Source organism: Pseudomonas sp. M5A4_2d (genome assembly GCF_053345295.1).
In genome coordinates this window covers 1-115343 of the sequence record NZ_JBKEZW010000005.1, presented here as the reverse complement: position 1 = coordinate 115343, position 115343 = coordinate 1, and the positions used below count along the sequence as shown (strand labels likewise).

92 protein-coding genes and 1 pseudogene are annotated in these 115343 nt (G+C 59.4%); 53 read left to right on the top strand and 40 right to left on the bottom strand.

What is annotated here, in order from left to right; genetic code table 11:
* The first annotated feature begins 245 nt into the window (after positions 1-245).
* From ACLBW8_RS15240 to ACLBW8_RS15230, 3 genes are all read left to right on the top strand, one after another.
* Positions 246-1046: an isocitrate lyase/PEP mutase family protein gene (locus tag ACLBW8_RS15240; RefSeq protein WP_447805725.1), complete on the top strand. Its 801-nt coding sequence runs from the start codon at positions 246-248 to the stop codon at positions 1044-1046.
* A 111-nt stretch (positions 1047-1157) separates the two neighbouring features.
* The gene (locus ACLBW8_RS15235) at positions 1158-2414 is read left to right on the top strand and encodes a 3-phosphoshikimate 1-carboxyvinyltransferase (RefSeq protein ID WP_447805724.1); all 1257 of its coding nucleotides are present in this window, start codon (positions 1158-1160) and stop codon (positions 2412-2414) included.
* 31 nt (positions 2415-2445) lie between these two features.
* Positions 2446-2835 carry a hypothetical protein gene (locus ACLBW8_RS15230; protein WP_447805723.1) on the top strand — a complete coding sequence of 130 codons (390 nt, stop codon included), beginning with the start codon at positions 2446-2448 and terminating at the stop codon, positions 2833-2835.
* Here ACLBW8_RS15230 and ACLBW8_RS15225 read toward each other — a convergent pair whose 3' ends face one another.
* Positions 2836-3435 (bottom strand): NAD(P)H-dependent oxidoreductase, encoded by a 600-nt coding sequence (locus ACLBW8_RS15225; protein WP_447805722.1) that lies wholly within the window; start codon positions 3433-3435, stop codon positions 2836-2838.
* Between the two features lie 83 nt (positions 3436-3518).
* On the opposite strand from ACLBW8_RS15225, the gene ACLBW8_RS15220 reads away from it, so the two are divergent.
* Entirely contained in the window at positions 3519-4121 is a 603-nt protein-coding gene (locus tag ACLBW8_RS15220; RefSeq protein WP_447805721.1) for a TetR/AcrR family transcriptional regulator, read from the top strand.
* A 134-nt stretch (positions 4122-4255) separates the two neighbouring features.
* Here the strand turns inward: ACLBW8_RS15220 and ACLBW8_RS15215 are convergent, their stop codons facing one another.
* The gene (locus ACLBW8_RS15215) at positions 4256-4927 is read right to left on the bottom strand and encodes a GNAT family N-acetyltransferase (protein WP_447805720.1); all 672 of its coding nucleotides are present in this window, start codon (positions 4925-4927) and stop codon (positions 4256-4258) included.
* Between the two features lie 56 nt (positions 4928-4983).
* Positions 4984-5868: a LysR family transcriptional regulator gene (locus ACLBW8_RS15210; protein ID WP_064452199.1), complete on the bottom strand. Its 885-nt coding sequence runs from the start codon at positions 5866-5868 to the stop codon at positions 4984-4986.
* A 113-nt stretch (positions 5869-5981) separates the two neighbouring features.
* On the opposite strand from ACLBW8_RS15210, the gene ACLBW8_RS15205 reads away from it, so the two are divergent.
* From ACLBW8_RS15205 to ACLBW8_RS15195, 3 genes are all read left to right on the top strand, one after another.
* The gene (locus ACLBW8_RS15205) at positions 5982-7196 is read left to right on the top strand and encodes an MFS transporter (protein WP_447805719.1); all 1215 of its coding nucleotides are present in this window, start codon (positions 5982-5984) and stop codon (positions 7194-7196) included.
* An 81-nt stretch (positions 7197-7277) separates the two neighbouring features.
* A complete protein-coding gene (locus tag ACLBW8_RS15200) occupies positions 7278-8129 on the top strand; it encodes a CAP domain-containing protein (protein ID WP_447805718.1) in 852 nt (283 codons plus the stop codon).
* Positions 8130-8302: 173 nt separating this feature from the next.
* Positions 8303-10489: a response regulator gene (locus tag ACLBW8_RS15195; protein WP_447805717.1), complete on the top strand. Its 2187-nt coding sequence runs from the start codon at positions 8303-8305 to the stop codon at positions 10487-10489.
* Positions 10490-10492: 3 nt separating this feature from the next.
* Here the strand turns inward: ACLBW8_RS15195 and ACLBW8_RS15190 are convergent, their stop codons facing one another.
* From ACLBW8_RS15190 to ACLBW8_RS15175, 4 genes are all read right to left on the bottom strand, one after another.
* Positions 10493-11659: a GGDEF domain-containing protein gene (locus ACLBW8_RS15190; RefSeq protein WP_064452195.1), complete on the bottom strand. Its 1167-nt coding sequence runs from the start codon at positions 11657-11659 to the stop codon at positions 10493-10495.
* A gap of 50 nt (positions 11660-11709) precedes the next feature.
* On the bottom strand, positions 11710-13947 hold the full coding sequence (glgB, locus tag ACLBW8_RS15185) for a 1,4-alpha-glucan branching protein GlgB (protein ID WP_447805716.1): 2238 nt from the start codon (positions 13945-13947) through the stop codon (positions 11710-11712).
* Positions 13944-17291: a maltose alpha-D-glucosyltransferase gene (treS, locus tag ACLBW8_RS15180; RefSeq protein WP_447805715.1), complete on the bottom strand. Its 3348-nt coding sequence runs from the start codon at positions 17289-17291 to the stop codon at positions 13944-13946. The genes glgB and treS overlap by 4 nt, the downstream gene beginning before the upstream one ends.
* Positions 17292-17451: 160 nt before the next feature.
* Positions 17452-19440 carry an alpha-1,4-glucan--maltose-1-phosphate maltosyltransferase gene (locus ACLBW8_RS15175; protein WP_064452192.1) on the bottom strand — a complete coding sequence of 663 codons (1989 nt, stop codon included), beginning with the start codon at positions 19438-19440 and terminating at the stop codon, positions 17452-17454.
* A 204-nt stretch (positions 19441-19644) separates the two neighbouring features.
* Here ACLBW8_RS15175 and ACLBW8_RS15170 point away from each other — a divergent pair, with 204 nt between their 5' ends.
* Complete coding sequence (locus tag ACLBW8_RS15170; RefSeq protein ID WP_167353696.1) at positions 19645-19803, top strand: hypothetical protein; 159 nt, start codon at positions 19645-19647, stop codon at positions 19801-19803.
* A 22-nt stretch (positions 19804-19825) separates the two neighbouring features.
* Positions 19826-21439: a M10 family metallopeptidase C-terminal domain-containing protein gene (locus ACLBW8_RS15165; RefSeq protein ID WP_447805714.1), complete on the top strand. Its 1614-nt coding sequence runs from the start codon at positions 19826-19828 to the stop codon at positions 21437-21439.
* Between the two features lie 7 nt (positions 21440-21446).
* Here the strand turns inward: ACLBW8_RS15165 and ACLBW8_RS15160 are convergent, their stop codons facing one another.
* Complete coding sequence (locus ACLBW8_RS15160; RefSeq protein WP_262667783.1) at positions 21447-21944, bottom strand: MgtC/SapB family protein; 498 nt, start codon at positions 21942-21944, stop codon at positions 21447-21449.
* Positions 21945-22079: 135 nt separating this feature from the next.
* On the opposite strand from ACLBW8_RS15160, the gene ACLBW8_RS15155 reads away from it, so the two are divergent.
* The 3 genes from ACLBW8_RS15155 to mapR all read left to right on the top strand — a co-directional run bounded on the left by ACLBW8_RS15155 (position 22080) and on the right by mapR (position 25403).
* A complete protein-coding gene (locus ACLBW8_RS15155) occupies positions 22080-22319 on the top strand; it encodes a DUF3203 family protein (protein WP_447805713.1) in 240 nt (79 codons plus the stop codon).
* Between the two features lie 184 nt (positions 22320-22503).
* Positions 22504-23913 carry a cytochrome c oxidase accessory protein CcoG gene (gene ccoG, locus ACLBW8_RS15150; RefSeq protein ID WP_447805712.1) on the top strand — a complete coding sequence of 470 codons (1410 nt, stop codon included), beginning with the start codon at positions 22504-22506 and terminating at the stop codon, positions 23911-23913.
* A gap of 80 nt (positions 23914-23993) precedes the next feature.
* Positions 23994-25403: a GntR family transcriptional regulator MpaR gene (mapR, locus tag ACLBW8_RS15145; protein WP_447805711.1), complete on the top strand. Its 1410-nt coding sequence runs from the start codon at positions 23994-23996 to the stop codon at positions 25401-25403.
* Here mapR and ACLBW8_RS15140 read toward each other — a convergent pair.
* The 7 genes from ACLBW8_RS15140 to tpx form a co-directional block, all read right to left on the bottom strand.
* Entirely contained in the window at positions 25400-26146 is a 747-nt protein-coding gene (locus ACLBW8_RS15140; RefSeq protein WP_447805710.1) for an SDR family oxidoreductase, read from the bottom strand. The two genes, mapR and ACLBW8_RS15140, sit on opposite strands and share 4 nt — an antisense overlap.
* A gap of 54 nt (positions 26147-26200) precedes the next feature.
* Positions 26201-28297, bottom strand: a complete 2097-nt coding sequence (locus ACLBW8_RS15135; RefSeq protein WP_447805709.1) for a putative bifunctional diguanylate cyclase/phosphodiesterase — start codon at positions 28295-28297, stop codon at positions 26201-26203.
* Positions 28298-28505: 208 nt separating this feature from the next.
* Entirely contained in the window at positions 28506-29981 is a 1476-nt protein-coding gene (locus tag ACLBW8_RS15130) for an efflux transporter outer membrane subunit (RefSeq protein ID WP_447805708.1), read from the bottom strand.
* Positions 29978-33085 carry an efflux RND transporter permease subunit gene (locus tag ACLBW8_RS15125; RefSeq protein WP_064452181.1) on the bottom strand — a complete coding sequence of 1036 codons (3108 nt, stop codon included), beginning with the start codon at positions 33083-33085 and terminating at the stop codon, positions 29978-29980. The genes ACLBW8_RS15130 and ACLBW8_RS15125 overlap by 4 nt, the downstream gene beginning before the upstream one ends.
* A complete protein-coding gene (locus ACLBW8_RS15120) occupies positions 33082-36183 on the bottom strand; it encodes an MdtB/MuxB family multidrug efflux RND transporter permease subunit (protein ID WP_447805707.1) in 3102 nt (1033 codons plus the stop codon). Before ACLBW8_RS15120 ends, ACLBW8_RS15125 begins: the two co-directional genes overlap by 4 nt.
* Complete coding sequence (locus ACLBW8_RS15115; RefSeq protein ID WP_064452179.1) at positions 36180-37484, bottom strand: MdtA/MuxA family multidrug efflux RND transporter periplasmic adaptor subunit; 1305 nt, start codon at positions 37482-37484, stop codon at positions 36180-36182. Before ACLBW8_RS15115 ends, ACLBW8_RS15120 begins: the two co-directional genes overlap by 4 nt.
* A gap of 231 nt (positions 37485-37715) precedes the next feature.
* On the bottom strand, positions 37716-38216 hold the full coding sequence (gene tpx / locus ACLBW8_RS15110; protein ID WP_064452178.1) for a thiol peroxidase: 501 nt from the start codon (positions 38214-38216) through the stop codon (positions 37716-37718).
* A gap of 169 nt (positions 38217-38385) precedes the next feature.
* Here tpx and ACLBW8_RS15105 point away from each other — a divergent pair, with 169 nt between their 5' ends.
* The 12 genes from ACLBW8_RS15105 to ACLBW8_RS15050 all read left to right on the top strand — a co-directional run bounded on the left by ACLBW8_RS15105 (position 38386) and on the right by ACLBW8_RS15050 (position 55254).
* Positions 38386-39675: a glycosyltransferase gene (locus ACLBW8_RS15105; protein WP_447805706.1), complete on the top strand. Its 1290-nt coding sequence runs from the start codon at positions 38386-38388 to the stop codon at positions 39673-39675.
* Between the two features lie 72 nt (positions 39676-39747).
* Complete coding sequence (locus tag ACLBW8_RS15100) at positions 39748-40653, top strand: helix-turn-helix domain-containing protein (protein WP_447805705.1); 906 nt, start codon at positions 39748-39750, stop codon at positions 40651-40653.
* A gap of 335 nt (positions 40654-40988) precedes the next feature.
* On the top strand, positions 40989-45539 hold the full coding sequence (locus ACLBW8_RS15095; protein ID WP_447805704.1) for a hypothetical protein: 4551 nt from the start codon (positions 40989-40991) through the stop codon (positions 45537-45539).
* A 258-nt stretch (positions 45540-45797) separates the two neighbouring features.
* Positions 45798-47081: an ABC transporter substrate-binding protein gene (locus ACLBW8_RS15090; RefSeq protein ID WP_407017322.1), complete on the top strand. Its 1284-nt coding sequence runs from the start codon at positions 45798-45800 to the stop codon at positions 47079-47081.
* Positions 47082-47272: 191 nt separating this feature from the next.
* A complete protein-coding gene (locus tag ACLBW8_RS15085; protein ID WP_064452173.1) occupies positions 47273-48199 on the top strand; it encodes a carbohydrate ABC transporter permease in 927 nt (308 codons plus the stop codon).
* A gap of 10 nt (positions 48200-48209) precedes the next feature.
* The gene (locus tag ACLBW8_RS15080; protein ID WP_447805703.1) at positions 48210-49040 is read left to right on the top strand and encodes a carbohydrate ABC transporter permease; all 831 of its coding nucleotides are present in this window, start codon (positions 48210-48212) and stop codon (positions 49038-49040) included.
* Between the two features lie 46 nt (positions 49041-49086).
* Positions 49087-50190, top strand: coding sequence for an ABC transporter ATP-binding protein (locus ACLBW8_RS15075; protein ID WP_064452172.1), 1104 nt, complete (start codon positions 49087-49089; stop codon positions 50188-50190).
* A 16-nt stretch (positions 50191-50206) separates the two neighbouring features.
* Positions 50207-51688, top strand: a complete 1482-nt coding sequence (locus ACLBW8_RS15070) for a mannitol dehydrogenase family protein (RefSeq protein WP_447805702.1) — start codon at positions 50207-50209, stop codon at positions 51686-51688.
* Positions 51689-51835: 147 nt separating this feature from the next.
* Positions 51836-53317, top strand: a complete 1482-nt coding sequence (gene xylB / locus ACLBW8_RS15065) for a xylulokinase (RefSeq protein ID WP_447805701.1) — start codon at positions 51836-51838, stop codon at positions 53315-53317.
* Between the two features lie 12 nt (positions 53318-53329).
* Positions 53330-54268: a carbohydrate kinase family protein gene (locus tag ACLBW8_RS15060; protein WP_447805700.1), complete on the top strand. Its 939-nt coding sequence runs from the start codon at positions 53330-53332 to the stop codon at positions 54266-54268.
* Positions 54269-54425: 157 nt separating this feature from the next.
* Entirely contained in the window at positions 54426-54695 is a 270-nt protein-coding gene (locus ACLBW8_RS15055) for a DUF2790 domain-containing protein (RefSeq protein WP_262667769.1), read from the top strand.
* Positions 54696-54996: 301 nt separating this feature from the next.
* Positions 54997-55254 carry a DUF2790 domain-containing protein gene (locus ACLBW8_RS15050; protein WP_447805699.1) on the top strand — a complete coding sequence of 86 codons (258 nt, stop codon included), beginning with the start codon at positions 54997-54999 and terminating at the stop codon, positions 55252-55254.
* 80 nt (positions 55255-55334) lie between these two features.
* Here the strand turns inward: ACLBW8_RS15050 and ACLBW8_RS15045 are convergent, their stop codons facing one another.
* Both ACLBW8_RS15045 and ilvA read right to left on the bottom strand, forming a co-directional pair.
* Positions 55335-55604 (bottom strand): DUF1652 domain-containing protein, encoded by a 270-nt coding sequence (locus ACLBW8_RS15045; RefSeq protein ID WP_064452166.1) that lies wholly within the window; start codon positions 55602-55604, stop codon positions 55335-55337.
* Between the two features lie 222 nt (positions 55605-55826).
* Entirely contained in the window at positions 55827-56849 is a 1023-nt protein-coding gene (gene ilvA / locus ACLBW8_RS15040; RefSeq protein WP_447805698.1) for a threonine ammonia-lyase, biosynthetic, read from the bottom strand.
* Positions 56850-57122: 273 nt separating this feature from the next.
* Between ilvA and ACLBW8_RS15035 the strand changes: the two genes are divergently transcribed.
* Together ACLBW8_RS15035 and map are read left to right on the top strand one after the other, a co-directional pair.
* Positions 57123-57323 (top strand): ParD-like family protein, encoded by a 201-nt coding sequence (locus tag ACLBW8_RS15035; protein ID WP_017135045.1) that lies wholly within the window; start codon positions 57123-57125, stop codon positions 57321-57323.
* Positions 57323-58078 (top strand): type I methionyl aminopeptidase, encoded by a 756-nt coding sequence (gene map, locus ACLBW8_RS15030; protein WP_447805697.1) that lies wholly within the window; start codon positions 57323-57325, stop codon positions 58076-58078. The genes ACLBW8_RS15035 and map overlap by 1 nt, the downstream gene beginning before the upstream one ends.
* Before the next feature lie 1121 nt (positions 58079-59199).
* Here map and ACLBW8_RS15025 read toward each other — a convergent pair.
* A complete protein-coding gene (locus ACLBW8_RS15025; protein WP_064452161.1) occupies positions 59200-60138 on the bottom strand; it encodes a magnesium transporter CorA family protein in 939 nt (312 codons plus the stop codon).
* Positions 60139-60144: 6 nt separating this feature from the next.
* On the bottom strand, positions 60145-61731 hold the full coding sequence (locus tag ACLBW8_RS15020; protein WP_064452160.1) for a RimK family protein: 1587 nt from the start codon (positions 61729-61731) through the stop codon (positions 60145-60147).
* Between the two features lie 94 nt (positions 61732-61825).
* On the opposite strand from ACLBW8_RS15020, the gene ACLBW8_RS15015 reads away from it, so the two are divergent.
* The gene (locus tag ACLBW8_RS15015; RefSeq protein ID WP_447805696.1) at positions 61826-62926 is read left to right on the top strand and encodes a peptidase C39 family protein; all 1101 of its coding nucleotides are present in this window, start codon (positions 61826-61828) and stop codon (positions 62924-62926) included.
* Here ACLBW8_RS15015 and sfnG read toward each other — a convergent pair.
* A complete protein-coding gene (gene sfnG, locus ACLBW8_RS15010; RefSeq protein WP_432750312.1) occupies positions 62910-63995 on the bottom strand; it encodes a dimethylsulfone monooxygenase SfnG in 1086 nt (361 codons plus the stop codon). The genes ACLBW8_RS15015 and sfnG overlap by 17 nt on opposite strands.
* 268 nt (positions 63996-64263) lie before the next feature.
* Here sfnG and ACLBW8_RS15005 point away from each other — a divergent pair, with 268 nt between their 5' ends.
* Positions 64264-65502 carry an acyl-CoA dehydrogenase family protein gene (locus ACLBW8_RS15005; RefSeq protein ID WP_447805695.1) on the top strand — a complete coding sequence of 413 codons (1239 nt, stop codon included), beginning with the start codon at positions 64264-64266 and terminating at the stop codon, positions 65500-65502.
* 52 nt (positions 65503-65554) lie between these two features.
* Here ACLBW8_RS15005 and ACLBW8_RS15000 read toward each other — a convergent pair whose 3' ends face one another.
* Both ACLBW8_RS15000 and ACLBW8_RS14995 read right to left on the bottom strand, forming a co-directional pair.
* Entirely contained in the window at positions 65555-66340 is a 786-nt protein-coding gene (locus ACLBW8_RS15000) for a sulfite exporter TauE/SafE family protein (RefSeq protein ID WP_064452156.1), read from the bottom strand.
* An 82-nt stretch (positions 66341-66422) separates the two neighbouring features.
* Positions 66423-67202, bottom strand: coding sequence for a class I SAM-dependent methyltransferase (locus ACLBW8_RS14995; RefSeq protein WP_447805694.1), 780 nt, complete (start codon positions 67200-67202; stop codon positions 66423-66425).
* Positions 67203-67339: 137 nt separating this feature from the next.
* Between ACLBW8_RS14995 and ACLBW8_RS14990 the strand changes: the two genes are divergently transcribed.
* Genes ACLBW8_RS14990 through ACLBW8_RS14980 form a run of 3 tightly spaced genes read left to right on the top strand, consistent with a single transcriptional unit; the run spans position 67340 to position 69147 of the window.
* Complete coding sequence (locus ACLBW8_RS14990; RefSeq protein WP_447805693.1) at positions 67340-67861, top strand: DUF3455 domain-containing protein; 522 nt, start codon at positions 67340-67342, stop codon at positions 67859-67861.
* Between the two features lie 57 nt (positions 67862-67918).
* On the top strand, positions 67919-68476 hold the full coding sequence (locus ACLBW8_RS14985) for a sigma-70 family RNA polymerase sigma factor (RefSeq protein ID WP_447805729.1): 558 nt from the start codon (positions 67919-67921) through the stop codon (positions 68474-68476).
* Positions 68473-69147, top strand: coding sequence for an anti-sigma factor (locus ACLBW8_RS14980; RefSeq protein WP_447805692.1), 675 nt, complete (start codon positions 68473-68475; stop codon positions 69145-69147). Before ACLBW8_RS14985 ends, ACLBW8_RS14980 begins: the two co-directional genes overlap by 4 nt.
* Here ACLBW8_RS14980 and ACLBW8_RS14975 read toward each other — a convergent pair whose 3' ends face one another.
* Together ACLBW8_RS14975 and ACLBW8_RS14970 are read right to left on the bottom strand one after the other, a co-directional pair.
* Positions 69148-70449, bottom strand: a complete 1302-nt coding sequence (locus tag ACLBW8_RS14975; RefSeq protein WP_262667754.1) for an ATP-binding protein — start codon at positions 70447-70449, stop codon at positions 69148-69150.
* A 3-nt stretch (positions 70450-70452) separates the two neighbouring features.
* Positions 70453-71154, bottom strand: a complete 702-nt coding sequence (locus ACLBW8_RS14970; protein ID WP_053256356.1) for a response regulator transcription factor — start codon at positions 71152-71154, stop codon at positions 70453-70455.
* A 171-nt stretch (positions 71155-71325) separates the two neighbouring features.
* Here ACLBW8_RS14970 and ACLBW8_RS14965 point away from each other — a divergent pair, with 171 nt between their 5' ends.
* From ACLBW8_RS14965 to ACLBW8_RS14950, 4 genes are all read left to right on the top strand, one after another.
* On the top strand, positions 71326-72480 hold the full coding sequence (locus tag ACLBW8_RS14965) for an efflux RND transporter periplasmic adaptor subunit (protein WP_064454925.1): 1155 nt from the start codon (positions 71326-71328) through the stop codon (positions 72478-72480).
* A 6-nt stretch (positions 72481-72486) separates the two neighbouring features.
* Positions 72487-75576, top strand: coding sequence for a multidrug efflux RND transporter permease subunit (locus ACLBW8_RS14960; protein WP_447805691.1), 3090 nt, complete (start codon positions 72487-72489; stop codon positions 75574-75576).
* A gap of 52 nt (positions 75577-75628) precedes the next feature.
* Complete coding sequence (locus ACLBW8_RS14955) at positions 75629-76270, top strand: DUF1345 domain-containing protein (RefSeq protein WP_447805690.1); 642 nt, start codon at positions 75629-75631, stop codon at positions 76268-76270.
* A 326-nt stretch (positions 76271-76596) separates the two neighbouring features.
* Entirely contained in the window at positions 76597-77025 is a 429-nt protein-coding gene (locus ACLBW8_RS14950) for a hypothetical protein (RefSeq protein WP_447805689.1), read from the top strand.
* A gap of 64 nt (positions 77026-77089) precedes the next feature.
* Here ACLBW8_RS14950 and ACLBW8_RS14945 read toward each other — a convergent pair whose 3' ends face one another.
* The 3 genes from ACLBW8_RS14945 to ACLBW8_RS14935 form a co-directional block, all read right to left on the bottom strand.
* Positions 77090-79354: an autotransporter outer membrane beta-barrel domain-containing protein gene (locus ACLBW8_RS14945; protein ID WP_447805688.1), complete on the bottom strand. Its 2265-nt coding sequence runs from the start codon at positions 79352-79354 to the stop codon at positions 77090-77092.
* Between the two features lie 242 nt (positions 79355-79596).
* A complete protein-coding gene (locus ACLBW8_RS14940; protein ID WP_447805687.1) occupies positions 79597-81630 on the bottom strand; it encodes a hypothetical protein in 2034 nt (677 codons plus the stop codon).
* Positions 81631-81820: 190 nt separating this feature from the next.
* Positions 81821-83779: a hypothetical protein gene (locus ACLBW8_RS14935; RefSeq protein WP_447805686.1), complete on the bottom strand. Its 1959-nt coding sequence runs from the start codon at positions 83777-83779 to the stop codon at positions 81821-81823.
* 235 nt (positions 83780-84014) lie between these two features.
* Here ACLBW8_RS14935 and ACLBW8_RS14930 point away from each other — a divergent pair, with 235 nt between their 5' ends.
* From ACLBW8_RS14930 to ACLBW8_RS14910, 5 genes are all read left to right on the top strand, one after another.
* The gene (locus ACLBW8_RS14930) at positions 84015-85073 is read left to right on the top strand and encodes a LacI family DNA-binding transcriptional regulator (protein WP_447805685.1); all 1059 of its coding nucleotides are present in this window, start codon (positions 84015-84017) and stop codon (positions 85071-85073) included.
* A gap of 87 nt (positions 85074-85160) precedes the next feature.
* Entirely contained in the window at positions 85161-85943 is a 783-nt protein-coding gene (locus ACLBW8_RS14925) for a sugar phosphate isomerase/epimerase family protein (RefSeq protein ID WP_447805684.1), read from the top strand.
* Entirely contained in the window at positions 85936-86877 is a 942-nt protein-coding gene (locus tag ACLBW8_RS14920; RefSeq protein ID WP_447805683.1) for a sugar kinase, read from the top strand. The genes ACLBW8_RS14925 and ACLBW8_RS14920 overlap by 8 nt, the downstream gene beginning before the upstream one ends.
* A gap of 45 nt (positions 86878-86922) precedes the next feature.
* Complete coding sequence (locus ACLBW8_RS14915) at positions 86923-88221, top strand: MFS transporter (RefSeq protein WP_262667745.1); 1299 nt, start codon at positions 86923-86925, stop codon at positions 88219-88221.
* Positions 88218-89195: an NAD(P)-dependent oxidoreductase gene (locus tag ACLBW8_RS14910; RefSeq protein ID WP_447805682.1), complete on the top strand. Its 978-nt coding sequence runs from the start codon at positions 88218-88220 to the stop codon at positions 89193-89195. Before ACLBW8_RS14915 ends, ACLBW8_RS14910 begins: the two co-directional genes overlap by 4 nt.
* Before the next feature lie 454 nt (positions 89196-89649).
* Here ACLBW8_RS14910 and ACLBW8_RS14905 read toward each other — a convergent pair whose 3' ends face one another.
* Positions 89650-91152, bottom strand: coding sequence for a nucleobase:cation symporter-2 family protein (locus ACLBW8_RS14905; protein WP_447805681.1), 1503 nt, complete (start codon positions 91150-91152; stop codon positions 89650-89652).
* A 158-nt stretch (positions 91153-91310) separates the two neighbouring features.
* Between ACLBW8_RS14905 and ACLBW8_RS14900 the strand changes: the two genes are divergently transcribed.
* Positions 91311-92144, top strand: coding sequence for a nucleoside-binding protein (locus ACLBW8_RS14900; protein WP_447805680.1), 834 nt, complete (start codon positions 91311-91313; stop codon positions 92142-92144).
* Positions 92145-92273: 129 nt separating this feature from the next.
* On the opposite strand, the gene punC is transcribed toward ACLBW8_RS14900, so the two are convergent.
* Positions 92274-93458: a purine nucleoside transporter PunC gene (gene punC, locus ACLBW8_RS14895; protein WP_064451469.1), complete on the bottom strand. Its 1185-nt coding sequence runs from the start codon at positions 93456-93458 to the stop codon at positions 92274-92276.
* Positions 93459-93580: 122 nt separating this feature from the next.
* Here punC and punR point away from each other — a divergent pair, with 122 nt between their 5' ends.
* Entirely contained in the window at positions 93581-94495 is a 915-nt protein-coding gene (gene punR, locus ACLBW8_RS14890) for a DNA-binding transcriptional activator PunR (RefSeq protein ID WP_447805679.1), read from the top strand.
* Positions 94496-94613: 118 nt separating this feature from the next.
* Here the strand turns inward: punR and ACLBW8_RS14885 are convergent, their stop codons facing one another.
* Positions 94614-95783 (bottom strand): aspartate aminotransferase family protein, encoded by a 1170-nt coding sequence (locus ACLBW8_RS14885; RefSeq protein WP_407017984.1) that lies wholly within the window; start codon positions 95781-95783, stop codon positions 94614-94616.
* A 103-nt stretch (positions 95784-95886) separates the two neighbouring features.
* Between ACLBW8_RS14885 and ACLBW8_RS14880 the strand changes: the two genes are divergently transcribed.
* Entirely contained in the window at positions 95887-96792 is a 906-nt protein-coding gene (locus ACLBW8_RS14880; RefSeq protein WP_447805678.1) for a LysR family transcriptional regulator, read from the top strand.
* Here ACLBW8_RS14880 and ACLBW8_RS14875 read toward each other — a convergent pair.
* Together ACLBW8_RS14875 and fabV are read right to left on the bottom strand one after the other, a co-directional pair.
* Positions 96789-97412, bottom strand: coding sequence for an HAD family hydrolase (locus ACLBW8_RS14875; RefSeq protein ID WP_447805677.1), 624 nt, complete (start codon positions 97410-97412; stop codon positions 96789-96791). The genes ACLBW8_RS14880 and ACLBW8_RS14875 overlap by 4 nt on opposite strands.
* A 240-nt stretch (positions 97413-97652) precedes the next feature.
* Positions 97653-98846 (bottom strand): enoyl-ACP reductase FabV, encoded by a 1194-nt coding sequence (gene fabV / locus ACLBW8_RS14870; protein ID WP_447805676.1) that lies wholly within the window; start codon positions 98844-98846, stop codon positions 97653-97655.
* A gap of 275 nt (positions 98847-99121) precedes the next feature.
* On the opposite strand from fabV, the gene ACLBW8_RS14865 reads away from it, so the two are divergent.
* Together ACLBW8_RS14865 and ppnN are read left to right on the top strand one after the other, a co-directional pair.
* Complete coding sequence (locus tag ACLBW8_RS14865; protein WP_053255076.1) at positions 99122-99946, top strand: aspartyl/asparaginyl beta-hydroxylase domain-containing protein; 825 nt, start codon at positions 99122-99124, stop codon at positions 99944-99946.
* 149 nt (positions 99947-100095) lie between these two features.
* Positions 100096-101469: a nucleotide 5'-monophosphate nucleosidase PpnN gene (ppnN, locus tag ACLBW8_RS14860; RefSeq protein ID WP_064451463.1), complete on the top strand. Its 1374-nt coding sequence runs from the start codon at positions 100096-100098 to the stop codon at positions 101467-101469.
* A gap of 4 nt (positions 101470-101473) precedes the next feature.
* On the opposite strand, the gene ACLBW8_RS14855 is transcribed toward ppnN, so the two are convergent.
* Positions 101474-101866 (bottom strand): RidA family protein, encoded by a 393-nt coding sequence (locus ACLBW8_RS14855; protein ID WP_064451462.1) that lies wholly within the window; start codon positions 101864-101866, stop codon positions 101474-101476.
* A gap of 155 nt (positions 101867-102021) precedes the next feature.
* Between ACLBW8_RS14855 and ACLBW8_RS14850 the strand changes: the two genes are divergently transcribed.
* From ACLBW8_RS14850 to ACLBW8_RS14840, 3 genes are all read left to right on the top strand, one after another.
* On the top strand, positions 102022-102279 hold the full coding sequence (locus ACLBW8_RS14850) for an AbrB/MazE/SpoVT family DNA-binding domain-containing protein (protein ID WP_447805675.1): 258 nt from the start codon (positions 102022-102024) through the stop codon (positions 102277-102279).
* Positions 102276-102671, top strand: a complete 396-nt coding sequence (locus tag ACLBW8_RS14845) for a PIN domain-containing protein (protein WP_262667374.1) — start codon at positions 102276-102278, stop codon at positions 102669-102671. The genes ACLBW8_RS14850 and ACLBW8_RS14845 overlap by 4 nt, the downstream gene beginning before the upstream one ends.
* Positions 102672-102742: 71 nt before the next feature.
* A complete protein-coding gene (locus ACLBW8_RS14840; protein ID WP_447805674.1) occupies positions 102743-103120 on the top strand; it encodes a hypothetical protein in 378 nt (125 codons plus the stop codon).
* Positions 103121-103139: 19 nt separating this feature from the next.
* Here ACLBW8_RS14840 and ACLBW8_RS14835 read toward each other — a convergent pair whose 3' ends face one another.
* Both ACLBW8_RS14835 and ACLBW8_RS14830 read right to left on the bottom strand, forming a co-directional pair.
* Positions 103140-103469 carry a YXWGXW repeat-containing protein gene (locus ACLBW8_RS14835; protein ID WP_128591954.1) on the bottom strand — a complete coding sequence of 110 codons (330 nt, stop codon included), beginning with the start codon at positions 103467-103469 and terminating at the stop codon, positions 103140-103142.
* Positions 103470-103717: 248 nt separating this feature from the next.
* Positions 103718-104614 carry a LysR family transcriptional regulator gene (locus tag ACLBW8_RS14830; protein ID WP_447805673.1) on the bottom strand — a complete coding sequence of 299 codons (897 nt, stop codon included), beginning with the start codon at positions 104612-104614 and terminating at the stop codon, positions 103718-103720.
* A gap of 99 nt (positions 104615-104713) precedes the next feature.
* Here ACLBW8_RS14830 and ACLBW8_RS14825 point away from each other — a divergent pair, with 99 nt between their 5' ends.
* A complete protein-coding gene (locus ACLBW8_RS14825; protein WP_447805672.1) occupies positions 104714-105379 on the top strand; it encodes an NADPH-dependent F420 reductase in 666 nt (221 codons plus the stop codon).
* Between the two features lie 66 nt (positions 105380-105445).
* Here the strand turns inward: ACLBW8_RS14825 and mqo are convergent, their stop codons facing one another.
* Positions 105446-107101 (bottom strand): malate dehydrogenase (quinone), encoded by a 1656-nt coding sequence (gene mqo / locus ACLBW8_RS14820; RefSeq protein ID WP_221294240.1) that lies wholly within the window; start codon positions 107099-107101, stop codon positions 105446-105448.
* A gap of 492 nt (positions 107102-107593) precedes the next feature.
* Here mqo and ACLBW8_RS14815 point away from each other — a divergent pair, with 492 nt between their 5' ends.
* Positions 107594-108781 (top strand): MFS transporter, encoded by a 1188-nt coding sequence (locus ACLBW8_RS14815; protein ID WP_447805671.1) that lies wholly within the window; start codon positions 107594-107596, stop codon positions 108779-108781.
* 100 nt (positions 108782-108881) lie between these two features.
* On the opposite strand, the gene ACLBW8_RS14810 is transcribed toward ACLBW8_RS14815, so the two are convergent.
* Positions 108882-109103, bottom strand: coding sequence for a hypothetical protein (locus tag ACLBW8_RS14810; protein ID WP_447805670.1), 222 nt, complete (start codon positions 109101-109103; stop codon positions 108882-108884).
* A gap of 145 nt (positions 109104-109248) precedes the next feature.
* The gene (locus tag ACLBW8_RS14805; RefSeq protein WP_447805669.1) at positions 109249-109614 is read right to left on the bottom strand and encodes a DUF6124 family protein; all 366 of its coding nucleotides are present in this window, start codon (positions 109612-109614) and stop codon (positions 109249-109251) included.
* A 453-nt stretch (positions 109615-110067) separates the two neighbouring features.
* Here ACLBW8_RS14805 and ACLBW8_RS14800 point away from each other — a divergent pair, with 453 nt between their 5' ends.
* The 3 genes and pseudogenes from ACLBW8_RS14800 to ACLBW8_RS14790 form a co-directional block, all read left to right on the top strand.
* A complete protein-coding gene (locus ACLBW8_RS14800) occupies positions 110068-111597 on the top strand; it encodes an AAA family ATPase (protein WP_447805668.1) in 1530 nt (509 codons plus the stop codon).
* A complete protein-coding gene (locus ACLBW8_RS14795; RefSeq protein WP_447805667.1) occupies positions 111597-112559 on the top strand; it encodes a DUF4435 domain-containing protein in 963 nt (320 codons plus the stop codon). Before ACLBW8_RS14800 ends, ACLBW8_RS14795 begins: the two co-directional genes overlap by 1 nt.
* A gap of 180 nt (positions 112560-112739) precedes the next feature.
* Positions 112740-112859: pseudogene (locus ACLBW8_RS14790) on the top strand (CopG family transcriptional regulator); the annotation flags it as partial.
* 136 nt (positions 112860-112995) lie between these two features.
* On the opposite strand, the gene ACLBW8_RS14785 reads toward ACLBW8_RS14790, so the two are convergent.
* Together ACLBW8_RS14785 and ACLBW8_RS14780 are read right to left on the bottom strand one after the other, a co-directional pair.
* Positions 112996-113832, bottom strand: coding sequence for a hypothetical protein (locus ACLBW8_RS14785; RefSeq protein WP_447805666.1), 837 nt, complete (start codon positions 113830-113832; stop codon positions 112996-112998).
* A 322-nt stretch (positions 113833-114154) separates the two neighbouring features.
* On the bottom strand, positions 114155-115147 hold the full coding sequence (locus tag ACLBW8_RS14780; RefSeq protein WP_447805665.1) for a hypothetical protein: 993 nt from the start codon (positions 115145-115147) through the stop codon (positions 114155-114157).
* Positions 115148-115343 lie beyond the last annotated feature (196 nt).

Sequence of the window (115343 nt, the reverse complement as noted above, 5' to 3'; positions counted from 1 at the left end):
TATCGGAAACTTCATACATCGCCTCAGTTTCGCGGAGTAAAGGCCTTTGTCCTGCATCAATTTTGGCACTTGTCCTACCCGGTAACGAGCGGTACGGCTACACGCTGCGTTAGGGATAAGACACCAAGTCGACACCGATGTAGGAAATGTCGACCTGGATTAGGTTATTCGTTGCGGCCGTCCTCCAATTCTTGGTATCAAAAGCGCCTTCAATAAAAAACGCCCGCTCAAAGGACTGATTGACCATGCCCGCACACGCCGACGCCTTCCACGCCCTTCATCACGACACCTTGCTGATCCTGCCCAATGTCGCCGACGCCGGCGGTGCGCGCCTGGTGGCGCAACTGGGCAGTAAGGCCGTTGCCACCAGCAGCGCAGCCGTGGCGTGGGCGCATGGTTACAAGGATGGCAACCAGTTGCCGCAGCCGCTGCTGGTCAGCACTGTGCACTCCATCGTGCGGGTTATCGATGTCCCCCTGAGTGTCGATATCGAAGGCGGTTATTCGGACGACCCGCAGCAGGTCGGCCAACTCGTGGAAGCGCTGATCGAGGCCGGCGCTGTGGGCATCAACCTGGAAGACGGTGCCGGTTCGCCTGAACTATTGGCGCGCAAGATCGAAGTGGCGCGCCAGATCGCCGATCGCTGCGGGGTGAAGCTGTTTATCAATGCACGCTGCGATGTGTACCTCAAGGGCTTGGCTCCCGAGGCTCAACGCCTGGAAGAGCTTGTGCGCCGCGCAAGCATTTATCAGCAGGCAGGTGCAGACGGCTTGTTCGCGGCCGGCATCCACCTTGAACACGAAATCCGGCAGCTGTGCCAGGCCACGCCCTTGCCCGTCAATGTACTGGCCTGGGCCAACCTTCCCACTCCCGAAACCCTGCAAGCGCTGGGTGTGCGGCGCTTGACGGCGGGTTCCAGCATCGCCGAGTTCCTCTATGGGGCCATGCACCAACTCGCGGGTGGTTTCCTGCGCACCGGCACCTTGCACACCCAAGACCTCAAGGCCTTCACCTACGGTGCAGTGAATGGGCTGATGGCGCCGTAATACGCGCCGTACAACGATCCCTGCTCGACAAGCGTGGCGTGTTTGGCTGATTATTCGGTCCGTCCGTCGCGCCACTGCGCACCACCTTGCCTTGATCAGGAGCCTTGTACCTTGAGTTCGCAGAAAACCGTGACCGTTACACCGCCTAATTTCCCCCTGAACGGCAAGGTCGCGCCGCCCGGCTCCAAATCCATTACCAACCGTGCCCTGTTGCTGGCAGCCCTGGCCAAGGGCACCAGCCGCCTGAGCGGTGCCTTGAAGAGTGATGACACCCGTCACATGTCGGTGGCCCTGCGCCAGATGGGCGTGACCATCGACGAGCCGGACGACACCACCTTCGTGGTCACCGGCGCAGGCAAACTGCAATTGCCAACGCAACCGCTGTTCCTTGGCAATGCCGGCACCGCGATGCGTTTTCTCACCGCTGCCGTGGCGACGGTCGAAGGCACGGTGGTGCTGGACGGCGACGACTACATGCAAAAACGCCCGATCGGCCCGCTGCTGGCGACCCTTGGCCAGAACGGCATCCGCGTCGATAGCCCGACCGGCTGCCCGCCCGTGACCGTGCATGGCGTGGGCAAGATCAAGGCCAAGCGTTTTGAAATCGATGGCGGTTTGTCCAGCCAGTACGTATCGGCTCTGCTGATGCTCGCCGCATGCGGCGAAGCGCCCATTGAAGTGGCGTTGACCGGCAAAGACATTGGCGCCCGTGGCTATGTGGACCTGACCCTGGACTGCATGCGCGCGTTCGGCGCTCAAGTGGACGTGGTTGACGACACCACCTGGCGCGTCGCCCCGACCGGCTACACCGCCCATGATTACCTGATCGAACCCGACGCCTCCGCCGCCACCTACTTGTGGGCCGCTGAAGTGTTGACCGGCGGCCACATCGACATTGGCGTCGCCGCGCAAGACTTCACCCAGCCGGACGCCAAGGCACAAGCCGTGATCGCCCAGTTCCCGCACATGCAGGCCACCGTCGTCGGCTCGCAAATGCAGGACGCGATCCCGACCCTCGCGGTGCTTGCCGCGTTCAACAACACCCCGGTGCGTTTTACCGAACTGGCCAACCTGCGCGTGAAGGAATGTGATCGCGTACAGGCGCTGCACGACGGCCTCAACGAAATCCGCCCGGGTTTGGCGACCATCGAAGGTGACGACCTGCTCGTCGCCAGTGATCCTGCGTTGGCCGGCACCTCGTGCACTGCGCTGATCGACACCCACGCCGACCACCGCATCGCCATGTGCTTTGCCCTGGCGGGCCTCAAGGTGTCGGGGGTGCGTATTCAAGACCCGGACTGCGTCGCCAAGACCTACCCGGACTACTGGAAGGCCCTGGGCAGTCTTGGGGTTGCGCTGAGCTACTGATCCAACGCGTCGGCATGGGGAGGGAGTGATCATGACAATTCGCCAACCCTGCCCACCCGGCGTGTGTGTCTGCGATCGCGAACAACTGCTGCAAGCCCACGACGCCGACCTGCGCGTCCTCAACCTGACACGTCAGGAAGAGAAGAAGCTGATCGAACGCCTTGAAGACCTCAAAAGCCTGCAAGACCTGGAGCACATGCAACAGCGGATGTACGAGCTATTGGGTATCCGCGTGCATGTCGCGCCGGGGCATACCGAGGTCAAGAGCATGCGCGGGATTCTGATCACCCTCGATGAGCTGCCCGGTATGTGCCGTAAAACCCGGCAAGCCATTCCGGCGGCGATTCGCAGAGGCATGGAAAAACGCCCGGAAATTGCCTACCGCCTGCTGGACGCCCACGATTTGTTTCGCGAAGGCTGACTACCCGGCGACCGTCTCGTTTGCAAACAGGCCCTGCCCTAGCGCTTTCGCCGTCTGCAAATGCGCCTGCGCCGTGCCGCTTTCCGACTCCAGCAGCAACTTCGACGTCACCACCTGCGCACCGCAGTAATCAAAAATCCCGTAGTCAATCTGCGTGCGCATCGCCTTGGCATAACCATGTCGTTCAAACGCGCTTGCGTCCGCCGCGCCAACCGCCAGCAGATGCACCTGCAAATGCCGCAGTTTTTTCACCACCGGGCTGTCCGGGCCGTAATCAATCGCCCAGCCGTTGACGAACACACGGTCGACCCAGCCTTTGAGCAGGGCCGGCAGCGACCACCAATAGATCGGGAACGCCAGCACCAGTGCATCCGCGCGGTCGATGCGGGCCTGTTCGGCAAGCACGTCAGCCGGCGGTTCGGCGCGCGTGCGGTGTACCAGGTGGTCGGCGGCGGTGTAGCGCGGGTCGAAGCCTTCGGCGGCGAGGTCGGCGATCTCGTACGTATGGCCGGCAGCGGTCAGGCCCGCCGCGACTTGCACGGCAAGGCTGTGGGTTAGGGATTTGGGGTCGTGATGGGCAACGACGAGCAGTGCGTGCATGACATTGACTCCCTTTCAGTTTAGTCTGGGCTTAAGCTACTTTTAGTAAGTTACGACTCTTAAGTTACTTTTGGTATATAAGCATGTCAAGCGATGAATCCCCTGCCCCTCGTCGACGCCTTTCACGTGAAGATCGCCTTCGCCAATTGCTGGACGTGGCTTGGCAACTGGTCAGCGATGAAGGCACCGAAGCCTTGACCCTTGGCCGCCTGGCGGAACTGGCGGGCGTGACTAAACCGGTGGTCTATGACCATTTCGTCACCCGCGCCGGGTTGCTGGCTGCGCTTTACGAGGACTTCGACGGGCGCCAGAACCAGGTGCTGGCCGATGCCCTGGACGCCAGCGACGCAACATTGGAGGATCGAGCGTGGGTGATCGCCTCGTCCTATGTCGATTGCGTGTTATTGCAAGGGCGGGAAATCCCGGGCGTGATTGCCGCCCTGAGCAGCTCGCCGGAGCTGGAAAGCCTCAAGCGCAAATATGAGGCAATCTTCCTCGATAAATGCCGGGATGCCCTGGCGCCGTTTGCACCCGGCGCCAATGTTTCCCAGGCTGCCATGCGCGCCATGCTCGGCGCGGCGGAGGCCTTGTCCCATGCGGCGGCCAGTGGTGAGATCAGCCGCGAAGAAGCGCAGCAGGAGTTGCTGGCGACGATTCTGGCGATGGTCAAACGGGCGCGGGGTTGAATCACGCTTCACCCCGATGTCGACAGCTACAGGGTGATTACCCGCGATGACGGCAGCCCGCCGGTAACGGGCGCCTGACCAAGCCATGAGATTTGACGCGGCAATAGAAAACCTCCCTTGGGAGGTTTTTTTATTCAGGCCTGACGCTCACTTACAAACCGCTCAACCTTGCGTGTCAGCTGATCAAGGTGGCGATCGCGCTGTTTCTCCGCGTCGACCATCGCGCGCTTGCCGTATTTTTGCAGCAGGTAGGTATGAATCTGCCGGACCTCCAATGAGGTATAGATCGAGGCCACGTCCAGCACGCCCATCAAGCCATCGGTGCCGTAATCGCGTGTGTTCATCAATACCTGGGTGCCCCGCGCGCCGCGAACCTGAAAGCCCATGGCTTCAAAAGCCGACACTTTTTCCACCGCACACGCCAGTTCCGCATGGGGATAGCACGCGAGCACCTCGTGCATCATCGCGCGCGCCACGCCCTGGCGCCGACGCACGGCTTGCACGGCCATAAAGGCAATACCGCAGGCCTGCGGATCATCCTTCACGGGCAGATACAGGCAAAAGCCAATCACCTGTTCCTCATCCATCGCCACCACCAGTTCGACGGCAATGCCTTTGGAACCCTCCAGCGCCTGCAGGTAAAGGTGCACCTCAAAGCCGGTGGCGTACTGATAAATGTTGTAGAGCAAATTACTCGGTGCCAGCGCGACGCTGCTGATGTCGGTGAGGTTGTCCACCACCATCTGCAGGATCTGGCTGTTGACCGACTCGGGGCACGGCGCGGTATAGCGGGTAAGGCTGAACATGCAAATTCCTGGGGTTTCGCGTCAAGGCAGCCGCGATTGTACCTGTTGCGGCCGGTTCAGTGCCCGCACACCTCACGCAAACAGCCACGCAACCAGCGATGGGCCAGGTCGGCATCCAGGCGTGGATGCCAGAGCATGGACAGGGTGAAGGTCGGTATTGCGACCGGCAGTGGGAAGCTATACAGACCCGCGCGCTGATTGGCGGTGTAGCGCTCGGGCACGCTGGCGATCAGATCAGTGTCGCGAGCAAGCGCGATGGCCGTGGCAAAACCGGCGACGATGGTACTGATGTGACGCGTGAGGCCTTGGGCTTCGAGCGCGTCATCGACCTCGCCACGGTCCAACCCGCGCCGTGACACGTAGACATGCTGGCCCTCGGCAAAACGCTCGGCGCTGACATCCCCCTGGCTCAGAGGATGGCCGCTGCGCACCACGCCGACCAGGCGATCGCGAAACAACGCCTGGGTCAGCACCTCCGGGCCGGCACTGGCGTCGACCACGCCGATCGCCAGGTCCACGCTGGCGTCACGCAGCAAGGCATTGTCCTTGTCCGTCTTGTTGACGAAGCGCAGCCGCACGCCGGGCGCGTCTTGGGCGATGCGCGCCAGCAATGCCGGGCCAAGATTTTCGACAAACTCTTCGCTGGAGCGCAGCGTGAAAGTGCGTATCACCTGGCTCATGTCCAGGGATTGCGCGGGCCGCAGCACGGCTTGGGCGTCTTGTACCAAACGGCCGACGTGCTCGCGCAGCGCCAGCGCGCGCGGTGTCGGCACGAGGCCACGCCCGGCACGCACCAACAAGGGGTCGCCGGTGGTTTCACGCAGCCGTGCCAGCGCACGGCTCATGGCCGACGGGCTCAGACGCAGGCGTTTGGCGGCGCGCGCCACGCTGCCTTCGCTGAGCAAGACATCCAGGGTAATCAGCAAATTCAGATCCGGCATTGGCGCTCCTTATCAGGCGTTAGCTGCATGTATTAGCTGCAACCCATGCGTCTTCCGCCATGTTAGGCGACGCCGTAGATTTGTGACAGCGGCGTTCACTCAAGGAATTTCCCATGCACACCTCTTCTCGCGGCGGTCTCGTCTGCCTGTCCCTGTCTATGTTGCTGGCCTCTCTGGGGACCAGCATCGCCAACGTCGGCTTACCCGCGCTGGCGCAAGCCTTCAATGCTTCCTTCCACGCGGTGCAGTGGGTGGTGCTGGCTTATCTGTTGGCGATCACAGCGGTCATTGTCAGCGCCGGCCGCCTGGGGGATCGCCTGGGCCGGCGCCGGTTATTGCTCACCGGCTTACTGCTGTTCGCCGCAGCGTGCGCGCTGTGCGGTGTCGCGCCGTCATTGCCATGGCTGATGGGTGCACGCGTCCTGCAAGGCCTGGGGGCGGCGGTCATGATGGCGATGACGCTGGCAATGGTCGGCGAAACGGTCACCCGGGAACGTACCGGCCGCGTGATGGGCTTGCTCGGCACGATGTCGGCCGTCGGCACCGCCATGGGGCCCAGCGTCGGCGGAATATTGCTCAGCCTGTGGGGCTGGCGCGCGTTGTTTCTGCTGGGTGTGCCGCTGGGCGTGTTGGCCGGCGCCCTCGCCTTGCGTTATTTGCCGGTTGATCGGCAGGCCCACGCCTCCACCTCGGGCGATGCATTCTGGTTGCCATTGAGAGACCCGGCGTTGCGCGCAGGGTTGGCAATGAGTGCTCTGGTGTCGGCGGTGATCATGACCACCTTCGTGGTCGGGCCGTTCTATCTGTCCCGTGGCCTGGGGCTTGATTCGGCCTGGATGGGCCTGGCGATGGCCGTCGGCCCGTGTGTCTCGGCGCTCAACGGCCTACCGGCGGGCCTCCTCACCGACCGCCTGGGCAGCCAGCGCATGACTCTCGCGGGGTTGGGCATCATGGGGCTTGGCGCGCTCTCGCTGGCGTTGGCTTCGGGCTTGATCGCCTACCTGGGCTCGCTGATCCTGCTGACCATGGGCTACAGCCTGTTCCAGGCCGCGAACACTACCGCGGTGATGAGCGATGTCGAGCCATCACGCCGCGGCACGGTCTCCGGCCTGCTGAACCTGTCACGCAACCTCGGCCTGATTTTCGGTGCCTGGGCCCTGGGCGCAGTCTTTGCCTGGGCCAGCCCCGACGTGACCCGTGCGACGGCGCAAACCGTGGCTAATGGCCTGCACGTAACCTTTGGCGTGTCGCTGGCATTGATCGTCACCGCGAGCACCTTTGCCTGGCGCCGCACCAGCGCCGAGAACTGCCCGCAGAACACCCGTTGAGGCAAAAAAACAAAAAAGGCGTTGCGCCTGACCGGGTTACATCGCGCATCATGGGCACTTTCAAGCTCAAGGGTAACGTCCATGCGCGTGCTGTCATTGATGATGGGTCTTACGACGCTGGCCGCCAGTCTGGCGTTCTGCGCCAGCGCGATGGCGAATGAAGAAAGTCAGTTAGTGCAACAGATCAACGAATACCGCAGCCAGGTACAGCGCTGCGGTAACCAGGGTTCCCAGGAACTGCCACCGTTGGCCAGCGACACGCGGCTGGTGCTGCCGGCGACCAATGTCGGCGACTTGCAGCAGGCGCTGGCGCGGGCCGCGTACCCGATGGTGAATGTGCAGGCCATCAGCCTCTCCGGCCCCAAAAACGCCGAGGCGGCGATGAAGGCGGTGCGCGAAAGTTTCTGTCGCGTGGTGCTGGACCCGCAGTTTGTCGATATCGGCGTGAGCAACAGCGGCCAGGATTGGCGCATTGTGCTGGCCCGGCCGTTGTTGACCAGCGGACTTGGGGATTGGCAGACCGAAGGCAAGCAAATCCTCAACCTGATCAACGCCGCCCGTGAACAACCACGCCAGTGCGGCACCCAGGCATTTACCGCGACCACACCGCTGTCGTGGAACGAGGAGTTGGCCAATTCCGCCAACAGCCACACGCGCAATATGGCCAACGGCAATTTCTTCGACCATCTGGACCACGATGGCCGCACACCCGGCGACCGCGCGGAACTGGCCGGTTATATCGCGAAGAACATCGGCGAAAACATCGCCGCCGGCCTCGACACCCCGCGCAAGGTGGTGGACGGCTGGCTCGCCAGCCCCGGCCATTGCGCCAACCTGATGAACCCGCAATTTCGCGAGTTGGGGGCAGCCTATGCCATGGACCCGAAGAGTGACGCGGGGATTTATTGGACGGCGGTTTTCGGCGCGCAATAGTTGGCAGGCCGCGCCTGCGGGCCAGGCATGTCGATCTATTCATTTGGAGAAAACATCAAATTGCCATCACCGCGATCATTTCGCTGAACTGGTCGCGGTGATTCCGGTCTGTAGCTGGATGCGCTGATACAATCAGCGCCCCCTGAAGACCGTGGCAATAAGGTATCCACCCAATGATGAATTGGCTGCAAGACAGCAGCGAGATGGCTGAGCGTGTTCGTCAGCATGATTGGGCCAGTACGCCGCTTGGCGAGCTGGAGCAATGGCCCGACGTACTCAAAACTACAGTTGCGCTGTGTCTTGCCTCAAGCTTCCCCCAGTCCATCATCTGGGGCCCCCACCTGATCACGCTCTACAACGATGCGTTTATTCCTATTCTTGGCGATAAACCTTATTCGCTCGGGCGTGCGTTCAGCGATATCTGGCGTGAGGCTTGGGATGACATCGGCCCCATCGCCAAAGCCGCCTTTGAGGGGCACGCGACCTACATCGAAAACTACCCGTTGGTGGTTGAGCGTGGCAACGGTCCGGAGCAAGCGTACTTCACGTTTTGCTACAGTCCTGTGCGTGACCCGCAAGGCCAGATCGTGGGCATGCTCAATACTGTCACCGAAACCACCGCTACCGTATTCCTCTCCCGCCGCCTGGCCGTATTGGATGCGATTGGCAGCGCCGTGACCAATTGCAGCAATGCCGAAGCCATCATGACCACCACCACGCGTCTGTTGGCCGAGCACCTGCAGGTGTCCATTTGCGCCTACGCCGACATGGAGGCCGATGAAGACGGCTTCACTATTCGCGACAATTGGGCGGCGCCTGGCTCGCCCAGTATCGTCGGCCGTTACAGCCTGGCGGCGTTCGGCGAGCTGGCCGTAAGCCGCCTGCGCGCGGGTGAGCCGTTTGTGATTGGCGACAACCGCCTGGAAATGCCCGCCGAGGAGTCCGCCAACTTTCAGGCGCTGGGCGTTACGGCGACGGCGTGCTTCCCGCTGATCAAGAACGGCCGCCTGTCCGCGCTGATGGCCGTACACCACAAATTCGCACGTGTGTGGTCGCCGTATGACCTGGCACTGGTGGGCGAAGTTACCGAGCGTTCCTGGGCCCATATCGAACGTGTGCGCGCCGACGCCGCTGTACGCGAGGGCCTGGCGGCCATTACCGAATTGAACGCCACCCTGGAGCGGCGCGTAGAAGAACGCACCACCGCCCTGACCCAGGCCGAAGCCGCGTTGCACCAGTCCCAGAAGCTCGAGGCCATCGGCCAGTTGACCGGCGGTGTGGCGCACGATTTCAACAACCTGCTGACGATCATCCGCTCCTCGGTGGACTTCCTGCGCCAACCGGGTCTGTCCGAAGAACGCCGTCAACGCTACATGGGCGCCGTATCAGACACCGTCGAACGCGCCAGCAAGCTCACCAGCCAACTGCTCGCCTTCGCCCGCCGGCAGCCGCTCAACCCGCAAGTTTTCGACGTGGGCCAGCGGGTCAAGAACATCGGCGAGATGCTCGAAAGCGTGACCGGTGCCCGCATCCATGTGCAGGTGCAATTGCCGCAACGGCCTTGCCATGTGTGCGTCGACTCCAGCCAGTTCGAAACGGCACTGATCAATATCGCGCTCAATGCCCGCGACGCCATGGAGGGTCAAGGCACCCTGACCCTGCGCGTCGCGAATGTGGCGGCGCTACCGCGCATCCGTGGCGATGCCGAAGCACACCAGCCGTTTGTGCGCATTGAACTGGCCGACACCGGAAGCGGTATTGACGACGACACCGTCGAGCGCATTTTCGAACCGTTCTTTACCACCAAGGCCGTGGGTAAAGGCACGGGCCTGGGGTTGTCACAGGTGTTCGGGTTTGCCAAGCAGTCCGGGGGCAACGTCGACGTCACCAGCGCCATCGGCCAAGGCAGCGTGTTCACCCTGTATTTGCCCGAAGCGCAGCCTGTGGCCGGGCAGCCCTGCCCACCCCAGGAAGACCCCAGCCCGGCGCCCGACACGGCGCTGCGCCATATCCTGATCGTGGAAGACAACCTCGAAGTGGGCCGTTTCGCCAACCAGATCTTGCAGGACCTGGGCTACCAGACCACTTGGGCCACCAACGCCGAACAGGCACTGGCGCTGGCCGGTCCGGATGTGAGCGGGTTCGACGCGATTTTCTCGGATGTGGTAATGCCGGGCATGACCGGCGTGGCGATGACCAAGCTGCTGCGCCAACGGCGCCCCGACCTGCCGGTGGTGCTCACTTCGGGCTACAGCGAAGAGCTGGCTGACAGTGCCTACGAGGGCGTCGACTTCCTGGCAAAGCCCTACTCGGCCGACCAGATGGCGCGCGCATTGGCCAAGTCGATGCAGCGAGACTGACCCCTACTCTGCCGCCACGACCTGATTGCGGCCCATGGCCTTGGCGCGATACAGCGCTTTATCGGCAGTGTTCATCAGGCTGTGCAGGTCCTGATCGAGGCTGCGAGTGGTGGCAACACCCAGGCTGGCGGTCAAGCCTTGCACCGGTTCGGAGGCCAGGCCGGAAATCGCCTTGACCAATTGCTCGGCGATATCGCGCGCGGTCTCCAGGGAGGTATTGGGCAGCAACACGGCAAACTCCTCGCCGCCCAGCCGACCATACACGTCGGCCTGGCGAAACGATGCGCTGATCACCCCGCCAATCTGGCGCAACACCTGATCGCCAGCCTGATGGCCGTAGGTATCGTTGATGTTCTTGAAGTGGTCCATGTCCATCATCAGCGCGCTCAGCGGTTGCTGGTTATGGCGACACTGCGCATACAACACGTGGGCATGTTCAAAAAACGCACGACGATTCATCAGCCCGGTGAGTTCGTCAGTCTGGGCAGCGCGCGTGGAAATAGTGTGGGCGCGCTCCATTTGCCGGGTCAGGCGAAACGCTTTTTCCAGGGCATCCGACAGCTTGCGCGTGGCGCTGACCACGAAGGTCGAGAACACCAGCACCGCAATGGCCACGCCTACTTGCATGGGCGAGGGCTGGAACAGCAACCACAGCGTGCACGGCAATAACACCAGGGACATCGAGCCCAACGTCATATAGCGGTAGGCCGAATAACAGGAGACCGCACTGACGGACATACCCACGGCAAACAGTATGACCAACACTTGGGACACACGATCGTCAGGCGGCATGACGGCCAGCGCGCCGATGCCCCAGGTGCCGGCGGACAGCATCAGCGTAACCCAGTAGCGGCGCTCCCAGCGATCAGGCGTACGCTCACTGTTAGGGCAACGAAACCAGTTCATGAACATCTTGAGCCGTAACAGTGATGTCACCGCCAGCACTACCAGCCAGACCTCCATGACCGTGTGATCAAAACGGTCCCAACACAGCCAGCACAGCATGACGGCGCCCAGGTAACTGCCGAAAATGGCGGCGAACGACTGGCGAAACAGCTGGTGCAAACGGTCCGTTCGCACCTGCTCTTCGATAAAGCCATCCTGGTCCTGCGCACGCCCAAGGCCGTTCATGAAATACGCCTGCTTCAACTGCCGCGACAAAGGCGCCATTGTGGCACCCTGCCAGTAGCACGGACAACCGAATCCGGCTACCCGAGCCCTTAAAGCGCTTCCGGGCGCAAAATCAGCACACCCAGTGGCGGCAAATTCAGCGACAGCGACACCGGCTGCCCGTGGTGCGGTTCATCCTGGGTAAACACCGCTCCCCCATTACCGTAATTGGAACCGGCGTACGTGTCGGCATCACTGTTGATCACCTCGCTCCAGCGCCCGGCAAACGGCACACCCACGGAATAGGCCTCACGAGGCACCGGCGTGAAGTTGGCGACGACCAACACCGGCTTGCCGTCCTTGCTCCACCGTAACCAGGCATAAACGCTGTTGATTGCATCGTCGCCAATCACCCATTGGAAGCCCTGGGGCGCATCATCCTGTTCGTGCAGCGCAGGTTCTTCACGGTAAAGGCGGTTAAGGTCGCCGACCAGCTTTTGCACGCCCCGGTGCTCGGGATACTGCAGCAGGTACCAGTCCAGTTGCTGGTCATGGTTCCACTCGCGCCACTGGCCGAATTCGCACCCCATGAACAGCAGTTTTTTGCCGGGGTGCATCCACATGAAGCTCAGGTAGGCCCGCAGGTTGGCGAACTTCTGCCAGCGGTCACCGGGCATCTTGTCGATCAACGAGTGTTTGCCGTGCACCACTTCATCGTGAGAGATCGGCAGGATAAAACGCTCGGACCAGGCATAGACCAGGCCGAAACTCAGCTCATTGTGATGATGAGCGCGATACACCGGGTCTTGCTGGATGTAATGCAGCGAATCGTGCATCCAGCCCATGTTCCACTTGTAGTTGAAGCCCAGGCCACCTTGTTGGGTGCTCTGGCTGACACCCGGCCACGCCGTGGATTCTTCGGCAATCACCAACGCACCCGGTGCTTCCAGGGCGACCACATCGTTCAAATGGCGCAGGAAGTCGATGGCTTCGAGGTTCTCACGTCCGCCATAGCGATTGGGCACCCACTCGCCGGCCTTGCGCGAATAGTCGCGATACAGCATCGAAGCCACCGCATCCACACGCAAACCATCGATATGGAAGTGCTTAAGCCAGTGCAACGCCGAGGCCAGCATAAAACCGTGAACTTCCGTGCGGCCAAGGTTGTAAATCAGGGTGTCCCAATCCTGGTGGAAGCCTTCCAGCGGGTTGGCGTATTCGTACAGCGCAGTGCCGTCGAACTGCGCCAGGCCGTGGGTATCGGTAGGAAAATGCGCCGGGACCCAATCGAGAATGATGCCAATGTCAGCCTGATGCAGGGCGTTGACGAAAAACCCGAAATCCTCCGGTGAGCCAAAGCGCGCACTGGGTGCGAACTGCGACAACGCCTGGTAGCCCCATGAGCCGCCGAACGGGTGTTCCATGATCGGCATCAGTTCAACATGGGTGAAGCCCAATTGCTGCACATAGGGAATCAAGCGTTCAGCGAGTTCGCGCCAGCCGTACTGACGGGACACTTCACCGGCCTCATCCAGCTCGCATTGCCAGGAGCCAACGTGTAACTCATAGATCGACAACGGCGCCGTGGACTTTTGCTTGTCGGCACGCGCCTGCATCCACTCGTGGTCTTGCCAGTCCACGTGCAACGGCGTGGCGACTTTCGAGGCGGTGTCGGGCGGCAATTGGGTCGCGAGTGCCATGGGGTCTGCCTTGAGCGGCAAAATCCCGTTGGCGCCCAGAATTTCGTACTTGTAGGCGGCACCTGGTTGCAGGCGCGGGATAAAGATTTCCCACACGCCCGATGGGTGACGCAGGCGCATTGGATGACGACGACCATCCCAGATATTGAAGTCGCCTACCACCGACACACGCCGGGCATTCGGCGCCCAAACGGCGAAGCGCACGCCCTGTATGCCATCGACGCTGGTTACCTGCGCGCCCAGGCAGCTGCTGAGGTCACGGTGATTGCCTTCGGCAAACAGGTACAGGTCCATCTCACCCAGGAGCAATTGGTTGAAGCTGTAAGGGTCTTCGGTGATCTGTTCACCGCCGGCCCACTGGATTTTCAGCAGGTAGCCCTGGCGAGTGTTGAAATGCCCGACAAACAAGCCCGGCACCTGGGTCGCGTCCAGGCTGCCGATCGGCTCACCGCTGTCGCGCGCCAGTACCTGAACGCTCAAGGCCTCCGGCAGGAAGGCGCGGATAAACTGGCCCTCCTGCTCATCGTCGTGCGGCCCCAGAATCGAGAATGGGTCGTGGTGCTCGGCACGGACCAAGGCTTCAATGTCCTTGGGCGCCGGCATTGCGGTCAATTTTGGTTGCAGCGGTTCTCTCTGTGTAAAACTCATGACGTCTCCCCACCGCGTGCAGTTTTCGATATAGGTGTAAGCCCGCTGAGCAGGCCGTGTAAACCTTGTAACGGCACCGGCAACCAGGTCGGGCGGTTTTCCGCTTCGTAAGCCACTTCGTACGCGGCCTTCTCCAGGCTGAACAACGTCAGCGCGGCGTCCTGGCCGTTGGCATCCTGCCAGTCATGCGCCAGTGTAGACGTAGCCTGATGATAAGCCTGAGTAAAAGCCGCACGCGCTTCACTCAGGTATCGATCAGTCACACGCTTGCGGGCAATATCCGCATCGGGCGAGTGATCCACTCCTTGCACATTCAGGGCCATGGCCGCTGCATAATCAAACGAGCGCAACACACCACTCACATCTTTATACGGGCTGTGTTTGCCGCGTCGTTCATGCAGCGGCCGCGCCGGTTCCCCTTCAAAGTCGATCAGGTAGGCATCGCCTTTCACCACCAGTACCTGGCCTAGGTGCAAGTCACCGTGGACACGAATCCGCAGCCCGCCCGCCGTGGCTTTCGCCAGGGCCTGCACGTGACTGCCAATGGCTTTTTTATGGGCCAGCAAATCACTGACCAGCGCCTGATCGGCAGGGTTCAATTGGCTTTGATGAAGCTTGAGCAATTGCAGCGCGCGGTCGATCTGCGCCCCGACATCCTTGGCCCAGGCCTGGGTGTCCTTGGCCGTAGTGACTTCAGGCTTGAAGTCTTTATTGGCAGTTTTCGCCGCCAGTACCACGTGCATTTCACCCAGGCGCCGGCCGAGCAACGCGGCGAAGTCGGCCAGTTCACCCAACGCGTTGTAATGCTGTTCCTGTTCGGAAATCGCTTCTGCGAGTTCGTCGCGAATCGCGCGTTCGAGGTTGTTCTGGGTCCAGCCCCAGGCATCGCCCTGATTGCTCAGATAGCCTTGGGCGATCATCAGCAGGTTGTCTTGCCCCGCGGTGTCGTGGCGAATCATCGAGCCCAACAGCGGCGAAATATTCGGGTAACCGGCTTCGGTCAGGTAAGCGCTCATTTCCAGTTCCGGATGCACCCCGGCGCTGACTTTACGGATGAGTTTGAGCACCAGACTCTCGCCCACCACGACCGAACTGTTGGACTGCTCGGCCGCCAGGTAACGCACCTGCGGCTCCTCGCTCAATTGCAGCTTGGCCAGCTGCGACGTGGCCTCGAAGCGCAAATCGCCTTCGTGAGTATTCAATACCGTGCCGGCCTGCAGGCCGTGGATCACCGCGCGGATAAAGTGCTCAAGACTGAACGCATCGGTCACCAGGCCGACCTGACGCGCTCGCCGTACACGGGCCAGGGCCAATTGCTGCGGCAACGCGCTGGTGAGCTGGTCTTCACCCAGAAAGCCGAACGGCAGCTGATAACGGCTGACCTGACCGCCGCTGCTCACCTCGATTTCACTGAGCAATACCGGATGCTCTGGGTCGCCGAAGCGCACGCCGTAGGCAATATGCACACTGTCGATGGCCGTGTCCTTGCCGGCGAACCAGCGCCGCTTGGGCAGCCAGGCCGGCAGCGAGGTGTGCTCCAGGGTGGTACGGCACGGTTCGTCGAGTAACTCTTCCATGCGCTTTTTCAACACCAGGGTGGTGAAGTCCGGGATGCTCTGGGCCGGCTCTACATGCCAGCTCGGCATCTGATTTTCGGCTGCGAGCACGAACCAGTAGAAACCGTACGGCGCCAGGGTCAGCAAGAAATTCAGCTGACCAATGGGCGGAAACGCGTTACCGCCCAGCATCTCCACCGGCACCATGCCCGCAAAGGCTGACAAGTCCAGCTCCGCCGCCTGGGCACTGCGCGACACGTTGGCCACGCACAGGATGAGCTCATTGCGCCCGTCTGCCCCGGTGTATTCGCGGGTATACGCCAGAATGCGGCGGTTGCTCGGCGAGAGCATTTTCAAGCTGCCCCGGCCAAAGGCCTTGGACTGTTTGCGCACCGCCAACATGCGCCGTGTCCAGTTCAGCAGCGAATGCGGGTCCTGGGCCTGGGTTTCGACGTTAACCGACAGGTAGCCGTACTGCGGGTCCATGATCGGCGGCAGCACCAGGCTGGCCGGGTCGGCGCGGGAGAAACCGCCGTTACGGTCGATGGACCATTGCATCGGCGTGCGCACGCCGTCGCGGTCGCCCAGGTAAATGTTATCGCCCATGCCGATTTCATCGCCGTAATACAACGTCGGCGTGCCGGGCATGGACAGCAGCAGGCTGTTGAGCAGTTCAATGCGGCGGCGATCGCGCTCCATCAGCGGCGCCAGGCGCCGGCGAATGCCGAGGTTGATGCGCGCGCGGCGATCAGCGGCGTAGTAGTTCCACAGGTAGTCGCGCTCTTTGTCGGTGACCATTTCCAGAGTCAGTTCATCGTGGTTGCGCAGGAAGATCGCCCACTGGCAATTGGCGGGGATCTCCGGGGTCTGGCGCAGAATATCAGTGATGGGGAAGCGATCTTCCTGGGCCAGCGCCATGTACATGCGCGGCATCAGCGGGAAGTGAAAAGCCATATGGCACTCGTCGCCGTCATCGCCTTTTTTGTCACCAAAATACAACTGCGTGTCTTCCGGCCATTGGTTGGCTTCGGCGAGCAGCATGCGGTCGGGGTAGTGAGCGTCGATCTCGGCGCGGATCTGCTTGAGGACGTCGTGGGTTTCCGGCAGGTTTTCGTTGTTGGTGCCATCGCGTTCGATCAGGTACGGAATGGCGTCCAGACGCAGGCCGTCGATGCCCATGTCCAGCCAGTAACGCATCACCGACAGCACGGCTTTCATGACTTGCGGGTTGTCGAAGTTGAGGTCCGGCTGATGAGAATAGAAACGGTGCCAGAAGTACTGGCCAGCCACGGGGTCCCAGGTCCAGTTGGACTTTTCGGTGTCGAGGAAAATGATGCGCGTGCCATCGTATTTCTGATCGTCATCCGACCACACATAGAAGTCCCGCGCGGCCGAACCCGGCTTGGCCTTGCGCGCCCGCTGGAACCAGGGATGCTGGTCGGAGGTGTGGTTGATCACCAGTTCGGTGATAACCCGCAGCCCACGTTTGTGCGCCTCGCTGATAAAGCGTTTGGCGTCGGCCATGGTGCCGTAGTCGCTATGCACGCCACGGTACTCGGCGATGTCATAGCCGTCGTCGCGGCGTGGCGAGGGGTAAAACGGCAAGAGCCAAATGGTGTTCACGCCGAGGTCGGCGATGTAATCGAGTTTGGCAATCAGGCCGGGAAAGTCGCCGATACCGTCGTTATTGGAGTCGAAATAGGATTTGACGTGAACCTGATAGATCACCGCGTCCTTGTACCAGAGCGGGTCTTTGATAAAGGTGGCAGCCTTGGGTTTCTTCGCCATTGGAAACTCCTGAAATGCTTGAACATTTACCTGAAGGGGCGGGTTCGAGGTGGGCGCTGGCGTGCTTGCGATAGCAGATAAATGTGTGACTGATAGAACGCTATCGCAGGCAAGCCGGCTGCCACATTTGAGCTTCATCGATGTGAAGATCAGGCTCAGTTCAGGATGTGGTGATTCTCCAGATACCAAACGGCATCTGCGGGTCAAGCCGCATCCACTGGGTCTTGCCGTACCAGCTCCAGCGGTGGCCGCTCATCAAGTCTTCGCCTTGGGTCTGGGCATCGTCCGGCAAGCCCATTTCCCATAACGGCAACTCAAAATGCGCCTCTTGGGCGTTGAAGGGGTCGAGGTTGACCGCGACCAGAATGAAATTGCTGCCGTCGTCACTGCGCTTGCCGAAGTACAGGATGTTATCGTTCCACGCGTTGTACAGCTTCAGGCCCAAGTGGGTCTGCAACGCGGGGTTCTGCCGGCGAATACGGTTGAGCTGTGCAATTTCGGCAATGATATTTCCGGGCGCCGTGTAGTCCCGTGGGCGGATCTCGTATTTCTCTGAATCCAGATACTCTTCCTTGCCCGGTACCGGCGCCGCCTCGCACAGTTCAAAGCCCGAATACATACCCCACAGGCCCGAGCCCATGGTGGCCAGCGCCGCGCGGATCAAAAAGCCCGGGCGACCGGACTCATGCAGGAAGCCTGGGTTGATGTCCGGTGTGTTGACGAAGAAGTTTGGCCGGTAGCATTCACGCCACGGCGACTCGTTCAACTGCGCGAAGTATTCGCTCAGCTCGGCCTTGGTGTTGCGCCAGGTGAAATAGGTGTAGCTCTGGGAGTAACCGACCTTGCCCAAGCGCGCCATCATCGCCGGCGTGGTGAATGCCTCGGCCAGGAAGATCACGTCAGGGTGCTTGGCGCGCACGTCGCTGATCAACCATTGCCAGAACGGCAGCGGCTTGGTGTGGGGGTTGTCGACACGGAACGTCTTCACACCCTCCTCCACCCAGCCCACCACAACGTCGCGCAACTCGGTCCACAGGCTGGGAATCGAGTCGGCCGCGTAGAAGTCGACGTTGACGATGTCCTGATACTTTTTCGGCGGGTTTTCCGCGTATTTGATCGTGCCGTCCGGACGCCAGTTGAACCAGCCCGGATGTTCTTTGAGCCACGGGTGGTCCTGGGAACACTGGATGGCAAAATCGAGCGCGATTTCCAGGCCATGGTCGGCGGCGGCCTTGACCAGGCGACGGAAGTCATCACGGCTGCCCAATTGCGGGTGGATGGCGTCGTGGCCGCCCTCCTCGCTGCCAATGGCGTAGGGGCTGCCGGGATCATCCGGGCCCGCCGTCAGGGCGTTGTTCCTGCCCTTGCGATGGCTGCGGCCAATGGGATGGATCGGCGGAAAATAGAGGACGTCGAACCCCATGTCATGGATCATCGACAACCGTGAGTGCACATCGTTGAACGTGCCGTGGCGCGCCGGGTCGTCGGTGATCGAGCGGGGAAACAACTCGTACCAGCTGGCAAACTGTGCGGCGGTGCGCTCAACGTCAATCGGGTAGGCGGGGCTGATGCTCAAGTAGGCGCGGTGGTCGGCCTGGGTCATCAAGTGTGCACTTTCTTCGTGCAGGAACTGCGCGACCTGCTCGGTTTCCAGCCTGCCTGCGAGCTCGTGGTGCAACAACATCAGGCGATCGCGCAGCTCGTTGTCACTGCGTTCGGCTGCCTGCAACACCAGGCTGCGACCCTCCTGCAACTCCAGGCTTACCGGTACCCCGGCCTCATGTTTCTTGCGCAGTTCGTAACAGAAGCTGGCGAAGGTATCGATCCAGGCTTCGATGCAGTATTCGTGAGGGCCTTGCTGAGTGACGGTAAACGCGCCTTCCCAGCCATTGTTGCCCACATCGGTCATGACCACGCTGTGCCAGCTTTCATCCTGCAGCGGGCGCCAGCGGATCAGTACGGCGAGCTTGTCATGCCCGTCGGCGAACACCTTGCTGGTGACGGTTACCCGCTGGCCAACCACCGCTTTTACGGCGAACTCGCCGCCGTCGATTACCGGCGTGGTGCTTTCGATAGCGATCCTGGGCAACAGCAACGCCTGGGACAGCGGCAATATTGAATGGTCTGGAGCCAGTGTTTCAGCAGTCATCGAGCATCTTCCCCTTACGCCCTGTGGACGCTCTTTGCTTGATCCGAATTCTGATACGGCGGCGCTCTCCCTGAGCAGGGCCGTACTAGGTCCGAGCCTGTGCCCAGGTGAAAAGTTCAGGTGGATATGCCGCCATTGGGCGGGGAATCAATTCTCCCCTGCGGTTGTCCACCGATAGAGCAAAGCACAAAGGAGGCCACACCGATGAATATCCCGATCCCGGCTGAAACCCCTGACCCGAATATCGACAACCCGACCCTGCCGCCCAGCGAACCTCAACCGATTCCGGAGAAAGAACCACCGGAAAATGAACCGCCACCGGTGGAAGAACCGCCAACGACCCTGCCGCCGGTGATTGTTTGAAATAAACCTGGCGGACATGCACTTGCCCGCAATCAAGCAGATTGCGGACAAGTACTACAGAAACTTCCTACCAGCGGTAAAGAGAGTTCTTAACTCTTTCCCCTTCCTCGTTATCAGAAAATTCGCTCGCGTGGACCCAGGCCTGGCAGCTGTTTTGGCTTTGGCGCGGTCCGCTTCAATCACAACGCGAGTGCTGATCATGTCGATAACATCGTTGCCCCCCCAAGCTCCCATGCCAATGCCGTCAAACTCCTTCCAGGCGGGTTCGAATGATCCCTCGCAAAAGAAGCAACCCGAAAGGCTTCCCCGCGACAGCCTCGAACCACCAAAACAGCTACAAGATGAGGCGTCCGACAGCGCCTCCACCGCCGAGGCTGCAGCAACTTCTCAACCCTCGCCAGACGTCATCGCAAAGTGGAACAGAATCGTCCAACTGTTAAGTACGGACAGCCTCATCCAGATGCTGCGCAATCCATACGCCAAGGACACCGCGCAGAGCCTCAAGGAGCTGCGTGCGCTGTTGAGCGAGGAATCACTTAAAACCCTGACCAGTGTTCCTGCCGAGATGTCACAACTGCGGAACTCAATCGGCCAGGTCTTGAGCGAGAAAAACATCAAAGCCGGGCAGGCTGAAGCCGCACGGGTTCCAAACCCAAACCTGACCCCTGAAAGGATCCAGGAGCGCACGCGTAACGTCGATCCCGAAGAAAGCCGCATGGCTATCAAACAGATCGAAATCGAAAGACAACAGGAGAAAACCAATGAGCTGCAGCGCACTCGCCTGAGCGCCCCCCTCAGCAAAAACCTGATAGCTATTGGCAAGCCGTTTCAGCCGGCCGAGGCCGATACAACGCCCGAAAGTACACCTGCCGAGCCAGACAGCAATCCATTGGCAAAGTCGAAACCTCTCCAATCTGAGGGTACCAAAAAGCCCTCCAATATCGACGAATGCCAGGCAGATTCAAATACCGGAGCCTCAGCCGAAGCCACCGCAAAGAAGGACAGACTTGAGCATTTGTTAAGCCGAGCCAGCCTCATCCAGATGCTGCGCGATCCGAATTCCAAGGAAACCGCACAGCGAGCACAAGAGCTCCGTGAACTCTTGAGCGAAGACTCACTTAAAACCCTGGCGCCTGATCCAGCAGAGCGGGAAAAGATTCAGAATATAATCCGTCAAATATTTAGTCCGGCCAACCTGGAAGCGCTGCAACGCGAAGCCGAGGCCACTCCAAAGCCTGAGCAGCCGCTTGAAGAAGCCCACAAGGACGAGCCGAAGCTTGCGCCCGAGACCGACTCAGCGCCCGATCTTACCCCCAACGAAGCCGGCAATACCCCTTTGCCCCCCGCTGAAGGCACCCCGCAAACTTTCAGCTATAACGACATAAACGCGGCGCCCGGCGCGGTGATGAACTTCACCTCAGGTACAGACAAGATCGATCTGACTGGCATTCGCACTCAACTAGGCCAGAAACCGTTGTCATTGGTCGAACGTTTCTCCGGCGTCAGTGGCGAAATGACGATTAACTACTATGCAGGCAGCAATACCAGTTTCGTGACGATTTCCCGCAATCCGGGGGAGCCGCCGTTCGAACTGAAGGTATCTGGCGAAGTGCGATACCGAGACCTCACGGCCTGACAGGCACTCACTCATCCTTCTCCAGCCGCTTGACGATCATCGGCATCACGCTGAAGACCGCCAGCGCCAGTAACGTACTGAGCACCGCCGTCGATTCACGTCCCATCCCCGCCGCCACCCCAATGGCGGCGGTCATCCATAAGCCGGCGGCGGTGGTCAGGCCTTTGACGTGCTGGCCCTGCTCATCTTCCTTGCCCTTGAGAATGGTCCCCGCGCCCAGGAAACCAATCCCCGCAATGACGCCCTGCAGCACCCGGCTCATGGCATCCGCCTGGCTACCGGACATCTGCGGCACCAACACAAATAATGCGGCCCCCATTGCCACCAGCATATGAGTGCGCACGCCAGCCGCCTTGCCCTTCTGTTCTCGCTCAAAACCAAGGATGCCGCCCAGGATCGCGGCGATCAGCAGGCGCACGGTAATCTGGGTGAGCTGCCGTGCATCACCGATATCGGCGAACTCGGCTTGCAGCGTTTGAAGGACTTCTTGCCACCAGGCGTCCATGGATGCGGTCCTTTTGTCAGGGTTGGTAGAGATTGCCATCAAAGCATGGACAGCAGCGACCGCCAGTCAGTTGCCTGGAACGCCTGGCAACACACCGCACCCTAACGCTCACCAGCCTTTGAAAAGGAGATCACCATGCCAGTCCGTATCGAAAATCAGACGTGCTATTTCAAGGTCAACGACGACGGCCAGGAACAGAGCCTACCGGCACGTGATGTAACGGTCAGCACCGACATTGCCAAGGCCATGTCCTACGTGGCGCTGAACGGCGAGCAGATCTACATCACCGAAGTGGAGGCCGATGCGCTCACAGTGGCCGGTGCAACGGATGGGCGCCAGCACAAGAAAGTCACTGAACCTGGTTCGGCGATTTAATTGATCTGTATCAGCTCACACTCAATACTGCTGCACCCTATGTGTTACGGAGTGCAGCAGATTGTCGCAGCACCGTGTAAAAAGCCCATCTGATCCGCTTTTTATCGCCATACCTGAGTCTGTTATGCAAACAGTACGACGCTCATAGTTCATCGGCCTGATGGAGGCTGATGAGCGAACGACCATGAGCGAAAGAATCCCAACCGTGGAAACCTTTGAGCCCCTGCACCCAAAGAAGGTGAAGGCCAAATCCAGCGACAACTTGATTCATACCCGCAGCTTCACCGGCCTGTTCCGTACCTTGCGCGTTAGCGGCGCCGCTTTGCTGTTCCTGGCGTTTTTCGGCACCGTGTGGCTGAACTGGGGTGGGCGCCAAGCCGTGCTCTGGGACTTGGCTGAAAGCAAATTCCACATCTTCGGCGCCACCTTTTGGCCCCAGGATTTCATCCTGCTGTCGGCGCTGCTGATCATCTGCGCTTTCGGCCTGTTTGCGATAACCGTGTTTGCCGGTCGCGTGTGGTGCGGCTACACCTGCCCGCAAAGCTCGTTTACCTGGCTGTTCATGTGGTGCGAAAAGGTCACCGAAGGCGAGCGTAACCAACGCATCAAGCTGCAAGCGGCGCCGTGGAGCCTGGCCAAGCTCGCCCGGCGTTCGGCCAAACACACGCTGTGGCTGAGCATCAGCGTACTGACAGGGTTGACCTTTGTCGGCTATTTCACCCCCATCCGGCCCTTGGCCACAGAGCTGCTGACCTGGCAAATGGGCGGCGTGAGTCTGTTCTGGGTGCTGTTTTTCACCGCCGCCACTTACCTCAATGCCGGCTGGCTGCGCGAAGCGGTGTGCATGCACATGTGCCCGTATGCGCGGTTCCAAAGCGTGATGTTCGACAAGGACACCCTGACCATTTCCTACGACACGGCACGCGGCGAACAGCGCGGGCCACGCAAGCGCGAGGCCAGGCCAGCCGACGTCGGCCTGGGCGATTGCATCGACTGCCAGCTGTGTGTGCAAGTGTGTCCCACCGGTATCGATATCCGTGACGGCCTGCAAATGGAGTGCATCGGCTGCGCGGCGTGCATCGACGCCTGCGATTCGATCATGGATAAGATGGGCTATGCCCGTGGCCTGGTGAGTTATACCTCCGAACACCAACTGCAAGGTGGCAAGACGCACCTGCTCAGGCCACGGCTGATCGGCTACAGTGCCGTGCTGCTGGTGATGATCGCGGCATTGGTGGTGGCTCTGGTGCAACGTCCAATGGTGTCACTGGACGTCACCAAAGACCGAGGCATGTTCCGCGAAAACAGCCAGGGCTTGATCGAGAACATCTACAGCCTCAAGGTCATCAACAAGACCCAGCAGCGCCAGGACTATCGTCTGGAGTTGGTAGACGCCGACGGCTTCCAGTTGCAGGGCAAAACCGAGATCAGCCTGGCGCCAGGGGAAATCAGCGATGTACCGGTGTCGGTCGCCTTGCTGTCCGACCAGCCGACGAGCAGCTCGCAAACCCTGCGATTCAAGGTGACGGATGTGGATGAGCCCTGGATCTACAGTGCGGCCGATAGCCGCTTTGTAGCGCCGATTAACCGCTGAGGTGTGGCTGAATATGCCGAGATCCAAAAGCGTGAGCGGGCTTGTTCGGTGTACCTACTGAAAAATTGTTTAAGGTTCCAATGAAACGCTACGAAAAATTCGCCGATGACATCGCAGAACTGATCCGCTCCGGCGTCCTCGGGCCCGGCCAGCGGGTGCCGTCGGTGCGCTATGCGAGCCAGACCTACGGCGTCAGCCCGTCCACGGTGTTCCAGGCCTACTACCTGCTGGAGCGCCGTGGCCTGATCCGCGCGCGGCCGCGTTCCGGTTACTTCGTCAATACCCATGCACCGAGCCCGTTTTCCGAGCCCGTGGTGAGTGAGCACGTGCATGAGTCCACCGAAGTGGATGTGAGTGAGTTGGTGTTTTCGGTACTCGACTCCATCAAGGACCCCAATACCGTACCTTTCGGCTCGGCCTTCCCCAGCCCCATGCTGTTCCCGCTGCCACGCCTGGCCCGTTCCCTGGCCAGCGCCAGCCGTGAAATGGACCCGCGCCTGGTGGTCACTGACATGTCGCCGGGCAACCCCCAATTGCGGCGACAGATTGCCCTGCGCTATATGGTCGGCGGTCTGATGCTGCCCATGGAGGAGCTGCTGATCACTAACGGCGCCCTGGAGGCGCTGAACTTGTGCCTGCAGGCGGTGACGGAACCGGGCGACCTGGTGGCCATTGAAGCACCGGCGTTTTATGCCTGCCTGCAAGTGCTGGAGCGCCTGAAGCTCAAGGCGGTGGAAATCCCCGTGCACCCGCGCGACGGCATCGACCTGAGCGCCTTGGCGAAAAGCCTGGAACGCTACCCGATCAAGGCTTGCTGGACCATGACCAGCTTTCAGAACCCCATGGGTGCCACCCTGCCGGAGGCGAAAAAACAGGCACTGGTGGAACTGCTGCGCAGCCATCAGGTGCCGCTGATCGAAGACGATGTGTACGCCGAGTTGTACTACGGGCAACACGCGGCAAAACCGGCGAAAGCCTTCGACACCGAGGGGCTGGTGATGCATTGCGGTTCCTTCGCCAAAAGTTTGGCCCCGGGCTACCGCGTAGGCTGGGTGGCGGCCGGGCGCTTTGCGCAGAAGGTCGAGCGCTTGAAGCTGATGACCTCGTTATGCCCGTCGATGCCGGCCCAGGCGGCCATTGCCGACTACCTGCAACACGGTGGCTATGACCGGCACTTGCGCAAATTGCGCTACGCCCTGGAAGAACAGCAAAGCGCCATGCTGGCAGCAATCGCCCGCTACTTTCCGGCGCAAACACGGGTCAGCCAGCCGGCCGGAGGCTATTTCCTGTGGCTGGAATTGCCGGCGCAAACGGACTCGTTGAAGTTATTCCAGATGGCCCTGGCTCAGGGCATCAGCATTGCGCCAGGGCCGATCTTCTCGGCGACCCAGCGCTTCAGGAATTGTATTCGCTTGAACTACGGCAGCCCCTGGACCGAGGCGTCGGAAAAGGCCATGGAGACATTGGGGCGAATTGTGCGCTCGTTCTAACGCCCTCCGGCCAAATCCAGGAATGTCCCGGTCGTGTAGGAAGCCTTATCCGACAACAACCAGATAATCGCTTCCGCCACCTCATCCGGGCGCCCACCCCGGGCCATGGGGATGCCGGACTCGAGCTTGCTGACCCGATCCGGGTCACCGCTCAAGGCGTGGAAGTCGGTAAAGATATAGCCAGGGCGCACGGCGTTGACGCGAATCCCCTCACCCGCCACCTCTTTGGACAGGCCAATGGTGAAGCTATCCAATGCGCCCTTGGAAGCGGCATAGTCGACATATTCACCCGGCGAACCCAGGCGCGCCGCCACCGACGACACATTGACGATACTGCCGCCCTGCCCGCCATGCCTGGGCGACATGCGCAGCACCGCGTGCTTGGCACACAGGATCGGCCCCAGCACGTTGGTCTTCATGATTTTCAGGATGCGAAACTCAGACATCTCATCGACCCGCGACTTATGCCCGACAGTGCCGGCGTTGTTGACCAGCGCGGTGACACGGCCCAGTTCGGCATCCACACGGGCGAACAACGCGATCACTTCATCTTCGATGCTCACATCGGCACGCACCGCAATCGCCTGCGCACCCAGCTCACGGACCTGCTCCAGCACCCGCTGGGCAGCCGCTTCATCGGACTGGTAGTTGAGGCAAATGCGATAGCCCTGGCGAGCGGCCAGCAACGCGGTCTGGGCGCCGATGCCACGACTGCCCCCGGTGATGATGACGACTTTGTCCATGCGTGCGGTCTCCTGAGTCAACCTGATGTGTAGGGTTGGATCCAAGAATACCCGTCACCCACCGCGTTTGTCAGGCGTTAACGCCGATTCGGCGCGCTGGATGTCGGCCATGAAACTGTCAGCCGGCAACGGGTGGCCCAACAAATAGCCTTGCAGCGAGTTACAACCCAGTCGGGTCAGGAAACTCTGCTGCATATCGGTCTCCACACCTTCGGCGACGATTCGCAGCCCCAGCGCCTGGCCGAGGGCGACGATGGCCGAAACGATAGCGGCATCATCACTGTCGTGTTCCAGGTCGCGCACAAAACCGCGGTCGATCTTCAGCTCGTTGGCGGGCAGGCGCTTGAGGTACATCAGGCTCGAATAACCGGTGCCGAAGTCATCAATGGACAGGTCAACGCCCATGTCGGACAGCTGCTGCAACACCGTCATGCTTGCATCGGCATCGCTCATGGCGGTGGTTTCGGTGATTTCCAGGGTCAGGCTGTTGGCCGGCAACTGGTGACGGTCCAGGGCCGCGGCGACACTTTTTACCAACCCGGCATGGCAGAACTGTAACGCCGACAGGTTCACCGCAATGCGCCAGTCTTCGTAACCCTGGACGTACCACAGGCGCATCTGGCGACAGGCTTCGTTCAGCACCCACTCACCGATGGGAATAATCAAGCCGGTCTTTTCCGCCAGCTCGATAAAGGTCGCCGGCAGCATCAACCCCTGCTGCGGATGCTCCCAGCGCAGCAAGGCTTCGGCGCCAATCGCAATACCGCTGACCGCATCGAACTTGGGCTGGTAATACAGCCGAAACTGCTCGTGCTCAACGGCGCTGCGCAGGTCCTGCAACAACTGCAGTTGCTTGCGCGCGTTCGTGTTCATCGACACATCAAAGAAGCTGTAGCCATTCTTGCCCATGCCCTTGGCGTGGTACATCGCGGCGTCGGCGTTCATCAACAATTCTTGAGGGGTGTTGCCGTTGCCAGGGAACAGGGCAATGCCGATGCTCGCGGAAATATTCAGCTCATGTTCCGCGACCTTGAACGCACGGTTGATCAGTCCGACCTGGCGTTCGGCCAGTCCCATCGCATCATCCGGCTGCAGCAATTGCACCAGCAGCACAAACTCATCGCCGCCGATACGGGCCAGGGTGTCCTGACTGCGCAGGTCCTCGCGCAGACGCAGGCCCACCTCCCGCAGCAACTGGTCGCCCATGTGGTGGCCGAAGGCATCGTTGACGGGTTTGAAGCCATCCAGGTCGATAAACATCAGGGCGAAGCAACCGCCCTGCTCCGTCACTGTCTGGATGGCTTGTTGAATACGGTCGGCGAGCAAGGTGCGATTGGGCAGGCCGGTAAGCATGTCATGCAGGGCCAGGTGGGTCAGTTCCTGGTTGGCAAGGGTCAGGGAGTCCGCCAGGACGGCGGTGCGCGCTTCGAGGCGTGCATCCAGCAGCGAGGTCAGCAACGCGATGATCAACACCGCCAATGAGGTGACCAGCACCAGGTTATCCAGGCCCTTGCCGCTCAAACCGGTCAGCACGGCACCACAAAAACTGTCGTCGGCAAAGCGCGCAGCGGCCATGCCGGTGTAATGCATGCCGACGATTGCAATGCCCATGACCACTGCCGCGCCCCCGCGTGCCAGGCGAACATAAGGGGTGTTGCGCCGCAGGTTGAAGGCGATCCACAGGGCAGCCCCCGAAGCCACCACCGCAATCAACAACGAAGCGCCAAACAAGGTAGGGTCGTAGTCGATCCCGGGAGTCATGCGCATCGCCGCCATGCCGGTGTAGTGCATGCTGCTGATGCCCGCCCCCATGATCAGCGCGCCAAACGCCAGTTGCCACGCAGGCAAACGGGGTTGGCTGACCAGCCATAATGCGAAGCCGCTGGATAACACGGCGATCAGCAGCGATAGCGCGGTAATGCCCAGGTCAAACCCGAGGGCAAACGGCAGGCGCAAGGCCAACATGCCGATAAAGTGCATGGACCAGACGCCTGTGCCCATCGCCAATGCGCCACCCGTCATCCACACGTATGCGGCGCGGCCTTGGGCGGTCGCAAGGCGGCCGGCCAGGTCCAGCGCCGTGTAGGACGCCAGGATCGCGACGAACAGGGAAATCACGACCAAGGAGGGGGAATAACTACCGATCAGCATGGGGTTTCTCAAGACTGACGGGCGTGGGACGCCCGTGCCAGGTGGCAAAGCGGGCGATTGTAGCGAGAATAAATCTTGGCGCGTTGATTAATTATCAGAATGCCAGCATCGACGTTTTGACGCCAATCCACTGGCTTTAAAGTGCCGGATTCAAAGGTGCTGGAGTCGTATGCCTATGCGTTACCGCAGTAACGCACAGACACCCCGGTCACTCCTTATCGGCTACCGAGGTCACCCCATCCCATCCACCACCCAACGCAGCAATCAGTTGCACGCTCGCCACCAGCCGCGTTTGCAACAGTGTCAGCACCGTGCGCTCGTTACTCAACGCCGTCGCCTGCACGGTCACCACATCCAGATAGGCAATCAACCCGGCTTTGTACTGGTTTTGCGTCAAACGCAACGATTCCCGCGCCGCGTCCAAGGCTTCATTACTGACGACGGCCTCGTCCTCCAGCACTTTCAACTGCACCATGTAGTTTTCCACTTCGCGGAAACCATCCAGCACCGTCTGGCGGTACTTCGCCACAGTCTCATCATACGAGGCCACCGTTCGGTCGACTTCCGCCGAGCGCTGCCCCCCGTCAAACAGGGTCATCGCCAACTTTGGCCCAACCGACCAGAAACGGTTCGGCAGGCTGATCCAGTTGGCGTAGGTGCTGCTGGAATAACCGCCCGCCAGACTCAAGGTCAGGTCTGGATAATAAGCAGCCTTGGCCACGCCAATATTGGCGTTGGCGGCGATTACGGAGCGTTCGGCCGAGGCAATATCCGGGCGACGTTCCAGCAATTGCGACGGCAGGCTGACTGGAATTTGCGGCAGTGTGGGAATGTCTTTGCTGACCGCCAGGTTGAAGTTGGCCGGCGCCTCGCCGATCAATACGGCAATGGCGTTTTCCAACTGGGCGCGCTGCCAGATCAGGTCGATCAAGCTGGCCTGGGTGGTCTTGAGCTGAGTTTGCGCCTGAGCGATCGCATCCTTGCCGGACACACCGGCACGGTACTGGTTTTCGGTCATTTGCAGCGAACGCTGATAGGTGTCCAGCGTGGCTTGCAGCAGGCGGGTCTGTTCGTCCATGACGCGCAGTTGCAAGTAGTCTTGCACCAGCTCGGACTGCTGGCTCAGGCGCATCGCCGCCAGGTCCGCCGAGCTGGCCTCGGCCGTGGCTTCATTGGCTTCCAGGCCGCGGCGCAACTTGCCCCAGACATCCGCCTCCCAACTCACGCCCAATTGCGTGTTGAGGGTGTCGCGGATACCGCTGCTGGAGCTGCTCAGGCTGGCATTACTGCTGCCGGTACCCTGGCTGGCGCGGGTCTTGCCGACGCTCAGGTCCACCGTCGGGAAAAATGCCCCCCGAGCGCTGCGCACCTGGGCCTGGGCCTGACGGAAGCGCGCTTCGGCCTGGGCGACGGTCTGGTTGGCATTGTTGAGGCGTGTCACCAGATCATTGAGCTGGCGGTCGCCATACAACTCCCACCAGGCTCCGCGAGCGAGGGAGTCGCTGGGCGTGGCCTGGCGCCAGCCCTGGGCTTCCTTGAACTGCACCGGTTCGATGACCGCCGGGCGCTTGTAATCCGGGCCGATGGCGCACGCGCTGAGCAGCGCGCCGCACAGCACCAGGCTGGCGACGCGGGAACCACGGGGCATACTCATGGCCAATTTGGCAAACGTTGAATCGGTCATAGCGCAGTGTCCAAGGCAGCATCAGTACGCACACCGCGCCAGGCATTGAAGCGGTGGCGCGCGCGGTCAAGATAGAGGTAAACCACCGGAGTGGTGTAAAGGGTCAGGATCTGGCTGAACACCAGGCCGCCAATGATGGTCAGGCCCAGCGGCTTGCGCATTTCCGCGCCATCACCGGCGCCGAGCAGCAAAGGCAAGGCGCCGAGGATGGCGGCAAGCGTGGTCATCAGGATCGGTCGCAAGCGCAACAGGCAGGCGCTGCGAATCGATTCCAGCGGGCTCATGCCCTCATGACGCTCCAGTTGCAAGGCCAGGTCGATCATCAGGATCGCGTTTTTCTTCACCACCCCGATCAGCAGGAACAGCCCCAGCAGCGAAATCAGGCTGAATTCCCCCCCCAGCAGGTAGATCGACAGCAATGCCCCTACACCGGCCGAAGGCAAGGTCGAGAGGATAGTCAGCGGGTGAATGTAGCTTTCATACAAAATGCCCAGCACCAGGTAAACCGCCACCAACGCCCCAAGGATCATGAACGGCTGGCCTTTCTGGGTCGCCGCAAACGCATCGGCGGTACCGGCCATCTTGGCGATCACATCTTCGGGCAAGCCCACCTTGGCAATGGCGCGCTCAATGGCGGCAGTGCCCTGCTCCACGGTCACCCCGGGAGACATGTCGAAGGCAATGTTTTCCGAGGCGAACTGGCCCTCATGGCTGACGCGGTCGTCTGCCAGGCTGTTTTCGTAATGGGCAATGGTCGACAACGGGACCCGCGCGCCGGTGGACGTAATCACCTGCATCTGGTTCAGGGTAATCGGGTCCTGGGCGTATTTCGGGTTGACCTCCATCACCACCTGGTACTGGTTGAGGCTGTCGTAGATGGTCGAGATCTGCCGCTGGCTGTAGGCGTTGTTCAGCACTGCCGTGACCATGTTCATGTCAATACCCAGGCGCTTGGCCTGGTCGCGGTCGACCACCAGCGTCACCTGCGCCGCACCCCGCCCTTCGCGGGCGTCGATGGCGGTCAGCTCCGGCAACTCGCGCAAGGCGGCGACCACTTTCGGGTACCACAGGCGCAGCGCGGCCAAGTCACCGCTTTGCAGGATGTAGGAGTATTGCGCACTGGTCTGATCGCGACTGCCGCCAAATTGCAGGTCCTGGTCGGCCATGAGGAACAGGCGCCCGCCCGGCACCAGCGGCACGTCCTTGCGCAAACGCTCGATCACCGCCTGGGCCGAGATCTTGCGTTCGGCGATCGGCTTGAGGCGCACCAGCATCACCGCGTTGTTGGTGCCGTTGTTGCCACCGATAAAGCCGGCCACGCTGAGCACCGCCGGGTCCTTGAGGACCGCCTTGCGGAACGTCTCCATTTTCGGCTGCATCACATTGAATGACAGCCCATCGTCGCCACGCACAAAGCCGATCAACTGGCCAGTGTCCTGCTGCGGCATAAAGGTTTTTGGCACCACCACGTACAGCGCGACGTTCACGCCCACGGTGACAAACAGGCTGAGCAGGGTCAGGCGCCGGTGGCGCAGCACCCAGTCCAGGCTGGTGGCATAGGCTGCCACCATACGGTCGTTGACTTGCTGGCTCCAGCGCTGCAAGCCGGTCATGTGGCCTTTGATATGGGGCTTGAGCCAACGGGCACAGAGCATCGGAGTCAAGGTCAGCGAGACGATCAACGAGACAATGATCGCTGCCGACAAGGTGATGGAAAACTCGCGGAACAGGTTGGTGACAATGCCACCCATAAACAGGATGGACAGGAACACCGCCACCAGCGAGACGTTCATCGACAGCAAGGTAAAGCCGACTTCCTCGGCGCCCAGGTAGGCCGCCTTCATCGGCGGCACACCGTCATCGATATGCCGGGAAATGTTCTCCAGCACCACGATGGCATCGTCCACCACCAGGCCGGTGGCCAGAATCAGCGCCATCAGCGAGAAGTTGTTCAACGAGAAGCCGAACAGGTACATCACCGCAAAGGTGCCCACCAGCGATACCGGCACCGCCAGGGTCGGAATCAACGAGGCGCGGAAGTTACCCAGGAACAGGTACACCACCAGCACCACCAGGGCCACGGCAATCAGCAAAGTCATCTCGGCTTCATGCAAGGTCGCGGTGATGACCGGCGAGCGGTCCATGGCCAGGTTGAGTTTGACGCTGGACGGCAGCACCGCCTGCAAGGCCGGCAACTGTGCCTTGATTTGCCGGACCGTCTCGATGATGTTGGCGCCGGACTGGCGGTTGATCACCAGCAGCACCGCCGAATCATTGTTGAAAAAGCCACTGTTGTAGCGGTCTTCCACGCCGTCACTGATCTTGGCCACGTCGCCCAGGCGCAGGGCCGCACCGTTCTGGTAGCGAATCAGCAGCGGCTCGTAGTCCTTGGCCTTTTCCAATTGGTCGTTGGCCTGGATCTGCCAGTTGCGCTCGCTGTCTTCCAGGGAGCCCTTGGGCCGACGCTGGTTGGCATTGGCGATGGTGTTGCGCACATCGTCCAGGGCCACGCCGTACTGGTCGAGGGCCTTGGGTTCAAGCTCGATGCGCACCGCCGGCAAGGAACTGCCGCCAATCTGCACTTCACCCACACCCGGCACCTGGGACAGGCTTTGCGAGAGGATGGTCGAAGCCAAGTCGTACAACTCGCCCTTTTTCAGCACGTCGGAGGTCAGCGAGAGCACCATGATCGGTGCCTGGGACGGGTTGATCTTCTTGTAGGTCGGCATGCTGCGCATGCCGCTGGGCAACAGGTTGCGCGACGCGTTGATCGCCGCCTGCACTTCCCGTGCGGCGCCGTTGATATCACGGTCCGAATCAAACGCGAGGATCACCCGGGTGGAACCCTGGCTCGACGAACTGCTCATGGTGGTAATGCCGGCAATCGCGCCGAATGAGCGCTCCAGCGGCGTGGCCACGGTGGAGGCCATCACCTCGGGGCTGGCGCCGGGCAAGCTGGCCGACACCACGATCACCGGGAAGTCGATCTGCGGCAGCGGCGACACCGGCAGCAAGTTGAAGCTGACGCCGCCGAGCAACAGGATCGCCAGGCTCAGCAGCATGGTGGCTACCGGCCGGCGAATAAACGGTCCGGAGAGGTTCATGACTCAACCGGCTCCAGGCTTTGCGGCTCTTTGCGCCAGCGACGGCCAAGACGGTCGAAGTACAGGTAGATCACCGGCGTGGTAAACAAGGTCAAGACCTGGCTCACCAACAAGCCGCCCACCATCACCAGGCCCAGCGGCTGGCGCAGTTCAGCGCCGGAACCGGTGGCCAGCATCAAGGGCACTGCACCAAACAACGCTGCCAGCGTGGTCATCAGGATCGGCCGGAAACGCAGCAGCGCCGCTTGATAGATCGCCGTCTGCGGGTCCAGGCCCTGGTTACGTTCGGCGTCGAGGGCGAAGTCGATCATCATGATCGCGTTCTTTTTCACGATACCAATCAGCAGAATGATGCCGATGATCGCGATCATGCCCAGGTCATTGCCGCTGAGCAGCAACGCCAGCAAGGCCCCCACCGCCGCCGACGGCAAGGTCGACAGGATGGTGATCGGATGGATGTAGCTCTCGTACAGCACACCCAGCACGATGTACATGGTGACCACCGCCGCCAGGATCAGCAGCAAGGTGCTCGACAGCGAGGCCTCGAATGCTTGGGCCGCACCCTGGAACTGGGTCTGCACGCCCACCGGCATGCCGATGTCTTTCTGGATCTGGTTGATCAGTTCCACACCTTTGCCCAGCGCGACGCCGGGGGCCAGGTTGAAGGACATCATCACCGCAGGGAACTGGCCGATATGCGCGATGGCCAACTGCGCCTGGCGCTGCTCAACGTGGGCCAGGCTCGACAAGCGCACCTGGCCGCCGTCGGTGGTCTTCACATGGATCTGGTTCAACGCGGCGGGCCCTAGGGTTTCACCGGATTGAGCCTGCAGCACCACGCGGTATTGGCTGGCCTGGGTGTAGATAGTGGAAATCTGTCGCTGGCCGAAGGCGTCGTACAGCGCGTCGGTGATGGTCGACACACTCACCCCGAGGCGCGAGGCCGCATCGCGGTCGATCACCAGGTACACCTGCAAGCCTTTGTCCTGCAGGTCGCTGGCGACGTCGGTCAGTTCCGGCAACTGGCTGAGGGCGTGCACCAGCTTGTCGCTCCACAACGCCAACAGCTCGGCGTCGGGCGACGACATGCTGAACTGGTACTGGGTGCGGCTCACGCGGTCTTCGATGGTCAGGTCCTGCACCGGCTGCATGAACAGGCGGATACCCACCAGCTTGTCGATTTCCGGCTGCAAGCGCGTAATCACCTGGGCTGCGCTCAAGTCGCGCTGGCCGTGGGCCTTGAGGTTGATCAGCAGGCGCCCGCTGTTGAGGGTGGCGTTATCGCCATCCACACCGATGTAGGAGGACAGGCTTTCAACGGCCGGATCGGCCAGGATGACCTTCGCCAGCTGCTGTTGGCGCTGGCTCATGGCGGCAAACGAAATCGACTGTGGCGCTTCAGAAATACCCTGAATCACCCCGGTGTCCTGCACCGGGAAAAACCCCTTGGGCACCACCAGGTACAGCACCACGGTCAGGCCCAGGGTAGCGATGGCCACCAGCAAGGTCAGCGGCTGGTGCTTGAGCACCCACTGCAACTTGCGGCCGTAGGCCTCGATCAACCAATCGATCCAGGCGCCGCTGGCCTTGTAGAAACGGCCTTGCTCTTCTTCCTTTGGTTCACGCTTGAGCAGACGCGCGCACATCATTGGCGTCAGGGTCAGCGAAACCACCAGGGAAATCAGGATCGCCACCGCCAGGGTGATGGCGAACTCGCGAAACAGCCGCCCGACCACATCGGCCATGAACAGCAGCGGGATCAATACCGCGATCAACGACAAGGTCAGGGAAATCAGGGTAAAGCCGATCTGTTTGGCGCCCTTGAGGGCCGCTGCCAGCGGCGTCTCGCCCTCCTCGATATAACGCGAGATGTTCTCCAGCATCACGATGGCATCGTCCACCACAAAACCGGTGGCGATGGTCAAGGCCATCAGCGTCAGGTTATTGATGGAGAACCCCGCCAGGTACATCACGCCGAAGGTGCCCACCAGCGACAGCGGCACGGCAATCGACGGAATAATGGTCGCGCTGACACGGCGCAGGAACAGGAAGGTGACCATCACCACCAGCGCAATGGCGATCAGCAATTCGTGCTGCACGTCCTTCACCGATGCGCGAATGGTTTGGGTGCGGTCGGTGAGTACCGTCACGTCCAGGCCGGCCGGCAGGTTGTCGGTGATGCTCGGCAGCAACGCCTTGATACGGTCGACCACCTCGATCACGTTGGCACCCGGCTGACGCTGGATATTGAGCAGCACGGCCTGGTTTTCGTTAGCCCAGGCGGCGAGGCGTTCGTTTTCCGCGCCGTCGACGATTTGTGCCACGTCTTTAAGGCGCAACGGTGCGCCATTGTTGTAGGCCAGGATCAATTCGGCATATTGCTGGGGCGAGACCAACTGGTCGTTGGCGTCGAGCATAGACACCCGGGTCGGGCCGTCGAAGTTGCCCTTGGGCTGGTTGACGTTGGAGGCGGCGATCAGGGTGCGCACGTCCGACAGGTTCAAGCCATTGGCGGCCAAGGCCTCGGGGTTGACTTTGATACGCACGGCCTGGCGCTGGCCACCGGCGATGCTGACCATGCCAACGCCGCTGATCTGCGCGATCTTTTGCGCCATACGCGTGTCGACCAGGTCATTGAGCTTGGGCAGCAGCATGGTCTTGGAGGTAATGGCCAGGGTCAGCACCGGGGTATCCGCCGGGTTGACCTTGTTGTACACCGGCGGCGCCGGCAAATCCTTGGGCAGCAGGTTGGTGGCGGCGTTGATTGCGGCCTGCACCTGTTGCTCGGCGACATCCATATTGATGTCGAGGTTGAAGCGCAGGGTCAGCACCGACGCACCGCCGGAACTGGTGGACGCCATCTGGGTCAGGCCGGGCATTTGCCCGAACTGACGCTCCAGCGGTGCAGTGACCGCGCTGGTCATTACGTCCGGGCTGGCGCCGGGGTACAGGGTCATCACCCGGATGGTCGGGTAATCCACTTGAGGCAAGGCCGATACCGGCAGCAGTCGATACGAGATGATACCGGCCAGGACAATCGCCAGCATGCTCAGCGTGGTGGCAACCGGGCGTAGAATAAACAGCCGCGACAGGTTCATGAACCGACCTTTTGCGCCTTGCCCGTCTTATCGCCGGTCTCCCCTTTTGCTGCGGGTTTGCCTTGCAAGTGTTCGGTCGGCGTGGTCTCTACTTCGCTGCTGTCGTTGACCACTTCGATTTCGCTGCCGTCTTTCAAGCGGTCGGTGCCTTCCAGCACCACACGGTCGCCAGCCCCCAGGCCTTCCTTGATCACCGTGTTGTCGCCATCGGTGTCGCCAATCACGAGGGGCTGAACCTTGACCTTCTTGTCGCCATCGAGCTTGTAGACGAAGGTGCCATTATTGCCGAACTGAATCGCCGCGGATGGCGCCAACACGACGTTATGCAGGGTATCGGCCAGCAGGTGCACGTTGACGAACTGGTTGGGGAAGAGTGCCTGGTCCTTGTTATCGAAACGGCCCTTGAATTTCAGGGTGCCGGTGGTGACGTCGATCTGGTTGTCCAGGCTCTGCAACACGCCGACGGCCTGCTTTTTCACATCGCCACGGTCCCAGGCTTCCACGGGCAGCTTGTTGCCGGCGTGATAACGGCTGAGGACGGTGTCCAGGGTGTTTTCCGGCAAGGTGAAGGCCACGTTGATCGGCTGGGTCTGGGTGATCACCGCGAGGAACGTGGTGTCGTTGGCGGCGACCAGGTTGCCTACGTCGACCTGACGCAAGCCGACGCGGCCGCTGATCGGTGCGCGAATCTTGGTAAATTCGAGGTTCAGCTTGGCGTCATCCACCGCGCCCTGGTTGGTCTTGACCGTGCCCTGGTACTGCATGACCAACGCTTCGGCGGTGTCCAGGGTCTGTTTGGCGATGCTGTCCTGGGCATACAGGTCGCGGTAACGCTGTACATCTACTTGCGCGTTTTTCAGCTGGGCCTGGTTCTGCAACAGCGTGCCCTGGGCCTGCAGCAAGGCGTTCTGGTAACTGCGCGGGTCGATTTCCGCCAGCAAGTCACCGGCCTTGACCATTTGCCCTTCTTCAAAGGCGATCTTCACCAACTCACCGCCCACCCGGCTGCGCACATTAATGGTATTGAGCGCCGTCACCGTGCCCAAGGCCTTGTAGTACACCGGAAACTCCCCCAGCACCGCCGGCGCCACGCGCACCGGAATCGGGCCGGTGGAACCCCCGAAGCCCGGGCGCATCATCCCCGACTTGCCGGCATGCCCGGCCGGCTTTTTCTCGGCGGCATCCTTGGTGCTGCCGGGCCAGAATTTCCAGCACAGGCCGGCGATAACCAGCAGCACGAGCAGGCCAAACAGCCAGCGGCGGGAGTTGCGGGGGGAGGATTGCATGGATTGATCAACCATTGGGCGCGAGAGCTTCTTCTTTGGGAGGCTGAAAGATAAGCACTGGAGCGCATTAAGAAAAGCGCCTTTACCGGCTATTTACCTTGGACTTACAACTTTTAACTTCTGGCCTTAGTCCGTTCGCTATTTCACTAAACTGCTGACGGGCAAATAAAAACGGCCTGGACTAGGCCAGGCCGCAAGCATGCATCAAGCGTGTTACTGCAAAACGACAGTAATGCGCTGAAACAGTTACTTCAAAACAGCCAGGGCTGCTTCGTAGTTCGGCTCTTGACCGATTTCGCTGACCAGCTCGCTGTGCAGCACGTTGTTGTTTTCATCCAGCACAACAACTGCGCGGGCGGTCAGACCTTGCAGCGGGCCGTCGGCCAGGGACACACCGTAGTCAACGGCAAAGTGGGCGTCGCGAAAATCCGACAGGCTCAGCACGTTGTCCAGGCCTTCGGTGCCGCAGAAACGCTTCTGGGCAAACGGCAGGTCAGAGGAGATGCACAGCACAACCGTGTTGCTCAGGGTGTTGGCCTCGGCATTGAACTTGCGCACCGAGGTGGCGCAGGTCGGGGTGTCGACGCTTGGGAAGATGTTCAGCACTTTGCGCTTGCCGGCGAACGTTTCCAGGGTTGCCTGCGACAGGTCAACGGCGGTCAGGCTGAACGCTGGAGCGGCGGAACCGGTTTGCGGCAATTCGCCTTCAACCTGGACAGGGTTACCACGAAGGGTGACTTGAGCCATGAACGGAATCCTTATACTGGGTTTGATTGAACGAATTCGAGAGCCCGAAGTTAACCACAAACTGAGGTGGCTACCTACCGCCAGACATAAATTCTCATGGCGCGCCAAGTACACGGGCCTATGGTTTAATTGCGCGCTTTTCGCACGCCCCTCAAGGAATCCGTTGTCGATGAATCAGCCCGCCACCAAAGTCCTGGTCATTGGTTATGTCTGGCCGGAGCCGCGTTCCTCGGCGGCCGGCGGGCATATGATGCAGATTCTGCAAAGCTTCCTGGACCAGGGCTGGGACATTACCTTCAGCAGCCCGGCCACCGTAGGCGAGCACAAGGCAGACTTGCCGGCGCTGGGTATTACCGAATGCGCGATCGAACTCAATAACAGTAGTTTCGATGATTTTGTCAGCGCGTTGGCCCCGGACATCGTACTGTTCGACCGCTTCATGATGGAGGAACAGTTCGGCTGGCGCGTCGAAAAGTGTTGCCCCGACGCCCTGCGCGTATTGGAAACCTCCGACCTGCAAAGCCTGCGGGATGCCCGCCACCAGCGCCTCAAGGACCACCTCAAGGCCCACCCCGACAGCGATGATTTCAGCGCGCTGTTTGCACCGGCGCTGCCGGAAGAATTCCAGTTGATGGCCAACACGGATGTCGCCAAGCGCGAGATCGCGGCCATTTACCGCTGTGATATCAGCCTGATGATTTCCGACGTGGAAATCCGCCTGCTCACCGAGCAATTCAAGGTGCCCGCCGCCCTGCTCCACTGGTGCCCGTTGATGCTGCAGCCGCCGACCGAGGCCTTTGTACCGTTCGCAGACCGCGCGCACTTCCTTAGCATCGGCAACTTCCGCCACGCGCCCAATTGGGATGCGGTGCTGTGGATGAAGAACAGTCTCTGGCCCTTGATCCGCCAGCAATTGCCCGGCGCCCAACTGCGTATCTATGGTTCCTACACACCGCCCAAGGCCACCGCATTGCACAACCCGGCGCAGGGTTTTCATGTGATGAACTGGGCTGAAGATGCCCTGCAAGTGATGACGGCCGCACGTATCTGCCTGGCACCGTTGCGCTTTGGCGCCGGCATCAAGGGCAAACTGGCGGATGCCATGCTCTGCGGGACGCCGAATATCACCACGCCGATTGGCGCCGAGGCCATGGGGGATGAACAGCCGTGGCCGGGCGCGATTGAGCAAAGCGCGACGGGCCTGGCCGCTGCGGCCGTGGCGCTGTACCAAGACCTCGAGCGCTGGACCCAAGCCCAGGAAGACGGCCGCCAATTGCTGGCCCGTCGCTACGACCAAACCCTGCACGGCCCCGCACTGGTGGACTGCCTGGAGCGTTGCCGCAGCCAACTCGCCAGCCATCGCCGCGACAACTTCACCGGCAGCATGCTGCGCCATCACGCGCATAAAAGTACGCAGTACATGTCCCAGTGGATCGAGGCAAAAAACCGCACCGTATAAACACCGACGCTGGCGAGGTCACGCGCAAGGGGGCATTATCCCAAGCAGCAACCACAATAAAGCGACGGCAGCATGACCCGAGCAACGCGAATCACCGACCCTTCCTACGAGCTGATGGACGATCACAACGGTCTGTCCATCATCTATCGCCAACACGGCTTCCCCTGCCCGCTGGTGCGCTGGCATTTCCACAAGGAGTACGAGCTGCACCTGATCGTGGCCAGCTCCGGCAAAGTGTTTATCGGCGACTACATCGGTAATTTCTACCCGGAAAGCCTGTTCCTCACCGGCCCCAACCTGCCCCATAACTGGATCAGCCAGGTGGATGAAGACGAGGTAGTGCCCAAGCGCGACATGCTGGTGAATTTCACCGATGAACTGTTTGAGGGCGGCAGCCAGATCTTCACCGAACTCAAGACCCTGGCACCGCTGCTCGAAAGGGCGCAGTGCGGCATCGAATTTCGCTGCAAAAAGACCATCGCCCAGGCCATGACCTTGATGCAACGCATCGAGGAGGCCCAAGGCATGGCGCGCCTGGGGTACTTCTTTATCTTGCTGGAAGTGCTGAGCGCGTGTGAGGACTATCAATTGTTGTCCGGCGTGACCACGCCGCAACTGGCGGATGAGCACAGCATCGACCGCACGAACCGCGCGGTGGACTACATTTTCGCGCATTACGCCCGCGAGTTGTCGCTGGAAGAAGTGGCGGACTACCTGGGAATGAAGCCCACCTATTTCTCCAGGGTATTCAAACAGGCGACGGGGCGAACGTTTATCGAGTTTGTGAACCGCCTGCGCATCAGCAAGTCCTGCGAGTTGCTGGCGGACGGCGATAAAGCCGTGACGGACGTGTGCTTTGAGTCGGGTTTCAACAACATCTCCAACTTTAACCGACGCTTCCAGCAGCTCAAGGGCATGACCCCTTCCCACTACCGCCGGCTGGCGGTGCAGCGCTTGACGGAGCAGAACTTGGGGTAGTTATTCATGTGATGAGCCCAAGCCCTGCACCGCTGTATGCCCTGTCGTAAACATTGGCTGTACCACCTCACATCCGGTAACACTGGAAGGTGAACTTCCTCTCGCTTACGACCAATAAACCTACGGTTCAAAGGTAAGTTTCCACGAGACTTATCCGCGATGTACGCATTAAATAACTACTGCGTATACCTTAGCTCTCGCACCGTTAGGAAAACGCGCTCATGAGAATCGAGCCCTTTCGCTCCAGCCTGCATCCCTCGTCTGTAACCCTCACCCCATCCCAATCCGAAGCCACCTCTACTCATCCTGCACGGATTAAGCGTTCCGGCCCAGTGGTGGACCTGACCACCACAAAGATCGCAACCCAATTGATCAGAGCAGGCGATGCAGCCCTCTCCTCCCTGCATAGCGCTGCATTGATGGATCAAGTCATTGCCGATCCCGCTGGAAAGAAGCGCTCGCGGGAGGCTACGGTGATTGCCGATATTCCTCCCTTCTCAACGTTCGGTAGAGCCTGGGCTCAACTTACCCATGCCATTCAAAGCGAACCCTTTGCAAGTTTCGCAAGCAAACACAAAATTGATACCTCAACCCTCAAACTGAACACGCAATCAGGATGGGCTATTGATTGCATTGCAAACGGCAAACTTGCCACGTTCAGCAAATATGATACTGGCTATGAGCAGGCCACCGCAGCCGTTACAGCCGCCGCTCGAGCGTTCGCCTCGCCGCCTAAAGAATTGATCAGGTATACCGGCGCACACCGTGCCTCTACCGAGGTAATAGGCGACTTCTACGCCGCGCGCCATGACGGCAGACCGGCAGACATGCTCCGATTGATCACCCTGCAGCAACACCACCACTCCTTCGACGCGCTGCGTGAGCCTGACTCAAAAGCCCGAGGGCTCAACCCGGTTTATTCGCGCATCCAAGAGCAACAACGTGAAGCGATAGAAGATTTTGCTGGGGAAATCGCATTGAAGCCCGAGCTTCTCTCCCCTTTTCAGCGCACGCTCAAGCCGTCAGTTGAGGAAGCTGACTTGGAAATGGCGAGACTGTATAGCAGCGCCTTGTTAAGTATCAGGCCGGAAATGGCGCGTTACGACAAAGGCCCGCGCACCGGCTTTTCGGTTTCTGAGATACCTGAATACTCAACCCTCGGGCAAACCCTGCGCAACACAAGCGTGCCGCCCGGCAAAGACGTGCAGATCAGCCTCTCCTGGATCAGTAAATTTTACGGCGAGCCAAACAATGACGGCACGTTGGTGGGTGTACTCAAACAAGCCTCAACGCTCAGTCGCAACGGCTTTCACGCATTGAGCAAAGACACCCCTGCGACAGACACACGCTCCAGCGCAGCTCAGGCACGGCAACGCGCCGCCATCCAGAAGCTCGCAAACCCAAGCGCAACTCAACCTGAGGTGGTTGCACCAGCGGTTGAAACGCCCATCACTGCCCTCGACCCGGCGGCCGCGATTGCACGCCGTCAGTTTGCCGGTGAGCCCAACGTGTACTCGGTGGTCGCACGATTGCTCAGCGAGCGGATAAAGCAGGCGGCCCCGTCACTGGACGTCGACGTCAACCAGATCGCCATTGAAACATCCGACGCGGACACCCCTGGAAAAGTTAAGCAAACACAATTGATGACATTTGCCTTGGACTACCTGGCCGGCGGTGAGGCCCCGAACTTCACCAGCACCGATAGGGCGTTTGACACTCGCCCTGACTTACTGGCCCGCACGGGCAACGCTGCCGACGTCCCGCTCGACCTTGATTTGACGGCCCTAAGCGATGTCATAGGTGAGCTACCGGGCCGACTCAACCAAGCCTTCGAGACTGATTCGCGCGAATACTGGAACAAGCAGGCCTTCAGCACTGCGACCCATGCCAACACCGCCTTCACCGGCAGCCGTCGTACGTTGGTCAGTCATATTTTGCGCAGCAACCTGCAACTGGCCAGCATGAAACAACCCGGCCTGGATGACGAGCAACGTAAAACCGTGGACATGGTCGTGAGGCACCCCGAAGGATCGACGCGCCCCGCACCACTTGATCCCAATTCATCGGACGCTACCGTCTATACCCTGGCCGGTTCCACGCCGGGTTCCACGCCGAATTGGGTGATTCATCGCTACCTGTCGCAATCAGATCGTCAAATCCTCTTGCTGGTGGAGCCCAGTGGAAAAATCACACCGTATAACGCCTGGGACGACATCGAAAAGGCCGGGGATACCCTGGAGAAGCTCTCCGGCAATATGTTCGACGCCCAGGCCGATACCCTTATCAAACAGCATCAGGGCGACAGCCTGTTCAAACAGCCACCACCGACTGACACAAAGGCCCCGTCGCACGCAAAACCCCGGTTGCCCGACTGGATGAGCAATGCCGGTGAAGCGGAACGTTTTGTAATGCATGAACTCAGCCAGGGGCTGGCAAGCTTCATACAGCGCAATAAAGGCGCTGCGTACAACAGCGACATCAAGGACATCCGCGCTTTTGCACAGCAGCAATTTGACCTGTTGCCCGAAAGCCAAAAGCTCACGCAGCACGCCGCCGAGAATCTGGAGGTGGTCTTCAAAGTGGCTTACGGGACACTGGGTTCTGGCTTTATCGATCGCCAAACCATGAGCCTGACGGACATGCTGCTCAATAACCTGTCGGGGCTGCCTGATGGCCAGATAGAGGTCTTCTTCAAGTCAGGGCTCAAGGATGAAAACGGCGTAGACATCAAAGTCCGGGTGCCCGCACTTGAGCAAGAGGGTGTGCTTAAAAAACTGGTTACCGACCTTGATATCGGCAAGACCTACCCCGCCTTACTCAAGGAAAAACTTCTCGACGACCCCGCCAAAATGGCGGAACGCCGGTCACTGTTTGTCCAGCAAGTGCCCATCGAACTACAACTCAAAGCGCTGGAACTGAGCATCAAGGGAGAAGCCGGGTTCAACAACACGGGGTTCCGGTATGTCCAGGAGATACTCAAGCCGGGGCCAGGCCCCAGGGCCCTGGACGGGAAGGACATCGTTATTCGACCACTGGCCTTTGACAATAAGGCGCAAGGTAAAACCGATGTGGTCGAAGGTGCCTACCTGATCGAACCCAAAGACAGCACAACCGGCCCGCATATTCTCTATCGCCCGCTGGTTGCCGATGCCCCGCTCCTGCAATTCCCTTCTCGCCAGGCACTGCTGGAAGCCATACAGCAGCCAGGCAAGCTGCAAAACGATACCCTCGCCTGGTTACCCGACGAAAATACCCGACAGCTCTACCGCGGCAACGGTTTTAAACACCCTAACCTGGTGATATTCGGCTACCGCCTGGGGTCCGTTTCCGCCAACGAGACAATCCCCTTGGCCGTGGACACCCGACTGCAGCAAACGCTGCAAGACGGAAAATTGATGGAATACCTGTACGAGGCCAACGCCCACAGCTTGATCACCCTGGCCGAACAACAATCGACATCCGATGCACAAAGCCGGTGGGCGTCTCTGAAGACTGGGGGGTTCCTGCTCCTCAATGCAGTACTGCCAGCACTGCGCGGACCCGGCGCCGTACTCGGTTTGCTGCTGCAGGCTGAAGGCATCATCAAGGACCTGGAGGTTCTGGGTGATGAGGGCTCGAAGGGGAAAGAAGCGGCGCTGACAGATCTGCTGGTCAACCTTGCGACGCTGTTGATCCATTTCAAAGCGCGATCATTGCCTGAACAATCCACCGCCCTCTCAGCAAGGCCGGCCACCGGCACCAGCCTGTTGGTCGATGACGTGGCACCGCCCGCCTCCCCGTTGAAAAACCGCATCGTCTTGGGCGGTGCGCTGGAGATCAAACCGCTTACCGGCGACATTCAAGTCTTCGTGGACACGTACAACGGCAAGCAACGCCTCAACATCATGGGCCATGGTGAGAAACCCATAGGCGAAGAGCCTGCGTACATCTTTGGGGAAGAGGGCAAGCGTTACGCAGCGGTAGATATAGACCGCGAATTGTTGGCGCGCGACATAGACATCCGAGACTATAGCGACGTGCGGTTATTAGCGTGCTACTCCGGTAGCGGGGCTGAACAGTCCCTCGCGGCGCAACTTCATGCACTCACAGGCGTGCGCGTAAAGGGTTTTGAGCAGGAAATCATTACAGACTACCTGGGCATTGACGGTGAAGATCCATTCAAGATCTACGAAGATGCATCGGCGGGTTACCGCAGACACTATCCAACCCTCAGTGACAATGACATCCACCTCATGGCCCAAACGGAAATGAACCGCAAGCTCGCTGGGCGCGATATCGAATTTAACGTCATGAAAGATAATGGCACGGAGATTGAACTTAATATTGGCAGTGATGAAAAGCCGGTGATTTACAAAACCAAGGTCGATTATCAACCGCGCACCTTTGGGGCCCCGAAGATCAAACCTCCCGTTGAAGTGCTGATGGGTTACTCGCATACCGCTGAAGACCCGTACACAAAATTGTCGACTCGCAGCCTGTCACACTGCTCTGCACTCGCAGTGCTGACTGACCTGAAGGACGGCGTGTATCAAAAACGCACATTGATGCATCTGACCGGCAGTAATCTGGAAATCGGCTTATTCAATAAAGATACTTATCAAGTACTGGATGAACTGAACACGTCATTGGCGAATGGCGGCAAAGTCATATTTGTAGGCGGCATCGACTCCCAATCTGCGGCAGGCATGGGGGTAGTATTGGGACAAAAGTCCAACGGAAAAAAACCACTGCTGGATATCCTGAAAAAGCCGGGCGTGGAAACCACAATAGCAAGCTCACTGGGCGTTGATATCAATCCGGATGGCACCTTCACGTTGATCGAGGGGACTGGCAAGGGCGTTTTCAGTAAGCCCATGATCAACGACGTCTTCGACTTCGCCGATTAATCCAGGCAGCCGTCTTGCCCGCATCCGCTGCTGTGGTCGGTGCGGGAGGCGCGCTGCCTCTGGCAGTGCAAAAAAGTATCAGTCCCAGTGCGCCCAAGGATTTGTCATAACCCCATTTGAAGGCTGTAATCAACGCACACTCTTCCTGACTGCTTGTAGGAAGACACAACAACAATAACTGTCCTTCCGTAGCCCTTGGGCGCGGAAATGGAGTGCGCGATGAAGTTCACAGCAAAAGCTCTGCTTACCTGTTCTTGCATGACTGTATGCATGACCCTCAGCGCCGTCAGTCTTGGCGCGCAAACCCTGACCATTGCCACTGTCAACAACAGCGACATGATCCGCATGCAAAAGCTCTCGAAAACCTTCGAGACCGAGCATCCGGACATCAAGCTGAACTGGGTGGTGCTCGAAGAAAACGTGCTGCGCCAGCGCCTGACCACCGACATCGCCACCCAGGGCGGACAGTTCGATGTATTGACCATCGGCATGTACGAAGCTGCACTCTGGGGCGCCAAGGGCTGGCTGGAGCCGATGAAAGACCTGCCGGCGTCCTACGACCTCGACGATGTATTCCCTTCTGTGCGTGACGGTTTGTCTGTAAAAGGTTCGCTGTACGCCCTGCCGTTCTATGCCGAGAGCTCGATCACCTACTACCGCACCGACCTGTTCAAGGACGCCGGGCTGACCATGCCTGAGCACCCGACCTGGACCCAGATCGGTGAATTCGCGGCAAAACTCACCGACAAGACCAAAGAGCAATACGGCCTGTGCCTGCGCGGTAAAGCCGGTTGGGGCGAGAACATGGCGCTGATCACCACCCTGGCGAACGGCTACGGTGCGCGCTGGTTCGATGAGAAGTGGCAGCCGGAATTCAACGGCCCAGAGTGGAAGGACGCGCTGAACTTCTACGTCGACAACATGAAGAAATCCGGCCCACCGGGGGCTTCCAGCAACGGTTTCAACGAAAACCTGGCGCTGTTCAACAGCGGCAAGTGCGCGATCTGGGTCGATGCCAGCGTGGCCGGCTCGTTCGTGACCGACAAAACCCAGAGCAAGGTGTCCGACCATGTCGGCTTCACCTTCGCCCCACACGAGAAAACCGACAAGGGCACGTCGTGGCTGTACTCCTGGTCCCTGGCTATTCCGACCAGTTCCAAAGCCAAGGACGCCGCCAAGGTGTTCACCAGTTGGGCCACTTCCAAGGAATACAGCCAACTGGTCGCCAAGACCGACGGCATTGCCAACGTACCGCCAGGTACGCGCAAGTCGACCTACAGCGACGAGTACATGAAGGCGGCGCCGTTCGCCAAAGTGACCCTCGAATCGCTGAAAGTCGCCGACCCGACCAAACCGACCCTCAAGCCAGTGCCGTATATCGGTATCCAGCTGGTGACCATTCCTGAATTCCAGGCGATTGGTACCCAGGTCGGCAAGTTCTTCTCGGGCGCGCTGACCGGTCAGCAAACGGTGGATCAAGCCTTGACCGCCGCGCAGACCACCACCGAGCGTGAAATGAAGCGGGCGGGTTATCCCAAGTAAAGCAGGCTAGCCACTGTCAATGTGGGGAGCTGCTTTAGGTGGGAGCTGGCTTGCCTGCGATGCAGACACCTCGGTCTGTCAGTTAAGCCGAGTGGATGCCATCGCAGGCAAGCCAGCTCCCACAAAAGCCCGCTCCCACATTGACCGCGCTTCGACTCTCGTTCTGCATGTACCTGACTGGTTCTGACCCTATGAATACCAACACTGCCCAAGTGCAAACCACCACGCAGGAAAAGCCGCGCAAAAGCCGCCTGGCCAACCCCGGCTGGTTCCTCGTCAGCCCCTCGGTGGCCTTGCTGCTGCTGTGGATGATCGTGCCGCTGGGCATGACGCTGTACTTTTCGCTGATCCGCTACAACCTGCTCTACCCCGGCGAAAACCAATTCGTGGGGCTGGAGAACTTCACCTACTTCATCACCGACTCGGGCTTCCTGCCCGGCGCCACCAATACCCTGTTGCTGGTTGGCAGCGTGCTGCTGATCAGCGTGGTGTTCGGCGTGCTGATCAGTGCCCTGCTCGAGGCCAGTGAGTTTTTTGGTCGCGGGGTGGTGCGGGTGTTGTTGATTTCGCCGTTCTTCATCATGCCCACCGTCGGTGCGCTGATCTGGAAGAACCTGATTTTCCACCCGGTGTCGGGCGTGCTCGCCGCCGTGTGGAAGTTGTTCGGCGCCGAGCCCGTGGACTGGCTAGCGCACTACCCGTTGCTGTCGATCATCATCATTGTGTCGTGGCAATGGCTGCCCTTCGCCATTCTGCTGTTGATGACCGCCATGCAGTCCCTCGACCAGGAACAAAAGGAAGCCGCGCGCCTGGACGGTGCCGGCGCCATCGCGATCTTCTGGCACCTGACATTGCCCCACCTGGCCCGCCCGATTGCCGTGGTGGTGATGATCGAAACCATCTTCCTGCTCTCGGTGTTCGCCGAAATTTTCACCACCACCAACGGTGGCCCCGGCTACGCCTCGACCAACCTCGCCTACCTGATCTACAACCAGGCGCTGGTGCAGTTCGACGTGGGCATGGCCTCGGCCGGCGGCTTGATTGCCGTGGTCATCGCCAATATCGCGGCGATCATCCTGGTGCGGATGATCGGCAAAAACCTGACTGACAAGCCTTGAGGGCCGCGCCATGACGCTTCAACAATCCCGCCGCCTGCATAGCCTGCTGCTCGGCACCCTGGCCTGGGCCATTGCGATCCTGATTTTCTTCCCGATCTTCTGGATGGTACTGACCAGTTTCAAGACCGAAATCGACGCGTTCGCCACGCCGCCGCAGTTCATCTTTACGCCGACGCTGGAGAACTACCTGCACATCAACGAGCGCAGCAACTACTTCGCCTACGCCTGGAACTCGGTGGTGATTTCGTTCAGCGCCACTGCCCTGTGCCTGCTGATCTCGGTGCCGGCCGCCTACTCCATGGCGTTCTACGAAACCCAGCGCACCAAAGGCACGCTGCTGTGGATGCTGTCGACCAAGATGCTGCCGCCGGTGGGCGTACTGATGCCGATCTACCTGCTGGCCAAGAGCTTTGGCCTGCTCGATACGCGCATTGCGCTGATCATCATCTACACCCTGATCAACCTGCCGATTGTGGTGTGGATGGTTTACACCTACTTCAAGGACATCCCCAAAGACATCCTCGAAGCCGCCCGCCTGGACGGCGCCACGCTGTGGCAGGAAATGGTCCGCGTGCTGCTGCCGATTGCCAAGGGTGGCCTGGCTTCTACCGTGTTGCTGTCGCTGATCCTGTGCTGGAACGAGGCGTTCTGGTCGTTGAACCTGACCTCGTCCAACGCCGCGCCACTGACCGCGCTGATCGCCTCCTACTCCAGCCCCGAAGGTTTGTTCTGGGCCAAATTGTCTGCCGTCTCGACCCTGGCCTGTGCGCCGATCCTGATTTTTGGCTGGATCAGCCAGAAACAGCTGGTGCGCGGTTTGTCCTTCGGCGCCGTGAAATAACGGCTGCTCTCTAACAAAAACGAATTTAGACGTGGAGGCCCATCCCATGGCCAACCTGAAAATCAAGAATCTGCAAAAAGGCTTCGAAGGCTTTTCCATCATCAAGGGCATTGACCTGGAAGTGAACGACAAGGAATTCGTGGTCTTTGTCGGCCCGTCCGGCTGCGGTAAATCCACCCTGCTGCGTTTGATCGCGGGCCTTGAAGAAGTCACCGAAGGCACTATCGAACTCGATGGCCGCGACATCACCGAAGTTACCCCGGCCAAGCGCGACCTGGCGATGGTGTTCCAGACCTACGCCTTGTACCCGCATATGAGCGTGCGCAAGAACATGTCGTTTGCCCTCGACCTGGCCGGCGTGGACAAGAAGCTGGTGGAAAGCAAAGTCAGCGAAGCGGCGCGCATCCTCGAACTCGGCCCGTTGCTGGAGCGCAAGCCCAAGCAGCTGTCCGGCGGCCAGCGCCAGCGGGTGGCCATCGGCCGCGCGATTGTGCGTAACCCGAAGATCTTTCTGTTCGACGAACCGCTGTCCAACCTCGACGCCGCCCTGCGCGTGCAGATGCGCCTGGAACTGGCGCGCCTGCATAAAGAACTGCAGGCGACCATGATCTACGTGACCCACGACCAGGTCGAAGCCATGACCCTGGCGGACAAAGTCGTTGTGCTGAACAGTGGCCGTATCGAACAAGTCGGCTCGCCGCTGGAGCTGTACCACCAGCCGGCCAACCTGTTTGTGGCGGGTTTTCTCGGCACGCCGAAAATGGGCTTCCTCAAGGGCAAGGTCACCCGCGTTGAGGGCCAGGGCTGCGAAGTACAGCTGGACGCCGGCACCCGGATCAGCCTGCCGCTCAGTGGTGCCAGCTTGAGCGTGGGCAGCGCGGTGACCCTGGGCATTCGCCCGGAACACCTGGAAATTGCCTCGCCCGGCCAAACCACGCTGACAGTCACTGCCGACGTCGGCGAACGCCTGGGCAGCGACACTTTCTGCCACGTCATCACCGCCAACGGTGAGCCGTTGACCATGCGGATTCGCGGCGACATGGCCAGCCAATATGGCGAAACGCTGCACCTGCACCTGGACCCGGCGCACTGCCATCTGTTCGACACCGACGGCGTGGCCGTGGCCCGACCACTGCGCGCTGCCGCCTGATTTCGCGAGATTTGTGATGAAACTGAATAAACAGAACCTCACCCAACTGGCGCCGGAAGTGAAAATTCCGGCCTACGCGATTTCCAGCACTACGCAGGGTATCGCGCATATCGGCGTCGGTGGTTTCCACCGCGCACACCAGGCGTATTACACCGATGCCTTGATGAATACCGGCGCTGGCCTCGACTGGAGCATCTGCGGCGTCGGCCTGCGTGCCGAGGACCGCAAGGCCCGCGACGACCTGGCCGGCCAGGATTACCTGTTCACCTTGTATGAGCTGGGCGATACCGACGACACCGAGGTGCGCGTGATCGGCGCCATCAGCGACATGCTGCTGGCCGAAGACGGCGCTCAAGCACTGATCGACAAGCTGGCCAGCCCCGAGATTCGCATCGTCTCGCTGACCATCACCGAAGGCGGCTACTGCATCGACGACAGCAACGGCGAATTCATGGCCCACCTGCCGCAGATCCAGCACGACCTGGCGCACCCTGAGTCACCGAAAACCGTGTTCGGTTTTATCTGCGCGGCGCTGACCCAGCGCCGTGCGGCCGGCACTGCGGCGTTCACCGTAATGTCCTGCGATAACCTGCCGCACAACGGCGGCGTCACGCGCAAGGCACTGCTGGCCTTTGCTGCCCTGCACAACGCCGAGCTGCATGACTGGATCAAGGCCAACGTGAGCTTCCCGAACGCCATGGTCGACCGCATCACGCCCATGACCAGCACCGCCCACCGTCTGCAATTGCATGATGACCACGGCATCGACGATGCCTGGCCAGTGGTGTGCGAACCCTTTGTGCAGTGGGTGCTGGAAGACAAATTCGTCAACGGTCGCCCGGCCTGGGAAACGGTTGGCGTGCAGTTCACCGACGACGTCACGCCCTACGAAGAGATGAAGATCGGCCTGCTCAATGGCAGCCACCTGGCCCTGACCTACCTGGGTTTTCTGAAGGGTTACCGGTTTGTTCACGAAACCATGAATGACCCGGTGTTCGTCGCCTACATGCGTGCCTACATGGACCTGGACGTCACACCGAACCTGGCGCCGGTGCCGGGCATCGACCTGACGGCATACAAGCAGACCCTAGTGGATCGTTTCTCCAACCAGGCAATTGCCGACCAGTTGGAGCGCGTGTGTTCCGATGGCTCGTCGAAGTTTCCGAAATTCACTGTGCCAACCATCAATCGTTTGATCGCGGACGGGCGCGAGACGGAGCGTGCTGCACTGGTTGTGGCCGCTTGGGCGCTGTACCTCAAAGGTGTGGATGAGAATGGTGTGGCCTACACGATTCCGGACCCGCGCGCGCAGTTCTGCCAGGGCCTGGTCAGTGATGAGGCGCTGATCAGCCAACGGTTGCTGGGCGTTGAGGAGATTTTTGGCACGGCTATTCCCAAGTCAGCGGAGTTTGTGGCAGCGTTCGAGCGGTGTTATCAAAGCCTTCGAGATCAGGGCGTGACGAAGACCTTGGAAGGTCTGCTCGCCAAGATTAACTGACTGAACGGGATCAAAATGTGGGAGCGGGCTTGCTCGCGAATGCGGTGTTTCAGTCAATTATTCTTCACTGACTCACCGCTTTCGCGAGCAAGCCCGCTCCCACATTGATCACATTTTCAATCCAACAATACTGCTGAGCACTCCACCATGACCCAGCAAAACCTCTACCTCGGCATCGACTGTGGCACCCAAGGTACCAAGGCCATCGTCCTCGACGCTTCCAGCGGCAAGGTGCTGGGCCTGGGCGCCGCCGCGCACACGCTGATCAGCGGCGCCAATGGCCGTCGCGAACAGCACACCCAGGAATGGCTGGACGCCTTCACCGAGGCCACCCACCGTGCTCTGCAACAGGCAGGTGTGGATGGCCAGGACATCCTCGGCATCGGCGTCTCCGGCCAGCAACACGGCCTGGTTTTGCTGGATGACCAAGGCCAGGTGCTACGCCCGGCCAAACTCTGGTGCGATACCGAAAGCGCGCCGGAAAACGACCGCCTGCTGGCGTATCTGGGTGGCGAGAATGGCTCGCTGGAACGCCTCGGCGTGGCGATTGCACCGGGTTACACCGTGTCGAAACTGCTCTGGACTCGCGAACAACACCCGGACGTATTCGCCCGCATCGCCCATGTCCTGCTGCCCCACGACTACCTCAACTACTGGCTGACCGGCCGTGCCGTCGCGGAGTACGGCGACGCATCAGGCACCGGCTACTTCAACGTGCGCACCCGTGAATGGGATGTGGCACTGCTCAAGCACATCGACCCGAGCGGCCGCCTGGAAGCGGCGCTGCCGGCCTTGATCGAAGCACATCAAGCGGTGGGCACGATTCTGCCCGCCATCGCCGAACGCCTGGGCATCAACCCCAACGCCGTCGTCTCCAGCGGTGGCGGCGACAATATGATGGGCGCCATCGGCACGGGCAATATCGCCCCCGGTGTCATCACCATGAGCCTGGGCTCATCCGGCACCGTGTATGCGTTTGCCGACCAGCCGAATGTGAGCCCGCAAGCCTCGGTCGCGACCTTCTGCTCCTCCAGCGGCGGTTGGCTGCCCTTGATCTGCACCATGAACCTGACCAACGCTACCGGGGTGATTCGCGAGCTGTTCGAGCTGGACCTGGCGGCGTTCAACGCCTCGGTCGCCCAAGCCCCGATCGGCGCCGATGGCGTGAGCATGCTGCCCTTCCTCAACGGCGAACGTGTGCCCGCTCTGCCCCACGCCACCGGCAGTGTGCACGGCCTGACCATGACTAATCTGACCCGCGCCAACCTGTGCCGCGCGGTGGTCGAGGGCACTACCTTTGGCCTGCGTTATGGCCTGGACCTGCTGCGCCAGACCGGCCTGCAGGGCCAGAGCATCCGCCTGATCGGCGGCGGCTCGAAAAGCCCGGTGTGGCGCCAGATGGTTGCCGATATCATGAACACCGAAGTGGTCTGCACCGAACAAAGTGAAGCGGCGGCCCTGGGCGCGGCGATCCAGGCTGCCTGGAGCCAGTCCGGCGAGCCCCTGGCCAGCCTGTGCGACAAATGCGTAAGCGTCGATCCGACCAGCCGCACGCTGCCGTCGGCCGACAATGTAAGCGCCTATCAACACGCCTACGAGCGCTATCAACAGCTCGTGGCAACCCTTTAAGAGCGAACGACTATGTATCTGGTGTGTGGCGAAGCGCTGTTCGATTTTTTCAGCGAAGAGGATGCCAGCGGGCAGGCCTCCAAGGTCAATTACAAAGCGATTGCCGGCGGTTCGCCGTTCAACGTGGCCGTGGGTTTGCGCCGCCTGGGTATCGAGGCCGGGCTGTTCGGCGGTTTGTCCACCGACTTCCTCGGGCGCCGCTTGCTGCAAGTGCTCAGGGACGAAGGGGTGAGTGAGCAATTCCTGGTGGAGTTCGCCGCGCCGACCACACTGGCGATGGTCGCCGTGGGTGCCAATGGCTCGCCGCAATACAGCTTTCGCGGCGAAGGCTGCGCTGACCGCCAGCTGGAGGTCGCGCACCTGCCCACACTGGGCGATGAGATTCGCGGGGTGCATATCGGCTCGTTTTCGCTGGTGGTGCAGCCGATTGGTGACACGTTGCTGAGCCTGGTCAAGCGCGAAAGCGGCAAGCGCCTGATCAGCCTCGATCCCAACGTACGGCTGAACCCGCAGCCGGATATCCAGCTATGGCGTGACCGCGTGGCCGAACTGGTCAAGTACGCCGACCTGATCAAAGTCAGCGATGAAGACTTGCACCTGCTCTACCCCGATCAGTCGCCGGAAAGCGTGCTGCAAGGCTGGCTGCAACACCGTTGCCAGTTGGTGTTCCTCACCCGTGGTGGCGACGGTGCTAGCGTCTTTAGCCGCCAGCACGGCACATGGTCTGCACCGGCGGTCAAGGTGGTGATGGCCGATACGGTCGGCGCCGGGGATACCTTCCAGGCGGCGTTGATTGCCTGGTTGACCGAGCAGCAGCTGGATTCGGTGCAAGGCCTGCACCAGCTCACACGTGCGCAGATCGACAGTATGCTGGGTTTTGCGATCCGTGCTGCCGCCCTAACCTGCAGCAAGACCGGGCCGGACTTGCCGTATCGAAAACAGCTCGGCTGAACACACGTTCATGAAGGTTTTGTCAGTTAGGCCACAATTAATCCAAGGTTAATCCCGCCAGCCGATCGTGAAGTTGACCGCACTCACCGCCCCCGGGCCCGTGCGGCCGCCGGTGCATCGTGTTGATGCGCCCGCGAACGACTTGCGGAGAACCCTCATGAAACTGCGTACTTTAGTTTTTACTGGCACCTTGGCCCTGGCAGCGGTCTCGGGCATGGCCCAGGCCGACACCCAGACGGCTGCCAGCAAGCCAGTGCCTTATCAATACGGCATGCCCTTGAACATCGACAAAGTGATTGCCATGCACGAGACCGACACTAATGTATGCAAGGTCATCAACGCTGATATCAAGTTCGTCGATAAAGCCGGCAAAATCGAAGATGTGGGCTATCGGAAGATGTCCGAAGCCTGCGATTTTCAGAATTGAGACGGTAGCGACGCTCTCCTTCAACGGCGCTCCGCCACCCGGCCCCTGAAAGGAGCCGGGGCGGGCCTGCGCCACTTCACTCAAACGAGCAGATCTCCTACAAATACGTGGGTATTTTCGGCTATCCACCAAGAAAAAACCGAATGGCATGTAGGACCTGTCTGCCAATCGTTACGTTAATCCATGGTTAATATCGGTAAACAACAGTGCGTCCTACCGCCCCTGACAGCCTCCGCTGTTACCCGGGTCGGGCCTCCCGTTCATCACGTCGATGAACAGACCACTGTGGAAGAGAACACTGATGAAAACACAAACCCTGTTTACCCTCGCCAGCACCTTGGCGCTGGCCGCCGTATCGGCGCTCACCCAAGCCAATGAGCAACCGGTGCCCTATCACTACGGCAAGACCATGGACGTTCAAAAAGTAATTGCCATGACCGAGCCTCAGGTCACTGAATGCCAGGTGATCAATGCATCAATCAAGTTCGTGGACAAGGCCGGCGAAGTGCACTACGTGAGCTACCCGAAGATGTCCCAGGCTTGCCTGTTTCAGAGCTGAAATGCGGCGAAAAAACCCGTATTGGGCCTGGCGTTTATCCAGGCCCACAGGTCTTCGGTGACTCAACCTCAAACTACCACCTAGTAATAGCCGCGCGCTCCGACTCTTTGCAGAGCGGGTGCATGGGTGTGCTTGAGGTCTTCGCGCAACCCGCTGATGAGGTTGCAAATGGCTCGACTGCTGTCGAGTTTATCGGCGTTTATGCCTTTGACTTCCAAATCCACTCGGTCGCGGTCACGGTCGTCATAGACCCTGATCGTCAGCGAAGCATCTTCGGCTTTGGTGCATTCGCACCGTTTGGGCAGGAAACTTCCTTCAATAATGCTGCGAAGTTCTAATTCCGAAAGCATGGCCAACCTCTCCTTTTATGAGACTGCCAACAGATTATTGTGTATCCGGCAGACGCTTGCCTGCCGCGCCTTACCGACCCTGGAAGGCGCTTACCTTCATCAGCCTACTCGGCAAAATCAACTCTTGTTGTAACTTTTCCTCATAAGCGGCAGGCCCATTTATATAACTCTGTTTACGCAGCGCGAATCATCGCCGAACAGCGTCGATTAAACGTTTATGCACTAACTTGCACCTTGCGCCGCCACTCTTTCAGCAACATGTCGCAAACTATCAAAGTTGATATTGGCACCGGAATTCACCGCCACCAGGGTCTGCCCGCGCACGCCTTTTTGGCCGACATAGCGGCGAATGCCTGCTACCGCCAGCGCGCCAGAGGGCTCGGTGATGGAGCGCGTGTCGTCGTAGATCAATTTGATGGCACTGCACAATTCGTCGTTGCTGACGGTGACGACCTCATCCACCCAGTCACGGCAGATTTCAAAACCAAAGGCGCCGATCTGCGCCACGGCGGTGCCATCGGCAAACCCGTCGACACTCGGCAGCACCACTCGCTCACCGGCGCACAGGGCCGCCAACAGGCAACTGGAGCCTTCGGGCTCGACGCCGATGATGCGCACCTCCGGGCGCAGGTATTTCACGTAAGCGGCAATCCCGGCGATCAGGCCACCGCCGCCCACCGGCACAAAGATCGCGTCCAGCGGCCCCTGTTGCTGGCGCAAGATTTCCATTGCCACGGTGCCTTGGCCAGCGATCACGTCCGGGTCGTCAAAAGGCGAGACAAACGTGCACCCCGAGCTCTCGGCTAATTGCAACGCATGGGCCAGGGCAAACGGAAAACTCTCCCCGTGCAGTACCGCCTCGGCGCCCCGCGAGCGTACACCCTGCACCTTCAACTCCGGTGTGCTGCACGGCATGACGATACGGGCCTTGATCCCCAACTCCCGCGCCGCCAGCGCCACGCCTTGCGCATGGTTACCGGCCGATGCCGTCACGACACCGCGGGCTTTTTGCTCAGGCGTAAGCTGCACGAGCTTGTTGTAGGCGCCACGAATCTTGAAGGAAAAAGTCGGTTGCAGGTCTTCGCGCTTGAGCAATACCTGGTTGCCGAGCAACATCGACAGCGCAGGAGCCAGTTGCAGCGGGGTACGCACCGCCAGGTCATAGACCGGGGCGGCGAGGATCTTTTTCACGTAGTGCTCAAGCAGTCCAGGGTCGGCGGAGTGGGTCGCTGTGCAGGTGCTCATGGGTGTCTCCTGGCATTTTGTAAAGGGCACTGGAGACGGAAAAACAAAACCCGCCTCTAGGGCGGGTTTGGGTGCAGCCGTGCGCTATCCCGCCAAATGAGGAATGGCGGTAATAATGCTTGGCTGGCTGCGGAAGGCTTGAAAAGTCATGCAACGAAATTAACCGGCGATTACCGGGCAAGTCAATGCTCAACCACCTTTCAGCGCGCCGGGGTTTACGAGGGATATACGAAACGTATACGCTTTGTATATCCACACAGCACAGTGAACCTCATGGGCATCGTCAAGATTACCGACCAACTGCACGAACAACTGCGCCTGGCCAGCGCCGCCATGGACCGCTCCATCAACGCCCAGGCCGAGTTCTGGATCAAGATTGGCCTGCTCGCCGAACTCAACCCGCACCTGCCCTACAACGAGCTGATCAACAAGCTGTTGTTGGACAAACCCGACCTGATCCGGGGGCGCGGCTGATGATCAAGACTGCCGCTCAACTGGCCGTCATGCGCGAATCCGGGCGCCTGCTGGCCCAGGTGTTCACCATGCTCGACGGGTTTGTCGCCGCCGGACGCTCCACTTTGGAGCTGGACAGCGCTGTCGAAGCCTTCATCCGCAATGACTTGAACGCCCGCCCGGCGAGCCTCGGGCAATACGACTACCCCTTTTGTATCAACACCTCGATCAATGAGGTGGTGTGCCATGGCATGCCGAGCGCCAAGGACGTCCTCAAGGACGGCGATATCATCAACATCGACATTACCCTGGAAAAAGGCGGCTTTATCGCCGACTCCAGCAAGATGTACATGATCGGCAACGTGGCGCCCAAAGCGCAGCGGCTGGTGGAAAAGACCTTCGAGGCGATGTGGGCCGGCATTCGCCAGGTTCGGCCCGGCGCGCGCCTGGGAGATATCGGCCATGCGATCCAGAGCCATGCGCAGGCCAACGGCTACAGCGTCGTGCGTGAATATTGCGGGCATGGTATCGGCCGTGAAATGCACGAAGAACCGCAGATCCTGCACTTCGGTCGGCCTGGCACCGGGCTCGAACTGCGCGAAGGCATGGTCTTTACCATTGAGCCCATGCTCAACCAGGGCAGCGCCAAAGTGCGCAGCCTCAAAGACGGCTGGACAGTGGTGACCAAGGACAACAGCCTCTCAGCGCAGTGGGAACACACGGTCGCGGTGACAGCCTCGGGATTCGAAATACTGACCCTGCAGCCAGCCGTCTGAACGGCACACACGTGTGAGCTGGCTTGCCTGCGATACAGGCGGCGCGGTGTTTCAGGCGCTCTGCGGTGATGCCATCGCAGCATAGGTGTCTACCTATCTTTTTTACGGGTTGAGTGCTGTGGTTGTCGGGGGGCGCTGGGTGCATATCCGTTGTTTGGGTAACGGCTGATATGGGTTCCGCCCTTACGGCGGGTCACTTTGGAAAAGCCCCAAAGTAACCAAAGGGCTCTTGCCCCACCACTCGGCACCTCGCCTAGGCTAGGTGTGCCCTCACGCAGGCTTTGGACCGTGGGCCGCCGCGATGGGCCATCCTTGGCCCATCGCGGCTAACACGGCGTCCTGCCGGGTTACCCACGCTCCAAAGCCTGCGTTCGGCCAGCGTGGTTAACGGGGCGCCTAAGATCAAAATCAACAACAGATCAAAATCAAAAGCAAAGCACGGCGGCCTAGTAGCCGACCTGAGTGGTTAGATCAAAAGCAAAACCGAGGCGGCCTGACAGCCGACCTGATCTTGGAAACTGAACTCAATCAACTGTGGGAGCGGGCTTGCTCGCGAAAGCGGTGTGTCAGTTACAAATAAGTTGACTGACACACCGCTTTCGCGAGCAAGTCGAATCGTCGCACCGCCGCTCCCACAGTGGATCTCATTACATCAGGTAGCAGTAGTGTCGCTCTGCCCAGCTATTGATCTGCTTTTGCTTCAACCACTCAGGTCGGCTACCAGGCCGCCGTGCTCTGCTTTTGATCTGCTGTTGATCTTGATCTGACAGGCCCCGTTAACCACGCTGGCCGAACGCAGGCTTGAATCCGTGGGTAACCCGGCAGGACGCCGGGTTAGCCGCGATGGGCCAAGGATGGCCCATGGCGGCGGCCCACGGATTCAAGCCGGAGTGAGGGCATGCCGAGCCTGGGCGAGGCACCGAGTGGTGGGGCAAAGCGTTTTTTGGTTACTTTTTTAGGCGCTCTTGTAAAAAAAGTGACCCGCCGTAAGGGCGGAACCCTAAGCAGCCGTTACCGCAGCAACGGATATGTACGCAATCCCCCCAACCCCCTCAACACAAAGAGTTGCGTAGACACCTATGGCCATCGCAGGCAAGTCAGCGCCCACAGGTGTTCAGCGCTCACACCACATTTGCGCCACCCGCGATGCGTTTGAGCCCCACCACCATCAACCCCGCCCCAACGCCCATCGCCACCATCAGCAGCGGGTACGACACCCACCACGGTGTACCCGCCGTCATCATGCTGAACTCCGACATGCCGCCCACACTGGCAATCAGGTTAAGCGGCAGGAACACCACGTTGATCAACGTCAGCTTGCGCAGCAGGTTGTTCATGCTGTTGTTCATCAGGTTGCCGCGCGCGTCGATCAACCCGGAAAACACATTGGAGTAGATCTCCGCCTGCTTGTAGCACTGGTGGTTTTCAATGATCAGGTCATCGATCAGCCCCAGGATCTCGGCGCTGAAATGTTCCTTTTCCCCATGATTACGCAACCGCGACAGCACCGCGCCGTTGCTGTGCAGCGCGTTGATGTAATAGATCAGGCTCTCGCTGAGGTTGAACATTTGCATCAGGTGATGGTTGCTCATCGACGCGTTGAACTGTTGCTGCAACTCCCGCGCGACCAGCTTTATCACCTTGAGGTGGCCCAGGTAGTGATGGATGTTGTTGAGCAACAGATCGAGCAGCACATCCAATGGCGTGTGCAGCGGCCGGCGAGCGCCGAGGCCGGACAGCGGGGTTTCATCGGTAGCAATCACCAGCAGGCGACCCGGCGAAAACAACAGGCCGCAGGACGCCACTTCAAACATCAGGTTGCCACCACCGGAGTATTTCTCCGGGCGTTTCCAGATCAGGAACAGGTAGTCGGGGTGAAATTCAATACGTGAGACTTCGTCCGGGTCGAGTGCCGAGGCCAGGGCGTGTTCGTCGAGTTTATGGTGGTCGCGCAGCCATTCGCGTTCGGCAACATCCGGGTTATTGAACAGCATGATCGGAGCGTCGTCCCTGTCCCCTTTGCGCAGCTTTCCGTCGGTCAGTTCAAAACGCTGGATCATGGCGCGTCACCAGACCTGGCCTTGACGTTTCAATTCCAGGCGCCGTACAAACTCCTCCAGCACCAGCGCATACAGGTCGTCTTGCAAATAGGCATCTTCGATACCGGCATCCATATTGGGGTTGTCGTTGACCTCGATCACCACCACCTTGTCGCCGGATTGCTTGAGGTCAACGCCGTACAGGCCGTCGCCGATCAGGTTGGCGGTCTTGACCGCCAGTTCCACCACCGCCTTGGGCGCTTCGTGGACCGCCAGGGTGCGGCATTCGCCGTTGATGTCCTGGCCGATGGCCTTGTGGTTGTAGATCTGCCAATGGCCCTTGGACATGAAGTACTGGCAGGCAAAGATCGGCTTGCGGTTGAGTACGCCGATGCGCCAGTCGTACTCGGTGTAGAAAAACTCCTGGGCCAGTAACAGCACCGAATGTTCAAACAACTCGGCGGTGGCCTTGAGCAAGGCTTCCTGGCTTTCAACCTTGATCACGCCCCGGGAGAAACAACCGTCGGGGATCTTCAACACCAGCGGGAAGCCGAGGCGTTCGCCGACCCGCTCGAAATCTTCCGGTCGCTCCTTGTAGAGAATCTCGGTGGCGGGCATACCCAGTTGGTGGCTGTTGAGCAGGTCGGTGAGGTAGACCTTGTTGGTACAGCGCAGTATCGACGCCGGGTCATCCATCACCACCAGGCCTTCGCTTTCGGCTTTCTTGGCAAAACGGTAGGTGTGGTTGTCGACGCTGGTGGTCTCACGGATCAGCAAGGCGTCGTATTCGGCGAGGCGCGAGTAATCCTTGCGCTCGATCAGTTCCACATCAATGCCCAGGCCCTTGCCGACGCGCACGAAGTTCTCCAGCGCCTTGGCATTCGACGGCGGCAATTGCTCCTGGGGATCATGGAGGATGGCCAGGTCATAGCGGGCCAATCGACGTGAGCGCGGTTGGCGCCAGATCTTGCGGCTAAAGTTGTCGAGGGCGTGGGCGAACTGGTCTTCCTGGTCGTCGCGTAACTTGTGCAATACGCCGGATTTCACGCCCTCGATATGCCAGCCGTTGTTCTTGCGAAATTCAACTAACAAGATCGGACACGGGAAGGTTTCAAACAGCTGACGGGCCAACTCCTGCAACGGTTCTATATTGGTTCGGCCAAAGTACAGCGTCAGGGTAAACCCTTCGGTATTGCTGTAGAGGTGATGACTCAAGGCTTTATCGAGGGTTTTATCCAAGTCATCCAGGGACAAGCCATACAGCGACTTTTTGGTCAGTTCGCTGATGGTACGCACCGATGGAATCACCTTGTGCCCTCGTGCTTCGGCCAGCAACGAGCAGTAGTAACCGTGCCCCAGGTACTTGTAGCTGCGGCACAGGTTGATGACCTGCACGCGCTTGCCCGTTTCGTTCTCGCGGGTTTGCTCGAGGTACTCCTGGGCCGTCACGATGTCTTCGCTGGGGAAGTAGGAGGCCCAATCTTCCTTGCGCTCGACAATAATCACGACTTGACTGGAACCTTTAAGAGGCGCGGAAAAATAACCGTTGGAAGTTATTGTCGCCGCGACGGTTTGCTCGGATACTTCACGCCAATGACTTTGTACCGCCGACATAATATTTGATCCGCTTTAGAGAACTCGACCTTTTCTATTAAGCACGATCTTTTAGAGAAGTCCCGTTTCGTTACGCAACTTTTACGGCGGTCATATGGCTCTTTCCTTTCGCGTTGCAACCCCCGCTGATGTGCCCGAATTGGTGGCGCTGGAACAGCATTGTTTCACCACTGACCGGCTCTCGCCGCGCAGTTTCCAGTGGATGGTCAGCCGCGCCCATGGCCAGTTGCTGGTCGCGGAAAATGAGCAGCAATTGCTCGGTTATGCGCTGGTGTTGTTCCATCGCGGCACCTCGCTGGCGCGGCTCTACTCCATCGCGATCGCCGAGCATGCACGGGGCACGGGCCTGGGCAAGCAGTTGCTGACGCGCATTGAGGCCTGCGCCGTAGCGCATGATTGCGCTTACCTGCGCCTGGAAGTGCGCACCGACAACCCCGGCGCCCTCGCCCTGTATGAACGCAATGGCTACCGCCGCTTTGCCGTGATCAACGACTATTACGAAGACCACACCGCCGCCATCCGCCTGGAAAAACGCATTCTCCAGCATCAGGTCGCGCGCCCGCAGAGCGTGCCGTACTACCAGCAGACCACCGACTTCACCTGCGGCGCCGCCTGCCTGCTGATGGCCATGGGCGCGCTGGTACCGCATCGCCTCGCCCAGCGCCGCGAAGAGCTGCAAATCTGGCGCGAGGCGACCACCGTGTTCATGACCGCAGGCCATGGCGGCTGCAGCCCGCAAGGCTTGGCCCTGGCGGCCTGGCGTCGGGGGTTCAGGGTGCGAATGCAGGTGAATGTGCGCGGGCCGCTGTTTCTCGACGGCGTGCGCGATCAGCATAAAAAGGACGTCATGCGCCTGGTCCACGAGGCGTTTGAGGAAGAGCTGGCAGGCAGCGATGTTGAGCAGGTGCTCGGCGGCGCGCTGGATTTACCTCAAGTATTGCAGGACGGCGGACAGCCGCTGGTATTGATCAGCAGCTACCGCCTCACCCGCTCCAAATCGCCCCATTGGGTGATGGTCACCGATTGCGACGAGGACTTCGTTTACCTGCACGACCCCGATGTAGACCACAGCCAGCATCGCCAGCCCCTGGACTGCCAGCACCTGCCGGTGAGCCATGGGGAGTTCGAGCGAATGTGCCGGTTCGGCAATAACAAATTGCGTGCGGCGGTGGTGCTCTTCAAGCCACTTGTTTGATCCCGGCCTTGGCTTCCAGCTCGCGAACCAGCGGCAACACGCGTTTGCCGAAGTACTCGACTTCCTCCTGGAAGTGCAGGAAGCCGGCCAGCACCAGGTCAACGCCCACGGCCTTGAGCGCGACGATGCGCTCGGCAATCTGCTGCGGGGTGCCGATCAGGTTGGTCTTGAAGCCGTCGTTGTATTGCACCAGGTCTTCGAAGCTGGACTTGGCCCAGTTGCCCTCACCTTCCGGCGAGGCCTTGCCTGCCTGCTTGGCGGCATCACCAAACGCATTCACCGCTTCGGGGTCGGCCTTGTCGATGATTTCTGCGAGCACGGCGCGGGCTTCTTCCTCGGTGTCGCGGGCGATCACAAAGGCATTCACGCCGACTTTGACCGAATGGTTATTCGCGGCAGCCTTGGTACGAATGTCATCCACTTGGGCCTTGATGCCTTCCGGCGTGTTGCCGTTGGTGAAGTACCAGTCCGACACGCGTGCGGCCATGTCCCGCGCCGCCCGCGAGCTGCCGCCCTGGAAGACTTCCGGCTGGCCCAGCGGCTTGGGCTTGAGGGTGTAGTTGTTGAAACGGTAGAAGTCGCCCTTGAAGGTGAAATCGTCCTGGGTCCAGATGCCCTTCAGCGCGCGGATAAATTCCTCGGAGCGGCGATAGCGCTCATCGTGCTCCAGCCACGGCTCACCGATGGCCTGGAATTCGCCCTTGAACCAGCCACTGACGATATTCACCGCGATACGGCCGTTGGTGAGCTGGTCGATAGTCGCCAGTTGCTTGGCCGCCAGCGCCGGCTGCCATGGGCCGGGCAAGATCGCGGCGATGACCTTGAGCGTGGTGGTGGCCGCCAGCAGCGCATGGCTGAACGCCACGGACTCATGCTGGTTTTCGGCGCCGTAGCCTGCGGTGAAGCGAATTTGCGTCAGGCCATATTCAAAGCCTGCCGCTTCGGCCAACTGCGCCAGTTTGCGGTTGTAGTCAATGCCCCAATGGGTGCGTTGTTCAATCTTGCTCACCACCAACCCACCGCTCACGTTGGGCACCCAGTAGGCAAATTTCACGGCTTGCTGACTCATCTAGCGATACCTCGCACAAAGGAATGTACCGAAGGGTTGAGCAGCAAGCGTGCCAGGCCTTGGCAAACGCCCGGGCCATGGGCATCGCGACAAGAAACACAGCGCTGGGTCGCTGGGCGGCGAATGTCAGGGATCGCGCCGGTTTGTCGAAACACTGTTGCTGGAGCAACAGTGAATTGCACCCTTTGCCCCTGAATACGGGCTGAAGAACCCGGCACGGACTGTGCAATCACCGTAACACTTGATCACTGCCCAGGAGCCATACCCCATGACCGAGCAACACGTCATCAACCCACTGTCCACCGGCGTCGATTACCCCACCCTGGCCGCACGTTTTCGGCCGATATTCCAACGTATCGCCGAGGGTGCAGTGGCGCGTGAACAAAGCCGTACCCTGCCCCATGAGCCGATTCAATGGCTCAAGGAGGCCGGTTTTGGCGCGGTGCGGGTGCCGGTGGAATACGGCGGTGGTGGTGCGTCCCTGCCGCAGTTGTTCGAACTGCTGATTGAATTGGCCGCCGCTGACTCCAACGTGCCCCAGGCCCTGCGCGGCCACTTCGCCTTTGCCGAAGACCGCCTGAATGCACCACCGAGCGCGGGTCGCGACCTGTGGTTCAAGCGTTTTGTCGATGGCGATATCGTCGGCTGCGCCTGGACTGAAATCGGCAATGTCGCGATCGGCGACGTCGTCACCCAGGTCAGCCCCGACGGTGACCAATGGAAACTCAACGGCGAAAAGTTCTACAGCACCGGCAGCATTTTCTCCGACTGGATCGACGTATATGCCCAGCGCAGCGACACCGGTGGCGACGTGATTGCCGCCACCCGCACGCGCCAACCCGGCGTGGTGCAAAGCGATGACTGGGACGGCTTCGGCCAGCGCACCACCGGCAGCGGCACCACGCGCTTTACCGACGCCATCGTCGAAACGGAAAACCTCATCGATTTTGCCACCCGTTTCAAATACCAGACGGCGTTCTACCAGTTGGTGCTGCTGGCGAGCCTGGCCGGTATTGGTCGCGCCGCGCTCAACGACGTGGCGCATCAGGTGCGCAGTCGCAAACGCATTTACAGCCATGGCAATGCCGCCCACGTCAGCCAGGATGCGCAGGTTCAACAAGTCGTCGGTGAGGTGGCAGCACTGGTCTACGCCGCCGAGGCCAGCGCGCTTAAAGCCGCAGTGCCGGCACAACAGGCGTACCTGGCGCGATTTGCCGGGGATGACGCCGCAGAACGTGCAGCGAATGTGGCTGCAGAGATTGAATCAGCGACGGCGCAGGTGGTGGTGTCAGCGCTGATCCAGCGTGCCACCAGCGAATTGTTCAACGCACTGGGGGCCTCGGATGTGCGCCAGGGCAAAGCCCTCGACCGTCATTGGCGCAATGCGCGCACCGTGTCATCCCACAACCCGGTGATCTACAAGGCGCGCATCGTGGGTGATTGGGTGATCAACGGCACCGAGCCACCGTTTGTATGGCAGATCGGCAACGGCCCGGCCAAAATCTGACGCGGAAAACAGGTAGGAGCTGGCCCGCTCCCACACTTGAATGGCCTACGCCTTAGAACGCCAGCTTGTAGCCGATGGTCATCAACATGATCGCCAGGCATGGGCGTAATACGCCGTCCGGGACTTTGCCGGTCATGTGGCTGCCGAGGTAAATCCCCGGCAGCGACCCCATCAGCAAAAAGCCCAGCAGGTGCCAGTCCATATTGCCCATGCTGGCGTGGCCCAGGCCCGCCACCAGGGTCAACGGCACGGCATGGGCGATCTCGGTGCCGACTAAACGTCGGGTAGCCAGAAACGGGTACAGGATAAACAGCGCGACGGTACCCAGGGCGCCGGCGCCGATAGAGGTCAAGGCAACCATGGTGCCCAGAATTGCGCCGGTGACCACCGTCAGCGCGTTCAGGTTACGCGGGCTCATGTGGTAGTCATCGCCGGCATGGCGCTGGGCGAAGGCCAACAGGCTTTTCTTGAACAGGATCGCCAGGGCGGTCAACAGCAGCACCACGCCAAGGGCTTGCTTGATCACCGCGTTCATCGCGCTGGGGTCGGTGTGCAGGCTGGCGAGGAACCACAAGGTCAGCAGCACGGCGGGCACACTGCCCAGGGTCAGCCAGCCGGTGATGGTCCAGTCGATGTTCTTGTTCTTGCTGTGTACCAGCACACCACCGGACTTGGTGATGGCGGCGTACAACAGGTCGGTGCCCACGGCGGTGGCCGGGTTAATGCCGAACCACAACAGGATCGGGGTCATCAAAGAGCCGCCGCCTACACCCGTCATGCCCACGATAAAACCAACGATCAGGCCAGCGATTACAAAACCAATATTACCCACATCCATTGCAGCTACCCGCGGCCTTATAAATTTCTGGCCGCAGGATAGCGATTTTTCTTATAACGACTTATATCAATATGATCTGACTTTATGCTTTTTCTGTCAGCCGACGGCAGACGTAGGCTTGAGTCTGGTACTGAAAAGCGACCGTATCGCGCCCGCGCAACGCAGGATGGGTGTCGATCAGCGTGAGCAATTGCGCAGTCACCGTGGCCTTTTGCGCGGCAGGCAGCGCCGCGATGAAGCTCACCGACAGAAAGCGATCCATGATCACTTCCTGAGGGCTGCCCACATGTTGATAGGGAAAGCAGGTGATTTCGGGCGCGGAAAAATACTCGCCAGTGAAGGCTTCGCGCCAACGGCCGCTGTGGAAGCGCGGCGTGTCGCCTTCGTATGGCGTGATGATTTCAGTCATGGCGGCGACCCAATCCACCGACTCGTCGCGCACATTCCACACCAATCCCAGGCGTCCATCCGGTTTGAGTACCCGGTGGATTTCCGCCACGGCCGCCTCGGTGGCAAACCAGTGGAAGGCTTGTGCGCACACCACCGCATCCGCAACGGCGCTTTCCAGCGGAATCGCTTCGGCGGTGCCATTGACCAGGTGCACATCCGGCAGCAGCTTGCTCAACTGCGCGCCCATTGCCGGCACCGGCTCCACGGCAATCAGCGTGGGCGCCAGGGTATTGAGCAAGCGGGTGAACTTGCCGGTGCCGGCGCCCAGGTCGATGACCGTCGACTGCGCGCTAATACCTAGTGTGTCGCTCAACCAGCCGGTGAGTTGCCGTGGATAGTCCGGTCGACCGTGGGCGTAAGCGACGGCCTGGGTAGAAAACCCTTGTTGAGCAGACGCGTGAATACCAGTCATTGCCAATCTCTCCTCGGGTAAAGCGGGTGCACAGTGTGCGCCCTTCGCATTTTATTTTCTAACCGGTGCATCCAATCAGGCGGCTCATGGGTAGTACCCACAGCAACCCTGCTGTTCTACTCAATGGAGAAGTCCCGATGAACGCTAAAGTATTGCTCTGCCTGACTGGTTTGCTCCTCGGCGCCCCCACCGCCTTTGCCCAAACCGGTTTACCCGACAGCATCAAGGTGCCGGATGGCCACAAGGTGGCGCTGGAGACCACCGGCGTCGGCGAAATCACCTACGAATGCCGCGACAAAGCTAACGCTGCCGGCCAGACCGAATGGACCTTCGTCGGCCCCAAAGCGGTACTGAATGACCGCAGCGGCAAGCCAATGGGCACCTACTTCGGCCCGCCGGCCACCTGGCAAGCCAAGGACGGTTCGAAGGTCACCGGCACCCAATTGGCGGTGGCGCCGTCGGGTACGGGCAACCTGCCCTATCAGTTGGTCAAGGCCAACCCGGCCGAGGGCAAGGGTGCGATGACTGGCGTGAGTTATATCCAGCGGGTCGCTCTTAAAGGGGGCGTGGCGCCGAGTACCGCGTGCACCGCCGCCAACAAGGGCAAGCAGGAAGTGGTGAAATACCAGGCCGACTACATATTCTGGGCAGCCAACTGAGCACATTCAGCTAGGCTAATGCGTTGGCGCCCCGACCTTTGGGTCGGGGCATTGATCATGTTCTTGCGGCGGAAACCCCGGTCCTTGCCTGAAACCCCTTTTGACTACGAAGCCTGCCTTCTGGCCTGCGCGCGTGGCGACCAACGCGCCCTGCGTCGGCTGTATGAGCAGGACAGCAGCCGTCTGCTTGGCGTGGCCTTGCGCATTGCCCGCGACAAAGCCCTGGCCGAGGACATCGTGCACGACGCGTTTATCAAGATCTGGCGCGGCGCCGCCAGCTTCGACCCCGCCCGCGGTTCGGCGCGTGGCTGGGTATTCAGCGTGACCCGGCACCTGGCCTTGAATTTCGTGCGCAATCATCACCGCGAGGTGCCGTTAGGCGAGGAACATGACGACCTCGCCACCGACGACGACGCCGTTGAGTTCAGCGCACGCAGCGGGCAGATTCACCATTGCCTGGAACAGCTAGACCCGGCCCGTCGCCGTTGCATCCTCCACGCCTATGTCGACGGCTATTCCCAGAGTGAAATCGCGCAGAAACTGGACACCCCGCTGGGGACCGTCAAAGCCTGGATCAAACGTAGCCTCGCCGCGCTGCGGGAGTGCATGGCATGAGTAACCCATTGGACGAACTGGCCAGCGAATACGTGCTGGGCACCCTGCCCTCTGAACAGCGCGCCGAGGTTGAACGACGCCTGCAACACGACGCCGCGTTGCGCACGGCGGTGGACGCCTGGGAACAACGCCTGTTGCCCCTGACGGCATTGGCCGAACCGGTCCCCCCGTCCGCACAGCTATGGCGGCGCATCGAACGCACTGTTGGGCGCGCCGATACCCGCGAGCCCTGGTGGAACCTGCTTGCACTCTGGCGCGGTTTGGCCGGTGCGGGGCTGGTCACCACACTGGTACTGGCCGCGCTGCTGCTGACCCGCCCGCCCAGCGCTGAACCGACCTTTGTGGTGGTGCTGGTGGCGCCTCAAAGCCAGGCCCCGGGCTGGGTCATCCAGGCCAGCAATACTCAACAGATCCAGTTGATTCCGTTGGGCGTGATGGAAGTGCCGGCCGACAAGGCCCTGCAATTCTGGACCAAAGGCGATGGCTGGCAAGGTCCCGTATCACTGGGCCTGGTCAAACCGGGGCAGACCCTGTCGGTGCCCTTGGACAAACTGCCACCCCTCACGCCAAACCAGCTGTTCGAGCTGACCCTGGAAGACCCGCGTGGTTCGCCGACCGGCAAGCCGACCGGGCCGATCCAGGCCATCGGCCGCGCCGTCAAGGTGCTCTGATCAGCCGACGCTGGGCAACCACACGCGAAACCGCGCACCGCCCAGCGGCGATGCCAGCGCCGTTAACGTGCCGCCCTGAGCTTCCATCGCACGCCGACTGATCGCCAAGCCCAGGCCGAAGCCGCCGGTGGCGCGGTCGCGGCTACGGTCCAGGCGGTAAAACGGCTCGAAAATACGCTCACGCTGGTCCACGGGAATGCCGATGCCATCGTCATCCACCCAGATTTCACAGCCATTGGCACAGACCTTGACGCCTACCTGGATGCGCTTGTCGCAATACCGCGTGGCATTGCGCAGCAGGTTCTGCAGGGCGCGGGCCGTGAGGCGCGGGTCGAGGCTGACGCGCTCTACGGCACAGTCGAGCGCTACATCGATGACAATCTCGGGGTTTTCCAACTCGTCATCGACGCTGCCCAGCACGCTGTCGATAAACTCGTCGAGCACCACTTCCACACGCTCCGGCAACTGCGCCGGGTTTTGCAGGCGGCTGTAGGAGAGCAATTCCAGCACTAATTCGTCCAACTCACGGATGTGCGCCACGAGGCTTTGCAGGCGTTCGCGACTGGCCTGGGGCAAGTCTTCCGACAGGGCCAGGGCCAGGCCGAAGTCCAGGCGCGTCAGCGGCGTGCGCAGTTCGTGGGAGACGGCATTGAGCAGGTCGCGCTGCTGGTTGAGCAGGCGCTCGATATCGTCGGCCATGGTGTCAAACACCGTGGCCAGGCTGCCGATGTTGGACCTGGCCGGAATGTGCGTACGCTCAGCCAGGTTGCCCCTGCCCAACTGGACGGCGGTGGTCTTCAGGCGCTCCAGGTCGCGCCAGTGCGGGCGCAACCAAAACAGCAGGCACGCCAGCAGCGCAGCACCGATCAACACGTTCATCGACCAGTACAGCAGGTTCATGTCCAGCGGGTCGGGCGGGATCGTCAGCTTGACCACAAATTGATCGTTGACCGGTGAACTGATTTGATCCATCCAGCCCCACTCTCCCAGGCGGATCACCGGTTTGCCTTGCTCCAGCAGGTGCTCTTCTTCAGGGGTGTAACTCGCGTCCTGGCGCAGCAGCAGTTGCACTTTCAGCGGCGCAAAATCACGGCCCAGTTGCGCGGTGACCTCTGACCAGTGCTCCACCGGCACGCGCAGATAGTGTTCGACGATCAGCTTTTGCTGACCGCGACTCTGCTCGACGTTGTAGTTCATGTAGCGATGTTCGAACACCTTGATCACCAGTTTGGGAATCAGGTAGATCGCCGCACTGTAGGTGACGATGGTGATCAGGTAGAGGCGTAGCAGCGCACGAAACATGGATCAGCATTCCCACTCGGAGCGGCTGAACAAGTAACCCTTGCCCCACACGGTCTTGATCTTGCGCGCTTCGCCGGCATGGTCGTCGAACTTGCGGCGCAGCTTGGAAATGGCCACGTCCACGGAGCGGTCGGTGCCGTTGAACTCGATACCGCGCAGGCGTTGCAGAATCTGGTCGCGGCTGAGCACTTCACCGGCATGCCGGGCCAGCACCACCAGCAGGTTGTATTCACCGCTGGACAGCTCCACCGCTTGCTCGCGCCACGTCACCGTGCGTTCGGACAGGTCGATACACAGGTTGCCCATGATGATCTGGTCGTTGGCAACCTGGGGGTCGGACAGGCTGCTGCGGCGCAACAAGGTGCGCACTCGCGCCAGCAATACGCGCGGCTCGCAGGGCTTGGTGACATAGTCGTCAGCGCCCATTTCCAGGCCAAGCACCTGATCGTGGCTGTCGTCTCGCGCGGTGAGCATCAGGATCGGCAAACCCGCCGAGTCGGCACGCAGCAAGCGACACACCTGCAGGCCGTCAAGCCCCGGCAACATCAGGTCGAGGATCACCAGGTCCGGCGGGTTGAGGCGTGCGCGCTCGCGCACGTGATCGCCACGGCTGAGTACGCTGACGTGGTAGCCATTGCGTTCCAGGTAACTGGCAATCAGCTCGGAGAGCGCGGCGTCATCTTCCACCAGAAGGATGTTGGGCATGGTGTTTCCAAATAATGCGGTTTGTTGGTGTGTTGCAGGATTGTGCAAGGATATACGCCCCCGGCGCTCAGCGCGCCGCACCTTACATTTCTTCACAGACGGGCTACAGAGCTTCACAGCACCGCGGCGCAGGTGACTTTAGGATGCGCCAGTCAATATTGGGATATGAGCATGTCGAAGAATCTGTTTGCGCCGTTTTGCCTGCTGGCCTTGACGCTGGCACTGAGTGCTTGTGGCAAGTCGGCCGATGACGCGCCGGAAATGCCCTTGGCCAAAGTCCGCATCGAAACCCTGCAGGCCAAACCCCTCTCCATCACCAGCGAACTGAGCGGGCGAATCGCCGCACCACGCATTGCCGAAGTGCGTGCACGGGTCGCTGGCGTGGTCATGCAACGCGTGTTCAAGGAAGGCCACGACGTGAAACAGGGCGATGTGCTGTTTCGCATTGACCCGGCCCCGTTCAAGGCTGACCTGGACAGCGCTCGGGCCAACCTGGACAAGGCCCAGGCCAATGCCTTCCAGGCACGCCTGCAAGAACAGCGCTACAGCCAGTTGGTAGAAGGCAATGCCATCAGCGGCCAGGACTACGACAATGCCCGCGCCGCCGTGCGCCAGACCAACGCCGAAGTCGCCGCCAACAAAGCCGCCGTCGAGCGTGCGAAGCTGAACCTGGGCTACGCCACCGTCACTGCGCCGATCTCCGGCCGAATCGGCCGCGCGCTGGTGACCGAAGGTGCACTGGTGGGCCAGAACGAAGCCACGCCACTGGCGATCATCCAGCAACTGGACCCGATTCACGCCGACCTGACCCAGTCGACCCGCGAGCTGAATGACCTGCGCCGCGCCTTTCGTGCCGGCAGCTTGAAGCAGGTCGGCCAGGACCAGGCCAAGGCCACGCTGATTCAGGACGACGGCAGCCTGTACCCGCTGCCGGGCAAATTGCTATTTGCCGAGATCAGCGTCGACCCGGGCACCGGGCAAATCATCCTGCGCAGCGAGTTCCCCAACCCGGACCTCGACCTGCTGCCCGGCAGTTTTGTGCGCGTGCGCCTGGAACAAGCGGTTGATAAGCAAGGCATCAGCGTGCCGCAACGCGCCATTACGCGCGACAGCGCCGGCATCCCGATGGTGCTGCTGTTGGACGCCGAGCAGACCGTCAGCCAACAGCCGGTGGAGCTAGGCGCGGTCGTCGAGGATCGCTGGATCGTCAGCAGCGGCCTCAAGCCCGGTGACCGCATCATCGTCGAAGGCCTGCAACACGCGCGCCCCGGTGAAAAAGTCGAAGTGGACGACAGCCCGGCCCCTGGCCAGCTCGTAAAGGAATAACCCGCCATGCCGCAGTTCTTTATTGACCGCCCGATTTTCGCCTGGGTGGTCGCCCTGTTTATCCTGCTGGCCGGCGCGCTCGCCATCCCGCAGTTGCCAGTGGCGCAGTACCCCAACGTAGCGCCGCCAAAGGTGGAAATCTACGCGGTGTACCCGGGCGCTTCGGCCCAGACCCTGGATGAAAGCGTGGTCAGCCTGATTGAGCAGGAGCTCAACGGCGCCGATCACCTGCTGTATTTCGAATCCCAGAGCAGCCTGGGTTCGGCCACGATCACCGCCACCTTCCAGCCGGGCACCAACCCGGAAATGGCCCAGGTTGATGTGCAAAACCGCCTTAAAGCGGTAGAGCCGCGCTTGCCGCAAGCGGTGACCCAGCAAGGCTTGCAGGTGGAAAAGGTTTCCGCCGGCTTCCTGCTGCTGGTCACCCTGACCTCCAACGACGGCAAGCTCGATGACGTCGCGCTCAGCGATTACCTGGCACGCAACGTGATGAACGAGCTCAAGCGCCTGGACGGTGTGGGCAAAGCCCAGCTGTATGGCGCCGAGCGCGCCATGCGTATCTGGATCGACCCGCAGAAGCTGATCGGCTTCAACCTCACCCCGGCCGACGTGAACGCTGCAATCAGCGCGCAGAACGCCCAGGTCTCGGCGGGCAGCATCGGTGATTTGCCGGGTACCAAGACCCAGGAAATCACCGCCGCCATCCTGGTCAAGGGCCAACTGTCGACGCCGGCGGAATTCGCCGACATCGTGCTCAAAGCCAACCCTGACGGCTCCACCGTGCGTATCGGCGACGTGGCGCGGGTGGAGATCGGCAGCCAGGAATACCAGTTCTCCACGCGCCTGAACGGCAAGCCCTCCACCGCCGTCAGTGTGCAGCTGTCGCCGGGCGCCAACGCGCTGAAAACGGCGACCCTGGTGCGGGCGAAGATGGACGAGCTGTCGCGCTACTTCCCGGCCAACGTGGAGTACAAGATCCCGTACGACACCTCGCCTTTCGTCAAGGTCTCGATTACCAAAGTGGTCTACACCTTGCTCGAGGCGATGGCGCTGGTGTTTGCGGTGATGTACCTGTTCCTGCAGAACGTGCGCTATACCTTGATCCCGACGCTGGTGGTGCCCATTGCACTGATGGGCACCTTTGCCACCATGTTGTTGCTGGGCTTCTCGATCAACGTGCTGACCATGTTCGGCATGGTGCTGGCGATCGGCATCCTGGTGGACGATGCGATTGTGGTGGTGGAGAACGTCGAGCGCATCATGGTCACCGAGGGTTTGTCGCCCAAAGAGGCCACGCGCAAGGCCATGGGCCAGATTACCGGGGCTATCGTCGGTATCACCCTGGTGTTGGTCGCGGTGTTTCTGCCAATGGCGTTCATGCCGGGTTCGGTCGGGGTGATCTACCAGCAGTTCTCGCTGTCGATGGCAACCTCGATCCTGTTCTCGGCGTTCCTCGCCCTGACGTTGACCCCGGCCTTGTGCGCGACCTTGCTTAAACCGATTGCCAAGGGCGAGCACCACGCCAAAAGCGGCTTTTTCGGCTGGTTCAACAAACGTTTTGAACGCTTCACGGACCGTTATGAAGGCTGGGTGGCCTATGCCCTCAAGCGCAGCGGCCGTTACCTGCTGATCTACCTGGTATTGCTGGTGGGCCTGGGGTGGATGTTCAGCCGCCTGCCCTCTTCGTTCCTGCCGGTGGAGGACCAGGGTTACACCATTACCGATATCCAGTTGCCGCCGGGTGCGAGCAAGAACCGCACGGTGCAGGTGGCCGAGCAGATCGAAGCGCATAACGCCGAGGAGCCTGGGGTGGGCGATACCACCATGATCATGGGCTTCAGTTTTTCCGGTTCCGGGCAGAACGCGGCGCTGGCGTTTACCACGCTCAAGGATTGGTCGAAACGCAGCAGCGAGGATTCGGCCTCGGCCATTGCCGACCGCGCCAACGCCGCTTTCGGCGAGCTTAAGGATGCGATTGCCTTTGCGATCCTGCCACCGCCTGTGGACGGCCTTGGCACCTCCAGCGGTTTCGAGTTCCGTTTACAGGACCGTGGCGGTGTCGGCCATGCCGCGTTGATGCAGGCGCGTACCGAGTTGCTGGCGGCCGCCGAGAAAAGCCCGATCCTGGCCAACGTGCGCGAAAGCGCCCTGGCTGAAGCGCCGCAAGTGCAGTTGCAGGTTGACCGCAAGCAGGCCAACGCCCTTGGGGTCTCCTTCGCGGACGTAGGGAATGTGCTGTCCTCGGCCATCGGCTCGGCCTATGTCAACGACTTCCCCAACCAGGGCCGCATGCAGCGGGTGGTCGTGCAGGCCGAAGGCGACCAGCGCAGCCAGGTGGCGGACTTGATGAAGATCAACGTGCGCAACAACGCCGGGAAGATGGTGCCGTTGTCGGCATTCGTCGAAGCCAAATGGACCCAGGGCCCTGCGCAGTTGACGCGTTACAACGGCTACCCGGCCATCGCCATCAGCGGTGAAGCAGCACCGGGGCACAGCACCGGTGAGGCGATGGAAGAAATTCAGCGCCTGGTCAGCCAACTGCCGGCGGGCCTGGGCCAGGAATGGACCGGTTTGTCGTTGCAGGAACGCTTGTCCGGGTCCCAGGCGCCATTGCTGTTGGGCCTGTCGCTGTTGATCGTGTTTCTGTGCCTGGCCGCGCTGTATGAAAGCTGGTCGATTCCAACGTCGGTATTGTTGGTGGTGCCGCTGGGTGTGCTCGGCGCCGTATTGGCGGTGAGCTTGCGCGGCATGCCTAACGATGTGTTCTTCAAGGTCGGCCTGATCACCATCATTGGCTTGTCGGCGAAGAACGCGATCCTGATCATCGAGTTCGCCAAGGACTTGTATGAGCAGGGCGAAGACTTGATCGACGCCACCTTGAAAGCCGCGCGCCTGCGTTTACGGCCCATCATCATGACGTCGCTCGCCTTTATCCTCGGCGTGGTGCCGTTGGCCATTGCCACCGGTGCCAGCTCGGCCAGCCAGCAGGCGATCGGCACGGGCGTGATAGGCGGGATGATCACCGCAACACTGGCGGTGGTGTTTGTGCCGGTGTTCTTTGTGGTCGTCATGAAGCTGGTGCGCAAGCGTTCATAAGCCGTTTGAAAATGCGCTATGGTGCTCACAACCTCCCCTGTTGTGAGCACCTATGGCCTTCCTCGCCCGCACCCACCCTCGCCTCTCCGCCGCCGCCGTCCTGGGCCTTGCCGTGGGCATCCTGGCGCCCGCCGACACGATCATCAGCAAAATCCTCATCGGCTGGAACGCCGGCGTCTGGACCTACCTGATACTGATGCTGTGGCTAACCAGCCGCTCTCGTGCCGACGACGTCAAACGCTTCGCCGAGATTGAGGATGAAAACGCAGGATTGGTGCTGTTCATGGTGTGCATCGCGGCGATCGCCAGCCTGGCGACCATCACGCTGAACCTGGTGGGCAGCAAAGACCTGGACAGCACCGCGCGCCTGCTGCATTACGGTTTTACCGGTATGACGGTGATCGGTTCATGGTTGCTGACGGGCGTGATTTTCAGCGTGCATTACGCGCGGCTTTTTTACACGTGGGACGGTGACGAGCCGGCGCTGCGCTTTGCCGAAGGTTTGCGTAACCCCAACTATTGGGACTTCCTGTACTTCTCGTTCACCATTGGTGTGGCGGTGCAGACGGCGGATGTGGGCGTGGCCACCCGAGAAATGCGCAAGGTCGTGCTGGGGCAGTCGTTGATTGGTTTCCTGTTCAACACCGCCATCCTCGGTTTCTCGATCAATATCGCTGCGGGTCTGTTCAGTTGAGCCCGAGATTCCAGTCCGGGACGCTGGCCATGATCAAAAGCTGACAGGGATCAAAAAAGTTATTAAAAAACTCTTCTTTAGACTGTCAAATATGACAGTAGACACCGCTGGAGAAAGGCATTTAATAGCGTGAGTCATTCAAAAATGGCGCGTTACGGTTTTAGTAGAACACCCCTCACAGGCGGCTAAACAAAAAAGATAAAGACGTTGTTGTAAACTGTGACTTCTGACAGTTACCTAACGCTTCTTTTTGCTGCTTGATACGTATAGTCAGGAGCCACTGCGCTTCTGGGTTTTGCATAAACTTCATTGATGGAGAGGCGATCATGTCAGCACAACTGAAATTGGCAAGTGATATCCCGAAACCCCGCGACGCAACTGGCGAAGTGGAGGGAACGATTGGTGATCACGTTTTTAAAACCACCACCGGAAAATGGAATGTCTATGACGACACAATTGATGTGCTCCTCATTGACAAACATGACGACTGCAGCGTGGAGGAAGAGGTGTTCATCCAGTTCCCGAGCAGTATCGAACTCAATAAAGAACTGACGTTGCAGGGCCAGAAATCTACCACGGCCTGGATTTCTTTCAAAACTGCTACCCCGCCTGTAGCCATCCAGTGCACGGAAGCATCCTTGTATATTGAAACGCTGTCACTGAGCCCTTTTGAAGTAAAAGGCTATGTGCGTGGACAGACTGATGACCCTGCTCATCCAGTCAACATCAACTTCCATCTGAAACAGAATACTTAATCTCAGCCCTCAAACAAAAGCCCTGATCTTTCGATCAGGGCTTTTTTATGTGCGCCTCTTTAGATTAGAAGGAATAACGTACGCCAACGTTGGCACCCAAGGTCTGGTCGATTTTATTACTGACGCTGGTCTCAAGGTCGGCATGCAGTTGCATATTCTGCGAAAACTTCACCGCCACACCGGCACCAAACTTACTGCGCGAGCCGGACAAATCATTGTTGAAGGTCTGGTTGTTTACCGCGACCTTATTATTATTGGCGAACTCGTGGACCATGGCCGCACGCAGGTACGGCTGAATAAGGGTGCCGCTGTCGAGCTGAATGTCACGCCCCACCGTCGCGCCGGCCTCGGCGATACGTGAACGGGTGCGCTCACCGTCGACTTCCAGGCCATTTTTCAGGTTGTAAGTGCCGCCCTGGACCACAATGGTTGACAGTCGGCCATAAGGTTCAACAAACCAGCCATCATCCAGTTTGATATTGCGACCGAACTCCGCTGAGACGCTGCCGCCCACGTTGCTGTAGTTACCTTTGGTCGAGGTAGTGTCACTGAGCGTTACTTTGGCCTCGTTCTGGAATCGGTTTGCCTTGGCTACCGTATCGAAGTAGTAACCGCTTTCCTGGTCCATCCAGGTTGCATAAGCACCCACGAAGTAACTCTTGACGGTACCGGATGAGCCGCGAGCTGGGGTGAGGTCAGACGTGCTGTGACCGGCCATTACACCGACCAGCCATTGACTGTCCGCCAACGGCATGTCCGCCCCAATGGCGAAACCCCGCTGATTCTGCGTATAGCCGGTACCCGAACGTTCGGACACGTTGTATTTATTACCGAAGGCGCGGATCCAGAGGCCCGCCTGGCCCGGCTCGAAACGCAACTCGCCCATACGGGCGCGCAAGGAGGCCTCTTCGCCGTACATCACGGTCGGCGCGGTATTGAACACAGCCGTGACCACGCGGGTACTGTTGCTTTTCACACGGGTTTCCGGATCGAGGTACCAATCAGTCCCTTCTTTTTTCAAGTCATAAGCAAACGCACCGGCGTCGACCGGGCCATTCGCCAGGGAAAACTGCGCATCACCGCCGCCCGTATGGACCACGCGAACCTGGTCGGGGTTGACCGGCTCAGCACCGCTGGCAGACAGCAACAGGCTGTGATTGCCGGTGGCTTCGCCGGTGACATTGATGAAATCCGTCTTGCCCTGCGCGAAATCCGTGCCGATGACAAACATGCCATTACCGGCAAGCGTATTAAGGTTCAGTTGATAGAAGGCATCAGCAGCCCCCATGGTCACCGTACCGCCGGCCATGTTCAGTGAACCAACCTGGCTGTCGCCGGTCATGTTCCAATTGGAAGCGTTACCCACGCTCAAACTGGAGACATTCTGCAACTGGCCAGTCAACTCGGCGTTGTTTTGCAGGTTCAAATGGGCTGTGCTGGTGCCGTCTGCAACCACATTACCGATCAAGCGGCTGTTATCAACATTCATCGTCGCAGAACCACCGCCCGAGACACTCAGCACATTGCCGTCGCCGCCCGTCAACGTGGAGCCATTGCGCACATCAATTTCCACGATAGGGGCGCCACCTGACGTCCCCCTGACCGAGAGCGCGGAACCGGTCCGACCCTCTACGCTGGATTGGTCCAATACCAACTTGCCATCAGTGGTGTCGAAACGACCCCGGGTGAATGACACCCCGTTGCCCTGGCCGATGATGGAGCTTTGGCTGGCGGTCGCCGTGGCACCTTGCAGGGAAAGGCCGAAGCTCCCCGCACCCGTACCTTGTACCAAGGTGTTTTGCTTGAAGTTCAACTCACTGCCGCTGGTCGCTTGCGCGCCACCGGTAGCGCCGCTGATAGTGCTGTTGCTGACCTCTACAAACGAGCCGTTCCCCGCACCGGCAGCACCCAGTGCTTGCAGACCTGATCCGCCCGCATTGGTGACAGTGCTGTTATTGATAAAGGCTGCACTTTGTTCGAGACGCACGGCGCCAAACAGCGAGTTATTCGAAGAAACTGTAGCCGAGTTGATATTAACCGTGGACCCTACAGTCGCACGAACATCATTGGCCAGACTGCCGCTGTTCATGTTCAGCGTAGAGCTCGCAAGTGCAATATTGGTTGCCGTTGCGCTGTTCATATCCAGGGTGGACGAGTTGAACAATTGCCAATCCGTCGTTTGCTCAGTGGCGTTAATGGCTCTTTGTTCACCATTCAACTGAACCGCTTGCGCTTGCCCATGCACCGCAGCAAACAGACAGAATGTAATGGTGGGGACTTTCATCATCGCACTCAATGGCTTGAGTTCGAATGTATTCAGTGCCGACATGGTCAATCACTCTTTGGGTGAAGCCTACGAAAACGGTTCGGCTTATCCCTGGGAATAGAGCCTTACCTCTGAGGCGCACAGAGTAAGGAGTAAACATCCGACATTCTGTAGGAATAATCCCTTAAACCTCTGATAAAAGCCTGTGCGTTTAGTGGCCGATTAAACAAAAAATAGCCAGAGGCTTCGCCGCCCTCCAAGAGAGGAGGCGAAGCCATACCGACCGTTTACCTGAAGCGCTGAAACTACAGTGGACTAAAGTCGCAGTACGAGTTCGACAACACCGAGCATGCATTCACACCGGCATTCCCGCGTCCGCTGACGTTACCGGTGAGCGGGGCGATGCTGGTCACCTCTACGCGCCCCAATCGAGCGACCTTGAGCAATGCGAACGGCACGGTGAACGTGAAACCACTGGTTATAACGGCTGTCGTGATAGGTGTAGTGAAGGTCTGCAACTGGTCGGCTGTCGGCGTCCCGGTGCGCGGGGTGAATGCCCGAACGGCCAACGTCAGTGTCGTACCCAATACAAACCGTGTGTCCCCAGGCACAAAGATCTGCCCGTCATAATTAGGTGGAGTCACTTGCGGCCTTGGTCCGAACGAATCGCAGTTCCAAATGGTGCTCGGGCCGGTGCCAAGTACACGTACAAACTGAGGCGGCGCCAGTGAAACCATCACAGCGTCTGTCACCGTGATCGGTGTATCCGGCGCCCTGTTGACGTTATCGGTGGCTGCCGGCGTTGCCGAGGCTGCGACGAAATAATGAATGTTCTGAGGTCCGTTAGCCTTGATTAATCCGGCACTCCATGGGATTTGAAAGGTGATCGTGTCGCCGGGAAGTTGAGTGGTGATTTGAAATGGCGGCTGCACTGCAATGCCGTCATCCCCAACAACATGAATCCACTGCCCAGGCTGCGGTAGTTCTTGAACCGTCCACAACACAATCTGCACAGTAATGGGCTTATTGCCATGTGCGGCGGTCAGCACATCCGGCACAAGCGAACCTTCGCCAAAGATATGCGCTTGATTCAACGCGGGGTTCCTGCTGCCAGGCTCTCCTGGGTTTTCCGGGCCCGCCACACTCAAGTCGACGTTGACCGTTTTAATGAGCGAGTCGAAGTTTTCACCGTTCCGTACTATTCGATATTGCACGTCCGTCGGCTGCGGCCCTTTCCTGTTCGCATAGTCAGCCTTAATCAACGTGTTCAGGGTTGTTCCCGAGAATACCAGCGGAAAGGTGGTGAACGTAGGCGATAACGCGGTGTAGGGTTGTGTGCCCCATCTCAACTGAAGTTGATCCAGGGTTGGCTGATGGTTCAAGTAGGGTCGAACATGGGCCTCGATAACTGCAACGTAGTCAGCAATATTGAGCAAATTATCGAGACTGCCACCCTCCGGCGCCGGTGCCAAAGGAATGAAAATTTCCTTTTGCTCCGGCGCCGGCAGCAGCGATACCGCGAAGGAACTAACGACCGATGGCCGGCTTACATTCCCCGCCGCATCGGTGCAGACGTAGTAAAAAAACCAAGTGCCGCTGCCGACGATAGCGCTTGCAAGCAGTGTAAACAGGTTGCCGGTTTGCAGCATCAGCCGCGGAGGGGTTTGCGCCCCGACCTCAAACGCAGGCTGTGGAACCAGGCTTTGGCTCCAGTAATACTGGATGGTATCGCCGAGTGCCCATTGCCCGCTTTGGATCGAGTAGGTGTTATCGGGAATGGTAAATGGCAGCCCCCCATCAGCGTCGATAACAGTCTGGGTAAGAGGCGCACCCGGAGGTAAAGAGCCCGTGTAAATCGCGGCGGGTGGCGCATCGCGACCTGCGAGACTGGCGTACGGAGCAATCCTGTCGACCGTGAAAGGCGTCCCTGGCGAAAACTCAAGCGAGTCGCTGGGAACGTCCGCCCCATTGTCATCAAACGAGTTCACATACAACAGGTGCCGCAGTTGAAATCGACCATGCACGAACCCACCCGCACCGACGGGGGCGGGGATCGGCACATTAATGGAATTGCCTGCTGTCGGCAGCATAAATTGGACAGGGCCATGTACCGTGACCCAATTGGGTAGCGGCTTGTCGAGGTCCTGTATTTGAACCTCGATCCAGTCACCATCGTCCGATACTTGACCCAGGGGGCAGGTAAGGTTGATCCCCACTCTTGCGGTCGCTGCTGAAATAAGGCCCGTCGAGGGATTCAGTGTCTCTACGATCGACGTTGGATCCAGCGTAGACGGACCGGCAAGTAGTGAAGCAGCTCTTGCAGATATATTAGTGCCCATTTCATATTCTCCATCATTATTTGATATGAATGCCGAACAAACACAGACAGTCAACGTGCATTAAAGCGCTGCCGACCATTTACAGCGTTACTTCTTTCCGCGCCCGCCAATACCATTATTAGAGACGAAGAAGTTCGTGATGAAGAGTGCCTGTCGCCCTCTCCACCGCAATCTTTGAAAACAGCCGTTCTTATTTATCCCCAGGCCCTACACCGTTCGGCCCGCAGTAATTACCCGTGCTGTACTTACGATCAATCGGCACGTAGGCGGTTGCCGATACCCCTAACACGATGCCATTGCGCAGCACACTGTAACGGGCTGCCCCCCCGGCATAATCACTTAATGGCCTGATCAGCGTTTCATAAGGCTTAATTATGAATTCGTGGGTCGTATCGCCCGCCGCCCAAACATATTCAAAGGTGTCGGCGGTTGCAGGAAGCGGATTACGATCCGGGTAGTTTAGATAGCCCTGCCATGTCAACACGACCCGGTCTCCCGGTTGCAGAACATTCGGTGCGGGGTTGACCACCACTTTAATGCCTTCCCACACTTTCGCAGCACACGCCAACCATTTATTAGGGTGTAGCGCCGTCTGAGGAAAGCTGGGTTTTGGGTAACTAATGGGCGGAGTAAGACTGACAAAAACCGTTTGATCAGGCGATAACTGTTGGTTCACACCATTATCGGTCTGGTAATTCACAAGGGTGGTCGCATTACTGCCTGCGGCCTGAATCACCTGCCAATCAATTCGATTGTCAAAGTCGACGATCTTCCCGCCGACGTCACCCGGCTTAACCAGATAAGTCGCTACCGGTGCCGCCTGGCCAGGCCAGAAAAGCAAGGCGTGCTCACCCTGCACCGGGTTGTCGAACAAGGTAAACGAAGCTCTCACCGGCTGGTTGGCATCACTGCTGTCCAGACGGTTGGGAATCTGGGAGACCGCGCCATGGATGTTAACCAGGGCCAATTGGCGGTTCAGCAGCGCGGGCGCCTGAGAATTTTCCTGGCCTGCAATCGTCATGTCCACAGTGACCCGTTTCACTGGGGAGATGATGCCTGGGCCCACCGTATCGCCTGCGCGGAGAATGGAGTAGCGCACGGGCAAGTCAATGATTCGGCGCAGGTTCGCGCCTTTGGCGATCAACACATTCCAATCAACGCTGACCGTGAATGGCAACGTGGTGACAGCCACCGCCGGGAGCTTAATACCGTCCCACTCGACCACACACTGATCATCTGCCAACAGGTTGTCGTAGTGACGCACCCTGACCGAGACAATACGACGTGCGTCCTCCCGATTAACCAGCAAATCGGAATCATAAGCCGGCACTTCAGGTATCGACAGGTTGGCGGGCGGGGCATTCAACTGCAGGCCGGTACTCGCAACGAATGAGTATTGAGCAGAGATATTCCCCGCACGGTCACGCAGACGATAAAAGAAATACAGCAGGGGCGCGCCGGCAAACTTGCGAATCTCCGCCATCGGGATATTCACACGCATAGAGCCACTCACAGCAGCAAATGATTGCTCATGGATGGCAGGACGTGTAGGCAGTGTGTCTCGGTCACTTAAATAACATAAAACCGTGTCGAACGCTTTCCGATCAAGGTAATCGCCGGGCACGTCGACCTCAGCCGTGGCATTGCTTGAATCGTACTCTGTAATAGGATCGAGTAGAAACCTGGCGGCGTTAAGCACTTGGCCGCCCCCCGGCGCAACTCTGTCGATAATAATTGTCCTGTCGGACGAAACTTCAAAAACCTCGCTGTCAACAAACAAGTTATTAACACGGTAAGAAACACGCACCTTCGCACTGTTGAGAAAATAAGCCTGAGGTATCGTTACCTCAACAGGAAAATCATCCGCGGTAATAGGCCCTACCAACTCAATCGGTTCAAGATCAAACGCGACGCTGCCCTCGACGTGCCATATGAAGGTCACAAAGTCGCTCTCGCCGAGTTGGGGCAAAAATTGCCAAGGCTTGGTTAACTTAACGACCAAATCGTCAAATAGATATTTTATTAGAATTAATCCATCGGGCTCTACGTTGCTTATGTCAGGTGCAGGCAATGTCGGAACAGGCGCCACAGCGGCCAAACCTGCGGCATTTCCTTTGTTGATAGCATCATCTGCTGAACTGTTGCCCATGGTGTTCTCCGACGCATGTGTGAATGGCTATTACCAACTACGTTAGACAGGATTGAATACTTAACGCTGCTGTTCGGATACTGTCAGAACTAACAGGTAGCGCCGCCACTCGTCGGGCCGAGCCACCGGCTGATTGCACATTTGCACTGAAATACACTTGACGTACTTTCGTTGTTGAGGTCTCCTGAAACCGGTTTCAAAGCTCCACAACCTCCAATAAGAAAGGCCTGCAACCGTGACTTCTTTTTCCGCCGCCCAGCGCAGCCGCGTGACCATGCTCGACGTCGCCGAGCGCGCCGGTGTGTCCAAAGCCAGCGTCTCGCGTTTTATCGGTGATGACCGCGCCTTGCTCTCCGACGCCATTGCCCTGCGCATCGAACAGGCGATCAGCGAACTCGGCTACCGCCCTAACCAAATGGCGCGGGGCTTGAAACGTGGGCGCACTCGCCTGATCGGCATGCTGGTGGCCGATATCCGCAACCCCTATTCCATTGCCGTGATGCACGGCGTCGAAACCGCCTGCCGCCAACACGGCTACAGCCTGGTGGTGTGCAACACCGACCGCGATGACGAGCAGGAGCGCCAGCATCTGGCAGCATTGCGTTCGTACAACATCGAAGGGTTGATCGTGAACACCCTTGGCCATCACCTCGACCAGTTGCTGGAGTTGCAACAGGAAATGCCGCTGGTGCTGGTCGACCGCAAGGTCGAGCCGCTGCACAGCGACATGGTGGGTTTGGATAACTTCGCGGCGGTACGCATGGCCGTGGAGCATCTCGAACAGCAGGGTTATCGCGATGTGTTGCTGGTGAGCGAAGCGGCCGATGGCACCAGTTCGCGACTGGAACGCCAAACCAGCTTCAAGGCAGAGATTGCCAGTCGCCCAGGGTTGACCGGCGCCGTGCTGGAACTCGATGGCGAGCTGGAAAATCGTCTGCAGGCCTTTCTTGCCAAGCCCGACCCCAAAGCCTTGTTCTGCGCCAACGGTATCGCCACGCTGGCCTGTACCCGCGCGCTCACGTCGTTAGGCTGCAACCTGTTTGATGAGGTCGGCCTGATCGCCCTGGATGACCTGGACTGGTACCCGCTGGTAGGCAACGGCATCACCGCCCTCGCCCAGCCGACCGAAGCGATCGGCGCCAGCGCCTTCGACTGCCTGCTCAAACGCCTGCGTGGCGATGACGCACCGACGCGCACCCTGGACTTTTTGCCGCAACTGATCATTCGCGGCTCAACTCAATCCCCTGTGGGCGCTGGCTTGCCTGCGATCGCGGGTTCTCAGCCGAAGCAGTAATCGACTGATTCACCGCCATCGCAGGCAAGCCATCGCTCACCGCTGTTTTGTGTATAAAAATGAAACCGGTTTCAGAGGTAAACAACAATGCATAAGTACCCCGTCTCCATCAGCCTTTCCAGCTACGGCGCTGACCTGGTACGCCAGCAGGGCCAATTGAGTTTTGTCGCGTTGCTCAATGCTGCCGGCGCCCAGCGCATCGAATGGCGTGAAGAATTGCTGACCACCGAACAACCCGCCGTCCTCGCCCAGGCAGCCGCTGAGCAAGGCCTGGAATCGGTGTTTTCGTCGCCGCTGGAACTCTGGGTCGCCGGGCGCGCCCAGCCGAATGCCGAACTCGCCGCCACCCTGGACCGCGCGCAGGCATTCGGCGCACGCTGGCTGAAAGTCTCCCTCGGCTACTTCACCGACACCAACGACCTGCAAAGCCTGCACGCCCTGCTCAACCGCCACCCGGTCCAATTGCTGGTGGAAAACGACCAGACCCTGCACGGCGGGCGCATCGAGCCGATGCAACGGTTCTTCACCGAGGTTGAACGCCTGGGTGTGCCGGTCAAAATGACCTTCGACATCGGCAACTGGCAGTGGCAAGACCAATCCGCCCTCACCGCCGCACGCCTGCTGGGCCGGCACGTGGATTACCTGCACTGCAAGGCCGTGGCGCGTCGCCAGGACGGCAAGCTGATGGCCTTGCCGCCCAGCGCCACCGACCTGCATCTGTGGGAACAACTGCTCAAGCATATGACTCAAGGTATTACCAGGGCCGTGGAATTCCCGTTGCAAGGTGATGACTTGACCGAAGTCACCGCGCAACAGGTCGCCGCCCTCGCCCTCCTTGGCCAGCCCCGTGCGGAGAATGCCCATGTCTGAGATCGATATCCTGTCGTTTGGTGAAACCATGGCGATGTTTGTCGCCGAACAGACCGGCGACCTGGCCGAGGTGGCCCAGTTCCACAAACGCATTGCCGGGGCCGACAGCAATGTGGCTATTGGCCTGTCGCGCCTGGGTTTCAATGTCGCCTGGCTGAGCCGGGTCGGGGCTGATTCCCTCGGCCGGTTTGTCATCGACACCCTGCAAAAAGAAGGCCTGGATTGTCACCATGTGACGGTCGATCCGCTGCACCCCACCGGCTTTCAGTTCAAATCCCGCGAAGAGACTGGCGCAGACCCTCAAGTGGAATATTTCCGCAAAGGCTCGGCCGCCAGTCATTTGTCGATTGCCGACATTCGCCCCGCCCTGCTGCAAGCGCGGCACCTGCATGCCACCGGCATTCCGCCGGCCTTGTCCGAGGCCACCCGCGAGCTGTCCGTAGCGCTGATGACGCAGATGCGCAAGGCCGGGCGCAGCGTGTCATTCGACCCGAACCTGCGCCCGTCTCTGTGGGCCAATCAGCAACAGATGATTCGCCAGATAAACGCCCTCGCAAGTCTGGCTGACTGGGTCTTGCCCGGCTTGAGCGAGGGCCGCTTGCTCACCGGCTTCGACGACCCGGCCGACATCGCCGCCTTCTACCTCGACCAGGGTGCCGAAGCCGTGGCCATCAAGCTTGGGCCGGATGGTGCCTACTACCGCACCCAGATGGACCAGGGCTTTGTCGCCGCCGTGCCGGTGGAAAAAGTCGTGGACACCGTCGGCGCCGGTGATGGTTTTGCCGTCGGCATGATCAGCGCCTTGCTCGACAACCTCAGCTTCCCCGAGGCCGTACAGCGCGGCAACTGGATCGGCAGCCGCGCCGTGCAAAGCCGCGGAGATATGGAAGGCCTGCCCACCCGTGCGGAGTTACTCACTCGATCCGTTGCATGACCCACACCCTGTTGCCACAACTACAACAAGCTCAGGAGCAACCCCATGGACACCTTGAAACTCGCCACCCGCCGCTGGTGGTACATCATGCCCATCGTGTTTATCACGTATAGCCTGGCGTACCTGGACCGCGCCAACTACGGCTTCGCCGCCGCCTCCGGGATGGCCGAAGACTTGATGATCACCCCCGGCATGTCGTCGTTGCTGGGGGCGCTGTTCTTTCTCGGCTACTTTTTTTTCCAGGTGCCGGGGGCTATCTACGCGCAGAAACGCAGCGTTAAAAAACTGATTTTCGTCAGCCTGATCCTGTGGGGCGGCCTGGCCACCCTGACCGGCGTGGTGTCCAACGCCTATATGTTGATCGCCATTCGCTTCATGCTTGGGGTGGTGGAAGCGGCGGTGATGCCGGCGATGCTGGTCTACCTGTGTCACTGGTTTACCCGTGCCGAACGCTCGCGGGCCAACACGTTCCTGATCCTCGGCAACCCGGTGACCATGCTCTGGATGTCGGTGGTGTCGGGCTACCTGGTGCAGCATTTCAGTTGGCGCTGGATGTTTATCGTTGAAGGCCTGCCGGCGGTGATCTGGGCGTTTATCTGGTGGCGCCTGGCTGACGAACGGCCCAAGGATGCCAAGTGGCTGAGTGACGCACAGAAGCAGGATTTGGAAACCGCCCTGGCCGCCGAGCAAGTCGGCATCAAGGCCGTGAAAAACTACGCCGAAGCCTTTCGCTCGCCCAAGGTGATCATCCTGGCCCTGCAGTTTTTCTGCTGGAGCATCGGCGTGTATGGCTTTGTGCTGTGGCTGCCGTCGATTCTCAAGGCTGGTTTGCAGATGGACATGGTCGAAGCGGGCTGGCTGTCCGCGCTGCCTTACCTGGCAGCCGTCATCGGTATGCTCGCGGTGTCCTGGGGCTCGGACAAACTGCAAAAACGTAAACGTTTTGTGTGGCCGCCGTTGCTGATTGCGTCCATCGCTTTCTACGCGTCCTACGCCCTGGGCGCCGAGCACTTCTGGTGGTCCTACACCCTGTTGGTGATCGCCGGGGCCTGCATGTATGCGCCTTATGGCCCGTTCTTCGCCATTGTCCCGGAGATCCTGCCGGCCAACGTTGCCGGTGGCGCCATGGCGCTGATCAACAGCATGGGCGCGCTCGGCTCGTTCGGTGGTTCGTACCTGGTGGGTTACCTCAATAGCAGCACCGGTTCGCCCGGCGCCTCCTACCTGCTGATGAGCGGCGCATTGATGTTCGCGGTGGTGCTGACGATTTTCCTCAAGCCCGGCGCCAGCGACCGTGTACGCGCGCCGTCGCCTACTTTTGATTTGAAGGTAAAAACCCGATGAAGAAATCTGTCGTTTTATACAAAAAACTCTCGGCGCCATTGATGGCCCGCCTGCACGAGCACGCCGACGTCACGTTGATCGACGCGCTGGACGAACCCGGCCTGGCCAAACTGCGTGACGCCCTGCCCACCGCCCACGGCCTGCTGGGTGCCAGCCTGCGCCTGGACGCCACGCTGCTCGATCTGGCACCCAAACTGGAAGCGGTGGCCAGCGTCTCGGTCGGTGTCGACAACTACGACATCGACTACCTGACCCAACGCGGCATCCTGCTCAGCAACACCCCGGACGTACTCACCGAAACCACGGCGGACACCGGCTTTGCGCTGATCCTGGCCACTGCCCGCCGCGTGGTCGAACTCGCCGATATGGTGCGCGCCGGCCAATGGAACAAGAACATCGGCCCCTCGCATTTCGGCAGCGACGTGCACGGCAAAACGCTAGGCATTATCGGCATGGGCCGCATCGGTGAAGCCCTGGCCCAACGCGGGCATTTCGGTTTCGGCATGCCGGTGATCTACCACAGCCACTCGCCCAAGCCGTTGGTAGAAGAGCGCTTCGGCGCGCAGTACCGCAGCCTGGTGGCGTTGCTCAAGGAGGCCGACTTTGTCTGCCTGACACTGCCGCTCACGGCTGAAACCGAGAAATTGATTGGCGCTGAGGAATTTGCACAGATGGGCCCCGAGACGATTTTTATCAATATTTCTCGGGGCAAAGTCGTCGATGAAGCCGCGCTGGTCGAGGCACTGCAGCAACGCACGATTCGGGCGGCGGGGCTGGATGTGTTTGAGCGTGAGCCGCTGAATCACGACTCGCCGTTGTTGCGCTTGAATAACGTGGTGGCCACGCCGCATATCGGTTCGGCGACCCACGAAACGCGGGAAGCGATGGCACGCTGTGCGGTGGATAATCTGCTGGCGGCATTGTCGGGTGAACGGCCGAAAAACCTGGTGAATGCGGCGGCCTGGAAACCCTGAATCCCGAGCGCTGAACAGGTTCAATGTGGGAGCGGGCTTGTCGGACCGCCGAACCGCTGCGATAGCATCAACTCGGTGTACTTGGTGGACCGAGGTGTCTGCATCGCAGGCAAGCCAGCTCCCACAGAAAAGCAGAGCACTGCGGTGCTGGCAGCTAAACTCGGTCAAAATTGTGGGAGCGGGCTTGCTCGCGAATGCGGTGGGTCAGGCAGCTTATTTGTAACTGACCCCACCGCATTCGCGAGCAGGTCGAATCGTCGCACCGCCGCTCCCACATTCGGAACTCATTTCATCAGGCAGAAGTGGTGTTGCCCTGCTTCTGCCCTGCTTTTGCTTCAACCACTCAGGTCGGCTACCAGGCCGCCGTGCTCTGCTTTTGATCTGCTGTTGATCTTGATCTGACAGGCCCCGTTAACCACGATGGCCGAACGCAGGCAAACCACCTCCCCCCCCTTCAAACTTCAGTGGTCTCAGGTTTTACGGACTTCCTGGGCACCTCGGCCAGCACCGGAATCTCCTTCCCTTCGGCATCAAACATCTTACCGCCACTGAAGTAATCCCCATCGCGCAATGCCGCCACATCGTGGAAGTACACACTGCGCTCAGTCCCCGCCACAAACACCGACTGCTGATCGGAGTTGCCGGCGGTAAAGTGGTTGAACGCCAGATTCAACAGGATCGCCATGATCGCCGACGAACTGATACCCGAATGGAAAATCGTCGCGAACCAGGCTGGGAAGTGGTCGTAAAAGTTCGGTGCAGCGATGGGGATCATGCCGAAACCGATGCTCGTTGCGACGATGATCAGGTTCATGTTGTTGCGGTAATCCACCTTGGACAGCGTGCGAATACCACTGGCTGCTACCGTGCCAAACAGCACAATCCCGGCACCGCCCAGCACCGATGTCGGCACTGCCGCAATCACCCGGCCCATAAAGGGCAGCAGGCCAAGCACTACCAGGAACACCCCGCCCGTTGCCACCACAAACCGACTCTTCACCCCGGTCACCGCCACCAGGCCGACGTTCTGGGCGAACGCACTCTGGGTGAATGAACCGAAGATCGGCGCGAACATGCTTGAGAGCATATCGGCGCGCAAGCCGTTGCCGAGGCGCTTGGAATCGACTTTGGTATCGATGATCTCACCGACCGCCAGAATGTCCGCCGAGGTTTCCACCAAGGTCACCATCACCACAATACACATGGAAATGATCGCCGCCACATGGAAGGTCGGCACGCCAAAATGAAACGGTGTGGGGAAACCGAACATCGGGCCCTGGGCCACACCGGAGAAATCCGCCATGCCGAGGAACACCGCAATCACGGTGCCAATCACCATGGCCAGCAGGATCGACAAACGCGAAATCGTCGCGCTGCCGATCTTGCTCAGCAGCAACACCAACGCCAGTGTCAGCGCGGCCAGGCCGACGTTCGCCATGCTGCCGAAATCCGCCGCACGGCTATTGCCGCCCATGGCCCAGCGCGCCGCCACGGGCATTAATGTGAGGCCGATGGTGGTGATCACGATGCCAGTCACCAGCGGCGGGAAGAACTTGGTGATCCGTGAGAACACCGGCGTGATCAGTAGCCCGATAAACGACGCGGCCATCACCGCCCCGAGAATCGCCGGCACGCCGCCTGCGCCATCGCTGCCGACAATCGCCACCATCGTCGCCACACCGGCAAACGACACGCCCTGCACCAGCGGCAGTTGGCAGCCGAAAAACGGCAGGCCAAGGGTTTGCAGCAACGTGGCCAGGCCACCGGCAAACAGCGACGCGGCGATCAACAGGCCGATATCCGCCGGCGACAAACCGGCCGCCTGGCCGACGATCAACGGTACAGCGACGATGCCGCCGTACATGGTGAGCACATGCTGCAGGCCGTAAGCCATGTTGGCGGCGACGCCAAGATTCTCATCTTCTGGCCGCTGCGGTGACGCCTTCGGGATAGTCATGGTGAGGGGTTCTCTGTTTTTGTTGTGCTAGCACTGTATGCAATGTTTGGACTGCGTGTCCATAGAGTTGTATACAATCAATCGAACAAGATACCCTCCGTCGGCGTTACAAAAACAATTCGGCCGTCATGAGCCAGAACGCCAAAGGACCTGAAACAATGAAAAAGGCATTACAGGGCGCAACCGTTGCATTGACCCTTCTCGGCGGTGGGGAGGCTGTCGCGGTGGAATGGATGAACAACAGCGCAGGATTTCGCTACGGCCAACACCTCACCAATCCAAATAACCCCGACGATTTCAGCAAGCGCATCTACAGCTTTACCCACGCCAGCGGCTACCAGTACGGCAGCAACTATCTGAACCTCGATGTGTTCCTGTCCGACAGCCATGACCCGCGCAAGGGCACCGACCGGGGTGGCAGCGAGGTCTACGCGGTGTACCGGCACCAGTTGTATGCCTCACGGGTATTTGATGTGCCGCTGGGCACCGGGCTGATCAAGGATTACGCCCTGACCCTGGGCTTCGACGCCAACCGCAACAACAACGTTGCCTCAGCCAAAAAGCGCGCACTCGTCATCGGCCCGACCTTGAAGTTCAACACTGTCGGCGTGCTGGACCTGAGCCTGATGTACTACAAGGAAAGGAACCACACCGGCATCCCCGGCGCACAAGAGTCGAACCACACCTTCGACGACACCTACATGCTCAACCTGACGTGGCTGCGCCCCTTTGAAATCGCCAACCACGCGGCGAAATTCCAGGGGTTTATCAATTACGTCGGGGACAAGGGCGAGGACTACCATGGCCGCGACACCGCGCCGGAAACCCTGATGCGCACCGCGCTGATGGTGGCGGTTCGGCCCGGTAAAAGCGTGAAGCCGAACCTGTATCTCGGGGTGGGTTATGAATACTGGCACAACAAGTTCGGCGTGGATGGCGGGCTGGGCACGCGGACATCGACGCCGACGGTGAATATGGAAGTGACGTTCTAGCACGGGAGAAACCGAATCAAACGGTGGGAGCTGGCTTGCCTGCGATGCGGTCAACTCGATACATCAGGAGCACCGAGTCGATACAATCGCAGCGGTTCGGCGGTCCGACAAGCCAGCTCCCACATCAGCTCAAGCGTTAGCCAGTTCCGAATTGTCTGCCTTCGGTCGCGCCAGCCAGTAACCCAACACGGCCAATGGCGCGGTGGCGAGCATCACGATCACGGTGATCAGCAACGGCTGGTCGATCATCGACGACACCAGCAAGCTGCTCAGAAAGCACAGCCCCAGTTGCAGGGTGTTCTGCAGTGCAGCGGCCTTGCCGGAATTTTCCGCAAAGGGCATCAGCGCATTCGCCACCACGATCGGGTAGCTCGCACCGTTGACCAAGGCCATCAGGCAGAAGGGAATCAGCAAGGTGGTCAGGGTCGGCACGGTCAAGGTCGCGACGAGGTACAGCGCCACCATGCTGATGCAATAAGCCACCAGCAACCACGGCAGCAAGACTTTGCCCTGGCAATGCTGCAACGCGCTGCGGCAACTGTAGCCACCCACCAGAAAAGCCAAGGTCGGCAACACGTAGCTCAGGCCAATGTCGTTCGGGCTGTAGCCCATATCGCCGAGGATGAAGGGCGAAGCGGTCAGCCAGGCGAAAAAACTGGCCGAGCACGCGGCGAAGATCATCACGTTGCCGGTAAACACACGGGAGGTCAGCAACTGCCCATAGCCGAGGCGCGAAGGTTCGCCCTCTTCTGCCCGACGTTTCGGCATCTTGCGCAGGAACAACGTCGGCAGCAGCAACAGCAGCGATACGCCCAGCAACACCCCGAAGATCGCCTGCCAACCAAAGTGATTCAACACCATCGCGCCCAGCAGCGGCGCCAGGGCCGGCGACAGCGACATCAACGGCATGATGCTGGCGAACACGCGATGGGCCTTGTCGGCCGGGTAGCGGTCAATCACCAACGCCTGCCAACTGACAGCGGCAGAACACACGCCAATTGCCTGCATAAAGCGCAGCGCCAACAGTTGCGGCGCCGTTTCGACCCAGAACATGCCCAGGCAACCCAACACAAACAGGCTCAAGCCCGTCACCAGGATCGGCTTGCGCCCCAGGCGATCGGACAACGGCCCCCACAGCAACTGCCCCACCGCAAACCCGGCGAGGAAAATGCTCAAGCTGGCGCCCACGGCGCCCGCACCAATCTGTAACTGCTCGCCCATTGCGCCGAACGCCGGCAAGTACATGTCCATGGCGAGATAACCGAGCATGCTCAGCCCCGCCAGATACCAGGTAAAACCAAAAGAATTTTTCATTGAAGCCTTGTTAATCCTGCCATCAAACTATTTGCTGACTGGCGCCCATTATGAAGCTGACAGTTTCTGTGTGAAGCGATAATAATTGGACACTCTTATCAAATATTTTGAAGGCACCTTTAATGTGGTCTGAATACTCGCTGGATGTTGTTGATGCCGTGGCGCGCCACGGCAGCTTCAGCGCCGCCGCGCAAGAACTGCATCGCGTGCCGTCGGCCATCAGCTACACGGTGCGCCAGCTTGAGGAATGGCTGGCGGTGCCATTGTTTGTGCGGCGCCATCGCGACGTAGAACTGACCCCGGCCGGCCGTTTATTTATAGACGAAGCCCGCGGCGTGATGAAAAAAATGCTCGGCACACGACGTTTGTGCCAGCAGGTGGCGAATGGCTGGAGCGGCCAATTGAAGGTGGCCGTGGATTCCATCGTCAAACCCCAGCGCTGTCGGCAACTGGTGCTGGATTTCTATCGGCAGTTTCCCGAAGTGGAATTAATGCTGGAATACGAGGTGTACAACGGCGTGTGGGACGCCCTCGCCGATGAGCGCACCGACATCGTGATCGGCGCCACCAGCGCGGTGCCGGTGGCCAGCCACTTCACGTTTCGCGACATGGGGTTGTTGAACTGGCTGTGTGTGGTCAGCGCGAAGCACCCGCTGGCGACGGTGGCGGGTTTGCTCAGTGACGACCAACTGCGCCCGTTCGCCTCACTCTGCATGACCGACACCTCGCGCAACCTGCCCAAGCGCGATACCTGGACCCTGGATAACCAACGCCGACTGGTGGTGCCCAATTGGGCCTCGGCCATTGATTGCCTGCGCGATGGCCTGTGTGTCGGCATGGCTCCGGCGCATCAGGTGTTGCCGTGGATCGAGCGCGGTGAGCTGGTGGCATTGCAATTAAGCCGGCCGTTCCCGGCCAGCCCGTCATGCGTGGCCTGGGCACAGAACAAGCTGTCCCCGGCAATGGCGTGGTTGCTGGAGTATCTGGGCGATACCGAGACGATGAACCAGGAATGGCTGAATGGCCCGGATGGATGAAAGTCACGCAGCTCAACTGTGGGAGCTGGCTTGCCGGCGATAGCGGTGTACCAGCCCCTACATTTGGCACAGACAGATCGCTATCGCAGGCAAGCCAGATCCCACAGTTGATCGGGTTTCAGTCCAATAAGCGGGTAATGGCCCGCACGATCATCTCGACCTCTTTGGCATCCAGCGTCAGCGGCGGTAGCAGGCGAATGATTTTGCCACGCGTCACATTGATCAATAGCCCGTGCTCCTGAGCCGCACGCTGGGCCAGGTCGCGATACGGGCGGGCCAGTTCGATGCCAATCATCAAACCCTGCCCACGAATCGCCGCCACCTGCGGATGCTCGCTCAACTCCACCCGCAACCGCGACAGCAGGCGCGCGCCCTGTTGCGCAGCGTTCTGCAGCAAGCCCTGCTCTTCAATGATATCCAGCACGGTGCAGCCCACGCGGCAGGCCAGCGGGTTGCCGCCGAACGTGCTGCCGTGGCTGCCCGGCGTGAACAACTCGGCCACCGTGGCGCGTGCCAGGCAGGCGCCGATGGGCACGCCGTTGCCGAGGCCTTTGGCCAGGGTCATCACGTCCGGAACAATGCCTTCATGCTGGAATGCAAACCAGGTGCCGGTGCGGCCGATGCCGGTCTGTATTTCATCCAGCATCATCAGCCAGCCGTGGCGCGAGCAATGCTCGCGCAGGGCTTTCAGGTAGCCGGGCGGCGCGGGTATCACGCCACTTTCGCCCTGGATGGGTTCCAGCAGCACCGCCGCAATGCGTGGGCCGAACGCGTGAGTGAGCGCTTCCAGTGCCGCCAGATCGCCAAAACCCACCTTGAGAAAATCCCCCGGCAAACGCTGAAAGCCCAGGCGCACCGAAGGCCCGTCGCTGGCCGCCATGGTGCCGAGGGTACGCCCGTGAAACGCGTTTTCCATCACCACCACCAACGGCTCTTCGATGCCTTTTTTCCAGCCATGCAACCGTGCCAGTTTCAGCGCCGTCTCGTTGGCTTCGGCGCCGGAATTGTTGAAGAACGCGCGGTCCAGGCCGGACAATTGCGTCAGCCGCTGGGCCAGGCGCTGCTGCCAGTCAATGCTGTAGAGGTTGGACGTGTGCAGCAGCAGGCCCGCCTGTTCACTGATGGCCGTCACCAGCCTGGGGTGGGAATGCCCGACATTGGTCACCGCCACACCCGCCACCGCGTCGAGGTATTCACGGCCCTGCTGGTCCCACAGGCGCGTGCCCAGGCCACGAGTGAAGCTCAGGGCCAAGGGTTGATACGTGGTCATCAGGCAGGCGGCAGTCATGGTGGCAGGCTCCAGTGCATCGTTGGGATGGGTGAAGTATCGTTAGCCACCTGAGCTGGATAAACTGCACATTCCTGCAATGACTTTAAACCAGGGCTTGATAATGGATCTGTTCCAGGCGATGTCGGTGTACGTGAAAGTGGTGGAGGCCGGCAGCATGACCGCCGCCGCGCAGGAATGCGGGATGTCGACCACCATGGTCGGCAATCATTTGCGCGCGCTGGAACAACGGCTGGGGGTCAGCCTGCTCAAGCGCACCACCCGTAAACAAAGCCTCACGGAGTTCGGCGGGCAGTATTACCAGCGTTGCCTGGAGGTGCTGGGGCTGGTGGCCGACTCCGAGCTGCTGGCGGAGCAGGCCCACAGCGAAACCCCCAAAGGCAGCCTGCGGATCACCGCGCCCCCGGTATTCGGCACCGAACGCCTGACGCCCGCCCTGAGCGAATTTTCCCAGCGCTACCCGCTGATCAACCTGTATGTGGTGCTGAGCAACGAACGGATGGACCTGGTCGACAGCGGCTTCGACGTGGCGATCCGACTCGGCGAGCTGGAGACCTCCAGCCTGATCGCCCGGCCCATGCAGGCCTACACCCTGACCCTTTGCGCATCACCTGAGTACCTGGCGCGACGCGGCACGCCGCAGACACCCAACGACCTGCAGCACCATGACTGCCTGGCGTTCGCCTACCCGGCGAACGACAACTGGCGTGACACCGACAAACTGTGGCGCATGACCGGCGAGGAAGGCGAGGTTGAGGTTCCGGTGTCCGGCTCATTGACCATCAATAGCTCGCAAGGCTTGCGCCAGGCGGCCGTAAACGGCATGGGCATCATCATGCTGGCCGATGCCCTGGTGCAACCGGACCTGGAGAGCGGCAAGCTGGTGGCCTTGTTAACCACCTACCAACTGCCCTGCCGCCCCATGCACCTGCTCTACCGACAGGACCGCTACCGCCTGCCCAAACTGCGCGCCTTCGTGGATTTCGCCATGGAAAAATGGGCGCGCTAGAAGCTCACGCCCAATTCACGCAAACGTGCCGCAGTACGCTCGGCCGACACATGGTGAATGCCCAGCCAGCCGAGTGCGACAGCGGCGTCGATATTGCCGGCAACATCGTCGATAAACACGACTTCACTGGGTTGAATATCCGGCAGATGGGCACGTACCTGGGCGAGGCTGGCGTGATAAATCGCGGGGTCCGGCTTGATCAGCTTCAACTCGCCCGAGACCACAATGTCGCGCAAATATTGCAGGAACGGGTAGTTGGCCCGCGCATAAGGGAAGGTTTCAGCCGACCAGTTGGTCAGCCCGAACAACGGCATATTGGCGTGATGCAGACCTTCGAGAATGGCCACGCCTTCCGGCAATGAGCCGCGCAACATCTCGTGCCAGCGCTCGTAATAGGCTTGGATGAGAGGTTCGTGTTGCGGGTATTGCTCGATCAGCTGGCGCGTGCCTTCGGCCAGGCTGCGGCCGGCGTCCTGCTCGGTGTTCCAGGCTTGGGTGCAAATGGTCTCGAGAAAGTGTTTCCGCTCGTGATCGTCGGTAATCAGCTTGCGGTAGAGGTGCTGCGGGTTCCAGTCGAACAGGACACCGCCGAAATCAAAAACTACTGCACGAATCGTCATCAGATCCTCCGTTGGCGTGGCTTGATAGCCGCAGGAGTCTGGCAGATTGTGAGCGAGGGTGGGAGCGCGAAGGAATGTAGGAGGGTTCCGATTCACATAAGGCAAATGTGGGAGCGGCTGGTGTGGGAGCTGGCTTGCCTGCGATGCAGTCACCTCGGTGTATGCGTTACACCGCGGCGATGCTATCGCGGGCAAGCCCGGCTCCCACACAGGCCAGCTCCCACATTTTTTTGACCGTGTTTAGGCTTGGACTAAGCCCTTGATCTTCACGGTCGGGTTCACATCGGCTTCGTAGTCCACACCGTCGATTTCAAAGCCGAACAAGCGCAGGAATTCAGCCTTGTAGCCGGCGAAATCGCTGATCTCGTTGACGTTGTCGTCGGTCACCTGATTCCACAGCGCTGCTACGGCGTCCTGGACTTTAGGTTCCAGCTCGGCCAGGTCGGCGCGCAGGCGGCCGTCGGCGTCCAGCTTCGGCGCCATGCCGTACAGGCTGTCCTTGAACAAGCCGTAGACCTGCTCGATGCAGCCTTCGTGGGTGCCCTGCTCTTTCATCACTTTGAACAGCAGCGACAGGTACAGCGGCATGATCGGGATCGCCGAGCTCGCCTGGGTGACCACGGCCTTGAGCACCGACACACGGGCATCGCCCTTGAGTGCAGCGAGGTTGTCGCGCAGGGTCAGGACTTTCTTGTCCAGGTCTTTCTTGGCTTCGCCGATCGAGCCGTTCCAGTAGATGTCCTGGGTCAGCTTCTCGCCCAGGTAGGTGAACGCGGTGGTCTTGGCGCCTTCGGCCAACACGTCCGCATCACGCAGGGCGTCGATCCACAGCTGCCAGTCTTCGCCACCCATGACTTTCACGGTGCCGTCGATTTCTTCCTGGGTCGCAGGCTCGAGGGTGGTGTCGACCACAACGCCTTTATCGGTGTTGATACCGCGCAAGGTCACGGCCTTGCCGATCGGCTTGAGGGTGGAGGTGTGCACCACGCCTTGCGGGTCGGTACGGCGTGGCGCGGCCAGGCTGTAAACGACCAGGTCGATCTTGCCCAGGTCTTTCTTGATGGTTTCGATGGTCAGGCGCTTGATCTCGTCGGAAAACGCGTCGCCGTTGATGCTCTTGGCGTACAGGCCTTTTTCGACGGCAAACTTCTCGAACGCCGCGCTGTTGTACCAGCCGGCGGAGCTCAGCTTGCCTTCTTCGCCTTCTTTCTCAAAAAACACACCCAGGGTGTCGGCGCCGCAGCCAAACGCAGCACTGATGCGCGCGGCCAGGCCGTAACCGGTGGAAGCGCCGAGGACCAGCACCTTCTTCGGGCCGCCTTCAATGGCGCCATGCTGGGTTACGTAGTCGATCTGTTCCTTGACGTTCGCTTCACAGCCAACAGGGTGAGCGGTCACACAGATAAAGCCACGAACCCGCGGTTTGATGATCATAAAATTTCTGCCTCTTCCAAGGTGCCGAAGGCCAATAGTGGCCATTCAACTTCAATCGTACCGGTCTATGACGTCCGAAAAACCGAAGCGTCACGATAGACGCAAATCTTCTGTTTACAAAATCCAATCAACAAAACCCGATGCACGCCGCACCGTGGGGTTAAGAACTGTGTCGGGCCTTCACAAATTCGCAATATTTAAAACGCCCAGCGCAGTGATAACCCACTATCATGGCGGGATTGTTTCGCCTTGTTTCCGGTCCGGAGCCTCGCTTCATGAGTAAAAGTGCTGTTCAAAAAAAACTGGTCTCAGTCGCCTGGGTTCTCGGCGTTCTGCTGTTCATCTACTGCTTCCCACGCACCAGCCTGGTATTTCTGCTGCTGGTACTGTTCTGCGGCATCTATGACTTTCTGCGCAACGGTCTGTATGACCGCGACACCATCAAGAAGTACTTCGTGGGCAATGGCCGCAATACCTGGATATTGGCGCCGTTCAACACCCTGTTCGACCTGCTGAGCCTGCGCAACCGCCACGTCTACACCATGCGCGATCTGCCGCCGGCCTGGCGTGAAGACCTGCAACAGGTGATCGACGACGCCATGGCCAACAAGGATGAAATCATCAGCTACCTGGACGAGCGCATGGCCGAGAAAAAACGCGGCATGTTGTTCTTCCAATGGTACGGCCGCCCGATTGAAACCACCCTGGACATCCCGCAACTGCGCAAGAAACTGCCGTTTGTGAAGACCATCGGCGTGTCGGTGTTCAACGAAAACCGCTCGACGTCCTTCCACTTCGGCCCGCTGCGCATGATGTTCCGCGTGCTCTACAACATGGCGCCGGCGCCTCACCATGAGGGTGTTTACATCCAGGTGGGCAAGCACAAGCACTACTGGCACGACGACCCGCTGTTTATCTTCGATGACACGCTGATGCATGCGTCCTTCAACAAGAACGACGCAAAACGTTACTGCCTGTTCATTGACATCGTTCGTCCGACCTTGCTGCCGTCAGTGCTCAATGCCGTGATCTCGGGCTTTGCCGGGCTGGTCTTTACCCTGCGTCGGGTTTTCTACAAAAACTGGAAGCTGATTCAGTAAGTTCTGCGGCATGATGGTGCTGGACGGAGTTTGCGCATGGCCCCATGCCTGCCAGACTAACCGTCTCGTGCGACCGAGTTCGGCGCTCACCATTCTCCAGCCACCGCCGCCCATGGCGGGTGCGGTGGCTGTGTTTTCAAGGAATCAGAATGCCCCAACGTCAAGTCATCAATGCCTCCGTCAGCCCCAAGGGCAGCCTCGAAACCCTGTCCCAGCGTGAAGTCCAGCAACTGAGTGAAGCCGGAACCGGCAGCATCTACACGCTGTTCCGCCAATGCGCCCTGGCCATCCTCAACACCGGCGCGCATATCGACAACGCCAAGACCATCCTCGACGCTTATCAAGACTTTGAAGTGCGCATCCATCAGCAGGACCGCGGCGTGCGCCTGGAACTGTTGAATGCACCGGCCGACGCGTTCGTCGATGGCGAAATGATCGCCAGCACCCGCGAAATGCTGTTCAGCGCCCTGCGCGACATCGTCTACACCGAGAACGAGCTGGGCAGCCAGCGCATCGACCTGAGCGACTCCCAAGGCATCACCGACTACGTATTCCACCTGCTGCGCAACGCCCGCACCTTGCGTCCGGGCGTCGAGCCGAAAATCGTGGTGTGCTGGGGCGGGCACTCGATCAATACCGAAGAATACAAATACACCAAGAAAGTCGGCCACGAACTGGGCCTGCGCAGCCTCGACGTGTGCACCGGCTGCGGCCCCGGCGTGATGAAAGGTCCGATGAAAGGCGCGACCATTTCCCACGCCAAACAACGCATTACCGGCGGCCGATACCTGGGCCTGACCGAGCCGGGCATCATCGCGGCCGAAGCCCCGAACCCCATCGTTAACGAGCTGGTGATCCTGCCGGACATCGAAAAACGCCTGGAAGCCTTCGTGCGCGTCGGCCACGGCATCATCATCTTCCCGGGCGGCGCCGGCACGGCCGAAGAGTTCCTGTACCTGCTGGGCATCCTGATGCACCCGGACAACCGCGATGTGCCGTTCCCGGTCATCCTCACCGGGCCCAAGCACGCAGCGCCGTACCTGCAACAACTGCATGCGTTCGTCGGCGCCACCCTCGGCGAAGCGGCGCAGGCGCACTACCAGATCATCATCGACGATCCGGCCGAAGTGGCCCGCCAGATGACCGCCGGGCTCAAGGCCGTGAAACAGTTCCGTCGCGAGCGCAACGACGCGTTCCACTTCAACTGGCTGCTCAAGATCGACGAAGGCTTCCAGCGCCCGTTCGACCCGACTCACGAAAACATGGCCGGCCTGCAACTGAGCCTTACGCTGCCGCCCCACGAACTGGCGGCCAACCTGCGCCGCGCGTTTTCGGGGATTGTGGCCGGCAACGTCAAGGACAAGGGCATTCGCCTGATCGAACAGCACGGGCCGTATGAGATCCATGGCGACCCGGCCATCATGAAACCGCTGGACGAGCTGCTGCAGGCGTTTGTCGCCCAACACCGCATGAAATTGCCGGGCGGCGCGGCGTATGTGCCGTGCTATCGAGTGGTTCAGTAAGCGTCTAGCGCTGCACTGCCACACATTTGATTTCCACCAGCAGGCCGGGGTGTGCCAGTTCGGACACCCCGATCGTGGTCCAGGCGCAATGCCCGCGTGGAAACAGGCGGTTTTTCACCTCGCGAAAAACCGCCATGTGCTGGCTCATGTTCACGTGATACGTGGTCATGTCTACCACATCGTCGAAGCTGCAACCGCCCTCCTCCAACACCTGCCGCAGGTTCTGCCAGGCGGCGACGAATTGCGCCTCGGGATCTTCAATCACGGCCAGTTCCGGCGTGCGGCCGACCTGGCCCGCGCAGTAAAGAGTGTTGCCAACTTTTACCGCAGGCACGTAGCCGGCGCGCTCGACAATGGGTTGCATGGCGGGCGGAATGATGAGGCGGCGATCAGTCATAGCTTGTATCTCTTTGGGGCTGAGGACCCCGTGTGAAAACGCAGACTTGGGGCTAGGGTTTTACCTGTTCCCATCCACTCCCACCAGTAGAGCGACCTATGGACCAACGGATCTTGTCCTTCATCACCCCTTACCCTACGGTAAGGAATATCACGATGGAGACCTTCACTATGGCAACCGCCACACTTACCTCAAAAGGGCAAATCACCATTCCAGTCCAGGTCCGCACGGCGCTCGGCCTGGAAACAGGCGACCGGGTTGAATTTGTCGAAACGGAAGACGGCAAGTTTTCCATCATTGCCGCGAGCAAAACCGTACTGGACCTCAAGGGCCTTATCCGCAAGCCTGCCAATGCGGTGTCTATTGAAGACATGAACCACGCCATCGCCGCACAGGGAGCAAACGCGGGATGATCGGGCTGGATACCAATGTGTTGGTGCGCTATGTCACCCAGGATGATCCGGTTCAATCACCCAAGGCCTCGGCGCTGATCGAATCGCTCACCAGCGTTTCGCCGGGCTTTGTCAGCCTGGTGTCCGTGGTGGAATTGGTATGGGTTTTACAAAGCTGCTACCAATCGGCCAAAAGCGACGTGGTAACCGTGCTGGAAACGCTGTTGCGAACCCGTGAATTGACCGTCGAACATGCCGAGATCATTTGGCAGGCACTCCGACGATTCACCGCGGGCAAAGCCGAGTTTGCCGACTACCTGATAGAACGCTGCGCCCATGCAGCAGGCTGTGAATACACCGCGACCTTTGACATTACCGCAGGCAAAGCAACCGGAATGAAACGGTTGGCCTGAACGGCAGCGTTGCGGCAAATGACCGGCTTTGGTAAAAACCGCTTCTACCTTTGATCGAGAGAAAGACCCACGTGCGCACGCTTCTTCTCGCTGCCTTGGCCCTCGCGCCGACCCTCGTCCTGGCCGACACCATCGCCTGGCCCGACCTGCCGAAAACCTGCTTCGTCAGCGGCCGCTCCGCCACCAGCGTGGACGTCGACACCGGCTGTGCGGCGTTTCTGATCAATGTACAAGGCAAGGCGGCAGGCACGCCGATCAAGCTGGCTATTCCCCAGTACGCCCTGCACGTGGACGAAGCCACGGGCAAGGAAACGCCGGTGATCATCATCATCCAGGCGGAAGAGAACGGCGAGATCAAGGCCGTGGGCTACAAGGAACTCGGCACCGAGCAACTCGGTGCCGCGCTGTTGCGGGAGGTACGGCTGCTGGGCACCCAGAAGCCGATCTAGGCGTTGTTTCGGACTGGCCTCAGCGAACCCAACCACCGCCCTGCCAGTGGTAGCCGTCATTACGCTGCACCCAGTGCGGGTGCACATAGCGATAACCTTCGCGCACCTGCTCCCAATGGCCGTGCACCGCAACGTATCGCCCGCCTTGCCAACGCCAGTAACCGCGCGACCATACATAGCCGTAGCGCGCAGCCGGCTCGACTTCGATGACCTGGACCGGCGGCGGTTGTGGCGCAACCACTTCAACGTACTCACGCTGTACCGGCCCGCGCTCATGCACGACGCGCTCTTGCACACACCCGGACGCCGCGACGACTACTGCCGCCAATGCCGCATAACGTAGCAACATACAAAATCCTCGGGCGCTAACGCCCAGCACTTGCACCAGAAAAAATGCCCCTTTTTTGCAGCTTCGCTCCTGCTTGGCTCTGGGTTCTTTTTAACAGGTGATGTCTGTCGGATTGCTGAACCCATGGGCCTCAACACGTGCATACGACAGTCGGTTGTTTCAGGCGTACGAGCCTCCGCCGGGCGATCACCACATGGGTCACGGGTCACGGGATGAGCGGGTTACCCACGGTGTCCACCGCTAAGCCCTCACGCCGCGCCGAAGCGCGCCAGCACCGCCTCGACAAATCGTCGCAACTTGGCGGTGCGCTGCCGGTTGGCCGTGTAAACCAGGTGCATGGATCGGCTGGGCGCCTCAAACGCCGGCAGCACGCGTATCAATTCGCCTTTGGCCAACGCGGTGCGCAGGAAGTCTTCGGGGCCGAGAACGATGCCGAACCCATCCAGTGCCGCCGACATCAACGCCCTGCTTTCATTGATTTGAAGACGGCTGGCAACCTGCACCTTGTAAGGCGTCGCGCCTTGGTGGAAGACCCACTCGCGATCCGCCGGGCGTGACCAGAAGGCGTAGCCCAGGCATTCATGCTGCTCAAGGTCCGCCGGCAGTTGCGGTGTGCCCCGCACCGCGAGGTAAGCCGGCGCTGCGCAGACCACCAGCCGATAAGGCGCCAGCGGCCGGGCCGTCAAGCCAGTGGTGCCCAGAGGGCCGATCCGGAAGGCCGCCTCATAGCCTTCCTCCACCAGGTCAACGAAACGATCCGTCAGGTGCAGGTCGATTTCCACGTCCGGGTTGTCGCGCAAAAAGGCGGTAATCAGCGGCATCAGGCTGTAGGAGCCGAAGGTGACCGGGGCAGTGACTCTCAGCTTTCCGCGCGGTGTGTCGTTCATGATCTGGGCCAGTGAATCGGCAGCCTCGGCTTCCGTCAGGATATGTTTGCAACGCTCGTAGTACGCGTGCCCCAGCTCGGTCAGGCTTTGCCGACGCGTGGTGCGATTGAGCAAACGGGCGCCGAGGCGTTGCTCCAGCGCGGCAACATGTTTGGCCACCATCTGCGCCGACAGGCCCAAGCGCTCGGCGGCACGTGCGTAAGAGCCCAACTCGGCGGCCACCACAAAGGCATTCATGCTTGAAAGGCGGTCCATCATTCCCTACTCCCAGTAACAACACCCAAACCGAAACACTCATTTATCGCCAGTTAGTAGCGAATCATCATAGCCGCTCTACGATTTACGAGGAGCAAGGCCATGAAGATCGGCGTGATTGGAGCAGGTTTTATCGGACGTGCTGTGGCACAGCTCGCACTGGCTGCCGGGCATGAAGTGATGTTGAGCAACTCCCGGGGCCCGCAAACCATGAGCAGCGTGCTCAGCGGCATACTGGGCGTTCAGGTGGGCAGTGCTGAAGACGCCGCCCAATTTGGCGACGTGGTGCTGGTGGCGATTCCCCTGGAACACTACCGCAGCGTGCCCGCGCATTGGCTGGAAGGCAAAACGGTGCTGGACGCGAACAATTACTACCCGAACCGCGATGGGCATATCCCGGTGCTGGACCGCTTTGAAACCACCACCAGCCGGCTGCTCGCCGAGCACTTACCGCATTCACACGTGGTGAAAGTGTTCAATGCGATCTTTGCGCCGGACCTGACGCAAGACGCCCGCCCCCATGGCGCACCCGACCGCCGTGCACTGCCGGTGGCCGCCGATGACGCCACGGCAAAGGCGCACGTCGTCCGCCTGCTCGACGAACTCGGTTTCGACGCCGTGGACGCCGGTGGGCTGGATGAAAGCTGGCGCTTTGAACGGGCGAAACCCGCCTATTGCGTGCCACTGGACCAAGCAGGTTTAAAGGCGGCGCTGGCAGCGGCCGAACGCACGGTTGAACTGCCGGCGGTCGAGCGCGTTCGCGCCTGAACACCTGCCGACAAAAAGCCCGCTGACCGTTACCGGTTCAGCGGGCTTTTTAACATCAGGCTTGGCTTACAGCGCCAGGTCAGACGCCGGCTTGCTCGGCTCAGCCGCAGGCTTGGCAGCCTCGGTGGCCTGGGTCGCCTTTGGTGCGGTCAACTGCGGAATCGCAGGCGGTGGGGTCAGTTGCAGGACGCCGGCCGTGTAGGCCCATTCCTTGGCAACAGCCTCAGGACTGTCGTTCAGCTTGGTGCCGTAGCTCGGTACGATCTGGTGCAGCTTTGCCTGCCACTCAGGGGTCGCCACCTTGTCCTTGAAGATTTTTTGCAGCACGGTCAGCATGATCGGAGCCGCGGTGGACGCGCCTGGCGATGCACCCAACAGGCCTGCAATGGAGTTGTCGGCGGAGCTGACCACTTCGGTACCGAGTTTCAGGACGCCGCCCTGCTCTTCGTCACGCTTGATGATCTGCACGCGCTGACCGGCTTGCCACAGGCGCCAGTCTTCTTTCTTGGCGTTCGGGAAGTACTCTTTCAGGGCGTTGTAGCGGTCGTCATCCGACAGCATCAGTTGGCCAGCAAGGTACTCGACCAGTGGGTATTCACGCACACCGACGCGGGTCATTGGCCAGATGTTGTGGGTAGTGGTGCTGGTCAGCAGGTCCAGGTACGAGCCTTCTTTCAGGAACTTGGTCGAGAAGGTCGCGAATGGGCCAAACAGAATCACGCGCTTGCCATCCAGCACGCGGGTGTCCAGGTGCGGCACAGACATCGGTGGCGCGCCAACCGAAGCCTTACCGTAGGCCTTGGCCATGTGCTGCTCGGCGATGGCCGGGTTATCGGTCACCAGGAACGAACCGCCGACCGGGAAGGCAGCGTAGTCCTTGGCTTCAGGAATGCCCGACTTTTGCAGCAGGTGCAGTGCACCGCCGCCCGCGCCGATGAACACGAACTTGGCGTCGGTTTCGGTCTTGGTGCCGTCTTTCAGGTTTTTGTAGCTCACACGCCACGAACCGTCGGCGTTACGGGTGATGTCTTGCACTTCGCTCGACAGTTTCAGGTCGAACTTCGGCGTGGTTTGCAGGTGAGCAACGAACTGGCGGGTGATCTCGCCGAAGTTCACGTCGGTGCCGATCGGGGTCCAGGTGGCCGCGATTTTCTGGTTCGGGTCACGCCCTTCCATCATCAGCGGAACCCACTTGGCGATCTGCGCCGGGTCTTCGGAGTACTGCATACCGGCGAACAGCGGGCTCGCTTGCAGGGCTTCGTAGCGTTTTTTGAGGAACTTGATGTTGTCATCCCCCCACACGAAGCTCATGTGCGGTGTGGAGTTGATGAACGAACGCGGGTTCTTCAGCACGCCCTGCTGGACCTGCCAGGACCAGAACTGACGGGAGATCTGGAACGCTTCGTTGATCTCGACCGCTTTCGGGATCTCAACGTTGCCGTTCTTGTCTTCCGGGGTGTAGTTCAGCTCAGCCAGGGCCGAGTGACCGGTACCGGCGTTGTTCCAGCCGTTGGAGCTTTCTTCGGCCACGCCATCGAGGCGCTCGACCATCTCCATCGACCAGTCCGGCTGCAGCTCATTGAGCCATACACCCAGGGTCGCACTCATGATGCCGCCGCCGATCAGCAGCACATCGACTTTCTTTGCCTCTTCCGCGTGAACGGAGGTGATCCCCATCGACAAAGCCAGCCCCAGCAGGGCAGTGTTTACTTTTTTAAACATCAGTAGCACCTATGATAAAACGCCATCCGCCCCACTGCCCCTGAGCATGGGCAACCCTCTATCACGCCGCGCCAGGCAGCGCACCGCGGGGGTTTGCACATTCACGTAAGGACCGCAGGGTGGGCACACAAGGCCGACGTATCGACCTCACTTTTATGTCCCTTCTGCGCTGACTTCTTATCATTATTGGCTTCAGCTACCTGGGCAACAGCCAACCGCCGGGACGTATACGGGTGTACGCACCGGGGAAAGACTAGACCAAGACGGCGCGCAGAATATCACGCTAAACAGCGTTTATGCGTCGTTTGGCCAATTGACAGCACTAAAACAGGACTTTTCCCCGCTCCTGTCAAGCCGAGCGAGCGCGACGTGGGGTCACAGGGTAGCAATCGGGTGGAACTCTCGCGTTCAAGGCTGTTCTAGACACCTTCGCCGCTGCTTGCGTAGCATCGGCGGCGGTCCTTCGTGCACTTCACCCACACAGAGTTACCCATGACTATCCAGCAAACACCCGGGCACGTACTGCCCGCGCGCAGCGCCGCCAAAATGGAAGCTGCCATGGCCGTGGGCGCCTTCGCGATCGGCACCGGCGAATTCGCCATCATGGGCCTGATGCCCGACATCGCCCACAATTTGAAGTTGAGTGAACCGCAAGTCGGCCACGCCATCAGCGCCTACGCCCTGGGCGTGATGGTCGGCGCCCCGCTGCTGGCCATCCTCGGCGCCAAGCTGCTGCGCAAACACATGCTCTTGTTGCTGATGGGCCTGTACGCGCTGGGCAACCTCGCCACCGCCTTCACCCCGACCTTCGGTTCGCTGGTGGCCTTCCGCTTTATCAGCGGCCTGCCCCACGGCGCCTACTTCGGCATCGCCGCCGTCGTCGCCTCGAGCATGGTGCCCAACGACAAACGCGCCGGCGCCGTGGCCCGCGTGATGATGGGCCTGACCCTGGCCATGCTGCTCGGCAACCCCATCGCCACCTTCCTCGGCCAACACCTGGGCTGGCGCTCGGCGTTCGCGCTGGTCAGCGCCATCGCCGTGTGCACCCTCTTCCTGGTCTGGCAATTCGTCCCCGACCGCCGCGACGAACCGCGCAGCGACCCACGCAAAGAACTGCGCGCCTTCACCAAACCGCAGGTGTGGATGGCACTGTCGATTGGCGCAGTTGGGTTTGCCGGGATGTTCTGCGTCTTCAGCTACCTCGCCCCGACCATGCTCGAAGTGACCAAAGTCTCGCCACAATGGATTCCCTTCGGCCTCGCCGCCTTTGGCGTGGGCGGCATCATCGGCAACATTGCCGGCGGCAAGCTGTTTGACCGCATGCAATTTCGCGCGGTGGGCTTGATCTTGGTGTGGTCGATAGCCGTGCTGCTGTTCTTCCCCTTCGCGGCATCGTCGCTATGGGGCGTGCTACTGAGCATGGGCCTGGTCGGCACCATGGTGGCGTTGGCCGCACCGCTGCAAATCCGCCTGATGGACATCGCCCACGAAGCCCCGAGCCTGGCGGCGGCGTCCAACCACGCAGCATTCAACCTGGCGAACGCGCTGGGCCCGTGGTTTGGCGGCATGGCGATTACGGCGGGTTACGGCTGGACCAGCACCGGCTACATCGGCGCCGCAACAGCGCTGGCCGGCCTGGGCATCTACCTCATCGCCCGCCGCATGAAAGGCGGCCACTAATCACACACACCTCCTCCCCCACCACAGAGCAAATGTGGGAGGGGGCTTGCTCCCGATAGCAGTGGGTCAGTCACCACACAACTGACTGACCATCACTGCCTCAATAATCATGCAACAACCCCGACCCATACTCCCCATAACTACTCCCCAACCCACTGCCACCAAAACTCATCTTGGCCGCCTTGCTCGGGCTATGGTCCCCAAACGCCTGGCATCCCCCCGAGAAACAAGGGTCACCACTCCCGCCCGACGACCCCGTCGAACAAGCGCCCAACAGCAACGTGCCAGCAATCATCACGACTTTAACCAGGTTCGAGATCATGTTTTCAGTTCCCTATGGGCTGGAGGCGCGGGGGTCCTCTCTTGAAGAGGATCGTAGACCTCAACGGCACTGGGGATTATGAAATTTTGCGCGGTGACAGCATGGGTTCAGGTTGCCGCCTTGGGGTAAGGCGGCGGGGTTGGGGTCAGGCGGTGGCTGGGCTGGCGGCAGGCGCTACTTGCTCTTGGGCGCGGGCGACGAGTAGAGCGCTTAGGTCGATGAGTTGTTGGATGCCGAGGATGATGGCGCGGTGCGGGTCTTCCAGGTCGAAGGCCAGAGTGGCGGCCATTTGGTTGGCGGAATCGAGATTTTCGGCGGCGTTGGCTAGGAGGGTTTCGGTGTCGATGTTGGGGCTGACTAGGAATAGGTTATTGGTTGCGTGGTCGGCGGGGGCGGTGTCGTCAGATGGGGGCAGGTAATGATGAATAGCGCGCTGAGCTGCAGCTTGCAGCTTGGCATCAGTGGGTTCAGCGTTTGAGGCATGAGGCGGATTAGGTGTGACCTTGTACATGGCGAAGCTCCTTAACTGTTCAGGAACTGCCAATCTCACTTCCACATGAGGGTGGCAGCCGTACGCAGGTGTGGAAGACCAGGGCTAAGGACCCGGCGCACCGAAGTGCCCCGCGCACAGCCGCCGAAACACATGATACAGACGTAAAAAAACGCCGGTAGGTGTTTGTGACGATTGCGTCTTAGCTTGGTACGGACTTCCACATCCGGCCGCTGGTTTGCCAGCGGTTTGGGGAGGTTAGCGGGGGGAGGTCTGAGGGGCAAGCCGAGAAAAGCGTGGGAAATTTCCCCGTGGATTTTAGCCAGTTCCCGAGATCACTCCATTACTCTGTGAATCGTCCCGATGATGGATAGCACAAACTAACAGCCAACCCCCAGTAAATACTGGCGGTTACGGCCGCATTGAACACCCCGTACCATTTTTGTACCACCGAAGCTTCCTCTCCCGTTGATCTTGTCCCTACCAGTCAGAAAAAATAGCCTAATTTGGCTCGAGTCAGGCATACAGCCGCTGCTATGCTTAGCTTTCTCTAATGGTGCAGTTGACTATGACAAGCAGTTAATCGCCGTTATATATGCTAAGAAAGAAGAACCTGATAACCCAAATTTACAAAATAAAGCTTATCCAGAAAAAATAGAAGGATCTTTACTAATATCTTTATTCAAACGATTTGCGCTTAATGGCTTATATGGAGAGCGCGATATCGATATTCCATTTGGTACAGACACGCGAATTATCGTAGCCGAAAATGGATACGGCAAAACCACAGTACTGAACGCCTTATACGCACTCGTTACAAGCGATATACCAAGACTACACAAAATAGACTTCAAGTCCATGGAGCTAGAGTTTTCCGATGGCGCAATTTTCAAAATAGAAAAACCTGAATTAGACTTTTCTTTCAATGAAGACGCCGATAGTCAAGCATCCAAATATCTCTACGCAAAGCTAGGTAGAGAGTCCATGGAAAAACTAATACAAGGCTTTATTACTTATGGTGAAGGCCACACTCGCCGTTCCGAACTTTTTCATCGTGTGACTCAAACAATAGGTCTCTCACCTTCACACACAATAAGAGTGATTCGAGCCTTAGCAGAGGCGAACGAGGCTAGCGGATATCTTCTAAATATTAAAGAGACGCTAGAAGCTATAAAGGCAAAAATACCATTTGACGTGCTCTACCTACCAACTTACAGACGCGTAGAGCAAGACCTGCGAAACTTATCCAGCGACGAAGAAAAAGGCGACAAAGCCTTTCTCAATCAAGCTATTAACTTTGGCATGGGTGATGTTGACGCAAGAATAAAACAAATCACTAAGGAAATTCTTAGCTCCTCAGTAGAGTGGTTTTCGAAAGTCAACGGCCAAATGCTTAACCAACTCGTAGATGGATTAATTATCGAACAACACATGTTGGACAGCATTCAAAGTCCTGCGGCAGTAAAAATCGTCCTGGATCGCGTCGGCAACAATATTTCAACTAGCAGCAAGGAACGAATCCTGGAGCTAATAAAAACAAAAGATATAACCAAGGGTCACGACCACTTAATATATTTTATTTCAAGCCTAGTAAAGGTATATGAACAACAGCGTGAAAATGATACAGCCCTCCAAGAGTTCTGCGCCGTATGCAACAAATACCTAGGCGACAAAATGTTACGTTACGACGAAAGCAAAGTTGAAGTCGACATTGTAAGAAAAAAGAATCTCCGCGATGTAAAAATTGAGACCTTATCTTCAGGAGAAAAACAGATAACCTCCTTGTTTTCTAGACTCTATCTTCACAAGCAAGACAACTTAGGGATTTTTTTTGACGAACCAGAACTTTCTTTATCTATTGAATGGCAAAAGACATTACTCCCAGATATTTTGAACTCTGGGAAATGTTCCTTCCTTTTCGCAACGACTCACTCCCCCTTTATCTTTCATAATAAATTGAAGTCTCAAACTGTAGACCTCAGCTCTTTCATTAAGGAACTGTAATGAACAGAGTGGAAAAAATGGCACAGGATGCAGAAGAGTTTTCCACCAAATTTATGGAGTTCATGCGAATAGTTGGGGAAAACCCAGATTTGCTTGTCTGTATTTTTGAAGGAGAAGACGAAAAATATTACTCAGGTAGATTGCATGCAATCCTAAACAACGAAAACTGGGAATGCATCAACACTGGAGGAAGAACTCCAGCATTAGAGCTATTTGAAACCATCAAAGACCACGTCCTTTACTCAACCTATAAATATCTATGTTTCGTTGACAAAGATTACGATGATGTTTTTGGCAACCCTGACCCACTCAAAATCTACTCCACTCCAGGGTACGCAGTAGAAAATTTCTACTTTTCTCTTGCATGCCTAAAAAAAGTTTTATCTGCAGAATTCAATATAAAATCCGCAAACGAACTTAAACACCTTTACTCTCGATACATAAGTCTTTTCAAGAGAGTACAAAAAGATTTTACAGCTGCAATACTCGAATTTAATGTATGGGCAAAAACCAACTATATAATGTGCAAGAAAGGCGACACGCCGCTTAAGATGAGCATAAAATCGATCAACACAAACGACCTTATAAACATAACGCTCGAAAACATAAAAATCAACTACGACCCAAATGACATATCATCTGTCTTTGGACACTTGAAAAATTCTGACTTATGTGCAACTTCACTTCAAGAATCTAAAACGACACTAATTGAACAAGACCCAATATTAAGCCTCAGAGGAAAAAACTGTGCGGACTTTATGCGCCTTTACCTCTTGGCAATAAAATCAGACATCAACTCAACACAGTTTAAAGAGGGGGAAAAACCAAAAATCAGAATTAATCTATCTAAAGATAATTTTCTTTCAGAAGTTTCCCAATATGCAGACACTCCTCCCTGTCTCGTACACTTCCTTTCACGATACGCCACGGTCCCAACTACTGGGCAGAGTCTAGAGCATTAAAAAGAAAGGCTTGGGAAGCTACAAGCTTCCCAAGCTAAGGAGGATATTGGGGTCAGACCACGATACTCCGGCAGTGAAATGGAACAAATCACTTCCGGATACACACAGCGACGACCTGCTGATTCAAGCCAGCGCTCCGCGGTGTAAGATGCCCTACAACCATCCACCATCGAGGCAGCCATGACTGGAATCTCCCTGAACCTCCTGGAAGACCTGTCCAACTCTCTCGCTGACCTGGCCAAAACCAAAGGCCAGACTGCGACCTATCTGGCGATGGACGTCCTCCGCGACTACATTAAGGCACCGGGGTCTGACCCCGATACCCCCTGTCGGGAGTGGCGCCAACAGGTTTTGTATTGAGCGTGATTGAGTACATCGACGGATGTGCCTACGCACAGTCCTGGTGGTGCCGTCTTGGGTAGCTTAAAAACTGAAGTTATTGCTTTTTCATCTTCTCTAGTGCTTCTTCCGCAGAGGAAACAACTTGCCCCCAGTGTTTTTTCTGCCGAGCCCTAATTTCAGCATCATCCGTATCAATTCCTAAATCAGCCCTAACTGAAATCATGACTTCAACCTGAAGCGCCGCGACAGGCGCCATATCTATAAACAGCTGCTTATTAAATAATTCAGTGAGTCGATTAAATTCAGCATATGCCACGCGCATTTGTTCGTTAAATTTTTTTGACTGACCACTAAAGAACTCAAATGAATTATGAAGGGCCTGATTAACAAGTTCTTCAGTACGAGCCCCTTCGGAGAACCTGGTCAATTCACCTATAACCCTTCTTACGTCAGTCATCGTCTCTTCATAAAGTCTGTCATACAAGGCAATCTCATTTGATGCCTCCTGAAGTGGACCCATACGCTGAACCAATACAAATATGAGACTTGAGTATGCGACACCCAATGTATCGATCGCTTTTTGCGTGGCGGTCGACGCAACAAGAGAAAGTTTCGCGGCCGCAATAAATAGCCCTTGAAGATCGTCCGATATATTAGTTTTAGAAAGATCCTTACTTGGCAAAGAAGACAAATAGCTAGTAGCTCTTGATATCTCTCCTACCGCAGTCAAATAGACTTCCTTGCGCAAAGTATTCATCCGATCAATATTTTTTTCTTTAGCGTCATGCGCAAGTTGTATTTTCAAGCGATTGCTATTTCCAAAATTCGAAATCAACGTCGCTATGAACGCAACGCAGGCACCGAAAATCGTACCAGCTGCCGCCCAGGCCGCTACCGGTATATTGCTGAAAGCCCATCCAAAAAAGTCCATTCTATTAACTCGCAAGGATTTTTAATGCGCTTCCCTCAGTACGAAATCTTGCTCATCTTCCATAGCAGAGAGAAGCCCGGTGATATGACAAATTAGCGAAAAAGTTTTTAAGCTATTTATCTCAGTGGAGTAACCCTTATCAATACCATGCAAAGCTGTATTCCTATTAACCCCAGTATAGTTATTATCAGCTCTTTGCTTTGGCCCCCACCCAATAGGTAAATCGCCGCTCAACTGAGCCCAAAAAGAATAGGGATATCGGGGTCAGACCACGATATACGCTATCACGTCGCACCATCAGAGGGTTTCGCGCAGAGTTTCCTTAGGGTGATTCGCTTTTGAGGATGCTTGCTACCATCGCCCGAAATGCCCGTTGTTGGGTGATCGAAAAGCCCAGGGCAACGATGATCACACTCAGCCAGATCAAAAAGATCTTGAATGGATCGAACTCAAGAACCACCAGCGCCCAGGTCACCAGAGCGCCACCGATGCTACCCACCCCCCACCAGGCGATGAGTATGGGCTGCACCACCTTTTGAATGTCTCGATAGAGCAGCAACCGGGCGGCCCCCATTAGCAATAAAACCATCCCCGTCCAACCGAAAGCAGCCATCAACGGCAGCGACGAACCCTGGCGCTGATACAAAAAAGCCACCCATTCGTAGAACGGCCCCAATGCGCTCATCTGCTGGAACGTATCGCGGCTGGGCAACTGCCACTGGGCCCAGTGCGCTGGATCAATGACCTGCAGCGCAAGGCTGAACAACGCCACCAAGACGCCACACAAACCAAGGGCTCGCCAGGCCGGGACAGCAATACGGTAGTTGTTCACATTGCGCAGCCGTTCTACGCCGAACACCGTATCGGTTTGCTCGCCCCGGGCAATCACGGTTTTGCCGTTACGCTGGATCGCGGTGCCAATCACGAGTACCTCCAGACCTTCGCTCAAGAGAACCTCGCCCTGCTGGCGGTGTCCCTCCCCCGCTATGTATCGATAGTCCTCCGGTTCTGGCACCTGGCCTGAGAACAGATCAATGCCCGCAGCCAAGATATCCACAGTGCCGTGGGCATCTTTAAGGGCAAAATTGCTGCATTGTACGTCGGTAAATACCGTCCTCCATTCGTCCTTGTCGACACTGTTGCGGTAACTTTCCTCGATTCGTATCGAGTACCCCGCACAGGGCAAGCCATTCACCGGGGATAACCGCGACTCCTTGAGCACCACGACGCCACAGACTTTTACCAGGCCTGGTGCCAGCGAGTACGAAGGGCTGAGGTGCAGGCGCTTGTCTGCATGGTAGAAGCCTTTGTTCATGGTGACGGCATCCCTGTCTACTTGTAGTGGCTTGCATTAGAAAACGGTCACCCGGTTGCAACTCCGGGTCCTGCGCCGACCGAATTTCTGGGGGCTATCGGGGGATATCGGGGTCAGACCACGATATACGGCACAATGATCTCCTTGAGATCCGCGGCGTTATCCAAAGCGGGGAAATTTCTTACAGCATCAGGCT

Excerpts from the sequence above, each read along its gene's own strand:
- ACLBW8_RS15240 (WP_447805725.1), top strand. The coding sequence starts at position 246 with ATGCCCGCACACGCCGACGCCTTCCACGCCCTTCATCACGACACCTTG.
- ACLBW8_RS15230 (WP_447805723.1), top strand. The coding sequence starts at position 2,446 with ATGACAATTCGCCAACCCTGCCCACCCGGCGTGTGTGTCTGCGATCGC.
- ACLBW8_RS15225 (WP_447805722.1), bottom strand. The coding sequence starts at position 3,435 with ATGCACGCACTGCTCGTCGTTGCCCATCACGACCCCAAATCCCTAACC.
- ACLBW8_RS15220 (WP_447805721.1), top strand. The coding sequence starts at position 3,519 with ATGTCAAGCGATGAATCCCCTGCCCCTCGTCGACGCCTTTCACGTGAA.
- ACLBW8_RS15215 (WP_447805720.1), bottom strand. The coding sequence starts at position 4,927 with ATGTTCAGCCTTACCCGCTATACCGCGCCGTGCCCCGAGTCGGTCAAC.
- ACLBW8_RS15210 (WP_064452199.1), bottom strand. The coding sequence starts at position 5,868 with ATGCCGGATCTGAATTTGCTGATTACCCTGGATGTCTTGCTCAGCGAA.
- ACLBW8_RS15205 (WP_447805719.1), top strand. The coding sequence starts at position 5,982 with ATGCACACCTCTTCTCGCGGCGGTCTCGTCTGCCTGTCCCTGTCTATG.
- ACLBW8_RS15200 (WP_447805718.1), top strand. The coding sequence starts at position 7,278 with ATGCGCGTGCTGTCATTGATGATGGGTCTTACGACGCTGGCCGCCAGT.
- ACLBW8_RS15195 (WP_447805717.1), top strand. The coding sequence starts at position 8,303 with ATGATGAATTGGCTGCAAGACAGCAGCGAGATGGCTGAGCGTGTTCGT.
- ACLBW8_RS15190 (WP_064452195.1), bottom strand. The coding sequence starts at position 11,659 with ATGGCGCCTTTGTCGCGGCAGTTGAAGCAGGCGTATTTCATGAACGGC.
- glgB (WP_447805716.1), bottom strand. The coding sequence starts at position 13,947 with ATGAGTTTTACACAGAGAGAACCGCTGCAACCAAAATTGACCGCAATG.
- treS (WP_447805715.1), bottom strand. The coding sequence starts at position 17,291 with ATGGCGAAGAAACCCAAGGCTGCCACCTTTATCAAAGACCCGCTCTGG.
- ACLBW8_RS15175 (WP_064452192.1), bottom strand. The coding sequence starts at position 19,440 with ATGACTGCTGAAACACTGGCTCCAGACCATTCAATATTGCCGCTGTCC.
- ACLBW8_RS15170 (WP_167353696.1), top strand. The coding sequence starts at position 19,645 with ATGAATATCCCGATCCCGGCTGAAACCCCTGACCCGAATATCGACAAC.
- ACLBW8_RS15160 (WP_262667783.1), bottom strand. The coding sequence starts at position 21,944 with ATGGACGCCTGGTGGCAAGAAGTCCTTCAAACGCTGCAAGCCGAGTTC.
- ACLBW8_RS15155 (WP_447805713.1), top strand. The coding sequence starts at position 22,080 with ATGCCAGTCCGTATCGAAAATCAGACGTGCTATTTCAAGGTCAACGAC.
- ccoG (WP_447805712.1), top strand. The coding sequence starts at position 22,504 with ATGAGCGAAAGAATCCCAACCGTGGAAACCTTTGAGCCCCTGCACCCA.
- mapR (WP_447805711.1), top strand. The coding sequence starts at position 23,994 with ATGAAACGCTACGAAAAATTCGCCGATGACATCGCAGAACTGATCCGC.
- ACLBW8_RS15140 (WP_447805710.1), bottom strand. The coding sequence starts at position 26,146 with ATGGACAAAGTCGTCATCATCACCGGGGGCAGTCGTGGCATCGGCGCC.
- ACLBW8_RS15135 (WP_447805709.1), bottom strand. The coding sequence starts at position 28,297 with ATGCTGATCGGTAGTTATTCCCCCTCCTTGGTCGTGATTTCCCTGTTC.
- ACLBW8_RS15130 (WP_447805708.1), bottom strand. The coding sequence starts at position 29,981 with ATGACCGATTCAACGTTTGCCAAATTGGCCATGAGTATGCCCCGTGGT.
- ACLBW8_RS15125 (WP_064452181.1), bottom strand. The coding sequence starts at position 33,085 with ATGAACCTCTCCGGACCGTTTATTCGCCGGCCGGTAGCCACCATGCTG.
- ACLBW8_RS15120 (WP_447805707.1), bottom strand. The coding sequence starts at position 36,183 with ATGAACCTGTCGCGGCTGTTTATTCTACGCCCGGTTGCCACCACGCTG.
- ACLBW8_RS15115 (WP_064452179.1), bottom strand. The coding sequence starts at position 37,484 with ATGGTTGATCAATCCATGCAATCCTCCCCCCGCAACTCCCGCCGCTGG.
- tpx (WP_064452178.1), bottom strand. The coding sequence starts at position 38,216 with ATGGCTCAAGTCACCCTTCGTGGTAACCCTGTCCAGGTTGAAGGCGAA.
- ACLBW8_RS15105 (WP_447805706.1), top strand. The coding sequence starts at position 38,386 with ATGAATCAGCCCGCCACCAAAGTCCTGGTCATTGGTTATGTCTGGCCG.
- ACLBW8_RS15100 (WP_447805705.1), top strand. The coding sequence starts at position 39,748 with ATGACCCGAGCAACGCGAATCACCGACCCTTCCTACGAGCTGATGGAC.
- ACLBW8_RS15090 (WP_407017322.1), top strand. The coding sequence starts at position 45,798 with ATGACTGTATGCATGACCCTCAGCGCCGTCAGTCTTGGCGCGCAAACC.
- ACLBW8_RS15085 (WP_064452173.1), top strand. The coding sequence starts at position 47,273 with ATGAATACCAACACTGCCCAAGTGCAAACCACCACGCAGGAAAAGCCG.
- ACLBW8_RS15080 (WP_447805703.1), top strand. The coding sequence starts at position 48,210 with ATGACGCTTCAACAATCCCGCCGCCTGCATAGCCTGCTGCTCGGCACC.
- ACLBW8_RS15075 (WP_064452172.1), top strand. The coding sequence starts at position 49,087 with ATGGCCAACCTGAAAATCAAGAATCTGCAAAAAGGCTTCGAAGGCTTT.
- ACLBW8_RS15070 (WP_447805702.1), top strand. The coding sequence starts at position 50,207 with ATGAAACTGAATAAACAGAACCTCACCCAACTGGCGCCGGAAGTGAAA.
- xylB (WP_447805701.1), top strand. The coding sequence starts at position 51,836 with ATGACCCAGCAAAACCTCTACCTCGGCATCGACTGTGGCACCCAAGGT.
- ACLBW8_RS15060 (WP_447805700.1), top strand. The coding sequence starts at position 53,330 with ATGTATCTGGTGTGTGGCGAAGCGCTGTTCGATTTTTTCAGCGAAGAG.
- ACLBW8_RS15055 (WP_262667769.1), top strand. The coding sequence starts at position 54,426 with ATGAAACTGCGTACTTTAGTTTTTACTGGCACCTTGGCCCTGGCAGCG.
- ACLBW8_RS15050 (WP_447805699.1), top strand. The coding sequence starts at position 54,997 with ATGAAAACACAAACCCTGTTTACCCTCGCCAGCACCTTGGCGCTGGCC.
- ACLBW8_RS15045 (WP_064452166.1), bottom strand. The coding sequence starts at position 55,604 with ATGCTTTCGGAATTAGAACTTCGCAGCATTATTGAAGGAAGTTTCCTG.
- ilvA (WP_447805698.1), bottom strand. The coding sequence starts at position 56,849 with ATGAGCACCTGCACAGCGACCCACTCCGCCGACCCTGGACTGCTTGAG.
- ACLBW8_RS15035 (WP_017135045.1), top strand. The coding sequence starts at position 57,123 with ATGGGCATCGTCAAGATTACCGACCAACTGCACGAACAACTGCGCCTG.
- map (WP_447805697.1), top strand. The coding sequence starts at position 57,323 with ATGATCAAGACTGCCGCTCAACTGGCCGTCATGCGCGAATCCGGGCGC.
- ACLBW8_RS15025 (WP_064452161.1), bottom strand. The coding sequence starts at position 60,138 with ATGATCCAGCGTTTTGAACTGACCGACGGAAAGCTGCGCAAAGGGGAC.
- ACLBW8_RS15020 (WP_064452160.1), bottom strand. The coding sequence starts at position 61,731 with ATGTCGGCGGTACAAAGTCATTGGCGTGAAGTATCCGAGCAAACCGTC.
- ACLBW8_RS15015 (WP_447805696.1), top strand. The coding sequence starts at position 61,826 with ATGGCTCTTTCCTTTCGCGTTGCAACCCCCGCTGATGTGCCCGAATTG.
- sfnG (WP_432750312.1), bottom strand. The coding sequence starts at position 63,995 with ATGAGTCAGCAAGCCGTGAAATTTGCCTACTGGGTGCCCAACGTGAGC.
- ACLBW8_RS15005 (WP_447805695.1), top strand. The coding sequence starts at position 64,264 with ATGACCGAGCAACACGTCATCAACCCACTGTCCACCGGCGTCGATTAC.
- ACLBW8_RS15000 (WP_064452156.1), bottom strand. The coding sequence starts at position 66,340 with ATGGATGTGGGTAATATTGGTTTTGTAATCGCTGGCCTGATCGTTGGT.
- ACLBW8_RS14995 (WP_447805694.1), bottom strand. The coding sequence starts at position 67,202 with ATGACTGGTATTCACGCGTCTGCTCAACAAGGGTTTTCTACCCAGGCC.
- ACLBW8_RS14990 (WP_447805693.1), top strand. The coding sequence starts at position 67,340 with ATGAACGCTAAAGTATTGCTCTGCCTGACTGGTTTGCTCCTCGGCGCC.
- ACLBW8_RS14985 (WP_447805729.1), top strand. The coding sequence starts at position 67,919 with ATGTTCTTGCGGCGGAAACCCCGGTCCTTGCCTGAAACCCCTTTTGAC.
- ACLBW8_RS14980 (WP_447805692.1), top strand. The coding sequence starts at position 68,473 with ATGAGTAACCCATTGGACGAACTGGCCAGCGAATACGTGCTGGGCACC.
- ACLBW8_RS14975 (WP_262667754.1), bottom strand. The coding sequence starts at position 70,449 with ATGTTTCGTGCGCTGCTACGCCTCTACCTGATCACCATCGTCACCTAC.
- ACLBW8_RS14970 (WP_053256356.1), bottom strand. The coding sequence starts at position 71,154 with ATGCCCAACATCCTTCTGGTGGAAGATGACGCCGCGCTCTCCGAGCTG.
- ACLBW8_RS14965 (WP_064454925.1), top strand. The coding sequence starts at position 71,326 with ATGTCGAAGAATCTGTTTGCGCCGTTTTGCCTGCTGGCCTTGACGCTG.
- ACLBW8_RS14960 (WP_447805691.1), top strand. The coding sequence starts at position 72,487 with ATGCCGCAGTTCTTTATTGACCGCCCGATTTTCGCCTGGGTGGTCGCC.
- ACLBW8_RS14955 (WP_447805690.1), top strand. The coding sequence starts at position 75,629 with ATGGCCTTCCTCGCCCGCACCCACCCTCGCCTCTCCGCCGCCGCCGTC.
- ACLBW8_RS14950 (WP_447805689.1), top strand. The coding sequence starts at position 76,597 with ATGTCAGCACAACTGAAATTGGCAAGTGATATCCCGAAACCCCGCGAC.
- ACLBW8_RS14945 (WP_447805688.1), bottom strand. The coding sequence starts at position 79,354 with ATGTCGGCACTGAATACATTCGAACTCAAGCCATTGAGTGCGATGATG.
- ACLBW8_RS14940 (WP_447805687.1), bottom strand. The coding sequence starts at position 81,630 with ATGGGCACTAATATATCTGCAAGAGCTGCTTCACTACTTGCCGGTCCG.
- ACLBW8_RS14935 (WP_447805686.1), bottom strand. The coding sequence starts at position 83,779 with ATGGGCAACAGTTCAGCAGATGATGCTATCAACAAAGGAAATGCCGCA.
- ACLBW8_RS14925 (WP_447805684.1), top strand. The coding sequence starts at position 85,161 with ATGCATAAGTACCCCGTCTCCATCAGCCTTTCCAGCTACGGCGCTGAC.
- ACLBW8_RS14920 (WP_447805683.1), top strand. The coding sequence starts at position 85,936 with ATGTCTGAGATCGATATCCTGTCGTTTGGTGAAACCATGGCGATGTTT.
- ACLBW8_RS14915 (WP_262667745.1), top strand. The coding sequence starts at position 86,923 with ATGGACACCTTGAAACTCGCCACCCGCCGCTGGTGGTACATCATGCCC.
- ACLBW8_RS14910 (WP_447805682.1), top strand. The coding sequence starts at position 88,218 with ATGAAGAAATCTGTCGTTTTATACAAAAAACTCTCGGCGCCATTGATG.
- ACLBW8_RS14905 (WP_447805681.1), bottom strand. The coding sequence starts at position 91,152 with ATGACTATCCCGAAGGCGTCACCGCAGCGGCCAGAAGATGAGAATCTT.
- ACLBW8_RS14900 (WP_447805680.1), top strand. The coding sequence starts at position 91,311 with ATGAAAAAGGCATTACAGGGCGCAACCGTTGCATTGACCCTTCTCGGC.
- punC (WP_064451469.1), bottom strand. The coding sequence starts at position 93,458 with ATGAAAAATTCTTTTGGTTTTACCTGGTATCTGGCGGGGCTGAGCATG.
- punR (WP_447805679.1), top strand. The coding sequence starts at position 93,581 with ATGTGGTCTGAATACTCGCTGGATGTTGTTGATGCCGTGGCGCGCCAC.
- ACLBW8_RS14885 (WP_407017984.1), bottom strand. The coding sequence starts at position 95,783 with ATGACTGCCGCCTGCCTGATGACCACGTATCAACCCTTGGCCCTGAGC.
- ACLBW8_RS14880 (WP_447805678.1), top strand. The coding sequence starts at position 95,887 with ATGGATCTGTTCCAGGCGATGTCGGTGTACGTGAAAGTGGTGGAGGCC.
- ACLBW8_RS14875 (WP_447805677.1), bottom strand. The coding sequence starts at position 97,412 with ATGACGATTCGTGCAGTAGTTTTTGATTTCGGCGGTGTCCTGTTCGAC.
- fabV (WP_447805676.1), bottom strand. The coding sequence starts at position 98,846 with ATGATCATCAAACCGCGGGTTCGTGGCTTTATCTGTGTGACCGCTCAC.
- ACLBW8_RS14865 (WP_053255076.1), top strand. The coding sequence starts at position 99,122 with ATGAGTAAAAGTGCTGTTCAAAAAAAACTGGTCTCAGTCGCCTGGGTT.
- ppnN (WP_064451463.1), top strand. The coding sequence starts at position 100,096 with ATGCCCCAACGTCAAGTCATCAATGCCTCCGTCAGCCCCAAGGGCAGC.
- ACLBW8_RS14855 (WP_064451462.1), bottom strand. The coding sequence starts at position 101,866 with ATGACTGATCGCCGCCTCATCATTCCGCCCGCCATGCAACCCATTGTC.
- ACLBW8_RS14850 (WP_447805675.1), top strand. The coding sequence starts at position 102,022 with ATGGAGACCTTCACTATGGCAACCGCCACACTTACCTCAAAAGGGCAA.
- ACLBW8_RS14845 (WP_262667374.1), top strand. The coding sequence starts at position 102,276 with ATGATCGGGCTGGATACCAATGTGTTGGTGCGCTATGTCACCCAGGAT.
- ACLBW8_RS14835 (WP_128591954.1), bottom strand. The coding sequence starts at position 103,469 with ATGTTGCTACGTTATGCGGCATTGGCGGCAGTAGTCGTCGCGGCGTCC.
- ACLBW8_RS14830 (WP_447805673.1), bottom strand. The coding sequence starts at position 104,614 with ATGATGGACCGCCTTTCAAGCATGAATGCCTTTGTGGTGGCCGCCGAG.
- ACLBW8_RS14825 (WP_447805672.1), top strand. The coding sequence starts at position 104,714 with ATGAAGATCGGCGTGATTGGAGCAGGTTTTATCGGACGTGCTGTGGCA.
- mqo (WP_221294240.1), bottom strand. The coding sequence starts at position 107,101 with ATGTTTAAAAAAGTAAACACTGCCCTGCTGGGGCTGGCTTTGTCGATG.
- ACLBW8_RS14815 (WP_447805671.1), top strand. The coding sequence starts at position 107,594 with ATGACTATCCAGCAAACACCCGGGCACGTACTGCCCGCGCGCAGCGCC.
- ACLBW8_RS14810 (WP_447805670.1), bottom strand. The coding sequence starts at position 109,103 with ATGATCTCGAACCTGGTTAAAGTCGTGATGATTGCTGGCACGTTGCTG.
- ACLBW8_RS14805 (WP_447805669.1), bottom strand. The coding sequence starts at position 109,614 with ATGTACAAGGTCACACCTAATCCGCCTCATGCCTCAAACGCTGAACCC.
- ACLBW8_RS14795 (WP_447805667.1), top strand. The coding sequence starts at position 111,597 with ATGAACAGAGTGGAAAAAATGGCACAGGATGCAGAAGAGTTTTCCACC.
- ACLBW8_RS14785 (WP_447805666.1), bottom strand. The coding sequence starts at position 113,832 with ATGGACTTTTTTGGATGGGCTTTCAGCAATATACCGGTAGCGGCCTGG.
- ACLBW8_RS14780 (WP_447805665.1), bottom strand. The coding sequence starts at position 115,147 with ATGAACAAAGGCTTCTACCATGCAGACAAGCGCCTGCACCTCAGCCCT.